This is a genomic window from Janthinobacterium sp. BJB304 (genome assembly GCF_002735765.1).
Lineage (GTDB): Bacteria > Pseudomonadota > Gammaproteobacteria > Burkholderiales > Burkholderiaceae_D > Janthinobacterium.
On sequence record NZ_PDZN01000004.1, the window covers coordinates 1 to 112,921 of the forward strand.

Sequence of the window (112,921 nt, forward strand, 5' to 3'; positions counted from 1 at the left end):
GGCGGGCGGTCATGGGCGCCATTATGTGGCTTTGCGCAAAGAATGCAACTGCGCCTGGCAACTGAGCATGCCGCGCGCGATATGTTTTTCCACCATGCTCACGGATATGCCCATGCGCGCCGCGATCTGCGCGTGCGGCAATTCCTCGAAGACGTGCAGCACGAAGGCGTCGCGGCAGCGGGCCGGCAGGGCGTCGATGGCGGCCACGCAAGCTTGCCAGTCCCGGCTGCTTTCGAGCGCCTGTTCCGGCTGCAAATGCAGCGGCCCTGCCGGATGCGCCGCTTCCGGCAGGGCGTCAAGTTCCTCGTGCTGGCGCAGGGCGGCGCGGCGGTGCCGGTCGATCATCAGGTTGCGCGCCGTGCGGTACAGCAGCGCGCGCGGTTCGCGCACGGCCTGTTCGCCCAGCACGCGCGCATAGCTTTCCTGCACCAGATCCAAGGCAGCCTCGCGGTTGCGCAAGCTGCGCCAGCAAAAGTTCAACAGTTCTTGGTAATAGCGTGCAACCACGGCGTCCGATGTCTGAGTCCGCAGCCAGGAATGCCGCATATGAGAATGATTCTCATTATACGATATGTGGGATGCGGCGTTAAGCGGTTTGCCGCACCGTGGCAGGCGTACAACGCTTTGCCGGGCGGCCGGCATCGGTTAACATGGGAAGTTAACAGGGAGGCAAGATGGCTATTCAAATTATTAATACGGCGCCGATGGCCGGCCAGCGGCCCGGCACGTCGGGCTTGCGCAAGAAGGTGGCGGTCTTCAGCGCCCCGCAATACCTGGAAAACTTCGTGCAAAGCGTGTTCGACACGCTCGGCGACTGCCGCGGCCAGACCCTGGTGCTGGGCGGCGACGGGCGTTACTACAACCGCGCCGCCATCCAGACGGTGCTGCGCATGGCGGCCGCGCACGGCTACGCGCGCGTGCTGCTGGGGCAGGGCGGCATCCTGTCGACGCCGGCCGTCAGCTGCGTGATCCGCAAGCATGGCGCCAGCGGCGGCATCATCCTGTCGGCCAGCCATAATCCGGGCGGCCCCGATGGCGATTTCGGCATCAAGTACAACATTGCCAATGGCGGCCCGGCGCCCGAAAAGGTCACGGAAGCCATGTTTGCGCGCACGCAAACGCTCACCGAATACCGCATCAGCGACGCGGCCGACATCGACCTCGACGCCTTGGGCACTGTGCGCATCGAGCAGATGACGGTCGAAGTGATCGACCCCGTGCTTGATTACGCTGAACTGATGCAGCAGCTGTTCGACTTCGACGCCATCCGCGCCCTGTTCGCGGACGGCCTGCGCATCTGCTTTGACGGCATGCACGCCGTTTCCGGCCCGTATGCGACAGCCATCCTGGAAGGCATGCTGGGCGCACCGAAGGGCAGCGTCATCAACGGCGTGCCCCTGGAAGACTTCGGCGGCGGCCATCCGGACCCGAATCCCGTGAATGCGCAGGAACTGATCGCCATTATGGCGGCCGGAGATGGTGACAATGCTGCTCCGGATTTTGGCGCCGCCTCGGACGGCGACGGCGACCGCAACATGATCGTCGGCCGGCGCTTCGACGTCACGCCCTCGGACAGCCTGGCCATCCTGGCCGCCAACGCCACCGTGGCGCCCGGCTACCGCGCCGGCTTGTCCGGCATTGCCCGCTCCATGCCCACCTCGGGCGCGGCCGACCGGGTCGCCAGCGCGCTGGGCATCCCCTGCTACGAGACGCCCACGGGCTGGAAATTCTTCGGCACCCTGCTCGACGCCGGCATGGCCACCCTGTGCGGTGAGGAAAGCTACGGCACCGGTTCGAACCACGTGCGTGAAAAGGATGGCCTGTGGGCCGTGCTGTTCTGGCTCAACCTGCTGGCGGAGAAAAAACAATCGGTGGAAGATATCGTGCGCGCGCACTGGGCCACCTATGGCCGCAACTACTACTCGCGCCACGACTATGAAGACATCGACAGCGCCGGCGCGGCGCAGCTGATGGCGGCCGTGCGCGGCCGGCTGGCCGCCTTGCCGGGCCAGCAGTTCGATGGCTACACGGTGGCGCTGGCCGACGATTTCAGCTACACGGACCCCGTCGACGGTTCCGTGGCGACGCAGCAGGGCATCCGCATCATCATGACGGACGGCGCGCGCATCGTGCTGCGCCTGTCGGGCACGGGCACCGAGGGCGCCACCCTGCGCCTGTACCTGGAGCGCTATGAGGCCGATCCCGAGCAGCATGACATCCCGACCCAGCGAGCGCTGGAGGGATTGATCGCCGTGGCCGAGCAAGTGGCGCAGATCCGGGCACGCACGGGGCGCGACGCGCCGACGGTGACGACGTAAAAAAAGGGCGCGTAGGTCGGATTAGCGTGGCATCGCCACGCGTAATCCGACGACATTGTCAGCAGCGTTGTCGGATTACGCCCTTTGGGCTAATCCGACCTACTTGTATGATTACGCCTTGCCCGGGATAACCGCCTGGCGGTAGTTGTCCACCATCTTGTAGCGCTTCGCATACAGGCCGAAGGCCAGCATGGCGACGGCGGCAAAGGCGGCGAAGAAGAACATCTGGAAAGCCGTCACGCTGATGCCGCTCTCGGCGATCTTGCCGATCACGCCTTCATTCATGACGCTGCGGTTGACGATCAGCACCCACAGGTTGCCCACCGTGGTCGACAGATTCCAGAAGCTCATGATGGCGCCCTTCATCGACACGGGCGCCTGGCTGTACGCAAACTCCAGGCCCGTGGCCGAGACCAGCACTTCGCCGAACGTCAGCAGGGCATACGGCAGGATCTGCCACATGATGGAGACGGCGTTGCCGCTGTCGAGGGCCAGCTGCAGCAAGCCGATGACGATCCACGCCAGCGAGGAAAAGCCGATACCGGCCGTCATGCGGCGCAGGGCCGTCGCTTCCAGGCCGAAGCGGTTGAGCATCGGATACAGCACCAGGTTGTTGAACGGGATCAGCAGCATCACCAGCATCGGGTTCAGCGCCTGCATCTGCGCCGGCAGGAACCAGCTCGGTTTTTCCATGGTGTTCGCCTGCACGATCCACGTCGAGGCCTTCTGGTCGAACAGCGAGAAGAATGGCGTGACGAGGGCGAAGATGACGAGGATGCGCAGCACGGCGCGCACGCCTTCGACGGCTTCGTCCGGGTGGATGCCGCGCGCGCGTTCCAGCTGCATGGCCGTGCCGATGCTGCCGAAGGCCAGCAGCAAGACCAGCGCGGTACACGCGGAAATCACGAAGCCCCATTCGGGAATGCTGTAGAACGCGTACAGGGCGCCGATCACGCCGACGTAGGCGACGTACAGGCCGGGACGCGAACCGCCGTCGACGCGCGCCAGCAGGGCCGTGCGGGCCACGCGGGTGAACGAATCGGGATTCGGCGGCGCCGGCGGCACGTGCACGTATTTCTTGGCGCCCATCCAGAAGACGACGGTGGCGGCCAGCATCATCAGGCCGGGGATGCCGAAAGCGATCGAGGGACCGAAGTCGCGCAGGAACATCGGCATCAGCAGCGAGGCGAAGAAGGAGCCGAAGTTGATGATCCAGTAGAACAGGTCGAACACCAGCTTAGCCTTGTGCTTGTTGGTCTGGTCGAACTGGTCGCCGACAAACGAGGCGACCAGCGGCTTGATGCCGCCGGAGCCGAAGGCGATCAGGAACAGGCCGAAATAGAAGCCGTTGACGCTGTTTTCAAACAGGGCCAGGCAGGCGTGGCCCGCGCAATACACGAGGCTGAGCCAGAAGATGGTGTTGTACTTGCCGAAGAAGCGGTCGGCCAGCCACCCGCCCAGCAGCGGGAAGAAATACACGCCGATGACGAAGGTGTGGAACACGTGCTTGGCTTCGCCCGTGCGCTGGTCGATCGGGATCATCAGCAGCAGGGTGCTGATGAGGAATGGCGTCAGGATGTTGCGCATGCCGTAAAAGCTGAAGCGTTCGCAGCCTTCGTTGGCGATGATGTACGGTATTTGCCGCGGCATTTTGCCCGTGGCGGTTTGTGTCTCGGCCGATGACATTGGCTCTCCCCCAAGTTTTTTTTGTAAGCCGCGATGCTAAGGCCTGCCGCGTTTGCTTGCAACAGAAAAAACGGCCTGTCCGCTATTTCGCAGGGATTTGTAAGGTATTGATTTTCATAAAGACATTACTTTCGGCACTTGCGCTTGCACTTGCACACGCCGGGCGCGGCAGCCACAGCTTCATTTGCAGCATGCCGTCCGATGCGGGGCCGTCCGCCAGGGTAAAGCCGCAGCCCAGGTACAGGGTCAATGCCGCGTGGTTGTCCTGCGCCACGGCCAGGCGCACGCGGGCCAGTTCGGGGATGGCGCAGGCATGCGCGATGGCGGCCTGCACCAGTTGTCGTGCAGCGCCGCGCCCGCGCGCCTGCGGCGCCACGTATACGCTCCACAGACTGGCCTTGTCATGCACGACGGCGATCGGTTCGCGGCGCAGGCCGGCAATGCCGATCAATTGATCCTTGTCGAAAGCGCCAAATATTATTTGGTGGGAAGTGGCGCGCAAGCGCTGGGCTATCTGTGCCAGAGGCAAACCGCTTTCCGCCGCATGCGTGGTGCAGAAGGCGGCGGGCAGTTCGGCGATGCCGGCCAGACGCAGCGCGCGGTAGGCGGCAACATCGTCGGGCGTCAGGGGGCGGACAATGATGGCGGGCATGTGGGCGAGTATCGGGCTTCGATGCCAGAAAGTAAACCTTGCCGTTCACCGCCGCCATCCTTAATATCTGCCGCATGAAACCTGTACCGAGCCCTTCCCCTGATATGTCCGCTGGCGCGGCTCTGACGCCGGCGCGCGAGCGCGCGATGCTGTGGCTGCTTGCGCTGACGCAATTTACCGTCATCATGGATTTCATGGTGATGATGCCGCTGGCGCCCCAGCTGATGCAGGCTTTTCACATCGGCCCGGCCGCCGTCTCGGGCGCCGTCTCGGCCTACGCCTGGTGCGCGGGCCTGTCCGGCTTGCTGGCGGCCACGTATATCGACCGCTTCGACCGCAAGAAGCTGCTGCTGACCATGTTTTGCCTGTTCACCCTGTCGAACCTCGCTTGCGCGCTGGCGCCGAACTTTTATGTGCTGCTGTGGTCGCGCGCGTTTGCGGGGCTGACGGGCGGCGTGCTGGGGGCCATGGTCATGGCCATCATCGGCGACGTGATTCCTTCCGAGCGGCGCGGCGCGGCCACCGGCATCGTCATGACCTCGTTTGCCATGGCGGCCGTGGGCGGCGTGCCCATCGGCGTGGTGCTGGCCGCGCACTTTGGCTGGGCCTCGCCGTTTTTCCTGCTGGTCGTGCTGTCGCTGCTGGTCTGGCTGGGCGCGGCGCGCGTGCTGCCCTCGCTGACGGCGCACATGGGCGCGGCTGCCACGCCGCTGCGCCAGGTGCTGCCGAACCTGCTGGCGCTGTTCCGCGAGCGGCGCCACCTGCAAGCGTTTTCCTTGTCGATTGTCAACATGACGGCGGGCATGCTGGTCATTCCCTTCATTTCGCCCGTGCTCGTGGGCAATATGGGACTGGCGCCGGCCGACGTCACCTGGGTGTATCTGGCGGGCGGCTGCGCCACGATCTTCACGGCGCGCCTGATCGGCCGCTGGGCGGACCGGGCCGGCAAGCAGCAGGTGTACCGCTGGGTGTCCCTGCTGTCGATTGCGCCGCTGCTGTTCATGACGCACTTGCCCCAGCTGCCGTTGCTGGGGCTGATGCTGGCGTTTCCCTTCTTTATGGCCCTCGTCTCGGGCCGCATGGTGCCGCTGCAGGCGCTGCTGACGACCATCCCGGAACCGCACAAGCGGGGCGCGTTTCTCAGCGCCAATTCGGCCCTGCAAAGCTTTGGCAGCGGCCTGGGCGCCTGGCTGGGCGGCCTGACCCTGCAGACGGATGCGGCCGGCCACATCAGCGGCTACGGCATCAATGGCTGGCTGGCGGCGGGCTTGTCGCTGTGGACGGTGTGGTGGGTGGCGCGCGTGCGCGGCGCGGCGCCGCAGGGGGCGCCGGCGTAGGCAGTTACTGCGTGGCGATGCGCTGCATGGGCGCATTGTCTTTGCGCCATTGTTCCAGGCTGATCAGCTCACCGCTGACAACGTCGTCGACGAGGATGCGCTTGCCATCCTGGGAGACGACGAAACTCTCCCAGCGGTGCGCCGCGTCCGGCGTGTTTTCCACAAAGTTCAGGTCATAGTAGGGCTTGCCATCGATGAGACGCACGTCGGGCGACGTTTCCATCACGGCGCCGTGGGCGCGGCCGCCCGAAGCCTTTTCGATATGCGCCGACCAGGCCTTGATTTCCGGCAATGCCATCAGCGCATCGACGGCGCGCGCGCTCTGTTCTGGCGCCGCCTGGCTGCTCGCGGCCGGGGCATTGGTGCCGTGCGGCGCGCCTTGCTGGTGCAGGTAGAAAGCGCCGAGCCCGGCGGCCAGCAAGCCGGCCAGGATGCCGGCGATGATGGTGGTTTTGGAAGAAGAGGCGCGTGGCTGCATGATGGTGGCGTGAGAAAGAGGGACGATGGCGGCCATGCTAAAGCAAAACGTGCAGGCGGGCAATCGTTGAAATTTCTAAAAAGCAAGACGAAAAAAAGCCACCTTCCGTAGAAGATGGCTCTCGGGGCTGCCGGGCAGCGCAAGCAGCTTTTGGTCTGCCTGTCCCGTCCCGGCGTGGCGGCTGCGCGCACCGTCGCCTGCGCGCGCGGCCGCCTGGATTACATCATGCCGTCCATGCCGCCCATGCCGCCCATACCACCCATGCCGCCGCCCATGCCGCCGGCTGCCTTGTCGTCAGCGATTTCGCAGACCATGCAGTCGGTCGTCAGCATCAGCGAAGCGATCGAAGCGGCGTTTTGCAGCGCCGAACGGGTCACTTTGGCTGGGTCCAGAACGCCCATTTCCACCATGTCGCCATACGTGCCGTTGGCAGCGTTGTAGCCGTAGTTGCCCGCGCCAGCCAGGACGGCTGCCACGACGACCGACGCTTCTTCGCCGGCGTTTTGCACGATCATGCGCAGCGGCTCTTCCATTGCGCGCAGGACGATCTTGATACCAGCGTCTTGATCAGGATTGTCGCCCTTGACCGTGATGTTGGCGCGTGCGCGCAGCAGGGCTACGCCGCCGCCTGGCACGATGCCTTCTTCCACGGCAGCGCGCGTGGCGTGCAGTGCATCTTCAACGCGGGCTTTCTTCTCTTTCATTTCGACTTCGGTGGCTGCGCCAACCTTGATCACGGCAACGCCGCCAGCCAGTTTGGCCACGCGCTCTTGCAGTTTTTCACGGTCGTAGTCCGAGGTCGCTTCTTCGATCTGTACACGCACTTGTTTCACGCGTGCTTCGATCGAGGCAGCTTCGCCGGCGCCATCGATGACGATGGTGTTTTCCTTGCCCACTTCGATGCGTTTCGCCTGGCCCAGTTCGGCCAGAGTCACTTTTTCCAGGGTCAGGCCGACTTCTTCAGCGATCACCTGGCCGCCCGTCAGGACAGCGATGTCTTCCAGCATGGCTTTGCGGCGGTCGCCGAAGCCTGGTGCTTTCACTGCGCAGGTTTTCAGGATGCCGCGGATGTTGTTCACAACCAGGGTAGCCAGCGCTTCGCCTTCGATGTCTTCCGCGATGATCAGCAGTGGACGGCCAGCTTTGGCGACTTGTTCCAGTACCGGCAGCAGGTCACGGATGTTCGAGATTTTCTTGTCGCACAGCAGGACGAATGGGCTGTCCAGGACGGCAACTTGCTTCTCTGGGTTGTTGATGAAGTATGGCGACAGGTAGCCGCGGTCGAACTGCATGCCTTCAACGATGTCCAGCTCGTCGTTCAGCGACTTGCCGTCTTCTACCGTGATGACGCCTTCTTTGCCGACTTTTTCCATCGCTTCAGCGATACGCTCGCCGATCGAGTAGTCCGAGTTCGCCGAGATCGCGCCAACCTGGGCGATTTCCTTGGTCGTGGTGCAAGGACGGGCGATTTTCGCCAGTTCTTCGACGGTCGCTGCAACAGCTTTGTCGATACCACGCTTCAGGTCCATCGGGTTCATGCCGGCGGCAACGAACTTCATGCCTTCGCGCACGATGGCTTGTGCCAGCACGGTGGCGGTGGTGGTGCCGTCGCCGGCATTGTCGCTGGTGCGGGAAGCCACTTCCTTGACCATTTGCGCGCCCATGTTCATGAGCTTGTCTTTGAGTTCAACTTCTTTCGCTACCGACACACCATCCTTGGTGACGGTAGGGGCGCCGAACGAGCGCTCCAGGACCACGTTGCGGCCTTTCGGGCCCAAGGTGACTTTGACTGCGTTGGCGAGGATGTTGACGCCTTCGACCATCTTGGCGCGCGCTGCGTCGCCGAATACTACTTCTTTAGCTGCCATGTTCAATTCTCCTGAGTTTCGGGATGTATCTGTCTACAACGTGGAAACAATTACTTGACGACGATCGCCATGATGTCTTCTTCGCGCATGACCAGCAGCTCATCGCCGTCAACTTTGACGGTTTGGCCGGCGTACTTGCCGAACAGGACGCGGTCGCCCACTTTGACATCCAGAGGACGGACTTTGCCGTCGTCGAGAATCTTGCCATTGCCTACGGCAAGGACTTCGCCTTGATCCGGTTTTTCAGCAGCTGCATCAGGAATGATGAGGCCGGACGCAGTCTTGGTTTCCTGGTCGAGGCGTTTGACGATGACGCGATCGTTCAATGGGCGCAGATTCATACAAAACTCCTTAAAGTTCAATGGATAGGTGTTGCTAAATGAATACATTCCTGGCACAGCGCCAGGCGTGCTTTCAGTGACCGCCGTTGAAAGCAGCCCGCAACGGTCAAGCAAACCTCATGGCATCGGGTGCATGCCGGCGCTGGGCAGTGGTGGCATCGCGGCGTCGCCCGCCGCGTAGCGTTCCCTGCTGTTGCCCGGCAGACACCATCATGTCTTGAGGATTGCTACGAAAGAGTTTGTTAGCACTCTCTACTAACGAGTGCTAATTATAGGGACGGTAGGGGGCTTATTCAAGGGCTTATTCTCCGGGAAGATAAGCTTAGACGTTCTGCGCAGCCTGCATTTACACAGGGTTTGCGCAAACGCAAGCCTCGTTCCCGGGCGTCAGCAACAGGCGCGACTCTAGCATGCCCGTCAGGCGAACGGCGTTCCTGTACGCACAGGAAACAGAGTTTTGCTATGGACTTTGATAAGATGATTGCAATTGCATATCAATATTCCCCCTGTACCAGAAAGCACACTATGCCATCGACTCTTTCCCGTCCCGCCCTGCGCCTGCTCGGTGCCGCCCTCGTCGGCCTCGCCTGCCTGGGCAATGCCGCCGCGCAAACGCCCACGATTCTCGACGAGATCACCGTGGCGACCCTGACGCCGCTGGAAAAGGAAATGCTGCTCAACGAGCTGTTCAACGACCTCAACAAGGATGACGACGACCAGGAAGCGCATGTGTGGGACAACGGCGGCGACCGTGGCGTGCGGGTGAAAGTCACATATAACTTCAGCAACTCCGGCATGACGGAACACAGCCTGAAGGCGCACATCTGCCGCGACCTGAAATTCGTCGTCACGGCGGGCGACAAGTCGCAAGACCTGAGCCGCCGTACGTGCTCGCAGAACAGCGGACGCTGGGATGTGCAGGGCAAGGATCCGGCGCCCGTCGTGTATCCGCCTTTCCTGTCCGACGTGACCATCGCCAGGCTGAATGCGAAGGAACAGAAATCCTTGCTGACGGCCGCCGTGCGCACCTTGAAAGATGAAGAGGATGGCAAGAGCCGTGAATGGAGCAACAAGGGACTGGGCAATGCCGTGCCCTTGCGCGTCACTTTGACGCCCTCGCGGACGGACGCCAAACCTGGCAGCTACCACCGTACTTGCCGCGACTTGACGATGGTGCTTGATGGCAAGAGCGGCAAGCAGGAGTTGACGCGCCGCTCGTGCGAAAACCGCTATGGCGGTCTCGATATCGAACCCGATTACGTCGACGAGTAAAACGCTGGCATCGCGGCGCCGGCGGATGCGTGCAGATGGCGAAAAGCGCCGGAAAAAGCGTGTATTTCACGGCAACTGACCTGCATTGATGTAAATATGTGTGACAGCGGCGTGATTCGATTGACGCCCATGGAGCGTCCGCCCTATAGTGGCGGGATGATTTCCGAATTCAACGAATTATCCGACAAAATAGGCCTGCTGGCCGAAATGACCCATGCGCTGCGCCGTGAAAACGCGCAACTGCGCAAGGACAATGCCGCGCTGGCCGCCGAGAACGCCCTGTATGTGCAGCGCATGCGCGAGGCGCAGGAGCGGGTCGAGGCGTTGCTGGAAAAAATTCCCGAACTGGTGCAAGCCGGTCTGGAGCAAGCCGCTTCGGAAGCGGGCGCCTATATTGCCGAGAACGAGAAGGAAGCGTAATGCCGCGTGTCGATGTCAATATCATGGGCCAGTCCTACAGCATGGTGTGCCGCGACGGCGAAGAGCGCGCGCTGCGCGAAGCGGCGATCTATCTCGATAGCAAAATGAAAGCCATCCGCGACGCGGGCAAGGTCAAGGGCAATGACCGCATCGCCGTGCTGGCCGCCCTGGGCGTGGCCGCGGAATTCCTTTCCGTGAAGTCGCCGCAAGGTCCGCTGTCGGAACTGACGATCCTGGAAGTGAAGCAAAAGATCTCGGCCATGCACACAGTATTGGATAGCGCATTGACGCCCCAGGAAAACCTTTTTTAAACACCGAACCAAACCTACTGCGCGTCGCGACTTGCGGCCTGCGATGCTCGCTGTGCTCAAGCACAGCTGCGCTTCTTAGCCACAATTCATCGCCGCTCGCTACGGCTTTGTTCGGTGTTATTAATTGGATTTTAAGCGGACACGGTACGATTTGTCTTTGCGATGCGCGATCAAAGGAGTAAACTTGGGTCTACCCTGCGGTGTTCGCGATTGCCATATATTCCTTGAACCATTTATGCGCATCGGTTGCGAATTTTGTTTGATGGGAGTGAGCGTCGCTCGTTCGACGAACCCGAAATTGAACTAACGTGACCACCTTGAACCGTTTGGTTCGGGATGCCGGCATAGCGGCACAGGCGGGGCCCAATTTGCAGTACAAAAAACGGTTGCAGCATCAGCATGCGCAGCCGTTTTTTTACGCCTGTCGCTTTTATTCTTTGACCTGGGGAATGTAATGAAACAGTACTGGCTGATGAAATCCGAACCCGATGAAGTGAGCATCGACGACCTGATGGCCGCGCCCGGGCACACCATGCCCTGGTTCGGCGTGCGCAACTACCAGGCGCGCAACTTCATGCGCGACGGCATGCAGGTCGGCGATGGCGTGCTGTTTTATCACTCGAGCTGCCCGCAGCCGGGCGTGGCGGGCGTGGCCGAAGTGGCCAGCGGCGCGTATCCCGATCACAGCCAGTTTGAAGAGGGCGGCAAGTATTTCGATGCCAAGGCCACGCAGGAACAGCCGCGCTGGATCAGCGTCGACGTGCGGGGCCTGAAGAAGACGGCGCTATTGCCGCTGTCCGAGATGCGCCAGATGCCGGAGCTGGAAGACATGCTGCTGCTCAAGAAGGGAAGCCGGCTGTCCATCACGCCGGTGACGCCGGCGCAATGGAAAGTGATTACAAGCAGGTTACAGGCTTAAGCTGTTCATCAGGCCGCGCGGGCCTTGGTGGGCGGCGTGCCCATCACCTGGCTTTTATATGCCCATACCAGCAGCGCGATGGCGCCGACGATCATCGGCAAGGACAGCATCTGGCCCGACGTGATCGGCACGCCCAGCCACACGACTTCCCAGTCCGGCGTGCGGAAGTATTCCGTGAAGAAGCGCGCGCAGCCGTACAACAGGGTGAACATGGCGCCCACGGCCATGCGCGGACGCTGCTTGCGCGCAAACAGCCACAGGATGATGAACACCAAAATGCCGTCTACCAGCATCTGGTAGATCGGCGACGGGTGCACGGGATACGGAATGCCCGGCCATTGCATGGCCCACGGCAGGGTTTCCGGGGCGATGCGGCCCGGCAGTTCGGCATTGATGAAGTTGCCCAGGCGGCCCGCGGCATAGCCGAGCGGCACCAGCGGCGCGATGAAGTCGAGCACGTCGAACAGGTTGCGGCCCGCCTTGCGGCTCCACAAGTACATGGCCAAGATGACGCCGAGGAAGCCGCCATGGAAGGACATGCCGCCATGCCAGACCATGAAGATCTCGAGCGGATTGTGCAGGAAGTATTCGGGACGGTAGAACAGCACTTCGCCCAGGCGCCCGCCGATCACCACGCCCAGCATGCCGTAGAACAGCATGTCGTCGAGGTCTTCCTTCTTCCAGCCCAGCACGGCGATATGCGGCTGCTTGATGCGCACGCGGCCCAGGATAATGAACAGGGCAAAGGCCAGCACATACATCAGGCCGTACCAGTGCACGGCAAGCGGACCGATCTGGATGGCTATCGGGTCGGGCATCGGGTGTATCAGCATGGGGTTTCTTTCTTTGTTTAAAGCCAAGGTTGCGTAGTATGGGGGCGCTGGCGGTTTTTTGCCTTAGCGGCCACTTAATTTAATCGGCGGCAGCGCTGATCTGCTTGTGCAGCAGCGCCAGGAAACCTTGCAGCACGGCGGACGGATTGTCGCGGCGCCAGGCCAGGCCAGTTTCCACCAGCGGCGTGGCGTCCTGCAGCGGCCTGTATTCTACGCCCGGGCGCATCAGATTCGATACCGATTGTGGCACAAGCGCGATGCCCATGCCAGCCGAGACGAGGCTGACGATGGTTTGCATCTGGATCGCTTCCTGGCCGATCTGCGGCGTGATGCCGGCCGCGCGGAACACGCCGAGGATCGCGTCGTGCAGGGCGGGCGAGATCGCGCGCGGAAAAATAATCAGGGGCAGGGGTGGCAGGTCGCGCAGGCGCACGGGGCCCGGCGTGTTCAGGATGGCGAGGCCGGACGGCGCGGCCAGCACCAGCGGCTCGGCCAGCACGGGCAGGTAATCGAGCTCCCCTTTCGCCTTCTCGGGCAGGGGCGGGATCAGCAGGCCCGCATCCGTGCGCCCGGCCAGCAGTTCATCGAGCTGCAGGTCCGAGGTGGCTTCCTGCAACTGGATCTGCACCTGCGGATAGGCCGTCCGGTAGGCGCGCAGCAGGGGTGGCAGCACGCTGTAGTCGGCCGAGGAGACAAACGCCAGGCTCAGACGACCCGCCTCGCCCTGCGCGGCGCGCCGCACCAAGGCGGGCAAGTCTTGCGCCTGCGCCAGCAGCCGGCGCGCCTCGGGCAGCAGGGCCGTGCCGGCCGGCGTCAGCTGCACTTCGCGGCGCGTGCGCACGAACAGCGGTGCGCCCAGCTGTTCTTCCAGCGCCATGATGGTTTGCGACAGGGGCGGCTGCGTCATGTGCAGGCGCGCGGCGGCGCGGCCGAAGTGCAGCTCCTCGGCGACGGTGACGAAATAGCGCAACTGGCGCAGTTCAAGGTTCATATGCGTTTCCATGCAGATTGAATGCTGTGATATGTAAAACGACTCACAGGCACGTGCATCATATATTTGACAGTGGCGCGCGCGCAAGGCAATCTGGCGTACCCCCACTGCATGCAGGGTTTTGCTGGAAATCCGCGCAGTCAGGCATCAATCATCCTTGGAAGGACCCCATCATGCCGCAATACCGCTCCCGCACCACCACCCACGGCCGCAACATGGCTGGCGCCCGCGCCCTGTGGCGCGCCACCGGCATGAAGGACGGCGACTTCGACAAGCCGATCATCGCCGTCGTCAACTCGTTCACCCAGTTCGTGCCCGGTCACGTGCACCTGAAAGACCTGGGACAGATGGTGGCGCGCGAGATCGAGGCGGCCGGCGGCGTGGCCAAGGAATTCAACACCATCGCCGTCGATGACGGCATCGCCATGGGCCACGGCGGCATGCTGTATTCGCTGCCGTCGCGCGACCTGATCGCCGATTCCGTCGAATACATGGTCAACGCCCACTGCGCCGACGCCATGGTCTGCATCTCGAACTGCGACAAGATCACGCCGGGCATGCTGATGGCCGCCATGCGCATCAATATCCCCGTCGTGTTTATTTCCGGCGGGCCGATGGAAGCGGGCAAGGTCGTCAAGGTGGTCAACGGCACGCAGAAGATCATCAAGCTGGATCTGGTCGACGCCATGATCAAGGCGGGCGACAGCACCGTCTCCGACGCCGACGTGGCCGAGATCGAACGTTCGGCCTGCCCGACCTGCGGTTCCTGCTCCGGCATGTTTACGGCCAACTCGATGAACTGTCTGACCGAGGCGCTGGGCCTGGCCCTGCCCGGCAACGGCACGATTCTGGCCACGCACTCGGACCGCCAGCAGCTGTTCCTGCGCGCGGGCCGTCTGATCGTGGAACTGGCCAAGCGCCATTACGAGCAGGACGATTACTCGGTGCTGCCCCGTTCCATCGCCACCAAGGCCGCGTTTGAAAACGCCATGGCGCTCGACGTCTCCATGGGCGGCTCGACCAACACCGTGCTGCACCTGCTGGCCGCCGCGCACGAGGCGGAAGTGGAATTCACGATGGCCGACATCGACCGCATTTCGCGCAAGGTGCCTTGCCTGTGCAAGGTGGCGCCGATGACGGACAAATACCATATCGAAGACGTGCACCGCGCCGGCGGCATCGTGGGCATTTTGGGCGAACTGGCGCGCGCCGGCCTGCTCAACACGACTTTGCCGACGATCCACGCGCCGACCCTGGCCGACGCCATCGCGCAAAACGACATCATGTGCACGGATAACCCCGCCGTGCATGAACTGTTCCGCGCAGCGCCGGGCGGCGTGCCGACACAGACGGCGTTTTCGCAGTCCGAGCGCTTCGCTGCCGTCGACACGGACCGCAGCACGGGCTGCATCCGCGACAAGGCCCACGCCTACTCGCAGGATGGCGGCCTGGCCGTCTTGTACGGCAACCTGGCGGAAAAGGGCTGCATCGTCAAGACGGCAGGCGTCGATGAAAGCATTTTGAAATTCTCGGGCAAGGCGCGCGTGTTCGAAAGCCAGGATTCCGCTGTTGAAGCGATTTTGGCCGATACCGTGCATGAAGGCGACGTCGTCATCATCCGCTACGAAGGCCCGAAAGGCGGGCCCGGCATGCAGGAAATGCTGTATCCGACCTCGTACATCAAGTCGAAGGGCCTGGGCAAGGCGTGCGCGCTGTTCACGGACGGGCGCTTCTCGGGCGGCTCCTCGGGTCTGGTGATCGGCCACGCCTCGCCGGAAGCGGCCGAAGGCGGCGCCATCGGCCTGGTGGAAGAGGGCGACTTCATCGACATCGACATCCCCGAGCGCACCATCAACCTGCGCATCACGGCTGCCGAGCTGGCCGCGCGCCGCGCCGCCATGGAAGCGAAGGGCGACGCGGCCTGGCTGCCCGTCGACCGCGAGCGCTACGTGTCGCAGGCGCTGCAGGCGTATGCCGCGCTGACGACGTCGGCCGACCGGGGCGCCGTGCGTGATCTGTCTCAGTTGAAGAAGCAGAAACGCTGATCTGTTGTGTAAGTACGACGGCCGGCCCCGTTTGACTATACGGGGCCGCCTGTCGTTACATCGCCTTACAAACAACATGGTCATATGCGCGCAGATGGGGCAGAATAGCTATGCCTTCTGACGACATTGCGTGACTACATTGAAACGCTTGATTTGGGCTCGTGGTGCATCTGCGGAAACACAGTAAAATGCCGCAGGAAGTAACTTTGGAGAAAAGACAATGAAACGTTTTATGTTGGTGAGTGTATTGACCGTATCGGCTCTGGCATCGCAAGCAGCGTTGGCCAATCCGGACCTGGCGAAAGCAAAAAACTGCATGGCTTGCCATGCGGTGAGCACGAAACTGGTGGGCCCTGCGTTCAAGGACGTGGCTGCCAAGTACGCTGGTCAGAAAGACGCGGAAGCCAAGCTCGCGGCGAAAGTCATGAAGGGCGGTTCCGGCACCTGGGGCGCGATCCCGATGCCAGCCAACCCGCAAGTGAGCGATGCGGAAGCCCATACCCTGGTTAAATGGGTACTGGCACAGAAATAATCTGTGCCGCAGTACCTGCAATTAGCGCGCCGGCAATCCCGGCGCGTTTTTTTTGCCCGCTGTTTTATGCAGATTGCCCATGCCTTCCAGTGTCGCCCGCACCGCTTCGTCGAGTGGCGTATGCGGCTCCTGGCCCAGCACGGCCTGCAGCCGCGCATTGTCCATGGATAGAGGCGTTTGCCACAGATAGCGCATCTCGCGCATTTCGCGCAAGGTCGCCACGAACGGCGACGCCAGCGCCACCAGCCACCACGGAAAACGCCGGAGGGCGGCCGCGGTTCCTGTCGCCTGTTGCACCACGCGGACAATCGCGCCCGTCATTTGCCGGCCGTCGCGGTCCCAGTGGCCGGCCATGTGAAAGCGCGCAAATGCGGGCAACGTGGCGCGTACATCGAGCAACTGCACCATCGTGAGCGCCACGTCCGGCAGGTAGGACCACTGGTGGCCGACGCCGGGCGCGCCCGGATACAGCACCTTGCGCACGCTCTGGCCCGGTTTCACCAGGCCCTGCGAAAACCAGTTGTTGCCGGCGCGGGGGCCGAAGAAGTCGCCCGCGCGCACGATGAGCACGCGCGCGCCCTGCGTGCTGGCCCGTTCCAGCCGTGCTTCCAGTTCCACGCGGATGGCGCCCTTGCGCGTCTGCGGGTGCTGCGGCGCGTCTTCCTCCAGCACGGGAAAGGCGTCGGGACCGAAGTTATACACGGTGCCGGGCAGCACGATGGTGGCGCCTTCGGCCATCGCCGCGGCAATCGTGTTGTCGAGCATGGGCAGCACCAGCCGGCCCCAGTTCCGGTAGCCGGGCGGGTTGACGGCATGCACGATGACGGCGCAGCCTTTGGCGGCCGCCAGCACGTCAGTGCGCGACAGCGCGTCGCCGCGCAGCCATTCAATGCCATCGCCGCGTGGCGAGGGCGTTTCTCCCCGCGTCAGGGCGCGCACCTGCCAGCCCGCCGCCAGCAGCTGGCGCACCATCTCGCCGCCGATGCCGCCCGTGGCGCCCAGTACCAATACTGTTTTCGTGTTCTCCATCATGACCTCCGTGTGGTTGATGGTGCCAGTATCTGCCGCGCAAGGCTAATTGGGAATTGACGAACATCGAGTACAGGCTATACATTTATGTATGACCAAGTTGACGCCATGAACCCATCCATCGCCTGGGAATACTATCGCTCCTTGCTGGCCGTGCTGAAGCACGGCTCGCTGTCCGGCGCCGCCCGCGCGCTGGGCATCACGCAGCCCACCGCCGGCCGACACATCGCGGCCCTCGAACAGGCGCTGGGCGCGACGCTGTTCACGCGCTCGCAGCAGGGCTTGCTGCCCACGGAAGTGGCCCTGGCGCTGCGTCCCCATGCGGAAACCATGGAGCACACGGCGGCCCTGATGGAACGCGCCGCCAGCAGCCAGGGGCAGGGCGTGGCCGGCGTCGTGCGCATCGCGGCCAGTGAAGTCGTGGGTGTGGAAGTGCTGCCGCCCATCCTGGTCCGCCTCCGCGCGCGCCATCCGGGCCTGACCATTGAATTAGTATTAAGCAACAAGGTGCAGGATTTGCTGCGCCGCGAGGCGGACATTGCCGTGCGCATGCTGCGTCCGCGCCAGGAGCAGCTGGTGGCGCGCAAGGTAGGCGAGATCGAACTGGGCCTGCATGCGCACGCCGATTATCTGGCACGCCATGGCACGCCGGCGCGATTGCTTGATCTGGCGCAACACGCCGTCATCGGCTACGACGAGGCGAGCCCCTTCGTGCGCAACGCGGGCGCGGCCTTCCAGGGATTTACGCGGGAAAACTTTGCCTGGCGCAGCGACAGCGACGTGGCGCAACTGGCATGGATACGGGCGGGCGCCGGCATCGGCGTGTGCCAGGCGAGGCTGGCGGCGCGCGATCCGGCTCTGCGGCGCGTACTGCCGCAAGCGTTTTCGCTGCCGATGGAAACCTGGGTCACCATGCATGAAGATTTGCGCGGCAGCCTGCGCTGCCGCGCCACCTTCGACGCGCTGGCCGAAGGATTACGCGATTACGTTGCCAGCCAACCGCTTATTTGACGACTTCCATCTTGGTTTTCTTGCCATCCCTGTAGGTGAACAAGGTCAGCGCGCCATCCTTGATGTCGCCGTTGGCGTCGAACGAGATCGGCCCCGTCACGCCCTGGTAGTGCACCTTGGCCAGGAAGGGCAGGTAGACGGACGGTTTCGACGATTTCGCATCCTGCATGGCGGTGGCCATGGTCATCACGGCATCGTAGACGTATGGCGCGTACAGCTGCACTTCCATATTGTATTTCTGCTTGTAGCGGGCGCGGAAATCGTCCATGCCTTTTTGCTGCGCGCCCGTCACGCCGCCCGCTTCCGCGCAGGTGACCATGTCTTCGCCGACGGCGTCGCCCGCCAGCTTGCCCAGCGGTTCCGTGCACAGGCCGTCGCCGCCCATGAACTTGGCCTTGATGCCCAGCGCCTTCATCTGGCGCAGCATGGGGCCGCCCACGGAATCCATGCCGCCAAAGAAGATCAGGTCGGGATTTTTCGACTTGATGCTGGTCAAAATGGCATTGAAGTCCGTCGCGTTGGCATTGGTAAATTCCTTGCCGACGATTTGCACGCCAGGCGCCGCCTTCTTGGCGCCCTTGACGAACTGTTCCGCCACGCCCTGGCCGTAGGCCGTGCGGTCGTCGATGACGGCGATTTTCTTCGCCTGCAGCTTGCCCACGGCATATGCGCCCAGGGTGCCCCCCAGCTTGTTGTCATTGGCCACGACGCGGAAGGCCGTGTTGAATTTTTGCTGGGTATAGGTCGGGTTGGTGGCGGCCGGCGAAATCTGCGGGATGCCGGCATTGAAGTAAATGCGGGAGGCGGGAATCGTCGTGCCCGAGTTCAGGTGGCCGACGACGCCGTTGACCTTGGCGTCGACCAGCTTTTGCGCCACGGCCGTGCCCTGCTTGGGATCGGCCGCGTCATCTTCGGGCACCAGCACGAATTTCACGGTTTTGCCGTCGATCTTGAAGCCTTTGGCGTTCAAATCCTCGATCGCCATCTTGGCCGCGTTCTCGTTATCCTTGCCCAGGTGGGAGCTGGCGCCAGAGACCGGGGCGACGTGGCCGATCTTGATGATTTCCTGCGCGCCCGCATGGCCGGCAAAGGCGAGGGCGAGGGCGAGAGGAAGGACTTTGGTCTTGAGCAGCATAAACATTCTCCAATGGATAAAGATACGGCGGCGTCTCGTGAAAACCGCTTCGAATGGCGGTACGTGTGAAGAAAGGTACAACAAAAAACAGGCGGCGCAAAGCCGCATTTCGGGCTTTTTACATTTTGTCGCAACAATCACCAAAGTGAGGCGCGATGCACCGATTTCGCAGGCGCGAGCGCACCAAAGAATGGCGTTGGAGGAAAGAATAGGGTAGGTCGGGTAGGTCGGGTTAGCGCGCAGCGCGTAACCCGACATTGCGCGGCATGCTCATAACCCAACGGCAAGGACGGGGAATGCCGGGGTCAGACCCGTCGGGTCTGACCCCAGATTTTTGTCGGTGATGAAATGGTCGCAACGACAGGTGTGTGCTTACTGTGCCGGCGGATGCAGATGCCCCAGTTCATGGCTGACCGCATGCGCGACGATCTGTTCCAGCGATTGCTGCAAGTCTTCGCGCAGGGCGCCGCGCATGCCGATCAGGGCGTTTTGCAGGGCCGTCTGCAGGACGTGGGCGATGCGCTCTTCCAGCAGATGGTCGATCTTGCCCTGTACTTGATGCAGGATGCGCTGCGTGAGCCGCTGTTCGATGGCGTCCCAGTCGGGCTGCGCCGCCGCTGGCGGCAACGCCGGCGCTTCCTCGACGACAGCAGGCTGCGCCGGGCTGGCAGTAACCACCTCCGGTCCCAGCAGCACCTCCGTCAGCAGGGGGATGCCTTGGTCGAATGGCTGCTGGCTCATGCTTTACCCGCGACGAAATGCGTCGGCTGCACGTCCTGCTGGCGGTAGTGCAGGAAGCGCTGGCGGCCCGCCTGCGCATCCTGTTCATCCATGGAGACGATCTCGAAGACGCGCTGGAAATCGGCGTAATTGGCGGGCGGCAGCTGCGACAGGTTGACGAGGATGTCGTGGTGCGGCAGCTCGGCGGCCGCGTCATCGGTCAGGATGATGGGCGTTTGCGGGGCCAGCGGGTCGCCGGCCAGCACGTGCGGCAGGAAATCCGTGGCGGAAATGGTCCACATGGCGCTGTTCAAGGCGTCGAGCTGGGTGCCATCTTGCACCAGCACGACCACCTTGTTGCCGGCCATATACGCCTTGCGTGCCAGACGGCAGGCGTAGGCCAGCTTGTCCGGCACGTTGCTGTGAAAATCGACGCGGCTCATGGCGGTCAAGCGGCCATGCCGCTGTGGCGCAGCAGGGCGTCGATGCTCGGTTCGCGGCCGCGGAAGGCCGTGAACGATTCCAGCGCGGGGCGCGAGCCGCCGACGGACAGGATTTCCTGCAGATAACGCTTGCCCGCCGCCGTGGTGGCGGCCGGTCCCAGCGCCCTGGCTTCCTCAAACGCCGCATAGGCGTCGGCGGACAGCACCTCGGCCCATTTGTAGCTGTAGTAGCCAGCCGCGTAGCCGCCGGAGAAGATATGCCCGAAGGAATTCTGGAAGCGGTTGAAGGCGGGCGGGATGATCAGCGCGAACTTGGCGCGCACGCTGTCGATCAGCTGCTGCACGCTCTGGCCCGTGCCGGCATCGTAGTCATAGTGCAGATGCATGTCGAGCAGGGAGAATTCCACCTGGCGCAGGGTTTGCAGGCCGGACTGGAAATTCTTGGCCGCCAGCATCTTGTCGTACAGCGCGCGCGGCAGCGGCTCGCCCGTGACGGCATGCGCCGTCATGTGCTCGAGCACTTCCCATTCCCAGCAGAAGTTTTCCATGAATTGCGACGGCAGTTCCACGGCATCCCATTCGACGCCGGCGATGCCCGACACGCCCAGCTCGTCGACGACGGTGAGCATATGGTGCAGGCCGTGGCCGAACTCGTGGAACAGGGTGATGACTTCATCGTGCGTGAACAATGCAGGCTGTGCCTGGCCGTCGACCACGGCCGGTTCCGTGAAATTGCAGGTCAGGTAGGCGATCGGCGTCTGCACGTGCTGTGCGTCGGCACGGCGGCCGCGCGCGTCGTCCATCCAGGCGCCGCCGCTCTTGCCGGCGCGCGCATACAGGTCCAGGTAGAACTGGCCGACCAGCTGGCCGTCGCGCTCGATGCGGTAAAAACGCACGTCCGGGTGCCAGACGGGCGCCGTATCCAGTTTGATCTCGACCGCGAACAGGTTCTGGATCTGGCGGAACAGGCCGTCGATCACCTTGTGTTCAGGGAAATACTGTTTGACTTCCTGGGCCGAGAACGCGTAGCGGCGTTCCTGCAGCTTTTCGGAGGCGTACGGCACGTCCCACGCCTGCAGTTCGGCGATGCCCAGTTCTTCGCGGGCGAATTGTTTCAGTTCGGCCAGGTCCTTCTCGGCGAACGGACGCGCGCGCTTGGCCAGGTCTTCCAGGAAGGCGATGACTTGCGCGGGCGAAGTGGCCATCTTGGAGACCAGCGACACTTCGGCGAAATTGGCGTAGCCGAGCAGTTTTGCCTCTTCGTTGCGCAGACGCAACAAGGTGACGATGTTCTGAGTATTGTCCCAGTCCTCTTTCTTGCTGAAGACGTCGCCCTGGTCCGATGCCTTGGTGGCGTTGGCGCGGTAGATGGTTTCGCGCAGCGCGCGCTTGTCGGCAAATTGCAGGATCGGGTAGTAGGACGGGAAGTGCAGCGAGAATTCATAGCCTTGCTTGCCGGCTTTGTCGGCGGCGGCGCGCGCGGCCGCCTTCACGTCGTCGGGCAAGCCGGCCAGGTCGCTTTCGTTCTCGACCAGCAACTTGTAGTCATTCGTGGCGTCGAGCACGTTTTCGGAAAAACGCGTACCTACGGCCGCATGTTCTTCCTGGATGGCGCCGAAGCGCTCTTTCTTGTCCTCGGGCAACTCGGCGCCGCCCAGGCGGAAGTCGCGCACGGCATTCTCGACGATGCGCCGGCGCGCCGGCGACAGGTTGGCGAAATCGGCGCGGGCCTGCAATTGCTTGTATTTGCCGAAGAGGATTTCGTTCTGGCCCAGTTCGGTCAAGAATTCCGTCACCTTGGGCAGGTTCGCATTGTAGGCGGCGCGCAGTTCGGGCGTATCGATCACGCTATTTAAATGGTTGACGATGCTCCAGGCGCGGCCCAGGGTTTCGGCGATCTTGTCCTGGGGCGCGACGAAGTTGTCCCAGCTCACTTCTTCCATGGGCGCTTCCAGCTGCGCCACCGTGGCGCGTGCCTGGGCCAGGAGGGTATCGATGGCAGGCGTGACATGCTCGTGCGTGATCGCGTCGAAGCGTGGCAGGCCGGAAAAATCAAGCAGGGGATTGGTATTCATCGTCGGTTCGTCCATTCTGTCTTCATACATGGAGCGCCTGAAAAATGTTCAAGGCCAGGCAACGCCGCCATGAGCATTGTCTCAGGTGCTCCTCTTAAATGCGCTCGGCGGCCTCTACCGTATTCATCAACAGCATCGTGATCGTCATCGGACCCACGCCGCCGGGCACGGGCGTGATGTGGGAGGCGATTTCTTTCACTCCGGCAAAATCCACGTCGCCGCACAGCTTGCCGTCATCGTCGCGGTTCATGCCCACGTCGATGACGATGGCGCCCGGCTTGACCATGTCGGCCGTCAGGGTGTTGCGGCGGCCGACGGCGGCCACGACCACGTCCGCCTGGCGCGTGTACAGGCCCAGGTCCGGGGTCGCACTATGGCAGATGGTGACGGTAGCGTTCGCTTGCAAGAGCAGCAGGGCCATCGGCTTGCCGACCGTGTTGCTGCGGCCGATGACGACGGCGTGCTTGCCGCGCAAGTCGACGCCCGTGCTTTCGATCAGTTTCATGCAGCCGTACGGCGTGCACGGGCGGAAGCCGGGCAAGCCCGTCATCAGTTCGCCGGCGCTCAGGACGGAATAGCCGTCCACGTCTTTCGTCGTGGCGATCGCTTCGATGACCTTGTGCGGGTTGATGTGCTTGGGCAAGGGCATTTGCACGAGGATGCCGTGGATGGCGGGATCGGCGTTCAGGCTGGCGATGCGTGCCAGCAAGTCCGCTTCGGACAGGTCCGCTTCATATTTTTCCAGCACCGAGTGGAAACCCACGTCGCCGCACGCCTTGACCTTGTTGCGGACATATACCTGACTGGCCGGGTCTTCGCCGACGAGGATCACGGCCAGGCCGGGCTGGGTGCCCTTGGCGGTAAGGGCGGCGGCGCGCGTGGCGATCTCGCTGCGCAGTTTTTGGGAGAGGGCGATTCCGTCGATCAGTTGTGCTGGCATGGTAGGGGGGGCTGAGAGATGTAGGAGGGAAAAGACAGATTATAAAGCCGGGCGGCGCAAAGGGGCGGTTTTGGCTATGCAAAGGCGTAGCAGCAGCGGGCCGGAGACGCGGGCCTGAGAAAATGCCGATGGCGGCGTTGCAGCTCCTTGCCGTACTGGCGTACTGTCTGCGTCGCTGCGCCTTGCCCTCGACGTTTTTCAGGCCCGCTTGGCCCGGCATAAAAGCGGGCCGGAGACGCGGGCCTGAGAAAATGCCGATGGCGGCGTTGCAGCTCCTTGCCGTACTGGCGTACTGTCTGTGTCGCCGCGCCTTGCCCTCGACATTTTTCAGGCCCGCCTGGCCCGGTATGCCTGTGCGGACGACTGGGGCGTTAATGCGTTTTGCTGGTGTGCTGGTGGCCTAGGGAGCGCAAGGGCCTGCGGTTCTTTTGGCGCCGCTTTTGGCACTTTGATCACCCTAATTTCCGGACAGAATTTGCGGCAGTGCAGCATAAATTTCATAGGGTGATTTCATGATATGAAATGCTATATCGTAATTTGAAAAATACTAAATACGCTGTTAGAATCCCCACACTAAACCGACTTAATAGTAAATAATCAGCGAAATACCGTCCGACAGCGATCCGGAAAATCGGGGTGGGGCGTTCACAAAGGAGACTCAACAGATGTCAGCTCAACTGAACCAGGTAACGACACAGATCGGCACCGACCCGGATATGCAGGAAACCAAGGAGTGGCTGGACGCGCTCGAAGCCGTGCTGGAAAATGAAGGTCCGGAACGCGCGCATTACCTGATGGAGCGCATGGTTGACCTGGCCCGCCGCCGCGGCGCCCAGATCCCGTTCTCCAGCACCACCGCCTACGTCAATACCATCCCCACCAAGCAAGAAGCACACTGCCCCGGCAACCTGGAATACGAAGAGCGCCTGCGCTCGTGGATGCGCTGGAACGCCATGGCCATGGTGGTCAAGGCCAACCGCGCCGACGGCGACCTGGGCGGCCACTTGTCCTCGTTCGCTTCGCTGGCGAACATGCTGGGCATCGGTTTCAACCACTTCTGGCACGCGCCGACGGCCGACCACGGCGGCGACCTGCTGTACATCCAGGGCCACTCCTCGCCCGGCGTCTACGCGCGCGCCTTCCTCGAAGGCCGTTTGACGGAAGAGCAAATGCTGAACTTCCGCAAGGAAGTCGACGGCAAGGGCCTGTCTTCGTACCCGCATCCAAAGCTGATGCCTGACTTCTGGCAGTTCCCGACCGTGTCGATGGGCCTGGGCCCGCACATGGCGATCTACCAGGCGCGCTTCCTGAAATACCTGCACGCACGCGGCATCGCCAAGACCGACAACCGTAAAATCTGGGCCTTCTGCGGCGATGGCGAGATGGACGAGCCGGAATCCCTGGGCGCGATCGGCCTGGCCGCACGCGACATGCTCGACAACCTGGTCATCGTGGTCAACTGCAACCTGCAGCGCCTGGACGGCCCCGTGCGCGGCAACACCAAGATCATCCAGGAACTGGAAGGCGAATTCCGCGGCGCGGGCTGGAACGTCGTCAAGGTCATCTGGGGCCCGGGCTGGGACGCCCTGCTGGCGCAAGATAAAGAAGGCATCCTGCAGCGCGTGATGATGGAAACCGTCGACGGCGAATACCAGAACTACAAGGCGAAAGATGGCGCCTACGTGCGCAAGCACTTCTTCGGCAAGCATCCGAAGCTGCTGGAAATGGTTGCCAACATGACGGACGACGACATCTGGCGCCTGACCCGTGGCGGCCACGATCCGCACAAGATCTACGCGGCCTTCAAGATCGCCCAGGAACACAAGGGCCAGCCTACCGTCCTGCTGGTGAAAACCATCAAGGGCTACGGCATGGGCAAGTCGGGCGAAGCGCGCAACACGGCGCACCAGACGAAAAAACTGGACGACGAAGCCATTCGCGAAATGCGCGACCGCTTCTCGCTGCCTATCCCGGACGACAAGCTGGCCGATATCCCGTTCTTCAAGCCTGCCGACGATGCGCCGGAAATGGTCTACCTGCACGAGCGCCGCAAGGCCCTGGGCGGCTACCTGCCGCAGCGCCGCCAGAAGGCGGAAGAAACCCTGCCCGTGCCTGGCCTGGACGCGTTCAAGAACGTGCTGGAAGCGACGCCGGAAGGCCGCGAAATCTCGACCACGCAAGCGTTCGTGCGCGTCATTTCGACCCTGCTGAAAGACCCGAACCTGGGCCAGCGCGTCGTGCCGATCCTGGTCGATGAATCGCGTACCTTCGGCATGGAAGGCCTGTTCCGCCAGATCGGCATCTACAATCCGAAAGGCCAGTTGTACGAGCCGGTCGACAAGGACCAGGTCATGTACTACCGCGAAGACAAGGCTGGCCAGATCCTGCAGGAAGGCATCAACGAAGCGGGCGGCATGAGCTCGTGGATCGCCGCGGCGACGTCGTATTCGACCAACGACCGCATCATGATCCCGTTCTACACCTTCTACTCGATGTTCGGCTTCCAGCGCATCGGCGACCAGGTATGGGCTTCGGCCGACATGCGCGCCCGTGGCTTCCTGATGGGCGGCACGGCTGGCCGCACAACCCTGAACGGCGAAGGCTTGCAGCACGAAGATGGCCACAGCCATATCTTCGCCGCGACCATCCCGACCTGCATGCCGTACGACCCGACCTTCAGCCATGAAGTCGCCGTCATCATCCAGGATGGCCTGCGCCGCATGATCGCCAACCAGGAAGATGTGTTCTACTACATCACGATCATGAACGAGAACTACGCCCAGCCAGGCATCAAGCCGGGCCAGGAAGAAGGCATCCTGAAAGGCATGTATAAGTTGCAAGAAGGCAAGGCAGATGCCAAGCTGCGCGTACAACTGATCGGTTGCGGCACCATCCTGCGCGAATCGATCTTCGCCGCCGAATTGCTGGAAAACGACTGGGGCGTGGCCGCGGACGTGTGGTCGGCGCCGTCGCTGACCCTGGTGGCCCGCGATGGCCAGGATGCGGAACGCTGGAACATGGTCAACCCGTCGAAACAGCAGCGCGTGCCTTACGTGACGTCGCTGATGCAGGACACGGATGGCCCGATCGTCGCCACGACCGACTACATGCGCGCATTTGCAGAACAGATCCGCGCCTTCATGCCGAAGGGCCGCACCTACAAAGTGCTCGGTACCGATGGCTTTGGCCGCTCGGACAGCCGCGCCAAGCTGCGCGAGTTCTTCGAAGTGAACCGTTATTATGTCACCGTGGCCGCGCTCAAATCGCTGGCTGACGAAGGCAAGATCGACGTGTCGGTGGTGGAGCAGGCGATCGCCAAGTACGGCATCGACGCGAACAAACCGAATCCGGTGACCCAGTAATCGTTGTGCGGACCCGATGATGCCAGGGCGGTGCGAAAGTGCCGCCCTGGCGTGTGTGCGGGTCCATCTGACAAATAAAATAACGGAGCAAGCTATGAGCATTGTGGAAGTCAAAGTCCCGGATATCGGCGATTTCAAGGAAGTCGAGATCATTGAACTGATGGTCAAGCCAGGCGACACGGTCAAGGTCGACCAGTCCCTCATTACCGTCGAATCGGACAAGGCCAGCATGGAAATCCCATCGAGCCACGCCGGTGTCGTCAAGGAATTGAAAGTCAACGTGGGCGACAAGATCGCCGAAGGTTCGCTGGTCCTGCTGCTGGAAGTGGCGGACGACGCCTCGGCCCCGGCGCCGGCCGCCGCGGCCGCCCCGGCACCTGCCGCTGAAGCCGCCCCCGCCGCCGCTCCTGCGGCCGCGCCAGCGCCAGCGCCTGCCGCCCCTGCCGGCGCGCCGGCCCTGGTCGACGTGACCGTGCCCGATATCGGCGACTTCAAGGAAGTCGAAGTCATCGAACTGATGGTCAAGGTCGGCGACACGATCAAGGTCGACCAGTCGCTGCTGACGGTCGAATCGGACAAGGCCAGCATGGAAATTCCATCGAGCCACGCCGGTGTTGTGAAAGAATTGAAGGTCAAGGTCGGCGACAAGGTTGCCAAGGGTAGTCTGGTGCTGGTGGTGGAAACGACCGGTGGCGCTGCCGCTCCTGCCGCTGCGCCTGCGCCGGTCGCGCAAGCTGCCGCCGCACCAGCCGCCGCCGTCGCTTCGGCGCCGGTCGCTGCCGCTCCAGCCGCCGCACCTGCCGTGAACGGCAAGCTGGCGCACGCGTCGCCATCGATCCGCAAGTTCGCGCGCGAACTGGGCGTGGAACTGGCGCTGGTCGGCGGTTCCGGTCCGAAGGGCCGCATCACCCAGGAAGACGTGCAGAACTTCGTCAAGGGCGTGATGTCGGGCGCCGTTGCCGCACCAAATGCTCCAGCCGCTGCCAAAGGCGGTTCCGGCGTGGGCCTGGATCTGCTGCCATGGCCGTCGCTGGACTTCAGCAAATTCGGCACGACCGAATTGCTGCCGTTGTCGCGCATCAAGAAAATCTCGGGTCCGAACCTGCACCGCAACTGGGTCATGATCCCGCACGTCACGCAGTTCGACGAAGCGGACGTGACGGATCTGGAAGCATTCCGCGTCGACACCAACGCGGCCAATGCGAAGAACAAGGATGCGGCCAAGCTGACCATGCTCGCCTTTGTGATCAAGGCATCCGTCGCCGCGCTGAAGAAATTCCCCGCGTTTAACGCCTCGCTCGACGCCAAGGGCGAGAACCTGATCCTCAAGCAGTACTACAACATCGGCTTCGCTGCCGACACGCCGAACGGCCTGGTGGTACCCGTGATCAAGGGCGCGGACCAGAAGTCGGTCTCGCAAATCGCCCGCGAAATGACGGAACTGTCGCTGCAGGCGCGCGAAGGCAAGCTGAAACCGGCCGACATGCAGGGCGCCAGCTTCACGATTTCGTCCCTGGGCGGCATCGGCGGCACGCACTTCACGCCTATCGTCAATGCGCCGGAAGTGGCCATTCTGGGTCTGTCGAAAGCCTCGATCAAGCCGGTATGGGATGGCAAGGCCTTCCAGCCACGCCTGATGATGGGCACCTCGCTGTCCTACGACCACCGCGTGGTCGATGGCGCGATGGGCGCGCGATTCTCCGTGTACCTCGGCGAAGTCCTGGCCGACATGCGCAAAATTCTGCTGTAAGGAGCGATTGATGAGCACAGTAGAGGTAAAAGTACCGAATATCGGCGACTTCAAGGAAGTCGAAGTCATCGAACTGATGGTCAAGGTGGGCGACACCATCAAGGTGGACCAGTCCCTGATCACGGTCGAATCGGACAAGGCCAGCATGGAGATTCCATCGACCCACGCGGGCGTCGTCAAGGAAGTCAAGGTCAAGGTCGGCGACAAGATCGCCGAAGGCAGCGCGCTGCTGGTGGTCGAAGCGCTTGACGGCGCGGCTGCAGCTCCGGCAACTGCACCGGCGGCCGCACCTGCACCGGCGGTAGCCGCTCCGGCAGCCGCTGCGGCTCCTGCACCTGTCGCCGCCATCCCGGCCGGCAATTACAGCGGCCAGGTCGACATCGACGTCGACATGATGGTGCTCGGCGGCGGTCCTGGCGGCTACTCGGCGGCGTTCCGCGCGGCCGACCTGGGCATGACGACGGTCATCGTCGAGCGCTACGCCACCCTGGGCGGCGTGTGCCTGAACGTGGGCTGCATCCCGTCGAAGGCGCTGCTGCACGTGGCATCCGTCATCGACGAAACGGCGCACATGTCCAATACGGGCGTGACGTTCGCCAAGCCGACGATCGACATCGACCAGGTACGCAAGTACAAGGAAGGCGTGATCTCGAACATGACGGGCGGCCTGGCCGGCATGGCCAAGGCGCGCAAGACGCAAGTCGTCACGGGCGTGGGCCAGTTCCTCAGCGCGAACCACATCGAAGTGACGGCTGGCGACGGCTCGAAAAAAGTCGTGCAGTTCAAGCAGGCCATCATCGCCGCCGGTTCGTCCGTGGTGAAACTGCCTTTCGTGCCGGAAGACCCGCGCATCGTCGATTCGACGGGCGCGCTGGAATTGCGCCAGATCCCGAAACGCATGCTGGTCATCGGCGGCGGCATCATTGGCCTGGAAATGGCGACTGTCTACTCGACCTTCGGCGCGCGCATCGACGTGGTCGAAATGATGGATGGCCTGATGCAGGGCGCGGACCGCGACGCCGTCAAGGTATGGCAGAAGTTCAACGAGAAGCGCTTCGACAACATCATGACCAAGACCAAGACGGTCGCCGTCGAGGCGTTGCCGGAAGGCATCAAGGTCACTTTCGAAGCGGCCGAAGCGGGTGCCACGGCACCGGCACCGCAAGTCTACGACCTGGTGCTCGTCGCCGTGGGCCGCAGCCCGAACGGCAAGAAGATCGCTGCCGACAAGGCCGGCGTGAACGTCACCGACCGCGGCTTCATCGAAGTCGACAGCCAGATGCGCACCAACGTGCCGAACATCTTCGCCATCGGTGATCTGGTCGGTCAGCCGATGCTGGCGCACAAGGCCGTGCATGAAGCCCACGTGGCCGCCGAAGCGGCTTCCGGCCAGAAGTCGCACTTCGACGTCAAGGTGATCCCGTCGGTCGCCTACACGGATCCGGAAGTGGCATGGGCCGGCATCACGGAAGACGAAGCGAAAGCCAAGGGCATCAAGGTCGAGAAAGGCCACTTCCCGTGGGCCGCTTCCGGCCGCGCCGTGGCCAACGGCCGCGCCGAAGGCTTCACCAAGCTGCTGTTCGACGCGGAAACGCACCGCATCATCGGCGGCACCATCGTCGGCACGCATGCGGGCGACATGATCGGCGAAATCGCGCTGGCCATCGAAATGGGCTGCGACGGCACCGACATCGGCAAGACCATCCACCCGCACCCGACCCTGGGCGAGTCGATTGGTATGGCTGCCGAAGTGTACGAAGGCGTGTGCACGGACTTGCCGCCGCCGCGCAAGCGTTGATGTTGTAGCGCTGTGACACTCAAAACCCCGCAAGCGATTGCGGGGTTTTTTATTGGGCCGGTTACCACCCGCACCCGACCCTGGGCGAGACGATCGGCAGGTTGGTAAAAGCGCACCGAAGTGTACGAAGGCGTGTGCACGGACTTGCCGCCGCCGCGCAAGCGCTGATAAAAAATTAACTTTCAGTACAAAAAACAGGGACGTGTTCCCGGCTTTTTTTATTTCCCTTGACCTTCAGCAGGGTAAAACGTGGCGCGGCAGCACCATGTGAAAATTGGTGAGTATTGCCGTATGGAAAAAATGGCAGAATGGCGGTCTGTAACCATGTTTTGCTTCTATGGACGCGTGCGATTTTTCCAGCAATGTTGCCAGCATGGGAGTCGGTCAAGTTCCGCTGTACCAGGAGCCTGTCCCAGCAGATGAATACATCCCTTGCTGGCGCCCCTCGGAAGCGGGGAGTCGTCGCGTGGCTCGCTACGCATCCTCCTCACGCCTTGTCAGCGCTCCTGATGAACTGCCAGCAGAAGACGCTCCTTATTGGGATAGGCTCTAAGAAAGTTTTGCAACGATGAGAAAATTTACCGCCCTTCATATCGCCGATGTCCGTTTGCGCCGGACTGATGAGCAAGAGCAAGCCGTGATGCTGCATGCCTTGTACCAGGATGTGGCCGCTATCCTGGCGGCGGGCAAGAGGATCGATGCGATTTTCTTCACGGGCCAGCTGGTGGCGCCGGACGCCTGTGCCGGCACGACACCCGTGTACGTCTACGAATACTTCCTGCGCCCCTTGCTGCAGGCGGCCAGCTTGCCTGGTGCGCGTTTCTACCTGGTGCCGGGCAGCCGCGCGCAGGGTGTCGCCGCGGCGGCGCTGGGCAATGCCGGCTTCAGCTTTTTCTCTGCCGACGAGCACGCCAGTGCCGAGCAGCGCGCGCACTACAAGAATATCCACGCCGTGTTCCATGGCCACCAGCATACGGGCGATGCCAGCTCGCTGATGAAGTCGCTGGGGATCCTGTTCAAGAGCAATCCAGGCAGCCTGTACGGTGCGAATGGCCAGATGGCGGCATTTTCCGTGCTCGAGTTCGCCACGGGAGAGGCGGATGGCGGCGGGGCAGGCGCGCAGTGGACGGTGTCGCTGCGCGAGTTCGATGACGTGAGCAAGAGCTTCGCCCTGTCGGTGCTGTACACGCCGAATGGCCAGGAAACGGGGCAGGTGGATGCCGAGTATGTGTTTGCCACCTTGCTGCCGCAGCTGGCGGGCGATCGCGCCTATCTCGATGGCTTGCTGGGCAAGGCGGGCGCGCAACGGCGCGAGGACGCCGGCGTCGCTGCCGATGCGCGCGAATTCCTCATCGAGCTGGCGTTCGTGATGTTCGAAGCCAAGAGCGTGTTCCTCAGCGAGGCGGAGCTCGAGCGTTTTGTCAGCGACTATTGCGGCGTGAAGGGCTGGAGCATGGCGGCCGGGGACTGGCTGGCGCCGCTGTATGCGCATGGCTTGCTGCTGTGTGCCGATGGCCAGGTGGCGTTTTCCTTCGATTACTTCCGCACGTATTTCCTGGCGCAACGCTTTGAAACCTCGTTCGACCTGATGCGCTACGGCCCGGACCGCTACGATGGAAGTGAGTCTTCACTCAGCGTTGATGGCGCGTCGGCGGCCCAGCCTTTCCTGCGTGCGCTGGGCTTGAATGATGAACAGGTCGAAGCGGCGCTGCCGGAAGACTGCAGCCGTCCTGGCTGACTTCCGGGGCCAGCCATCCCGCGTCAGTCCGCCAGCGGCTGGCGCAGGGTGCCGCGCAGGAACAGGTCCAGGCTGAGTGCAACCTTGGTGCGCAGCTGTGCGACATCCGGCTGCGCCTGTGGCGGGAATAGCAGGCGCGACATCTGGTCGCCCAGCAGGCAATTGAGCAGGTGCAGCGCCAGCATGGATGGGGTCAGCTCCGCGCGAAACAGGGGCGCGATGTCGGGGCGGCTGAAAAACTTGGTCAGCATCTCGCGCGTCTGTCCCGGTCCCACCTTGTAAAACGTTTCCGCCAGTTCCGGGTGCGTGGCCGCTTCGGCCACCACCATGCGATTGAGGCGGATCGCCGCCGGCATGGTGACCAGTTGCACGAACAGCAGGCCGAACTCGCTCAAAATGGCGGGCAGGGGCCGCATATCCGTTTCCAGTGCCGGCATGGTCGAGAAGTAGGCGGCGCGGCGCAATTCCACCACGGCATTGAACAAGCCCGACTTGCCGCCAAATTTCACATAAATCGTGCGCACGGCCACATGGGCTTCGCGGGCGATCATTTCCAGGCTGACCTTCCCATACCCTTTTTCCAGAAACAGGCAGCCGGCCGTGTGCAGCAGGTTTTCCATGCGCGCTTCCATGTCGGCCGCGCGCGGGCGGCCGGCTGGCTTGCCGCAGCAGGAAAGCTCCTGAGCGGCGGCGTCGGATTCTGTATCGGTAGGCAAGGTATCGCTGAGGCCGGGATCGGACATGGTCTGGGTCTCTTTATAAGGTGGAAGGTAAGTGATGGCTCACACTGTAGTGCAAATTAAAATGAAATGCAATCGTTTCATTTCTTGACTTTGGCTTTTCTTTGCCCAATAATGAACCTATATCATTTCATTTCCGGAGCGAGTATGTCCAACCAGCCAGGCCAAGCAGAGCACAAGGTGCTGAGCGCCGTCCCACCCGCGGCCCCTGCCGCACCTTCCACGCCCGCCGCTTCCGCCAGCTCCGCACCACCGAATAACCGTGTGAAAATCATCGCCGGCCTGATCGTCCTCGTCGCGCTGGGCGCCGGCGCGCGCATGTGGTACCGCAGCCACTATTTCGTGGAAACGGAAAATGCCTATGTGGCCGGCCATGTGCATCCTGTCTCGGCGCGCATTTCCGGCGTCGTCACCAAGGTTTTTATTGACGACAATCAAATCGTGAAAGAGGGCGACGTGATCGCCGAACTCGACCCGTTCGACCAGCGCGTGAAAACCGAGCAGATCGCCGCGCAGATCGCCAGCGCCGAGCAGCAAGTGCTGCAAGCGGACGCGCAGATCGCCCAGGTGCAGGCGCAAGCGAGTGCCGCCCAGGCGCAAGTGGCGCAAGCCGATGCGCAATTGCTGCGCGCGAAACAGGATGCGGACCGTTATGGCCAGCTGTACACGAGCCAGATGAAAGCCGTCTCGAAGGCGGAACTCGACGCGGCCAACGCGGCCCGCTCGAGTGCCGTGGCCGACCTGGCCGCCCGCCGCGACAGCGCCTCGGCCGCCAAGTCGCAGATCGGTGCGGCGCAAGCTGCGCGCGACGTGGCCAAGGCACAAGTGGCCGTGCTGCGCGTGCAATTGAAGGACGCGGAACAGCAGCTGCAATACAACCGCATCCTGGCGCCCGTCGCCGGCCGCATCGGCAAGCGCAACGTGGAAACGGGGATGCGCGTGCAGCCTGGCCAGCAATTGACGGCCATCGTGCAGGACAACGTCTGGGTCACCGCCAACTTCAAGGAAACCCAGCTGGCCGACCTGCACCGCGGCCAGAGCGTGCACGTGACCATCGACGCCATGCCGGGCAAGAAACTCGTGGGCACCGTGGACAGCTTCGCCCCTGCCTCGGGCGCGCAATTCGCCCTGCTGCCGGCCGATAACGCCACCGGCAACTTCACCAAGATCGTCCAGCGCGTGCCCGTGAAAATCGTCTTCCAGCCGGAAGATATCAAGGCCATGAATGGTCGCCTGGTGCCGGGCATGTCGGTGATCGCCGAAGTGGAAGTGAACCAGCCCGCGTCGGACAAGGCCGAGGCCCCGCGCCACGCCGCCGCTCCTGCCGCCCAGACCGCCGCCCGCTAAGCTTCCATGAGCAGCCCTTCCACCACGCTGGCGAAGCCGCCAGCGTTTCCCGTGATTGACGAGAAAGTCTCCGGGCGCACCTGGCTGGCGGTCGCCGCCGGCATGCTGGGCGCCTTCATGGCGGTGCTCGACATCCAGATCACCAACTCCTCGCTCAAGGATATCCTTGGCTCGCTGTCGGCCACCCAGGAAGAGGGGTCGTGGATTTCCACGGCCTACCTGGTGGCGGAAATTATCGTCATTCCCCTCACCGCGCTGCTGGCGCGCGTGTTCGGACTGCGTACCTACATGATCGGCACCACCGCTTTCTTCCTGCTGTTCTCCACCCTGTGCGGCACGGCCTGGAACCTGGAAAGCATGATCGTCTTCCGCATGCTGCAGGGGTTCACGGGCGGCGCCCTGATACCGATGGCGTTCACCCTGGTGATGCTCAAGCTGCCGCCGTCGAAGCGCGCCGTCGGCATGGCCATCTTCGGCCTGACGGCGACCCTGGCGCCGGCCATGGGCCCGACCCTGGGCGGCTACCTCTCCGAGCTGTATGGCTGGCCCTCGATCTTCTACATCAACTGGGTGCCGGGCGTGCTGCTGATCGCCGGCATGATCTATGGCCTGGACAAGGAGCCGATGAAGCTCGAGATGTTCTGGAAGGCCGACTGGCTGGGCATCTTCTTCATGGCCCTGGGCCTGGGCTGCCTGACGATCTTCCTGGAAGAAGGCAATTCGAAGGACTGGTTCGACTCGGGTTTCATCATCACCTTCGCCGCGCTGGCCCTGGTGGGCATCCTGGGCTGGGTCGTCACCAGCGCCACGCGCGCCGAACCGTTCGTCAACCTGGGCCTGTACGGCCAGCGTAACTTTTTGGTCGCCACCGTGCTGTCGGCCGTGACGGGCATGGGCCTGTACGGCTCGGCCTTTTTGCTGCCCCTGTTCCTGGGCCAGATCGCCGGCTATTCGCCGATGCAGATCGGTGAAGTCATCATGTGGGTGGGCTTGCCGCAGCTGTTCATCATGCCGTTTGTCGCCAAGCTGTCGTCCGTGGTGGACAACCGTATTCTGTGCTCGTTCGGCCTGCTGCTGTTCGGCGGCTCGTGCATGATGAATGCCTACATGGACGCGTCCACCGGCTATGACCAGCTCTTGTGGTCGCAGGTCGTGCGCGCGCTGGGCCAGCCCTTCGTCATGCTGACCCTGTCGAACTTCGCCATGAAGGGCATCGCGCCGAAGGACATGCCGTCTGCATCGAGCCTGTTCAACATGACGCGCAACCTGGGCGGCTCGATCGGCATCGCCCTGCTGGCCACGGCCCTGGGCACCCGCGAACACTTCCACTCGCAGCGCCTGGGCGAAGCGATCAATGCGTATTCCAGCGCCACGCAGCTGCGCATCGATCAGCTGACGTCGTCGTTCATGGCCAAGGGCTATGACGCCGTCACGGCCGGCAACCAGGCCTTGCAGGCGATCGACGGCATCGTGCGCCGCGAAGCGTATGTGATGGCTTACAACGATGGTTTCTTCCTGATCGGCGCCATCCTGCTGGCCTGCATCGTGCCCCTGTGGCTGGCCGACAAACTCAAAGCTCCCGGTGGCGGTGGCGGCGGTCATTGACCGCGCCCGCATACACCTCAAGAACAAGAAGGTAATCATCATGCAAACCATCATGCAAACAGTAATGACGAAAATCGCGCTGGCCGCTTCCCTTGCCGTGGCGCTGTCCGCCTGCGGCACCGTGGGCCAGGATTTCACGGCCCCGGCAAACGTGGCCGGCACCGACACCTTCCGCCACGGCGCGGCCGCCGCGGATGCCGCGCAGCTGCCCAAAGAGTGGTGGCGCATCTACGGCGACGCGACCCTGAACCGCCTGGAACAGAGCGCGCTGCAGGACAATCCCAGTGTAAAAGCGGCCGGCGAGCGCCTGCTGCAGGCGCTGGCGCAAAGCGGCACGGCGCGCGCCAACCAGGGCCCGAGCGTGAACGTCAGCACGGGCATCTCGAACTCGCGCACCTCGGCCAACACTTCGCAGGGCCTGGCCCTGGGCAACCGCTCGATCAGCGGCAATAACTTCTCCGTGGGCGGCTCGCTGTCGTATGAAGTCGACCTGCTGGGCCGCGTGAAACGCATGGTCGAAGCGGCCGATTCGCAGGCGCTGGCGGCGCAGGCGGACCGTGACGGCGTGCTGCTGATGCTGTCGTCGCAAGTGGCCAGCAATTACTGGCAGCTGCGCGGGCTGGATGCGGAAATGGCGATCCTGAATGGCGCGCTGGACACCCGCCGCGAGTCGGCGCAGCTGGTTGAGGCGCGCTTCAATGCAGGGCTGACGAATGAGCTGGACCTGGCGCGCGCGAAAGTCGAACTGTCGAACGCGCAGGCCGACCTGCATGAGGTCAAGCGCCAGCGCAACCAGCTGGAAAACAGCCTGGCCACCCTGACGGGCAAGCCGCCGTCGGCGCTGCAATTGCCGGTGGCCGCCGAGCCTTCCAGCCTGCCGCTGCCGCCCGCCATCCCTGTCGGCCTGCCTGCCAGCCTGCTGGCGCACCGTCCGGACCTCATGTCCAGCGTGGCGGGCCTGCGCGCGGCGAACGCCCAAGTGGGCGTGGCAGAAGGCGCGTTTTACCCGTCGCTGCAATTGACGGGCAATTTCGGCTACGCCTCGGAAAAACTGCGCGACCTGGCGCAGGGCGGTTCGCGCCAGTTCAGCTTTGGCCCGCTGGCCCTGTCCCTGCCGATCTTCGACGGCGGCCGCAACCAGGCCAATCTGGACCTGTCCAAGGCGCGCTATGCGGAAGCCGTGGCGAACCACGAAACGAAGCTGCTGACGGCCTTGCGCGAAGTGGAAGACGCCTTGTCCGACGTGGAGCAGCGCCAGTTGCAGGGCGATGCGCAAGCCCTGTCGCAGGCAGCGGCGGCGCGCGCCTACCTGGTGGCGCGCACGCGCTATGAGCGCGGCATCTCGACCTACCTGGACGTCACCGATGCCCAGCGCAGTTCGCTGGCGGCGGATCGCGCCGCCGCGCAGATCAAGACCCAGCGCCTGCTGGCGACGGTCGCCGTGGCGAGGTCTCTCGGCGCCGGCTGGCAGCCGGACGGCGAGCTGGCCAGGCTGGCGTCGGCGCCCGCCGCAAAGGCCAACTAAGTACGACGATTACGTGAGCGTGGCCGGTGGCGGTGTCGCCGCCGGCCCGTAGCGTTCCAGCAGAAAATCGATGAAGGTCGTCAGCTTCGGCGTGGGCTGGCGGTCGCGTGCATACACGAGGTGCATGGGGCGGGGCGCCGGCACGTAGTCGGCCAGCAGCGGCACCAGCCTGCCGGCGGCGATATCGCCGGCCATCAGGATCTCCGCCTGCATGACGATGCCGAAGCCGTGCAGGGCTGCCACGCGCAGCGCCTGACCATTGTTCGAGCGGAAGCGGCTCTCGCGCACGGGGCTGCCGTCATCGTCGCCGCTCCTGGCCAGGCGCCAGCGCACATGGCGCGTCCATTGCATGAAGTCCAGGCATTCGTGGCGGGCCAGGTCGGCCGGCGTGCGCGGCGTGCCGTGTCTGGCCAGGTAGGCGGGCGCGGCGCAGATCACCATCGCATACGGCCGCAGCACGCGCGCCACCATGGCGGAATCTTCCAGCTTGCCGATGCGGATGGCCGCATCGAATCCTTCCTCCACCAGGTCCACCGTCCTGTCGTTCAGGTTCAATTCCAGGCTCACTTCCGGATACGCATCGAGGTAGTCGGCCATCAGCGGCGCGATGCATTCGCTGCCGAAGGACACGGGTGCCGTGATTTTCAGCTTGCCGCGCGGCGCCGCGCGCATGGCTTCCGCGCCCCGTTCGGCCGCATGGATGCTGGCCAGGATCTGGCGGCACTGTTCCGCATACTGCTGGCCGATTTCCGTCAGGCTTTGCCGCCGCGTGGTGCGCGCCAGCAGCCGCGCGCCCAGCCGCTCTTCCAGGTATTTGATGTGCTTGCCCACCATCACGGGCGAAATATGGAATGCCTCGGCGGCGGCCGTGAAACTGCCCGCATCGACGACGGCGACAAAAATCTCCATGCTGCGCAATTTATCCATGATATCCCGATTGCAAACTGCAGATTAGTAATCTTGTAAATTCTAGCGTATTTATTCCTTTTTGTAAGCGGCGCATACTGGCTCCATCGTTCAACCCACACAAGGAAGCAGCATGAAAATCGTCATCATTGGCGCCAGCGGCACCATCGGCACGGCCGTCGCCGCCCAACTGGCGCAACGCCATGAAATCATCGAAGTGGGCAGCCGCAGCGGCACGCACCAGGCCGACATGGGCGACATCGCGCAAGTGCGCGCCCTGTTCAAGCGCATCGGCAAGGTCGATGCCGTCGTCGTGACGGCCGGCAAGCTGCATTTCGGCCCGCTGAGCGAATTTACTCCTGAGCAATTCCAGGTAGGCCTGGAAAGCAAGCTGATGGGCCAGGTCAACGTGGCGCTGGTGGCGCAGGAGTACCTGAACGACGGCGGTTCGATTACCTTGACCAGCGGCATCGTGGCCGAGCAGCCGATCCGCTTCGGCACGGCCGCCACCATGACCAACGCGGCCGTGGAAGGCTTCGTGCGGGGCGCCGCCATTGAATTGCAGCGCGGCGTGCGCATCAATGTCGTCAGCCCGACGGTGCTGGCCGAATCGCTGGAGTCGTACGGCCCCTTCTTCTATGGCTTCGAGCCGGCCGCCGCCAGCCGCGTGGCCCTGGCCTACAGCCGCAGCGTGGAAGGGGCGCAGACGGGGCAGGTGTACAAGGTCTGGTAAGCCGCTTGCCATGCCATGGGGGCAGGTGGGACAATCGCAGGCTGAGCAAGAAAGCGGTAGCGCGCCATCCGCGCCAGCCGCGTCTGAGAAAAATCCAACCGAGGCCCCATGAAAAAACTCCTGATTCCCCTGCTGATGGCCGCCGCCGTCGGCAGCGCCTGCGCCGCAACGCCAGCCGCCCCGGCCACCGCGCAACAACTGACGGCCATGAGCGCCCGCTACGCGCCCGTCGCGCTGACGGCCGACGTCAGCCACCTGTCCGCGGGCGACCGCCAGGCCATCGCCAAACTGGTCGAGGCGGCCAAGCTGGTCGACGTGCTGCAGCTGCGCCAGCGCTGGTCCGGCAATGAAGCGCTGTGGGCGGCCCTGAAGAAGGACAAGTCGGCCCTGGGCCAGGCCCGCCTGAATTATTTCTGGATCAACAAGGGCCCATGGTCGGTGCTCGACGCGCACGCCTCGTTCATGCCGGCCAGCTATGCGGGCATCGCCATTCCCGCGCACAAGCCGGAAGCGGGCAATTTCTATCCGCAGGGCGCCACCAAGGCCCGCCTGGAAACATGGATGAACGGCTTGCCGGCGGACGACAAGCAGCAGGCGCAATGGTTTTTCACGACCATCCGCGCGGGCAAGGACGGCAAATACCAGACCGTCAAGTATTCGGACGAATACACGGTGGAGCTGAAACAGCTGGCCAAATTGCTCGATGAAGCGGCGGCCGCCACGGACAACGCATCGCTGAAGAAATTTTTGACCCTGCGCGCCAAGGCTTTCCTCGACAACGATTATTTACCGTCCGACTTCGCCTGGATGGACCTCGATTCGCCCGTCGACATCACCATCGGCCCGTATGAAACGTACAACGATGAACTGTTCGGCTACAAGGCCGCCTTCGAAGCCTACGTGAACATCCGCGACCAGGCCGAAACGCAAAAGCTCAATTTCTTCGCCAAGCACATGCAGGAGCTGGAAGACAACCTGCCGCTCGACGCCCGGTACCGCAACCCGAAAGTGGGTGCGCTGGCGCCGATGGTGGTGGTTAACCAGGTGTATGGCGCCGGCGACGGCAACATGGCCGTGCAGACGGCCGCCTACAACTTGCCCAATGACGAACGCATCATCAGCGCGCGCGGCTCCAAGCGCGTGATGCTGAAGAACGTGCAGGAAGCCAAGTTCAAGGCCACCCTGACGCCGATCTCGAAACTGGTGCTCACGCCGGAAGCGCAGCAGGACGTCGATTTCAATTCCTTCTTCACGCACATCCTCGCGCATGAAATCATGCACGGCCTGGGCCCGCACGCGACCGTGGTCGACGGCAAGCCATCGACGCCGCGCCAGGATTTGAAGGAAGCCTACTCGACCATCGAAGAAGCCAAGGCCGACATCACGGGCCTGTTCGCGCTGCGCTACATGATGGACAAGGGCCAGCTCAACGACACCCTGGGCCAGGGCGAGGCGGCCGAACGCAAGCTGTATAACACCTTCCTCGCTTCCGGTTTCCGCACGCTGCATTTCGGCCTGACGGATTCGCATGCGCGCGGCATGGCCATCCAGATGAATTACATCCTCGACAAGGGCGGTTTTGTGTCGCTGGGCGATGGCAAATTTGGCGTCGATTTTGCGAAGATCAAGCAGGCCGTGATCGACCTGGACCGCGAATTTTTGACCATCGAGGCGACGGGCGACTATGCGCGCGCGCAAGCGATGATGACGAAATACGTGGTCATCCGCCCTGAGGTGCAGGTGGCGCTCGACAAGATGAAGGCCGTGCCCAACGATATCCGCCCGGAATTCGTCACGGCCCGCGCGCTGGATAAGGCGGCGAAGAAATAAGCTGACCTTGATTATTATCAGTCTGAAAAGCCGGTGCCTTGCGCACCGGTTTTTTTTCGTCTTTATTTGTGAAAAGTTGCCAGTTTTTCCTTGTGGAAATACATCCACCGCTTACTCTGCAGTGGTAAATCCTCCTTTCTTCCCGCCTATTCCATGCTGAATCCGCTCTTGCTGATGAGCTTGCTCATCGCTTTCTCCCCTTTGCCTGCCGTGGCTGCCGCCCAGCTCACCGATTTGGAAACCCGCTGGCTGCAGGCGGGCCAGCCCGTCATCGCGTTTGCGCGTGCGCAAGGTTTGCCCATCGATATCATCGTGCAGCCGCAGGATGCGCCCGGCGCCGTGCCGCTGGCGCTGGGCTACGAAGGGGGGCGCTGCAAGCTGGTGCTGTCCTTGCGCGGCAATGCGCAGGCGGACAGTGTCTTGCAGGGCCTGCCACCCGCGCGCCAGGGCCTGATGATGGAAGCGATGACGGCGCATGAGATCGGCCATTGCCGGCGCTATGCGCAGGGCGACTGGCACGCCTTGCCGCGCGGCTTTGTCGAACCGCGCAGCAGGCAGCGAGGCAAGTTGACTGCGCTGGCGCAGGAGCTGCGCGAGACGCGCCGTGAAGAGGGGTACGCGGACCTGGTGGCCCTGGCCTGGATGCATGGACGCCACCCCGGCCAGTATCAGGATGTGCTGGCCTGGATGCGCGGCGTGCGCGCGGCAGGCGAGGCTGCGGGCGGCGGTGTAGGCAGTTCCCACGCCACGCAAGGCTGGCTGGCGCTGGCCGATGGCGCAGGCGCATTTGATGGGGCCGTTTCACCATTTGAACAGGCGCAAGTATTGTGGCGGATGGGTTTGAGCGGCGACAAATAAACGGTGATTTTTAGGCGAATGGACTGTCAGCGTGTGCTGTCGCACGGAGCTTTGCGCGCGGCAGGGGTCTAATCTGGGCATCAACTAACCAGAGAGGAACCATCATGAACAAAATGATCGCACTCATGCTGGCCGCCAGTGCCAGCGCCCTGCTTGCCGCCGCGCCCGCGTATGCGCAGGATGCCTCGTACAAGAGTTTGACGGACAAGGCGTCAAGTGACTACAAGCAGGCCAAGGCCGCCTGCGACAGCCAGAGCGGCAACGCGAAAAAAGTCTGCGTGGAAGAAGCCAGGGTGGCGCGCGCCAAGGCCGAATCGGATGCCGTGGCCCAATACCGCAACACGCCGCGCGAGCTGGGCAAGGCCCGCAAGGACGTCGCCAATGCCGAGTATGACCTGGCCAAGGCCAAATGCGGCGACCGCACGGGCGCCGATAAAACCACATGCATGAACGATGCCAAGGCAGCGAAAACGGCCGCGCTGGCCGACGCCAATACGGGCGCCCGGGCCGGCACCAACGTGGCGCAGAATCCGCCCGCCACGACGAAGGAAAATTGCGACGCCATGGATGCGACGGCCAAGGCCGCCTGCGTGGCGCGCAATGCAGCCGGCAGCACCAAGACGGCCGTGGCCGACTCCGTCATCACCACCAAGATCAAGGCTGACCTCGTCAAGGACAACGACTTGAAGGCGCTCGACGTGCACGTGGAAACGGTGAATGGCGTCGTCATGCTCAGCGGCTTCGTGCCTTCCCAGGCGCAAGTGAAAAAAGCCGCCGACCTGGCCCGCAGCGTGGAAGGCGTGACGGATGTGAAGAATGGCTTGAAGGTCAAGTAAGCCACATTCTGCGCAGCGTTAACGCCAGGACTGGAGCGGCACGCAGCAGTGTCGTTCCAGTTTTTTGATTGTATAAATTACGATCATAATATAACATGAGAAAAATCCTGCCGGCTGGTAGTGACCGGCATCCATTTTTTCTCATGAGGACAGCATGCTTTCTCTTCCCTTTTCGCAATGGCTGGAGCGGCGCGGCATCCATTTCGCCTGGGTCATCGTCGCCATCACCTTCCTCACCGCCCTGACATCGTCTGCCGCGCTGGGCTTGCCAGGCGCGCTGATGCAGCCGCTGAGCCGCGAGTTCGGCTGGGATGCCGAGCAGATTTCCTCGGCCCTGGCCGTGCGCTTCGTGCTGTTTGGCTTGATGGGGCCGTTTGCCGCCATCCTGATGGAGCGCTTCGGCTTGCGCAATGTCATCTGCGTGGCGCTGGGGCTGATCGCTGCTGGCATGCTGCTGGCCACGCGCATGACGCAGTTCTGGCAGCTGGTGGCCCTGTGGGGAATCCTGCTGGGACTGGGTTCGGGCATGACGGCGCTGGTCTTGAGCGCCGTGGTGGCGAACCGCTGGTTCGAGACGCACCGGGGCCTGGTGGTGGGCGTGCTGACGGCCAGCTCGGCCACGGGCCAGCTGCTGTTCCTGCCTGTGGGTGCCTGGCTGATCGAGCATTTCGGCTGGCGCACGGCCGTCATGCCCGTGTTTGCCAGCTGCGCTATCGTCGCCGTGCTGGCCTTCCTGTGCATGCGCAACCGGCCGCAGGACGTGGCCTTGCGTCCGTATGGCGCCGACCCGGCCACGCCCCTGGTGCCGGCGGCGGCCATGACGTTCGCCACGCCTTTTTTGATCCTGCGCAGCGTGGCTTCCAATCGTACCTTCTGGATACTGTTCGGCACCTTCTTCATCTGCGGCCTCAGCACCAACGGCCTGATCCAGACGCACTTCATTTCCCTGTGCGGCGACTCGGGCCTGTCCGCCGTGCCGGCCGCCTCCGTGCTGGCCATGATGGGCGCCTTCGATCTGTTCGGCACGATCTTGTCCGGCTGGCTGTCGGACCGCTATGACAACCGCAAACTGCTGTTCTGGTATTACGGCTTGCGGGGCTTGTCGCTGTTCTGGCTGCCGTATTCGGAATTCACCCTGTACGGCCTGTCCCTGTTTGCCATGTTTTACGGCCTGGACTGGATCGCCACCGTGCCGCCGACCGTGAAACTAGTGGGCGCCACGTTTGGCCGGGAGCGGGCGGGCATGGTGTTCGGCTGGATCTTCGCGGGCCACCAGCTGGGTGCCGCCGTGGCCGCGTACGGCGCGGGCCGCATCCGCACCCTGATGCTGACCTACAATCCGGCCCTGTTCGTGGCCGGCGCCGCCTGCCTGCTGGCCGCGCTGCTGGTGCTGGCGATCCAGCGGCAGAAGGCGGCCGTGGCCGCCGTCCAGCCCGCATGAAAAAAGCCAGGCCCGCATGTGCGGAGCCTGGCTTTTCATTTCAAGAACGTTTCAGGATTTATTTAAGGTATTTGGCGAGCCAGCCCTCGACTTCGCTGTAGAAGAAACGGCTGTTCTCGCCTTTTAAAATCCAGTGGTTTTCATCCGGGAACACCAGCAATTTCGCCGGCACGTTCAGGCGCTGTTGTACTGCAAAGTTCATCAGGGCATTGTTGGCCGGCACGCGGTAGTCGAGCTCGCCCACGGTGATCAGGATGGGGGTGGTAAAGCCCGTGCCTTTTTCGTGGTTGCCCGCTTGCATGACCGGGCTTTGGTCGCGCCACACGGGCAGGTTCGACCAGACGGGGCCGCCTGCATTCGTTTCTCGTCCGAAACCGCCATCGCTGGTGCCCCACTGCATGATCAAATCCATTTCGCCCGCGTGCGAGACGATGGCCTTGTAGCGCGTGGTGGTCGCTTGCAGCCAGTTGGCCAGGTGGCCGCCATAGCTGGCGCCGCCGGCGGCCAGTTTCGTGCTGTCGATGAACGGGTATTTCTTGATGGCTTCATCGACGCCCTGGTTGACTTCATCGCCCGGACCCTTCAATGGGTCGAACTGGATCGAGCGCGAGAATTCCTCGCCATAGCCGGTGGAACCCTTGTAGTCGGTCAGCAGCACGACATAACCTGGCTTGGCCAGCAAGTGATAGTTCCAGCGCAGCACGAACTGGTCGCGCCACATGCTGGCCGCGCCGCCGTGGATGACGGTAAACAGCGGATATTTCTTGTTCGGGTCGAAATTCGCGGGCTTGACGAGCATATTGTGGATCCGGCGGCCGTCGGCCGTGGTGAACCAGAAGTGCTCGGGCGCCTGCCAGTCGATCTTGTCTGCCTTGTCCGTATTGAAAGCCGTCAGCCGTTTCGGCTGCTTGCCGTTGAAGGCATAGATTTCCGGCGGATTGATGGACGACTCCCACACGCCGACAAGGGCCTTGCCGCCGCTGCTCAGCGAGTTGATGGTGCCGGTCGGCAAGGATGGCTCTTCGCGCACGTCGCCGCCTTTGGCATCGATCGAGTACAGCTTTTCCAGGCCCGCATGTTCAAAGCTGAAAATGACGCGCTTGCCGCCTTCGGGCAGCACATAGCGGGAAATCGAGCGGTCCAGCTTGGCTGTCAGGATGGTTGGCGCAGGATTGCTCATCGGCCAGGCGAAACTGGCCAGGCGTTTCACGTCATACACTTTACCGGGCGTTTGCGCGTCGCTCAAGGCGAACAGGGTCTTGCCGTCGGCCGCAAATTTCAGGGAACCGTAGCTGTGCTTGTCCTGCGTCAAACGTTGCGCTTCGCCGCCCGCCACGGGTAGCAGATACAGTTGCGAAACCACGGCTTCGCGCTGAGCCGCGTCGCGGTTGCTGGCCGCGTTGAAGACGACGGCCTTGCCGTCCGGCGTCCAGACGGCATCCAAGGATTGTCCCTCGTCGCCCTGGCCGCCGCCAAAGCCGGGCAGCGCCACCAGTTGCGTGCCCGACAGGATGTCGCGCGGCGTGTTTTCACCTTTCGTCTCAGGCTGCGCATCGACGATGAACAGGCGCACCTGCTTGTCCGTCAGCCATTTGTCGAAATAGCGCGGTGCCGTCGTTTCATACGAACGGGCACTGACTTTGCGGTCCTTGCGCTCTTTCGCGCTTTGCTTGACGTCGGCCTCAGTCTTGTTGCCTGGATAGATGTCGCTGATGAACAGCAATTGCTTGCCGTCCGGGCTCCACTTTGGCATGCGCGCGCCCAGGGTGAGCGAGGTCAGGCGCTGCGCTTCGCCGCCGGCGGCCACGTCGAGGCGGTAGATCTGTCCCGCTTCATCGCCGTCGCGCTTGGCGACAAACACCAGCTGGCGGCTGTCCGGCGACCAGGCCACGGCGCCTTCGCCGCCCTTGGAATAGGTCAGGCGGCGCGCGGGGCTGTCATCAAGCAGCGACTTGATCCACAGATCCGACCATTGTTCCTTGCTATCGTAGGCGCTGTCGACCACGGAAAACACGGCCCAGCGCCCATCCGGGCTGGCGACGGGCGCGCCCACCCGTTTCATCAGCCACACGTCTTCATGCGTGATGGCGTGTCTGGCTTGCGTTTGCGTGGCGGCAACTGGGGTCGTGGCCTTGGTATCGGCGGCGTGGGCCAGCGAGGCGCAGGCCGCTGCGATCAGCAGGAAGCCGAGGGAACGGCGAAGACGGGGTGAGGTCATGGGCGTGGTCCGGGTAGTGAAAAAAGTACAGCGGGCAACATTATTGCCCATCGATTCGGCCGTTGCCAAGGCCATGAACCGTTACTTACCAGGCGGGAGCGGCGCGTATCGGGCGGGCAGCGCGTATCCGATCAGTTAAACTTGCCGCTTTATTCACGCTGGCGCTGATAGAACATGAAAATTTGTCTACCCTTATTGAAAACGGCCTTGCTGGGCGCGAGCTGCCTGCTGGCGGCCCCGGTTTTTGCCGCCGCCGCCGCACCGTACCCGAACACCAGCGCCATGGGCGTGGGTCATGCGGAAAGCACGGCCTGGTATGCGGGCTGCCTGAAGGTCAAGGATGCGACGCCGCCGCCGGCCGACCTGCCGGCGCCGTCCGCCGTAGCGTCCTTGCAGCAATGCCAGGCGACGGACCTGTATTACGATACCAAGAGTATGTCTTCGCCCAAGCCGGCCGACTGGCGTCCCGCGCGCCATTGCGCGATGGCAACGCAGAACAGCGCCGTATTGATGATGCTGTACCAGAATGGGCAGGGCGTGCAGAAAGACCCGCTGCTGGCGCTCAAGTATGCGTGCAGCATCGACGCGGCACCGGCCGAGATGCAGGGCCGCATCGAACACTTGCAGAAGATCAATGCCAGCGGGCGCGGCATGATCGACTTGTGCGATGACATTACCAGCGGCTACATGATGGGCGTGTGCAGCGCCATCGATGCGCGCCAGAAACAAAGAGTGCGCGCACAGGCGACAGGCAAGGTCAGCGCAAGCATGCCTGCCGTGGCGCAAGCGTCGTTGCAAAAGCTGCAGGCGGCCGCAAGCAAGTTTGCCGACGCGCGCGCGGCCAATGAAACGGACTTGAGCGGCACGGCGCGCGCCGCCCAGAGCATTGCCGCCCGCACGGCCGAGCTCGATTTGCTGGCGCAGGACTTGCGTGAGTACGAAGGGGGCAAGTTGCCTGTCAGCATGACGAAAGAGCAGGCGGCGGCGCTCGACAAGGAACTCAACGTCATCTACGGCAAGCTGATGAAAAAGCCCGCGTCCACCTATGCGGGCGCCGTGGACAAGGACGGCATCCGCGCCACCCAGCGCCTGTGGCTGGCGTACCGCGATGCCTGGATGAATTTTGGCGCCGTGCGCTATCCATCCGTCACGAGCGAGACCTGGGCCGGCCGGCTGACGGCGCGGCGCAATGCGCAAATGCAAGACTTGCTGGAGAATTGACGCATGCGGGAAGCGTACTACCACGAAGATGACTATTGCATGATCGAACTGCTGCCGCTGGATAATTTGCAGCACTGCTTGACGCAGATGGGCGAGCAGCAGGCGTTCGCCGATGCCCACCGCAGCGGCGCCGGCTGGACGGACATGTACGTGATCAAGGCGCCACCGTCGCCACTGCGCGCGCTGGGCCTGACGGCCGAGCAGCTGCGCCTGGCGCTGGCCGATGCCTTGCCGCCGTATGACGCCGTCTACACGGGCTACAGCAGTTACCGCGTGGAATGCAAGAACGTGCTGGCCTTTGGCGGCGACAAGACGGAAACCCTGTTTGCGGGCCTGGACGAGCAGGGTATCGTGTGCGACCTGTGGTGCAGCGATGGCATGCCGCAACTGTTGCTGCTGCCCTTGAAAGAGCAGCTGTTGCTGGCCGATTGGGGCGCGGGGTTTGCGTGTCCGCTGGCCGATGGCGACTTGTTCGCCCGTTATCTGCAGGAATACGAACTCGGTTGATTTATTCGCAGGTGATGGCGTTCGGCTGCGCCACTTTGACCACGGACGCCAGGCGCGCCATGTCGTTGCCGTCGCCTTGCTCGACGTACGGTTGATACGTATCGATGACGATGCGCGCACGCGCTTGCCAGCCGCAATTGTCGGCCTGGCGCGCGGGCACGCGCAGCAGCCGGCGCGCCTGGGCGTCGTTGCTGAAACAAAACCATGCATCGTGCGTGGCGGCAGGGCGGGGCAAGCGCCCCCATTGCGCCTTGTCGGGCGCGAAGCAGACGCGGTTGCCGATGATTTCCAGGCTCATCTCGTCCGTGCGTGCGCTGTACTGGCCGTCGAGCACGATGGGCGCTTGCGCCTGGGCGGACAGGCAGGCGGTGGCCAGGAGGAGGGCGGCGGCAAGTTTCATGCGGTTCTTTCGGGGCTGGCAAGACAAAGCGCCAGTATAACCGCGGGGCCGAAAATGCAAAAAGCCCATCCGTGAGGATAGGCTTTTTAGTACTGCGCATTCGTGGTAGGCCGTGCGGGATTCGAACCTGCGACCAACGGATTAAAAGTCCGCTGCTCTACCAGCTGAGCTAACGACCCGAAAGAGGCCGCATTATATATCAGTTGAAAAAGAATGCAAAGCATTCCTGCACGAAAATGAAGATGGCTCAATGCAGGGCTGCCGTGAGCTTCAGCACTTCGTCGATGCTGGTCGTGCCATCGATGATCTTGCGCGCGCCGGCGAGGCGCAGCGGCGTCATGCCGTCGAGGATGCTTTGGCGGCGCAAGGCGTGCAGGTCGGCGCCCGCCTTGATGAGCTGGCCGAACGTTTCCGTCACGCTCAGCAGTTCATAAATGCCGGCCCGCCCCAGGTAGCCGCTGTGGCGGCACAGGGGGCAGCCGGCGGGGCGGTACATGGCGCGGGGGCGTTCCAGCTGGCCGCCCGTCAGGCGCTGCCATGACGCGTCGTCCGGGGCGCCGCCCGGCTGTTTGCAGGCCGGACACAGGCAGCGCAGCAGGCGCTGCGCCAGCACGCCGATCAGGCACGCTTCCAGCAGATAGGCGGGCAAACCCAGTTCCAGCAGGCGCATGACGGCCGAGGGGGCGTCGTTGGTATGCAGGGTCGACAGCACCAGGTGGCCCGTCAGCGCCGCCTGGATGGCCATCTCGGCCGTGGCCAGGTCGCGGATCTCGCCCACCATGATGATGTCGGGATCTTGCCGCATCAGCGCCCGCACGCCATCGGCAAACGACAGTTCGATGCCGGCCTGGGTTTGCACCTGCATCTGGTTGAAGGCCGGTTCGACCATTTCGATGGGGTCTTCCACCGTGCACACATTGACTTCGCTGCCGGTCAGCGCCTTCAACGTGCTGTACAGGGTGCTGGTCTTGCCCGAGCCCGTGGGGCCCGTCACCAGCACGATGCCGTGCGTGCGCGCCGTCAGCTGGCGCCAGCGTTCGGCATCGGCGGGCGGAAAGCCCAGTTCGGCGAGACTCTTGACGGCCACTTCCGGATCGAAGATGCGCATGACGAGCTTTTCGCCGAAGGCCGTGGGCAAGGTCGACAGGCGCAGCTCGATTTCCTGCCCTTGCGCATTGCGCGTCTTGATGCGGCCATCCTGGGGGCGGCGCTTTTCCACCACATCCATGCGCCCGAGCAACTTGATGCGCGCCGTCATGGCCAGCATGACGACGGGCGGCAATTGATAAGCCTGGTGCAGGCGGCCGTCGATGCGCAGGCGCACGAGGCCCGCGTCGCGCTTCGGTTCCAGGTGGATGTCGGACGCGCGCTGGGCGAACGCATACTGCCACAGCCAGTCGACGATGCGCACCACGTGCTGGTCGTTGGCGTCGAGGCTGCTCTTGTTGCGCCCCAGTTCCACCAGCTGCTCGAAATTGTGGCGCAGCGCCAGGTCTTGCGTGGATGCTTGCCGGGCCACCTTGACGGAGGTGGCCAGGCTGAAAAATTGCGCGATGGCGTCGGCGATGTGCAGCGGGTTGGCGATGACCAGGCTCAGCTTGCGCGGCGCCAGGTTGCCCAGCTGCGCCTGCCAAGCGAGCGCGTAGGGCTGGGCCGTGGCGATGACGATGCGGTCAAGCGTGCTTTCCACTGGCAGGATGTTGAAGCGGGCCGCATAGCCGGCCGTCATGACGTCGGCCACCTGGCTGAAATCGATGTGCAGGGGATCGATGCGCAGATACGGCAAGCTCGCGCGTTGCGCCAGCCACGCGCACAGGGTATCGAGCGTCAGTGCGCCGTGGGCGATGCTGCACAGCGGATGCAAGGCGGGCGCCGGCAGCAGGGCGGTCTGGGTGGCGATGGCGGCTGCTTGCACTGCGTCGAGCAAGCCGTCTTCCTGCAGCCAGGCCAGCAGTTGCGGCAATTCCAGCGGCGTGTCGGGCGAGATGGGAGAGGGAGGCGGGGAAGCGGGCATGGCCGGCGTCTTTCAGGACTGCCGGCCATGCCTGGGAATGCCGGCGCTTACAGGGTGCTGACGATGCCCTTGACCCAGGTCTTGGCGGGCAGCTTCGTCTCGGCGACGATCTGCTTGGCGCGCTCGAGCAAGGCGGCTTGCGCGTCGGCATCGAGTGCCACTTTCGTCTTGAACGCGATCGCCACTACGTTCCCATCATGGACTTCCGGCAGGCAGATCACCTGCGCAAACGCAAACTTCATCGCCTTGATGTTCTTTGCGTAGCTGGGATGGTCGCCGAACAGGTTGACCGTCATGATGCCGTGCGGCGCCAGGCAAGCGCAGCAGGCGGCATAGAAATCGGCGCTGTCGAGTACGGGACCGCGTGCCGTGGCGTCGTACAGGTCCACTTGCAAGGCGTCCAGGGTGCCGTGGTTGGCTTCATCGTTGACGTAGTCGAGCGCATCCATCTCGCGCACGTGCAGACGCTCGTCGTTGGGCGGCAGCTTGAACATCGAGGCGCAGATGGTGATGACGGAAGGATTGAGTTCGATGGCCTCGACCTGCGCCTGCGGGAACTGGCGGTAGCAGAACTTGGTCAGCGCGGCCGTGCCCAGGCCCAGCTGGGCGATGCGCTGCGGTTGCTCGATCCACAGCATCCACGCCATCATCTGCTGCGCGTATTCGAGTTCCGGCCAGTCCGGCTTGCGGATGCGCATGGCGCCCTGCACCCATTCCGTGCCGAAATGCAGATAGCGCACGCCATCCATTTCCGACAGAGTGACAGGGGCGTAACGGGGCTTGCGCGCAGGGCGCGAGGATTCGACTTGTTCGATGGATTTTCGTTTGATAAGCATAGGGCGGCCTGAAAGTGTGCCGCATTATAGCCCGTGCCTGAGCGCCATAAAAAATGCCGGCCCCATGAGAACGACATGGGGCCGGCATTTTAATACTGAGTAACAACGCCTGACAGAAGCGTCGCGAGCGGAAGGCAGAGGTGGTCGAGAAGCGCAACCGTGCTTAGTACGGGGGCGCCGAGCCGGTGAGCATCGCAGGACGCCTATGCCGACGCGCAGCAGCTTATGTCAAGCGTTACTGCTGAGCTGGCTCGATCGAGACGCGCAGACGGATGCGCTCGCCCGGATCGTAGGACATGATGCTCGTGTAGTTGCGGCCGCGGTAGTCGTAGGTGACCTGGTAGCCATTGTTGCGCGATTCCCAGTGGTCGACCTGACGGCATTGCTTGACGGCTTGTTCCTGCATGCCGCCCTGGTAATTGTTCTGGTTGTCGACACGGTCGCCTACGACGGCGCCGGCGATCGCGCCCGCCGCTGCTGCTGCCGTGCGGCCATTGCCGCCACCGACCTGGCTGCCGAGCAGGGCGCCGGCGATACCGCCGACGATGGAGCCGCCAGCGCTGCGCTGTTGCGGCGGTGCCTGGACTTGCACGTATTCCGTACGGCATTCCTGGCGTGGACGATTGATCTGTTCCACTTGCGGCACGACGCGTACGACCTTGCCGAAATCTTCAAAGTCGGCGGCCTGGGCGAGTGGCAATGTGCCGAGACAAACGGCTGACAACATCAATTTGGCTTGCAAGTTCATTTGTAACCTCGTTATCTAGAGAATCTTTCAGGGTATTTTTTACAACTTGGGACTATAGTAATCCCGCCAGACCGGGGCAAGTGTTTCGCATGGCAACAAAATGTAACAGCCCAAGCCCCTTGCCCCACAGTCTGTAACATGCACTTTCAATCGATACAAGATGTTGAAGTGACTTGAAACCAGCGGTTTGTAACAAATCTTGCGTTTGACATCATATTCGGGTTGATTCATGCAGGACAACACGTTACCCTAATACGCGTATGGCTTATATAAAATCGCACTGAATCGCATAAAAGTTGATACAGATCGAATCACCGCGTGCGCATTGACCCGCGTGCGGGGATGCAATAAGACGAGCAGCTAAGTAATGCTCAGGAAAATATTGTGAATTTATAACGAATAGAACCGGATGCTATGCAAGGCGTCCGCTGCGACGCAGTGCGAGCACTGCTAGCAGTGGGCAACGCCGCAGAGCGCCGGTTATGGAAGTTAGAAATTACAATAATTTATTGGGGGTTACTTAAACAGATCCATACATAACAGGTCGATTTGAGGGAAAAATGAGTTTGTTACTAACCGTGCCGCCCAACCTTGTCCAGTCCATCCGTGCCTTTCGCGTGACCGAATTACAAGACGAGGCGATCCGTCTCGGGCAGCACTTTTTATATGCGCATTGCAACGCTGGACAGACCAAACAACAAGTCATCGGCATTATTGCGGAAGCCTTCCTGTTTCCGAAAAACCTGGCGAAGAATTTCGATGCCCTGCGCCTGTGCCTGACGGACACCATGTTCAAGGCGGGCACGCAGACGGGCTTCCTGGTGGTGCTTGAGCAATTGCCAAATACGCAAAAATTCGACAAGGAAGCGCGCGAGATCCTGCTCGACGTATTCCGCGACGCGGCCGACTACTGGGCCGAGAAGAAAGTCCCGTTCCGCGTCTTCTATTCGTTCGAGTAAGCACCTACTCACGCCGCGGCGGCCTCAAACCAGCCTTTCATGCCCTGATCGGGCAGCGTAATCGGGCAGCGGCGGGGGGCCGGTCGCTATGTTGCGCCGCAACAATAATAGCGGCCTTTCTTGGTTCGCATCGCCATAGCGGGTACAATGCGCGCTATGAAAAATATCGTTATCCTCATTTCCGGACGCGGCAGCAACATGGAAGCGGTCGTGCGCGCGGCGCAAGCCGAGCAATGGCCAGCCCGTATTGCCGCCGTCATCAGTAACCGGGCCGATGCCCAGGGACTGGTTTTTGCCGCGGAACATGGGATAGCGACGGCAGTCGTTGCCAACAAGGATTATGCCAGCCGCGAACAGTTCGATGCGGCGCTGCAAACCGTGATCGACGGCTACGCCCCCGACCTGGTCGTGCTGGCCGGTTTCATGCGCATCCTGACGCCGCCCTTCGTCGAGCATTACGCGGGGCGCATGCTCAATATCCACCCGTCGCTGCTGCCGCTGTTCCCGGGCATGGCGACGCACCGCCAGGCGCTCGAGGCGGGCGTAACGGAACACGGTGCGACCGTGCATTTCGTGACGGCCGAGCTCGATCATGGCCCGGCCGTGGCAAGCGCGAAAGTCCCCGTCTTGCCCGGCGACACAGAAGACAGCTTATCGGCGCGCGTGCTGGTACAGGAACATCTGCTTTACCCGCGCGCCATCCGCCTGTTCATTGACGATAAACTGTCGGTCGAGCATGGCCAGGTCCGCGTGGACCCTCAATAAAATATTACAGGAAGAATAACAATGAGATTGCCACCAGCGATACTTGCCAATGCTGAAGAAGTATTGCGCGAAATTTTACGTTTCACGGCCCCGGCCGACACTACCCTGTCGCGCTATTTCCGCGACCATCCGCGCCTCGGTTCGCGCGAACGCGGCGCCATCGCCGAAGGCATCTATGCCGTGCTGCGCAACAAATCGTTCTTTACCGATTTCGCCGAAGCGGGCAGCGGCCCCACCATGCGCCGCCTGACCATCCTCGGCCTAGCCGAAGCCGTGGGCGCCGACTCCTTGGGCGGCCTGACGGAAGAAGAAGTGGAATGGCTGGAACGCATCACGCAGATCGACCGCAGCCTGATGCCGGCGAACATGCGCGCCAATATGCCGACCTGGCTGTTCGACAAGCTCATCGCCCAGTTCGGCGAAGCGGAAACCATGAAGCTGGCCGATGCGCTGAACGCGCCGGCGCCGCTGGACTTGCGCGTCAACTCGCTCAAGGCCACGCGCGAAGACGTGATGCTGGCCCTGGCCGAAGCGCCGATTCTCAGCACGCCGACGCCGTTTGCGCCGCTGGGCTTGCGCGTGATCAAGAAGCCATCGCTGCAAAACCTGCCATTGTTCCAGAGCGGCGCCATCGAAGTGCAGGATGAGGGCAGCCAGATCCTGTCGCAGATCGTCGGCGCCAAGCGCGGCGAGATGGTGGTCGATTTCTGTGCCGGCGCGGGCGGCAAGACGCTCGCATTGGGCGCGCTGATGCGCAACACGGGCCGCTTGTACGCGTTCGACGTATCGGAAAAGCGTCTGGCCAAGCTCAAGCCGCGCATGGCCCGCAGCGGCCTGTCGAACGTGCATCCGGTGCAGATCGCGCATGAGCGCGATGCCAAGATCAAGCGCCTGGCCGGCAAGATCGACCGCGTGCTGGTCGATGCCCCGTGCAGCGGCCTGGGCACCCTGCGCCGCAATCCGGACGTCAAATGGCGCCAGCAGCCGAACTCCATCGTCGAGCTGCAAGCCAAGCAGGCAGCCATCCTGGCCGGCGCGGCGCGCCTGGTCAAAGGCGGCGGCCGCCTGGTGTACGCCACCTGCAGCTTCCTGAACGAAGAAAACGATCAGATCGCCGAGCAATTCCTGGCGGCCAACCCCGACTTCACCCTGGTGCCGATGAGCAAGGTGCTGGCCGAACAGAAGATCGAGCTGGAAATGGGCGACTACCTGAAACTGCTGCCGCACCTGCACCAGACGGACGGCTTCTTCGCCGCCGTGTTCGAGCGCAAGGTCATGCCGAAAAAAGTCTACGCCGATGAAAAGCCGGCCGACGACGTTGACGCTGAACCAGCCGAGTAAGCCTGTCACGGGCCGCCGCTGCACCCCTGCAGCGGCGCCCTTCAATGCCGCCAGCCCGCCTGGCGGCATGGGATCACTCCCCATCCGTACCATCTTCGTCCCACCTTCCGGACCGCATCCGCCATGAATGAAACCCCGCTGCTCAATCTGATCACTGATTTTGTCAATGATTTCCGCCAACCGGCCATCCTGTGGCAGGCGCTGGTCATCCTTGCCTGCCTGGCCCTGAGCTGGCTGCTGGTGCGGCAGTTGCGCGTGTTCCTGCATAAGCGGGCGGAAGCGGCGGCCACGCCCGCCACGCCGGAAACCTTGCAGCGCACGGACAGTTTCATCCGCATTTTGACGCCCGTGCTGGCGGCCATGCTGCTGGGCATTGCGCAACATTTCCTGGCCAAGTTCCAGTCGGTGAACCTGCTCAGCATTGCCATCCCCCTGTGCACGTCGATGGCGCTGGTGCGCTTCGGCTTTTATGTGCTGCGCCGCATTTTTGCCCGTCATGGCGACATCAGTCCCACCATGTTGTTGCTGGAAAAGATTTTCACGGTGGTGGTGTGGGCCGGCATGGCCCTGTATATCACGGGCCTGTGGCCGGAACTGCATACCTTCCTGGAAAGCATCGTCGTGCCGCTGGGACGCAACAAGGTCTCCGTGGCTGCCATCTTGCAAGCCGCTATTTCGGTCGCCGTGCTGCTGGTACTGGCCATGTGGGCCGGCACCTCGCTCGACGAGCGTCTGATGAAAATGCAGGGTCTGCACACTTCCCTGCGCGTGGTGCTGTCGCGCATGGGACGCGCCGTGCTGATCCTCGTTTCCGTGCTGGTCAGCCTGTCGCTGGTGGGCATCGACCTAACGGTGCTGTCCGTGTTCGGCGGCGCCTTCGGCGTGGCGCTGGGCTTCGGCTTGCAAAAGATCGCCGCGAACTTCGTCTCCGGCTTCATCATCCTGCTCGACCGCAGCCTGACCATCGGCGACATGATCACCGTCGGCCAATTTACGGGTAAGGTGACGCAGATCAATACGCGCTATACTGTGTTATTGGGCGGCGATGGCGTTGAATCCATCGTGCCGAATGAAATGCTGATTTCGGGCGGCGTGCAAAACATGTCGCTGAGCAACCGCATGGTCTGGCTGTCGACGGCCGTGTCGGTGGGCTATGAAACGGATCTCGATGTGATCTTCCCCTTGCTGGAAGCGGCGACGGCCAAGGTGCCGCGCGTGTCGCAAAGCAATCCGCCCTCGGCGACGCTCGTGCGTTTCGGCGCCGACGGCCTCGATGTGCAGATCGGTTTCTGGATCGCGGATCCGGAAAACGGAACGGGCGGCGTGAAGTCGAATGTGAACCGCGCCATCTGGCGCACCTTGCAGGAACATAAGGTTACTGTACCGTTTCCGCAACGCGAATTGCGTATTGTTGGTACGCCTGCTGCCCCGCTCGCCAGCGCGGCAGACGGTGAGTCCCCGCCATCCGGCACCCAGCCTTAACCTCGCTGCCTGCCTCCGTTTTTGCCTGATAGCACCCATTAGGGCGTACAATCACGCCTAAAATTAACTCTGCCGGACCTCCAGAGTCACTGGAGCGACCGTGCGCACGCCCTGTCCACTTGGAGTAGTAGTAATGACATTGAGTTCCGTTTTACACGACGTTTTGCAGTTCATGGCCACGGGCATTACCGATCTGTCCGCATGGCAAGTTTTCCTGTACACCATGGTGGTCACGCATATCACCATCGCCAGCGTCACGATTTACCTGCATCGCCACCAGGCCCACCGGGCGCTGGAATTGCATGCGATTCCCAGCCATTTCTTCCGTTTCTGGCTGTGGCTGACGACGGGCCAGGTGACCAAGGAATGGGCGGCCATCCACCGCAAGCACCACGCCAAGTGCGATACGGAAGAAGATCCGCACAGCCCCGTGACGCGCGGTATCAAGAAAGTGTTCTGGGAAGGCGCCGAGCTGTATCGCGCTGAATCGAAGAACATGGAAACCATGGCCAAGTATGGCCACGGCACGCCAACGGACTGGATCGAACGCAACCTGTACACCAAGTACAGCTGGCTGGGCGTGGTGTCGCTGTTCGTCATCAATTTCGTGTTGTTCGGCGTGATCGGCATTTCCGTGTGGGCTGTGCAAATGATGTGGATCCCCATCACGGCGGCCGGCATCATCAACGGCATCGGCCACTACTGGGGCTACCGCAACTACGATTGCGCCGATGCGGCCACCAACATCATTCCGTTCGGCATCCTGATCGGCGGCGAAGAGTTGCACAACAATCACCATACCTATGCCACGTCGGCCAAGCTGTCGTCGAAATGGTATGAAATCGATATCGGCTGGGCGTACATCCGCGCGCTGGAAATGCTGGGCCTGGCCAAGGTGAAAAAGCTGGCGCCGGAACCGAAGTTCTCGCACGGCAAGCTGGAAGCGGACTTCGAGACCTTGCAATCGGTCATCGCCAACCGCTACGACGTGATGGCCAAGTATGCGAAATCGATCAAGCATGCCTGGAAGGAAGAGCTGGAACACCTGAAGCACAAGGCCGAGCTGGAAAAGCGCTTCCTGAAATCGTCGCGCAAGCTGATGCAGCGCGAGCCGGGCAAGCTGGCCGATGCGCACCATGAGCAGTTGTCGGAACTGTTCCAGCACAGCAAGGCGCTGGAAACCATGCACCACATGCGCGTGGAACTGGGCGCCATCTGGGAGCGTTCGCACTTTACGCGCGAGCAATTGCTGCAGAAGCTGCAAGACTGGTGCGCGCGCGCCGAAGCGTCGGGTATCCAGTCGCTGCAGGACTTCTCCTTGCGCCTGCGCAGTTATGCATAAAGTTATGCATAAGTAAGCTGCTGCATATCAAGGCCCTGGTTTCCAGGGCCTTTTTTTGTCCCGGTACAAGGCGAGGGGAGCCGGCTGAAAATCAGGGCGAAAAAAAACCGCTCATCGGAGCGGCTCTTTTTACAGAACACAAGATCAATTACTTGATTTTGGTTTCTTTGTACGTGACGTGCTTGCGTGCTTTAGGATCGAATTTCATGATCTCCATTTTCGCAGGCGTCGTACGCTTGTTTTTGGTAGTCGTGTAGAAGTGACCCGTACCGGCGGTCGATTCTAACTTGATTTTGTCGCGGCCTGATTTTGCCATGATAGCTCCCTTATTCTGCTAATTAGACTTTTTCGCCACGAGCGCGCATATCGACCAATACGGCGTCGATGCCGACTTTATCGATGACGCGCAGACCGGCGTTGGACAAACGCAGGGAGACCCAGCGGTTTTCAGATTCAACAAAAATACGACGATTCTGCAAGTTAGGCAAAAAACGACGTTTGGTTTTGTTGTTTGCATGGGAAACATTGTTGCCGACCATCGGCTTCTTCCCAGTGACTTGGCAAACACGTGCCATGGCGCACTCCTTAAAGATATTCCAAATTGGAAAAACGAGAGTATATCCAAAATAAGCAGATTTATCAATGACTTGCGAAAAACAATTGTGTCATGTTGTATTGAAATAATTTAACAATTTGACGTTTGCCTATTCTTCATAGGGAAACCGCTGGTAAACCGCGTCGTTTACTGCTAGATAACTGTCCCTCTGCTGTCACGTATGTCCTTGTTTACACATGGTTAACTGTGAATCGGCTGGCGCCGGCTTAGATCTGGCCGTGTTCCGCAAAGGAATGCACTTGCCGCCCGGCCACGACGAAATGGTCGAGGATGCGCACGTCCACCAGCGACAACGCTTGCGCCAGCGCGCGCGTCAGTAATAGATCCGACTCGCTCGGTTCCGGCGTGCCGGACGGGTGGTTATGGGCCAGCATGACGCTGGCCGCGTTGTGCAGCAGCGCCTGTTTCACCACTTCGCGTGGATACACGCTGGTGTGGGTGAGGGTGCCGCGAAACATTTCCTGTGTCGTGATCAGGCGGTTCTTGACGTCCAAAAACAACACGTGAAACGCTTCATGCGCGAGGTTGCCCAGGGTCAGGCGCAAATAGTCTTTGACGGCGTGCGGCGAATTGAGGGCTTGTCCCGCCTGCAAGTCTTCGATGATGGCGCGCCGCGCCAGTTCCAGCACCGCTTGTAGCTGCGCGAACTTGGCGCTGCCCATGCCGTGCACGGCGGAAAAACTCACGAGGCTGGCGCCGAACAGGCCCCGCAGGGAGCCGAAGTGCTCGACCGTGTCGCGCGCCAGTTCGACGGCGCTCTTGCCGCGCACGCCCGTGCGCAGGAAGACGGCCAGCAATTCCGCGTCCGACAGCGATTGCGCGCCATCCTCGATCAGGCGTTCGCGCGGCCGTTCGCCGGCCGGCCAATCCTTGATGCCCATGCTGTTCTCCTGTTTGGCACCGGCGCGCGCCCCAGTGTGGCCTTCTTTGACGAAGCCATGGGGCAGGCGCGGCCAGTGTGGCTTACAATATCGTTTTGCACCAGTTACCTGAAAACTACTATGTCCAACGAGCAACCAGCAGTCGTCACCGAAGCGGCTTACCTCACCCTGCATTATCGTCTTGCTACTGTTGACGGTACTGATATTGTCACTACCTTCAGCGGAAATCCTGCTACCTTGATGCTGGGACAGGGCCAGCTGGCGCCATTCCTTGAGCAGCGTCTGCTGGGCTTGCCTGAAGGCACGCACCAGACGTTCGAGCTGGCGGCCGGCGAAGGCTTTGGCGAGCGCAATCCCGAGCTGGTGCAGTCCGTTTCGCGCGCGACCCTGGACGAAAACTCCGTGCCGGGCGCCGACTACAAGATCGGCGACCTGGTCGACTTCGCCGCGCCGGGCGGCGGCCGTTTTGCCGGCGTGCTGCGCGAAATGCGTGAGGACTCCGCCCTGTTCGATTTCAACCATCCGCTGGCCGGCCAGCCGTTGCGTTTTGAAGTCAAGCTCATTTCGGTCCTGTAAGGAATAGCGATGGATAAAGAACTGTTACTGGCCCAGCCCCGCGGTTTCTGCGCTGGCGTCGACCGGGCGATCGAAATCGTCGAGCGCGCCTTGCAGCAATTTGGCGCACCGATCTACGTGCGCCATGAAATCGTCCACAACGCCTATGTGGTGGCCGACTTGCGCAACAAGGGCGCCATCTTCATCGATGACCTCGACGACGTGCCTGCTGGCAATACGCTCGTGTTTTCCGCGCATGGCGTGTCGAAAGCCGTGCGCGCCGAGGCGGAATCGCGCGGCCTGAGCATTTTTGACGCCACTTGCCCGCTCGTCACCAAGGTGCACATGGAAGTGGGCAAGATGCGCCGCGAAGGCCGCGAGATCATCATGATCGGCCACGACGGCCATCCCGAGGTGGAAGGCACGATGGGCCAGGCCGATATGGGCATGCATCTGGTGGAAACGCTCGAAGATGTGGCGAAATTGCAGGTCGCCAATCCGGAGAGCCTGGCCTATGTTTCGCAAACAACGTTGTCAGTTGACGACACCAGCGACATTATTGCGGCCTTGAAAGCGAAATATCCGAATATCGCCGAGCCGAAAAAAGGCGACATTTGCTACGCCACCACGAACCGCCAGGAAGCCGTGAAATTCATGGCGCCGCAAGTGGAAGTGGTGATCGTTGTGGGCAGCCCGAACAGCTCGAATTCGAACCGCTTGCGCGAAGTGGCCGAGAAGATGGGCACGCCTGCTTACATGGTCGACAATGCCTCGCAGATCGACCCAGCCTGGCTGGAAGGCAAGCTGCGCGTGGGTGTCACGGCTGGCGCCTCGGCGCCCGAGGTGCTAGTGCAAGCCGTCATCGACCGCTTGAAGGAGTGCGGCGTGAAGAGCGTGCGCCCCCTCGATGGCGTGCAGGAAGCCGTCACGTTCCCGATGCCGAAAGGCCTCGATGGCATCAAGCGCGACGTCGCCTGAGCCTGCGGGACGATTGAGTATCGATGAAATAGTCACCTCGAAACAAAATTTAATTCGGAAATTATCGTTTTATTCCAAGTTTAGTTTTTGCAAAAGATCGTTATGATTGCCTCAAGCTTGAATATGTTGTCGTTATGACTAAGCAAGGTCACGCGCGTTTTGAGTGCGTGCGCCATGCTGGTGAGAACGGTCCAGGGATGGCACTGCAGGAATTCTTCCTCCGGTGCCGTTTTTGTATCAGCGACATGTTCCGGCGGAAGTTGTTCCCGAAAAATGCATATTTGATAGGGCAATCTGACCATGGATACATTCATCCAGCAAATCATCAACGGCTTGGTGTTGGGCAGCATGTATGCCTTAGTCGCCCTCGGTTACACCATGGTGTACGGCGTCTTGAACCTGATCAACTTCGCCCACGGCGATGTGCTCATGATCGGCGCCATGGTGGGCTTGACCATTCTCAAGCTGCTGGGCATTTATGTGCCGGACTGGCCCGGCTATTTGAAACTGGCCACCGCCATCCTCGGCGCCATCCCCATCTGTATTCTGGTCAACATCATCATCGAGCGGGTCGCCTACCGCCGCCTCCGTAACGCCCCCCGCCTCGCCCCCCTGATTACCGCCATCGGCGTCTCCATCCTCTTGCAAACCTTCGCCATGATGATCTGGACGCGCAATCCCTTGCCCTTCCCGCAATTGCTGTCGACCGACCCCATCAACATAGGCGGCGCCGTGATTTCGCAAACGCAAGTGCTGTTGCTGGCCCTGGCTGCCTTGTCGATGGGTGGGTTGGTATTGCTGGTGGAAAAAACACGCATGGGCCGCGCCATGCGCGCCACGGCGGAAAACCCCCGCGTGGCGGGACTCATGGGCGTCGATTCCGACAAGGTCATCGTTGCCACCTTTGCCATCGGTGCCGCGCTGGCGGCCGTCGCGGGCGTGATGTGGGGCGCCAACTATGCATCGATTCAATTTTCCATGGGCGCCATCCCCGGCCTGAAAGCATTCTGCGCGGCCGTGCTGGGCGGCATCGGCAATATCTATGGCGCCATGCTGGGCGGTATCTTGCTGGGCATTATCGAGAGCCTGGGCGCCGGCTACATCGGCGACATCACGGGCGGCTTCCTGGGCAGCCACTACCAGGATATCTTTGCCTTCGTCGTGCTGATCATCGTGCTGACCCTGCGCCCGTCCGGCATCATGGGCGAACGCGTGGCCGACCGTGCCTGATGTGACACTGGGAGATTAAATCATGGCACTACTCGATTTCGACGCAAAAAAGAATCCCGCCAAGGCCTACGCCGGCATGCTGGGCCTGGCCGCGCTGCTGATGGTGTTCCCGTTTTTTGCCGCCCAGTTCGGCAATTCGTGGGTGCGCATCATCGACATGGCCTTGCTGTACATCATGCTGGCCCTGGGCTTGAACATCGTCGTCGGCTTTGCCGGCCTGCTCGACCTGGGCTACATCGCCTTCTACGCCGTGGGCGCCTACCTGACGGCCTTGCTGGCGTCGCCCCAGTTCGCCATCCTGCTCGAATCGGTGGTGAACCAGTATCCCGTGCTGGGCGAAACCCTGGTGCAGCTGATGGGGCCGGAAATCCGCGAGCACGGCATCCATTTGTCGATCTGGCTCATCGTGCCCCTGGCCGCTGCCGTGGCTGGCCTGTTCGGCGCCCTGCTGGGTGCGCCCACATTAAAATTGCGCGGCGACTATCTGGCCATCGTGACCCTGGGCTTTGGCGAGATCATCCGCATTTTCATGAACAATTTGAACGACCCGATCAATTTCACGAACGGGCCGCAAGGCATCAATTTGATCGACCCCATCCGCATCTTCGGCGTCAACCTGGCGGGCGAGGCGGGCACCAACAGCACCGTCACGGTGGCCGGTTTTTCCATGCCGTCTGTGAATGCCTATTATTTTTTGTTCCTCTTCCTGTGCATCGCCGTCGTGTTCGTCACCAAGCGCCTGCAGCATTCGCGCCTGGGCCGCGCCTGGGTGGCCATCCGCGAAGACGAGATCGCCGCGAAAGCCATGGGCATCAATACGCGCAATGTCAAATTGCTGGCTTTTTCCATGGGCGCCTCGTTCGGCGGCGTGGCGGGCGCCATGTTTGCCTCGTTCCAGGGTTTTGTCTCGCCGGAATCGTTCTCCTTGACGGAATCGATCGCCGTGCTGGCCATGGTGGTGCTGGGCGGCATCGGCCACATCCCCGGCGTCATCCTCGGCGGCGTGATCCTGGCATCCATTCCCGAAGTGCTGCGCCACGTGGTGGAACCGGCCCAGCAGGCGCTGTTCGGCCACGTGGTGATCGAGGCGGAAGTGCTGCGCCAGCTGCTGTACGGCCTGGCCATGGTCTTGATCATGCTCAACCGTCCCGCCGGCTTGTGGCCATCGCCGAAGCACGAAGACCGGCCCGACCACGATGTCGACCAGCCCAACAAATCCACCGGTGTCGTGTCCGCGTAAGGGAGGGATAGCATGAGCGAACAGATCATTCTTAATATCGCCGGCGTAAATAAACGTTTCGGCGGCTTGCAGGCGCTCACCGACGTGGGCATTACCATCCGGCAAGGCCAGATCTACGGCTTGATCGGGCCGAACGGCGCCGGCAAGACGACCTTCTTCAACGTCATCACGGGCCTGTACCAGCCCGACACGGGCACCTTCGAGCTGGCCGGCAAGCCGTATTCGCCGTCCGCGCCGCACAAGGTGGCCAAGGCGGGCATCGCGCGCACGTTTCAGAACATCCGCCTGTTTGGCGACATGACGGCGCTGGAAAACGTCATGGTGGGGCGCCATGTGCGCTCGCACCAGGGCGTGTTCGGCGCCATCTTCCGCCACAAGGCGGCGCGCGAGGAAGAAGCATCCATCCGCAAGCGGGCGATGGAGCTGCTCGATTTCGTCGGCATCGCCCAGTTCGCCAGCCGCACGGCGCGCTTCTTGTCGTACGGCGACCAGCGGCGCCTGGAAATCGCCCGCGCGCTGGCCACCGATCCGCAACTGCTGGCCCTCGACGAACCGGCGGCCGGCATGAACGCGACGGAAAAGCTGGCCCTGCGCGAATTGCTGGTGAAAATCAAGGCGGAAGGCAAGACCGTGCTGTTGATCGAGCACGACGTGAAACTGATGATGGGACTGTGCGACCGCATCACGGTGCTCGAGTATGGCAAGCGCATCGCGGAAGGCTTGCCGGCCGAAATACAACAAAACCCGGCCGTCATCGAGGCTTATCTGGGGGGATCGCACGCATGAGCAATATATTGAAGGTGGCGGGCCTGCACGTGGCTTACGGCGGCATCAAGGCGGTGAAAGGCATCGACCTGGAAGTCAACCAGGGCGAGCTGATCGCCCTGATCGGCGCGAACGGCGCCGGCAAGACGACGACCCTGAAAGCCATCACGGGCACTTTGCCTGCGTGCAAGATCGAAGGCACGATCAGTTACCTGGGCGAATCGCTCAAGGGCACGAAGTCGTTTCACCTGGTGGAAAGGAAACTGGCGATGGTGCCGGAAGGGCGGGGCGTGTTTACGCGCATGTCAATCCGCGAAAACCTCATGATGGGCGCCTACACGCGCACGGACAAGGCCGGTGTCGAGGATGACATTGCCAAGTGGTTCGACGTGTTTCCACGCCTCAAGGAGCGGGCGGCGCAGATGGCCGGTACCCTGTCGGGCGGCGAGCAGCAGATGCTGGCCATGGCGCGCGCCCTGATGAGCCATCCGAAGCTGCTGCTGCTCGACGAGCCGTCGATGGGCTTGTCGCCCATCATGGTCGAGAAAATCTTCGAGGTGATCCGCAAGGTGTCGTCCGAAGGCATCACGATCTTGCTGGTCGAACAGAATGCCCGTTTGGCCCTGCAGGCGGCGCACCGCGGCTATGTGATGGATTCCGGCCTGGTCACCATGGGCGGCAACGCGGCGGCCATGCTCGACGACCCGCGCGTGAAGGCGGCGTATCTGGGGGAGTAAGGGCGGGAAAGTAAAAGCGCATAAAAAATGCCCCAGCAGGGCTGGGGCATAATGGCATCCGTCAGGGAAGTGCGGGATGGATGCCTGGAGGAGCTGGTAACAACGGACCGCCGTAGCGGTCGCGCAGGAATTACTTGGCGGCAGCGCGCGGTACGACTTTTTCAGCCGCTTGCGTGAACTGGTTCACGGCCGAGGTCAGGTTCGCTTCGATGGCTTCGACAGCTTGCTTGCTGGTTTTCGAGAACTGCTCGTAGCCTGCATTGGCGTTGCCGATGGCACTTTTCAGGATGGCAACGGCGTTTTCCGAACCGGCTGGCGCGTTCTTGGTGACTTCTTCCACCAGGGACAGGACTTTGCGGTTGGTTTCAGCGATTTGCGTTTCAGCAGCTTTGCTGAACTCGGCTTGCGTGCCCGACGTGATGGCAGCCAGGTGACGGCCGTAAGCGATGGCTTTTTCGGCGCTAGGCTGGGCTTGAGCAGCGCTCAGCGAGAAGAATTCTTGTGGATCTTTTGCCGACAGCAATTGCTTGGCGGCGGCAGTCGATTCTTCCAGAGTCGCCTTGGCAGCGGTCAGGTTCAGTTCGACGATCTTTTCGATGCCTTCGAAGGCTTTGCCCGTCAGCGACGAGAACAGGGCGAATTGGGCTTCCAGGTTGGCTTTGGTAGCGGACGAAAATTGCTCAGGAATTGAAAACATATAAATCTCCAAAAAATCGAAATCTGGTTAATTTGATGCTGCGTGTACCGTTTGGGAAAGCAGGTGAATCTAAATTTTTCAAGCTGAACAAGAATTGTGCAACGCAACAAACCCTATTCTACGGCGAAAAAAAACGAAGTCAAGCGTTTCTTGTGCGATGCAACAATTGAATAGATTTGCATCAAAAGTCATTGTTTCTAAAGAGAAATATTTGATTTCTACGTGTCAATGGTTTATGTCTAAACTATCGTTTCCAGTGGCTGCGGGGACGATCGCGGCGCAGCATGCTAGACTTTGCCTCCCGCACTGGCGCAGGCCCCGGTGCCGATCCTGTTTCCCGAGTTGATACCATGTCCAATCTTCCCGCCGCGGCTGGCGCCAGTGGCAAAGCCTCTTTCCTGACCACCCTGGCGCCGATGGCCTTGCCTGGCTTTTTCGTGTTGTTATGGAGCACAGGTTTTATCGTGGCCAAGTTCGGCTTGCCGTACGCACCGCCGCTGACCTTTTTGCTGCTGCGCTTCCTGGGCGTGCTGGTGATCCTGCTGCCGCTGGTGCTGCTGTTGCGCGCGCCGTGGCCCGTGGGCCAGTTCCGCCAGATCGCCGTGGCCGGCATTTTGATGCAGGCTGGCTACCTGGCCGGCGTCTGGTGCGCCATCAAGCTGGGCATGCCGGCCGGCCTGTCCGCACTGATCGTGGGCATGCAGCCCGTGCTGACGGCCTGCGCCGCGCCGCTGATCGGCGAATCCGTGCGCCCGCGCCAGTGGCTGGGCCTGTTCTTTGGCTTGCTGGGCGTGGCCCTGGTCGTCTACGCGAAGATCAACCTCGTGGGCCTGACGGTGGAAAGCGTGCTGCTGTGCGTGTTCGCCCTGCTGTCGATGACGGCCGGCACCATGTATCAAAAACGCCACTGTCCGCAGTTCGACTTGCGCACCGGCACAGTGGTGCAGTTTGCCGCTTCCATCGTCGTGGTCTTGCCATTCGCCTTGTATTACGAAGGTTTGGACCTGCATTTCAGCAACGTCCAATGGACGGCGAATTTTATTGGCGCCTTGTTGTGGTCGGTACTCGTGCTGTCGATCGGCGCCATCTTCCTGCTGTTCGCCCTGATCCGCCGCAGCGACGCGACGAAAGTGACGGGTTTGCTGTACCTGACCCCGCCCACGACGGCCGTGATGGCCTGGCTGATGTTTGGCGAAGCATTTAATATGCTGGGCATCGCCGGCATGCTGGTGGCCGTGGTCGGCGTGGTGTTTGTAGTCAAGAAATAGCAGGGAGCAGCGCAGTGAGCAAGCCAGTATCTGAAACACAGACGGCGCAGCAAGCCGTCGATAGCGTCATCCTGTCGCGCCGTTCGATCCGCGCCTTCTTACCCACGCCGGTGGCGCAGGACGATATCGCGCGCATCCTGGAAGTGGCGGCGCGCGCGCCCTCGGGTGCCAATATGCAGCCGTGGAAAGTCTACGTGCTGTCGGGCGAGGCGCGGTTGCGCCTGTCGCGCCGCATCCTGGCCGCGTATGCCGCGCCGAAGGCGCCCGATGCGCCCGCGCGCACGGCGTCGTATACCTATTACCCGCGCCAGTGGACGGCGCCGTTCATCGAGCGCCGCCGCAAGATCGGCCTGGACCTGTATCAGCTGCTGGGGCTGGAGCGGGGCGACACGGCCGGCATGGCGGCCCAGCATGGACGCAATTTCCAGTTTTTCGATGCGCCCGTGGGCCTGATCTTTACCATCGAGCGGGTGCTGGAACAGGGTTCCTGGCTCGATTACGGCATGTTCTTGCAAAATATCATGCTGGCGGCGCGCGCGCGGGGACTCGACACGTGCCCGCAAGCGGCCTTCATCCATTACCATGACATCATCCGCGACGAGCTGGGCGTACCGGCCAGCGAAATGGTGGTATGCGGCATGGCCCTCGGCTATGCCGACCCGGACAAGATCGAGAACCGCCTGAGCACGGAACGCGAGCCGCTGGCCGGTTTTGTTAAATTCATGGACAAATAGACATTGCTGGCGATGTACGCCGGCAAACAGCCGCTCAAAGATGAGCTTGTTTGCTGATCGCCAACAATTTGTATTTCAGTGCTGCAATAAATACTGTCCTAACTGTTAAATAGGCTTGCGAATACTCTGCATTTCGCTACACTGCAATAAGGCAACAGCTTCACGGGGAATTATCGAATGGCTAAGTTTAAACTTGCGCTGGGTATCCTGGCTTCCCTGCTGTTTGCATTGGCGCCGGCTGCGGCCGTGCACGCCAGGGAAGCGAACGGCAAATCCTCAGCCTCCAATAAACACAACACCAAGAAAATCAAGATCGTGCTGCGCAAGGGCGCGACGGTCGCGCCACGCGAAAAGAGCGTGCGTCGGGTCGTCATGGTGCGCGGCAAACGCAAGGTCATCTATCAAAAAGTCAGCAGCGTGGCCGTGCCCATGGCCGCCCCGATGCCGACCATGGGCGACCTGGCGGGCCTGAACCTCACGCGCGATCCGCTCGACCTCAAGTCGAGCGTGGCGCTGGTGCTGGACCAGAACAATTCGGAAGTGCTGTTTGAAAAGAATTCGAATGTCGCCCTGCCCATCGCCTCCATCACCAAGATGATGACGGGCCTGGTGGTGGTCGAAGCGCACCAGGACATGGATGAAGTGCTGACGATTACGGACGAGGACGTCGACCGCGCCAAGTTCAGCAGCTCGCGCCTGAAGGTGGGCTCGCAGCTGACGCGCGGCAACATGCTGCACATTGCCCTGATGAGCTCGGAAAACCGCGCCGCTTCGGCGCTGGGCCGCAATTATCCGGGCGGCTTGCCGGCGTTTGTCGACGCCATGAACAGCAAGGCGCGCCAGCTGGGCATGATGGATACGCATTACGTCGATTCCAGCGGCTTGTCGAAAATGAACGTGGCCAGCGCGCGCGACCTGGGCAAGCTGGCCATGGCCGCCTTCCGCCATCCGCTGCTGCGCGAGTACTCGACGGACCCGAAAGCCATCGTCGAAGCCAGCGGCCAGCCTATGCAGTTTGGCAATACGAATCATCTGGTGGCCAACCCGGGCTGGGAAATCGGCTTGCAAAAGACGGGCTTCATCAATGAGGCGGGACGTTGTCTGATGATGCAGGCCGTCATCGAAGGACGGGCCGTGATCATGGTCTTCCTCGATTCCAAGGGGAAACAGTCGCGTACGGCCGATGCGGGACGCATGCGCAAGTGGCTCGAAGCATTGAAACCTGCCAACATGAGCCTGCCCGGCGGTTGATTAAGTTTCAATGCGAATGTCCAGGGCTGCGTTGCACTAACTCGCCGTACTAGTCGTACTGTCTTCGTTAGTGCGCCTTGCCCTGAACATTTTTATACGGCAGTGCTTTAGTCTTGGGGAATGAATCCCAGTGTGACGGAAATCTGATTCGCCGTTTCCACCAGGTCCACCAGCCACTCATCCTGCAGGCGGTCGGCCGGCGCGGATATCGACAGGCCGGCGATCAGCTTGCCCGAGTCGTCGCGGATGCCGGCGGCCATGCAGCGCACGCCCAGTTCCAGCTCTTCATTGTCGCGCGCATAGCCGCGTTCGCGCACCAGGCTCAACTCGCGCTCGAGCTTTTGCAGATCCGTGATGGAATTCTTGTTGTGCCCGGCCAGCCCCGTGCGCGTCGCATACGCGCGGATGGCTTTCGGTTCATCGACGGACAGGAACAGCTTGCCGGTTGACGTCAGGTGCAGCGGGCCGCGGCCGCCGATGGCGCGCACCACCTGCATGCCCGAGCGCTCGGAAAAGGCGCGGTCGATGTAGACGATCTCGTCGCCCTGGCGCACGGACAGGTTGATGGTTTGCTGGGTTTTCTTGTGCAGCTGGCGCATGAAGTCCAGCGCCGCTTCGCGCACGCTGAGGCGGCTTTTCACCACATTGCCCAGTTCCAGCAGGCGCATACCCAAGCGGTAAGTGCCCGGTTCGATGCGGTCGACGAAGCGCGTCAGTACCATGTCGTTGAGGATGCGGTGCGCCGTTGAGGGGTGCAGGCCGGACACTTTCGACAATTCCTTCAGGCTGACCGGGTCGGAATATTTGGCCAGGGCATCGAGCAGGGCGACCATGCGTTCGATCACCTGTATCGTCGTCTTTGGGGCTGCGACCGGTTCAATTTTCATGATGGATTTGGTGCAATGCAGTATTCATGCATCTTTATACCATGATGTGAAAAAATAGTGAAATGTTCCGAGATATTCAGCGAATAAATTGTCACAATTCTCATGTTGGCCGTCATAATTGGCGGCTGGATGGACTTTGAACCATGGATAACTATGCAACCTGTAAATGAATTCAAGAGCAAAAGCGGCTTGAAACGGATTTTTTCCGCCTTTTTCTACTCGCTCGACGGCTTGAAGGCGGCCTGGCGCCATGAACACGCGTTCCGCCAGGAACTCGGTTTGTTCGTCGTCGGCACCGTGATCGCCTTGTTGTTGCGCATTTCCGCCTTTGAAAAGCTGGTGCTGATCGGCGTGCTGCTGCTGGTGCTGATCGTCGAACTGATCAATTCGGCAATCGAAGCCGTGGTCGACCGCATTTCGCTCGAGCGCCATCCGCTGTCGAAAAACGCCAAGGACTTCGGCAGCGCCGCCGTGCTGCTCACGTGTATCCTGGCTTTCGCCACGTGGGCTGTGGTGCTGTTCAACCGTTTTTATTAAGCACTAAATCCCCGTTGCGCGCCGTCCATATGCGAATATCGAATATCGAACGGCGAAACGCTTCGTTCTCTTTGCGGCCGTTGCGCCGTAATCTGGTGGCTCTGAAAGTTCAACCATACGGGGATCTTAGATGCTGTCGAAAAAAATCATCATTGCCGCCGCCATCAGCGCGTTTGCCGTTCTGCAAACGGCGCAGGCTGCCGATATCACCCTGCTCAACGTGTCGTACGACCCGACGCGCGAGCTGTACCAGGATGTGAATACGGCATTTGCCAAGGAGTGGAAAGGCAAGACGGGCGACAACGTCAAGATCAAGCAATCGCACGGCGGCTCCGGCAAGCAGGCGCGCGCCGTCATCGACGGCCTGGAAGCGGACGTGGTGACGTTGGCCCTGGCCTATGACATCGACGCGCTGGCCGAGCACAAGCTGCTGGCCGCCGACTGGCAAAAGCGCCTGGCGCACAACAGCTCGCCTTACACCTCGACCATCGTCTTCCTGGTGCGCAAGGGCAACCCGAAAGGCATCAAGGACTGGAACGACCTGATCAAGCCGGGCGTCTCCGTCATCACGCCGAATCCGAAAACCTCGGGCGGCGCCCGCTGGAACCATCTGGCCGCGTGGGGTTATGCGCTGCGCCAGCCGGGCGGCAGCGAAGCGAAGGCCAAGGATTTCCTCGGCAAACTGTATAAAAACGTGCCCGTGCTCGATTCCGGCGCGCGCGGCGCCACCACCACCTTCGTCGAACGCGGTATCGGCGACGTGCTGATCGCCTGGGAAAACGAGGCGTATCTCGCCGTCAAGGAACTGGGCCCGACCAAGTTCGACATCATCACGCCGTCCGTCAGCATCCTGGCCGAGCCGCCCGTGGCCGTCGTCGACAAGTTTGCCGACAAGCATGGCACGCGCAAGGTGGCCGAGGCTTACCTGAACTACCTGTACACGGACGAGGCGCAAGACATCATCGCCAAGAATTACTACCGTCCGGCAACGGACAAGGCGGCGAAGAAATATGCGTCGCAGTTCGCCAAGGTCAACCTGTTCACCATCGAGCAGGTGGCCGGCGGCTGGACGGCGGCACAGAAGGCGCACTTTGCCGACGGCGGCATCTTCGACCAGATCTACCAGCCTAAGTAATACCGGATGGCACGATTGCCAGACCGTTACTAAAAGGATCCATCATGGCGCTGCGCAGCTTTTCCGATTACCGGGTACTGATCGTGCCGGGCCTGCATAACAGCGGTCCCGAGCACTGGCAGAGCCGCTGGCAGCGCCTGTATCCGCAATTCGAGCGGGTCGAGCAGGACGACTGGAATGAACCCGACCTGGCGACCTGGTCGGCGCGCCTGGACCAGGTGCGGCGGCAGGATGCGCGCCCGACCCTGATCGTCGCCCACAGCTTCGGCTGCCTGACGACGGCGCACAGCCTGGCGCGCGACCCGCAGGGCGTGGCCGGCGTGCTGCTGGTGGGGCCGGCCGACCCCGACAAGTTTGGCGTGGCGAAGGCATTGCCGCAAAAGCGGCTGCCTTGCCCCGGCATCCTGATCGCCAGCCAGACGGATCCGTGGATGACGGCCGAACACGCGGCGCAGTGGGCGCGGCGCTGGAATTGCAAGTATATTGATGGCGGTGCGCTGGGCCATATCAACGCCGAGTCGCGCCTTGGTGACTGGGTCTACGGCCAGGCGCAGCTGCAAACACTGTTTGATCTGGCGCAAAGCGACAAGCGCCACCGTCAGGCAGCCTGATACGACGAACATCTTCGCCACACAACTTCTGAAGGAGATCACGATGACTTTACGCCTGGGCGATGTCGCCCCTGATTTTGAACAAGACAGCTCGATCGGCCCGCTCAAGTTCCACGAGTGGGCGGGCAATTCCTGGGTGGTGCTGTTTTCCCACCCGGCAGATTTTACGCCCGTGTGCACGACGGAGCTGGGCCTGACGGCCAAGCTCAAGCCCGAATTCGACAAGCGCAACGTGAAGGCCATCGCCCTGTCCGTGGACGCGGCCGAGTCGCACAAGAGCTGGATCAAGGATATCGAAGATACGCAAAACACGGTGGTGGGCTTCCCCATCATCGCCGACGTCGACAAGAAAGTGTCGGTGCTGTACGACATGATTCACCCGGAACAGTCCGTCACGGCCACCGTGCGCTCCGTCTTCATCATCGACCCGAACAAGAAAGTACGGCTGATCCTCACGTATCCGCTCAGCACGGGCCGCAACTTCAATGAAATCCTGCGCGTCATCGATGCCCTGCAATTGACGGACGGCTACACGGTAGCCACGCCCGGCAACTGGAACGATGGCGATGACGTCATCATTCCACTGACCGTGCAAGACCCGGACGTGATCAAGCAGAAATATCCGAAGGGCTTTACGGCCGCGAAGCCATATCTCCGGTTGACGCCGCAGCCAAACAAGTAAGAGCACCGAAAAAACGTCCATGGCGTTGTTGCATTGCCTCGCCGTACATTCGTACTGTCTTCGGCAACGCGCCTAGCCCTGAACGTTTTATTCGGCACTCTTGTTTCCACAAAAAACGCACCTGTCCGGTGCGTTTTTTTTCGCCCATAGATTCTGCCGGCAAGTATGCAAAATCCATCTAAGCAAATGAGAAATGGTTAGTTCTTTTTATAACGATTGCATGTGATTATTGCGACCTATAACTCAAAAATGTAATAAGAAGGGGTTTCCATGTCTGAAGCAACACTAGCGCCGCCCAAGGCGCGCGGAGCGCCGTTTCGGGTCATGCCGGGGTTTAAGTTGTCACTGGGCTTCACGCTCTTTTACCTGGCCTTGATCGTCCTCATTCCCTTGTCGTCGGTGTTCCTGAAAACTTTCACAATGACATGGGACGCCTTCTTCAGCGCCGTCACGTCCGACCGCGTGATGGCGTCATACCGCCTGACGTTTGGCGCCTCGCTGATCGCCGCGCTGCTGAACGTGGTGTTTGGCGGCATCCTGGCCTGGGTGCTGGTGCGCTATAAATTCCCCGGCAAGCGCATCATCGACGCGCTGGTCGACTTGCCGTTCGCCTTGCCGACAGCCGTGGCCGGCATCACCCTGACGGCCTTGTATTCGTCGAACGGCTGGTTCGGCCAGTTCATCGAAGGCGTGCTCGGCATCAAGGTGGCGTTCACGCCGCTGGGCGTGGTGGTGGCGCTGACCTTCATCGGCTTGCCGTTTGTCGTGCGCACCGTGCAGCCGGTGCTGGAAGACGCGGAAAAGGAACTCGAAGAAGCGGCCGCCAGCCTGGGCGCCAATTCCCTGCAAACGTTTATCCGCGTTATCTTCCCCACGATCTTGCCATCGTTGCTGACGGGCTTTGCGCTGGCCTTTGCCCGCGCCACGGGCGAGTACGGTTCCGTGATCTTTATCGCCGGCAACATGCCGATGGTGTCGGAAATCACTCCGCTGTTCATTATTACCAAGCTGGAGCAATACGATTACGCAGGCGCCACGGCCATCGCCGTGGTGATGCTGGTGGTGTCTTTCCTGCTGTTGTTGACGATTAACCTGCTGCAAGCATGGACGCGCGGAAAGGCGAAGAAATCATGAGTACGAATACGACTGCCGCCGCTGGCGTGGACACTGCGCTGCCCAAAGTGCGCCGCTTCGAGCCGAACGTCGGCCCCGTGGTGCTGGAACCGCTGTGGGTGCGCACGGTATTGATCACCATTGCCTTGCTGTTCCTGACGACATTCCTCATCGTGCCCCTGGTGGCCGTGTTTGCGGAAGCGTTCAAGAAGGGCTGGGAAGCGTATATCGCCGCCATCATCGATCCGGACGCCATTTCCGCCATCAAGTTGACCCTGATCACGGCCGCCATCGCCGTGCCGCTGAACCTGGTATTCGGCGTGGCCGCTTCGTGGTGCATCGCCAAGTTCGAGTTCCGCGGCAAAAGCATTTTATTGACCCTGATCGACTTGCCGTTTTCCGTTTCCCCGGTGATTTCCGGCCTGATATACGTGCTGATGTTCGGCGCCCAAGGCTGGTTCGGCCCGTGGCTGCAGGCGCACGACATCAAGATACTGTTCGCCGTGCCCGGCATCGTGCTGGCCACCATCTTCATCACCTTCCCGTTCGTGGCGCGCGAACTGATCCCGCTGATGCAGTCGCAAGGCAGCGAAGAGGAAGAGGCCGCCATCGTGCTGGGCGCCTCGGGCTGGAACACTTTCCGCAGAGTCACTTTGCCGAATATCAAGTGGGGCTTGCTGTATGGCGTGATCCTGTGTAACGCCCGCGCCATGGGCGAGTTCGGCGCCGTGTCCGTCGTCTCCGGCCATATCCGCGGCGAAACCAACACCATGCCGCTGCAGGTGGAGATTCTGTACAACGAGTACAACTTCGCCGCCGCGTTTGCCGTCGCCTCGCTGCTGGCCTTGCTGGCGCTGGTGACTTTGGCCCTGAAAGCCTTCATTGAGTGGCGTTTGAACGAGAGCGACGCCGACGATTCCGCCTTACGTTCCACGGAGCACTGATATGACCATCGCAGTTAAGAACATCCACAAGCGCTTCGGCGATTTCGTCGCCCTCGACAATATCTCGCTGGACTTTCCCGCCGGCGAACTGACGGCCCTGCTGGGCCCGTCGGGTTGCGGCAAGACCACCTTGCTGCGCATCATAGCCGGTCTGGAACATCCGGACAGCGGCCAGGTGCTGCTCGATGCGGAAGACGCGTCGAACCGCCACGTGCGCGAGCGGCAGGTCGGCTTCGTGTTCCAGCATTACGCGCTGTTCAAGCACATGACGGTGTTCGAAAACGTGGCGTTCGGTTTACGCGTGAAATCGCGCAGCGAGCGCCCGTCGGAAGACCAGATCCGCCGTAAAGTGAAAGATTTGCTGGAGCTGGTGCAGCTGGACTGGCTGGCCGACCGCTATCCGCCGCAATTGTCGGGTGGGCAACGCCAGCGCATTGCCCTGGCGCGCGCCCTCGCTGTCGAACCGCGCGTGCTGCTGCTCGACGAGCCGTTCGGCGCGCTCGACGCCAAGGTGCGCAAGGAATTGCGCCGCTGGCTGCGCCGCCTGCACGACGACTTGCACGTGACCAGCATTTTTGTGACGCATGACCAGGAAGAGGCGCTGGAAGTGGCCGACCAGGTCGTGCTGATGAACAAGGGGACCGTCGAGCAACTTGGTTCCCCAGAGCAAGTCTATAACCACCCGGCGTCGCCCTTCGTGTACGGCTTCCTGGGCAACGTCAACCTGTTCCACGGCCGCGTGCATGACGGCGTGATGGCGACGGGCGACGCCAGCTTCGAGGTGCCCGATTACGCGGGCGTGAGCGACAGCAAGGGCACGGCCTATGTGCGTCCGCACGACCTGGAAATCGACCGTTACACGCAGGGCGCGGAAGGCATCGTGGTGAAACTGAGCCGCGCCCATGCGATCGGCCCGCTGGCCCAGCTGGACTTGCAGCGCGTCGATAACAGCGAGCTGATCGAAGCTGTGATGTCGAACGAGCGTTTTACTCATTTGCAGCTGAAGGAAGGCGAGACCCTGGTCGTGCGTCCGAAACGCCTCCACGTGTTCGTTGAACCAACAAGAACCTAAAGGCTGAAAATATATGAACTTTCAACAACTGCGTTCGATCCGCGAAGCGGCCCGCCGCGGCTATAACCTGACGGAAGTGGCCAACGCCCTGTTCACGTCGCAGCCGGGCGTGAGCCGGCAGATCCGCGAACTGGAAGATGAGCTGGGCGTGGTGATTTTCGAGCGCAACGGCAAGCGCTTGACGGGCTTGACGGAGCCGGGCAAGGGCATTTTGAAGATCGTCGACCGCCTCTTGATCGAGGCGGAAAACCTGCAGCAGGCCAGCCTCGAATACAGCGGCCAGACCAGCGGAACGTTATCGGTGGCGGCCACGCACACGCAGGCGCGCTATGCGTTGCCGAAAGTGGTGCAGGGCTTTCGCGCCGCCTTCCCCGACGTGCGCATCGCGCTGCAGCAAAGCGCGCCCGAGCATATCGCGGAATGGGTGCTGTCGGGCAAGACCGATATCGGCATCGCCACGGAGGGTTTGAGCCAGTTCCCCGACCTCGTGTCGTTCCCGTGCTACCGCTGGAGCCATCTGATCGTCGTGCCGGACGGCCACCCGCTGCTCGAGCACTCGCCGATCCGCCTGGAAGACCTGGCGAAATACCCGTTGATTACCTACGACAAGGGTTTCACGGGCCGCGGCCATATCGACGATGCGTTCGCCAAGGCGGGCGTGACGACCGACATCATCCTCACGGCCATGGATTCGGATGTCATCAAGCAATACGTGGCGCTGGGCCTGGGCGTGGGCATCGTCGCCTCGATGGCCTTCGACCATGGCCGCGACAAGGGGCTGCGCGCCGTGGAAGCGTCGCATCTGTTCGCCACCAACACGACGCGCCTGGCCGTGCGCCGTGGTGCCTACCTGCGCGCCTACGCCTACGAGTTCATCCTGCAGCTGGCGCCGGACCTGACGCGCGAAGACATCGACCGCGCCATGGCGGGCGAGGAAGCCCTCTAGGCGATGGCCGCCTTTTGCGCGCGCGTCAGGCTGGCCACGGCGCGCGCGTAGCTATCCTGCACCAGTTCCGCCAGGTAATCGGTGGGGAAGCGCGCCACGTCGACGATGGTGACCCAGTGAAAGCGGCCCATGTAGCGGGCCGGTTTCACGCCCGGCATGTCCGTCAGTTCGATGAATCGTTCCGCGCTGACGCGCAGGCTGAAGCGCCACTGTTCCGGTGCGCTGGTCTTGAAATAGGCAAACTTCTTGCCGCTTACCTCATACACGAGGATGTTCGACGGCGCACCGTACAGCACGGCTTGCGCGCCGGGCAGGGCCGCGCAAAATTGCTTCAGTTCATCTGTTGTCATTCGTCCACCGCCATGAATTGTTGCGTGTTGCGGTCGAAGGCGTACGCCGCGCCGGCAGGGGCGTCCAGCAGCGCAATAAAACGGTCGTCCACGCTGAGCACGGCGCCCAGCGACACGAGGGCCACGTTGGCGCTGTCGTTGATGTAGTCGTCGCTCTCGTCGTTGGCCGTGAAGCGCCAGCCGCTGTCGTCGTCGTTGTCCGGCGCTTCGCGGTACAGGTAGCCGACGGGCGCGCCGTCTTCCAGCACGCGTTTCGTGACGAAGCACAGGCCCGCGTAGCGGTTGACGAGGTTATCGTCATCGTCGTGCTGGGTATTGATGATGTGGCGCGCCGCGAAGGCGATGGGGTCTTTGGCGCGCAAATCGGCGATGTAGCCGGGCATGTTGTCGAGCTTGCCCGTAAAGTGCCCATGCGGCTCGACCGTGTCGACCAGCACCCACATGCGCTCGGCGCCCGGCGCCTGCGGATCGTCGCTGTGGAAGGCGAAGATCAGCTTGACCACCTCGCCGGGGCGCACCTGGGCGATGGCTTCGGGCGGCGATTTATAGAAGGTGTAGGGATGGCGCGCCGCCAGTTCGGCGGCGTCGGCCAGGTGCCAGCTGGGCATGGTTATCCATCATCAAGAAGAGTAAACCCCATGGTAGCCGATTGCGTGTCAGGATGACCACGCATACCTGCAGGCTTGCCATTGCCGCTTGGCATGTGCTGATCTACAACAATCCTGCTTCCCCGACCAGCGCCCGGTCATGGCAAGGAGGGCGGTACGCCCCTTCATAGCCGGACTCGGCAAGAAACTGATGAGACCGATTGAAAATACCAATGGTAAAATTTGTTTCTTTTATTGCATTTTGATTTCCTGGATGATATCTTTTGCTCAATCGCAAAAAAATATAACAAAAATATAATCAACATTGTGTTTTTTGAAATTTATCAATAGGGAAAATTATGAACACGACTAAACATGCTGTGCTGGGTCTCTGCCTTGCTGTCTCGGCTTGCCTGGCGCCATTGGCCCAGGCGGCGAACTGGGTGGAAATCACCGATCCCGCCATGAGCGGCTTCCTGGTGGGCGGCAAGACCGTCACCTACGGCAGCGTGGCAGCGGACTCGGTCTGGGTGTTTGACGGCGCCAACCCGTCCGGCCCGCAAAGCGCGGCCGCCATCCAGAGCTTGGTCAGCAGCAAGTTTGGTCTGCCATCCAGCGGCACCGGTTCCCTGGTCTTTGCCGCCCAGGGCGACCTGGAAAGCGGTAAGTCCGGTTCGTTCACCGTCAAGTCCAGCTTCGACTACCTGGCCGTGCACTATGGCCGTGGCGAACTGCTGTTCCACTGGGACGCGCCGCTGGCCGCCAATACGCTCATCACCATCAGCAATCTGCCGCGCGGCCTGAGCAATTTCCGCGCATACAGTTCCGTCTCGGCCGTGCCTGAGCCAGCGACCTACGGCATGTTGATGCTGGGCCTGGGTCTGGTCGGTTTTGCCGCGCGCCGCCGCCGCGCCTGAGCCTGCAGCGCCTGCGGGCGCAAGACATGAAAAAAAGCCCGCGCATCGGAAGATGCGCGGGCTTTTTGCATGGCGGAGCGGTATTTACCAGCTATAGCCAGCCTTGGCGTAGTAATAGCGGCCGTTGAAACCGTTCGGCGCGAAGATGCTGTAAGGCTGGGTACCGTTGACGTTCAGGTTGCCCGCGCTCGTCACTTGCGCCGGATAGCGGTTGGTGACGTTGTCGATGCCGGCCACCAGGCGCCAGTTCTTGCCCAGTTTCACGGAACCGGACACGTCCAGCACCCATTGCGGGTCATACGTCTGGTCCAGCTTGACGTCGTTCTGCGGCACGGTGAAGCTGCCGTAGCGGGTCACGACGCCGTGCGCATTCCAGATGCCGAAGCCGTAGTCGGCGGCCAGGCTGAACTTGTCCTTCGGCGAGGCCACCGTGATGCGGTCGATGCTCTGGCGGTCGATCAGTTTCAGGTTGTTGGCCGTCAGGATGGCCGGATTATCGGCGATTTTCTGTACCGTGCTCTTGTTGTGGTTGTACGCCACGGTGAGGTCCAGGCGGTCCTTGTCCTGCAGGTCGATGCGGTAGGTGCTGACGATGTCCACGCCTTCCGTGCGCGTATCGACGGCGTTGGTGAAGTAGCGCGCTGCGCCCACGGTCGAGCCTTGCGTCGCCAGCTGGGCCTTGAGCTTGTCGTTCAGCGCCAGATTGGCCGAGAACAGGATGCGGTTGTCGATGTCGATGCGGTAGGCATCGATGCTGGTGGTGAAGTTGCGGCTGGGCTGGAACTGCAGGCCCAGGCTGTAGTTGCGTGCCTTTTCCGGCTTCAGGTCTTGCGCACCGAGGGCGCGCGCCTGCGGCGTGTTGACGGCGAAGGTGCCCGTCTCGATGGCCGTATTGTTGCCGTTGATGACCTGGAAGTTGGTGGTGGTGATGGTGTAGTACTGCTGCGCCAGCGACGGCGCGCGGAAGCCGCTCGACACGGTGCCGCGCAGGGAAAGCGCGTCCGTGAACGCATAACGGGCCGAACCCTTGGCCGAGGTGGTGCTGCCGAAATCGCTGTAGCGCTCATGGCGCAGGGCCACGCCGCCCGACAGTTTCTTCGTCGCTTCCGCTTCCAGGTTCACATAGACCGACTCGTTGTGGCGCGAGTGGCTGCCCGCGTTGACAGGACGGAAGCCGGCAAAGCCTTGCGAACCACCGCCCGTGTACGATGCTTCATCGCCGGCGCCGATGCTGTATTTTTCATGGCGCGCTTCGGCGCCCACGGCCACCGTCAGCGGACCCGTAAAGAAAGAGACAGGAAATTCGCGCGCCGCATCGAGGTTGAATACGGTCTGTTCGTTTTTCAGCGAGCCCGCATAGAAATGCGTGGGGCTGTTGGCGCCCAACGACTGGTTGACCGTATTGTCCAGGTCCAGCTCGAACTTGTTGCTGCCGTAATTGAGGCTGGCATCCCAGCGCCAGCCGGCCGCTTCGCCGCGCAAGCCCGTCACCAGGGACTGGTCCGTCAGGGTGCTGTTTTGCAATGGCAAAAAGCCTTCCGGGAAGAGCGGCGTGCGCTGGACAAACTGCTTCGAATTATTCGGGTCCGTGATCAGCGCCGTGCGCCAGGTGGCGGCGGCCGACGTGTCGCGCTTGCCGTAGTTGCCGAAGGCATACCAGTCGAGGTTGTCGCTGATGTGGTATTCGCTGTTGAGGAAAATCGTTGCCGGCTTGCTTTCCGGGTCGCCATAGCGCTGGTTGACCTTGCCGTAGCGCGGTTCCAGCGGGTTGCGGAAATCGGCACCGGCGCGGTTGGTCGGGTCGCGTTCCGCCACTTCGGCCGAGACGCGCACCCAGCCGTCCTCGCCCAGGGCGAAGCCGGCCGAACCCTTGATGGATTTTTGCTTGCCGTCGCGTTCCTGCGTCTGGCCATAACCCACTTCGATATCGCCGCCGGCCGCGCCTTTTTTCAGGATGATGTTGATCACGCCGGCAATCGCGTCGGAGCCGTACTGGGCCGCCGCGCCATCGCGCAGCACTTCCACGTGGTCGATGGCGGCCAGGGGAATGGCGTTCAGGTCGACAGGCGCCGAGCCGCGGCCCAGCGAGCCGTTGACGTTGACGACGGCCGAGGTATAGCGGCGCTTGCCGTTCACCAGTACCAGGGTCTGGTCGGGCGACAGGCCGCGCAATTGCGCCGGACGCACGGCGTCGCTGGCGTCGGCGCCCGTGGCGCGGGCAAAGTTCAGCGATGGCAGCAGGCGCGCCAGCACGGTGGCCAGCTCGCCCGAACCCGTGCTTTGCAGGTCGCGCGAGGTGAGGATGTCGATCGGCGATTCGGAATCGATGGTGCGGCGGTTCTTGGCGAAGGTGCCGGTGACCACCACCGATTGCAATTCGCCTTCGGCCGGCAGCTCTTGCTGCGCCTGCGCCTGCATCGGCAGGCTGAAGCAGGCGACCAGGCTGGCGGCGATCACGGTTTTTACGGGGAGGGCGGGAAGTTGGGAGCGGGCGTTGCTTGAACTCATCGACGATATCTCTTCGGTTGTGGTTGCGCGGACCATGGCGGTCCGGTGATGCAATCAGATTAACAGTGGGCACGCGGCGTGCTTACGAATCGTTCTGTCTATCGATATGCAATAAATATCTGAAAGACGTCAACATGGTGCGCGTAGCGCATATGGCCTCGTTTCCAGCATACGACCGGGCACGGCAAGGCCGCAATGCTGCACAGCAGTAAATTGCCAGCTGTTGTATAAATACGACTATCTGCGATGAGCGTGGGGAGCCTGGCGACGGCATGCGCCGCCAGACGGCGGGCCTTACTGTCCCGGATTGGGCAGACTGGCGTGGATGGCGTCGACGGCCGCCACCAGTTCCGGCGACAAGGTGAGGTGATGCGCATCGATATTTTGCTGCAACTGCGCCACGCTGGTGGCGCCGATGATGGTCGACGCGACGAACCAGCGCGAGTAGCACCACGCGAGTGCCAGCTGCGCCGGCGTCAGGCCGTGCGCGCGGGCCAGCGCCGCATACTGGCTGGCTGCCGCGATGGTGGCGGGGCGCACGTAGCGGGGACTCCAGCCGGCCGGGAAGCGCGTCAGGCGGCCCCTGGCTTGTGGATTGTCGAGGTACTTCGCTGTCAGCTGGCCGAACGCCAGCGGGCTGTAGGCCAGCAAGCTGACGTTCTCGCGGTGGCAGGTTTCGTCGAGCAGGCTCGTCTCGAAATGGCGCGCCGTCAGGTTGTACAGGTTCTGGATCGAAACGATGCGCGGCAAGTCTTTCAGCTCGGCCTGCTTGATGTATTCGCACACGCCCCACGACGATTCATTCGACACGCCGATGTGGCCGATCTTGCCTTCCTCGACCAGCTTGCCCAGCACGGCCAGCGTCTCTTCGATGGCGACCGACGCGTGTTCCTTGCGCGGGTCGTACACGCTGGCGCCGAAGATGGGCAGGTTACGGCTGGGCCAGTGCAATTGATACAGGTCAATGTGCTCCGTCTGCAGCCGGCGCAGGCTGTCCTCGACGGCGGCGCGGATATTGACCGCGTCGTGATCCGTCTTGCCCCTGCGTATCCAGTGCATGCGCGAGTTCGGTCCCGCTACCTTGCTGGCCAGGACGATCTGGCTGCGCTTGCCGCTTTTCTTCAGCCAGCTGCCGATGTAACGCTCCGTGCTGCCCTGCGTTTGCGCGCTGGCCATCACCGGATACATCTCCGCCGTGTCGACGAAGTTGATGCCACGTTCCAGCGCGTAATCGAGCTGGCTGTGCGCTTCGGCTTCCGAATTCTGTTCGCCGAAGGTCATCGTGCCCAGGCAGATCCGGCTCACTTCCAGGCTGCTGGAACCCAGCTTGATCTTTTCCATGCGCCGTCCTTAGCGGGCCTGTTTGCCGCGCAGCGCGCGCGCGCAATCCTTGATCAGGGCGGGGCCGGCGTAAATCAGGCCGCTGTACAGCTGCACCAGCTGCGCGCCCGATTCGAACTTGGCCACGGCGTCGCTGCCCTGCATGATGCCGCCCACGCCGATGATGGGCAGGGCGTCGCCCAGTTCCGCCTTCAGCAAACGGATCACATTGTTCGACAGCTCGAACACGGGCGCGCCCGACAGGCCGCCCGCTTCGGCGCCGTGCGGCATGCCTTCGACGGCGCTGCGCGACAGGGTCGTGTTGGTGGCGATGACGCCGTCGATCTGGTGGCGCGTGAGCGACTCGGCGATGCTTTTCACCTGTTCGCCATCCATGTCCGGGGCGATCTTCAGGGCCAGCGGCACGTAGCGCTTGTGCTTGTCCGCCAGGCGCGCCTGGGCATCCTTCAGTTGCGACAGCAGGGCGTCGAGTTCCGACGCGCCCTGCAGCTGGCGCAAATTCTTGGTGTTCGGCGACGAGATGTTTACCGTCACATAGCTGGCGTAGGGGTAGACTTTTTCCAGGCACAGCAGATAGTCGTCGGCGGCCCGCTCGATGGGCGTATCGGCGTTCTTGCCGATGTTCAGGCCCAGCACGCCGGCGCGGTTCTGGTAGAACTTCGACGCCTGCACATTGGCCACGAAGGCGTCCACGCCGCCATTATTGAAACCCATGCGGTTGATGATGCCCTGCGCCTGCGGCAGGCGGAACATGCGCGGTTTCGGATTGCCCGCCTGCGCGCGCGGCGTGACGGTGCCCACTTCGATCGAGCCGAAACCCAGGTCGGCCAGCGCGTCGATGTAGGCGCCATCCTTGTCCAGGCCGGCGGCCAGGCCGACTGGGTTCGGGAAGGTGATGCCCATCACGGTGCGCGGATCAAGCGCCGGTTTGCCGGCCAGCTTCGTCAGGCCCAGCGCGCTGGCGCGTTTCAGGGCGGGCAGGGTGAAATGGTGGGCCGCTTCGGCATCCATCGAAAACAGCAGCGGGCGGGCGAGGGAGTACAGGAATTTTTCAGACATGGGGGCGCTTTGAGTAGGTATGCGGGCTGCCGGGAAGGGCTGGCGGCGCGCGAAATAAGTGCCGTATTTTACCGTGTTCCGCGCGGCGGCCGGGTGTATAGTTCTCTTTGGTCTAATGCAACATTGATTCCTTGTTAATTCGCATTTGGCCGCGGACCTTCCTGTTTTTTCTCTGTTCTGTTGACTTCATAAGCGAGACATCGATTGAAAAAGACACGCATCCTGACCGCCATCGCGGCCGCCAGCGCACTGCTGCTGAGCCACCCGGCCCTGGCCCTGCCCAATACGCAAGACACCCGCATGCTGAGCGAGCCGGCCGTCTCCAGCCGCCACATCGCCTTCATCTATGCGGGCGATCTGTGGCTGTCCAACCTCGACGGCGGCGGCGCGCGGCGCCTGACGTCGGACCTGGGCGACAAATCGAATCCCGTGTTTTCGCCCGACGGCAGCCAGATCGCGTATAGCGCGAACATCGACGGCAATGTCGATGTGTATGTGATCGCGGCGGCGGGCGGCGTGCCGCGCCGCCTGACCTTCCACCCGGGCGCGGACCTGGCGCAATCGTTCACGCCCGATGGCCAGGCCGTGATGTTCACCTCGCCCCGCGCCGCCTTCAACAACCGCTTCCAGAAGCTGTTTACGGTGCCCGTGGCGGGCGGCGTGGAAACCCAGCTGGAAATCCCGAACGCATCGCGCGCCACGTACTCGCCCGATGGCAAGCGCATCGCCTACAACCCGCTGGCGCCCGCCTTCAAGCAGTGGAAGCGCTACCGGGGCGGCACCAACTCCTGGCTGTGGCTGTTTTCGTCCAGCGACAAATCCATCGAAAAAATCCCCCAGCCGACCACGCGCTCGAACGACGTCGACCCGATGTGGCTGGGCGACACCGTGTACTTCCGCTCGGACCGCAACGGCGAATTCAACCTGTTTGCCTACGACGTGAAAACCAAGGCCGTGCGCCAGCTGACGCGGCACGCGGATTTCCCCGTGCTCAACGCGTCGGCCGCGAACGGCACCATCGTCTACGAGCAGGCGGGGTATCTGCATTCTTTCGACATCGCCAGCGGCCAGGCGCACAAGCTGACCATCGGCGTGGCCAGCGACTTGGGACAGACGCGCCCACGCTGGGTCAAGAACGCGAAATACATCCGCGACGCGTCGATTTCGCCGTCGGGGGCGCGCATCGCGTTCGAATACCGGGGCGAGATCGTCACCATCCCCGCCGACAAGGGCGACGTGCGCAACCTGACGCAGACGGCCGGCGCCCACGAGCGCACACCGATCTGGTCGCCCGATGGCCGCTCGGTCGCGTATTTTTCGGACGAGTCGGGCGAATACGAGTTGCATGTGCGGGCGCAGGATGGCAAGGGCGCCGTGCGCAAGTTCAAGCTCAATGGCAGCGGCTTCTATGACAATGCCGTCTGGTCGCCCGACAGCAGGAAGATCGCGTTTGCCGACAATGGCTGGAGCATGTATGTGATCGACGTCGGCAACGGCAAGGTGCAAAAAATAGCCACGGAGCCGATGTATGGCGTCGACAAGAGCATGCGCGCCTCATGGGCGCCCGATTCGCGCTGGCTGGCCTACACGCTCAATTCGCCCACCTACACGCGCAGCGCCTACATCTATTCCGTTGAGCGGAACAAGTCGATGCCCGTGACCGATGGCTTGTCCGACGTGGCCCAGCCCGTGTTCGACAAGAGCGGTAAATACCTGTACTTCTTCGCATCGACGAATGCGGGCCCCAGCAACAACTGGTTCTCGCAGCAGAACGAAGACAACCTGGTGACGCGCACCGTGTGGATGGCCGTGCTGCGGCGCGACTTGCCGTCGCCCTTGATCAAGGAAAGCGACGAGGAAAAGGCGGCCAGCGCGGAGAGCAAGAAAGACACGGCGAAGGCGGAAGCGGAGCCGAAGAACGAAGCGAAGATCGATCCGAAGACGGGCCGCGACGACCCGAAAGTGGTGGTGGCGCCCGTGGCGCCGATCAGCATCGATTTCGACGGTATCGCCACGCGCATCGTCGACCTGCCGCTGCCGGCCGCGCAGTTTTCCAGCCTGACCGCCGGCGCCGCGGGGCAGATCTTTTTGCTGCGCGAAAGCGACGGCAAGAAGGCCGTGCAGCGCTTCGGCCTGAAGGAGCGCAAGGCGGAAACCGTGGTGGCGGAAGCCGATGATTTCGACGTCTCGGCCGACGGCAAGAAGCTGCTGTACCGCCAGAAGGACAACTGGGCCATGGGTTCAGCCACGGGCAAGCTGCTGGCGCCGGGCGAAGGCAAGATCAAGGTCGACGCCATCGAAGTCAAGGCCGATCCGCGCGCCGAGTGGACGCAGATTTTCAATGAAGTGTGGCGCATCAACCGCGATTATTTCTATGACCCGGGCATGCATGGCGTGGACTGGAAGGCCATGCGCGACAAGTACGCCGTCTTCCTGCCCGAGCTGTCCAGCCGCGCGGACCTGAACCGCCTGATCCAGTGGATGTGCAGCGAACTGGCCGTGGGTCACCACCGCGGCGGCGGCGGTGACGACTTTATCGAGGCGAAGAAGGTGCCGGGGGGACTCTTGGGCGCCGACTATGAAGTGAGCGACGGCCATTACCGCTTCAAGAAGGTGTATGGCGGCTTGAACTGGAATCCGGCCCTGCGCGCGCCGCTGACGGAGCCGGGCCTGAACGTCAAGGCGGGCGAATACCTGCTGGCCGTCGACAGCCGCCCGCTGGCGCCGCCGACGAATATCTACAGCGCCTTCGAGAACACGGCCGGCAAGGCCATCGACCTGACCGTGGGACCCTCGGCCGACGGCAAGGGCGCGCGCACGATCACCGTGGTACCGGTGCCGGCCGAGGATGCCTTGCGCAACCGCGACTGGATCGAGGGCAATATGCGCAAGGTCAATGCGGCCACCAACGGCAAGGTGGCCTACGTGTACGTGCCCAATACGGCGGGGCTGGGCCACACCTACTTCAAGCGCTATTTCTTCCCGCAGGCGGACAGGCAGGCCATCATCGTCGACGAGCGCTTTAACGGTGGCGGCAGCGTGGCCGATTACTACATCGAGATCCTGCAGAAGAAGGAAATCGCTTGGTGGACCATGCGTTACGGCGCCGACATGAAGACGCCGTCCGCTTCGATCCAGGGGCCGCGCGCCATGCTGATCGACGAGACGGCCGGCTCGGGCGGCGACCTGCTGCCGTGGATGTTCCGCAAGAACAACATGGGTCCGCTGATCGGCAAGGCGACGTGGGGTGGCCTGGTGGGCATCCTCGGCTTCCCCGTGCTGATGGATGGCGGCACGATCACGGCGCCGAACCTGGCGTTCTGGACGCGCGAAAACGGCTGGGGCGTGGAAAACGAAGGCGTGGCGCCCGATATCGAAGTCGAGCAAACGCCGGCCGACGTCATCGCCGGCCGCGATCCGCAGCTGGAAAAGGCGATCGAGGTGATCCAGGCCGAACTGGCGAAGAACCCGCCCGTGCGGCCTGCGCGTCCGGCGTTTCCGGATAAAAGCAAGTAAGCTGAAGTGCAGGGGGCAGACCCTCGCGATTGTTCGCTGGTAGGTCGGATTAGCGCAGCGTAATCCGACACCATTGTTGGCTTTGCAGCGTCGGATTACGCGCTTGCGCGCTAATCCGACCTACCTTACATGATCACCCACTGTCCCTTGATCCGCGCTTCCAGCGGCTTGAAGTTGATTTTATACGCCATCTTCGGGCTTTGTTCTATCCAGTAGCCCAGGTAGATGTAAGGCAGGTTCAGTTCGCGCGCCTGGGCGATTTGCCACAGCACGTTGTAGGTGCCGTACGAGGCGCCCGGCACATCGGGATCGAAAAACGTGTAGACGGACGACAGGCCGTCGGCCAGCACGTCGATGATGCTGACCATGCGCAGGGTGCCGTCAGGCTCGCGGAACTCCACCAGACGCGTGTTGACCCGGCTTTGCAGCAAAAATTGCGCGTACTGGTCGCGGCTGTCCTGGTCCATGCCGCCGCCCGCGTGGCGCGTGCTCTGGTAGCGCAGATACAGTTCGTAGTGCTCGTCGAGGAAGGACAAAGTGGCCACGCCCGCCTGCAGGTTGGCGTGGCGGTTCCAGGCGCGGCGCTGGTTGCGGTTGGGCGCGAATTCGCCGGCCACCACGCGCACGGGGATGCAGGCCTGGCAGCCGTCGCAATACGGGCGGTAGGTGAAAATGCCGCTGCGGCGAAAGCCGTTGCGCACCAGTTCCGAATACACGTCGCTGTTGATCAGGTGCGAAGGCGTGGCCACCTGCGAGCGGGCCTGGCGGTCGTCCAGGTAGCTGCACGGATACGGTGCCGTCGTGTAGAACTGCAGGGTGGCAAACGGTAGTTCGTTCAGGTGCGTCATGCTGATCCTGTCTGGTCTGTCCGCAGCGGTATGCCTGGCGGTGTGCCTGGAGATATCATAGCTTTTTTACGCCGGTGGCGCAGCATGCCAATCGGTGATTTGCGCTGCTTCAATGGCGCTCCTCACATGGGCCAGGAAGCGGGCGCGCGAAATGGGCGCCGCGCCCAGCGAGGCCAGGTGTTTCGTTTCTTGCTGGCAGTCAATCATCGTCACGCCGCGCGCCTGCAAAAAGCGCACGAGGTGGGCCAGCGCGATCTTCGAGCCATCCGAGACGCGGGCGAACATCGATTCGCCATAGAACATGCGCCCGATCGACACGCCATATGCGCCGCCCACCAGTTCGCCGTCCAGCCACAGTTCCGACGAGTGCGCGTAGCCCAGCTTGTGCAAGCCCGTGTAGCCGGCGATGATGTCGTCGGAAATCCAGGTGCCCGGGCCATCCTTGCGCGGCGCCGCGCAGGCGCGCATGACGGCGTCGAAATCGCCGTCGAAGCGCAGCTGCCAGCGCCCGTCCGTGGCGGCGCTGCGCTCGACCTTGCGGATGGCCTTGGCCAGGCTGTCGGAGACCTTGAAGTCCGCCGTCATCAGCACCATGCGCGGATCGGTGCTCCACCACAGAATGGGCTGGCCCTCGGAAAACCAGGGGAAGATGCCGTGCTTGTAGGCGTCGAGCAGGCGCGCGGGCGACAGGTCGGCGCCGGCCGCCAGCAGGCCGGGCGCCTCGTCGGTCAGGGCGCGCGAGACGTCGGGGAACGGGGTGTGGATGTCGAGCCAGGGAATCATGCGGCGTCAAAGATGGCGGGTGGTGGGGACTTACTCGGCATCCGCGCGCGCCATCGGGCGCGTGATGTCGCCCGTATGCACACCATAGCTGCCGCCTTCGCGGATTTTCACGCGGTCGGCAAAGAACAGTTCCAAGGTGGCGCGGATGGTGGGGAAGGCCAGGTCGTCCCACGGAATCTGCGCTTCCGTAAACAGCTGCACGTCCAGGCTTTCGATGCCGGGCGCGAAATCGAGGTCGCGCAGGCGCGCCAGGTAGAACAGGTGCACCTGGTGCACGCGCTGCACGTTGAGCAGCGAAAACAGGGGCCCCAGTTCGATATTCGCGCCCGCTTCCTCCACCGTTTCGCGCTCGGCCGCATCGGACGTCGTCTCGTCGTTTTCCATGAAGCCGGCCGGCAGGGTCCAGTAGCCCAGGCGCGGTTCGATGGCCCGCTTGCACAGCAACACCTGCAACTGGCCATCTTCTTCCCAGACGGGAATCGAGCCGACCACCATTTTCGGGTTCTGGTAATGGATGGCGTCGCAGTTGGCGCACACATAGCGGGGACGGTTGTCGCCTTCCGGAATGGACAGGCTGACAGGGTGGGCGCATTCGGAGCAGAATTTCATGGGCTGGCTTCGGAAAATGGGTGACTAGTGTAACGCTTACTGTACACCGATTGCGCGCTCTGTGGCGTGACGGGCGGACACAATGCTCCCCGGTAATTGGCTGACCTTTTTTAATGTATTTTAATTTAATAGCTCTATTGCAGTCGAAGTTGAGATAGCTATTGCCTAAGCCACCCGTTTGCCCTTATAATTCGAGTGCGGGGTGGAGCAGTCTGGCAGCTCGTCGGGCTCATAACCCGAAGGTCACAGGTTCAAATCCTGTCCCCGCAACCAATACCGGAAAGCCGCTGATTCTTGCAAAAGATCAGCGGCTTTTTCCATTGCTGGTCACGGACACGCTCCGGTGGACGGGGCAGGAATGACATTGTCAATTCACGCCTTTACGCCGCGCAACAATCTGGTATATAATTCGAGTGCGGGGTGGAGCAGTCTGGCAGCTCGTCGGGCTCATAACCCGAAGGTCACAGGTTCAAATCCTGTCCCCGCAACCAATTCGAAGCCGCTGGTTCCTCGCAAGAGGGCCAGCGGTTTTTTCGTTTACGGCGCGAGGTCTTCTGCCTGCTGGCGCGCATACACGATCAGCCGCAAGTGGCGGTCCGCATCGATGGTCAGCGAGGTGTGCTCGTAGGCGACCTGCTCGCCGCCGACGTCCAGGCGGCGCACGCCGGCGCACGGCGCATGCACGTCATGGCGGCGCCACCACTGCTTGAACTCGGGCGAGACCTTTTCCAGTTCCTCCACCAGCGCGTGGATATCCGCTTCCTGCGTGGCGCGCGCGTAGTCGCGGCGAAAGCTCGACAGCATCAGCGCCGCCTGCTCTTCCCAGGCCGTGAAGCGCGAGCGCAGCAGCGGGTCGGTAAACAGCAACCATAGCAGGTTGCGGCGCGCCGGCACATGCGCGCCGAAGCCGAACAGGGCGTCCGCGTCCGCATTGAACGCCAGCACGTCCCAGCGCAGGTTGAGGACATAGGCCGGATGCGCCAGCTCGTGCATCAATCGGCGCACCGGCGGCGGCACCACGCAAAAGGTCTTGCCCTCTTCGGCAGGCGGACGCGCATGCGCCAGCAGGAACAGGTGGCGCCGCTCGCCCGCGTCCAGTCTCAGTACTTCGGCCAGCTTGTCGAGAAAGGCGCTCGAGACGCCGATGTCGCGCCCCTGCTCCAGCCAGGTGTACCAGGTCAGCCCCACGCCGGCCAGCGCCGCCACTTCTTCGCGGCGCAAGCCCGGCGTTCTGCGCCGCCCGCCGCCAGGCAAGCCTACGTCCTCGGGCGACAGCCGCGTGCGGCGCGCCTGCAGGTAGGCGGCCAGTTCGTGGCGGGTGCGGGCCAAAGTGCGCATGGTGGGGGTTTTCCGGTGAGCCTGTTGCTGCCAGTAATAGCATAAACAGTTAAATTGTAATTGTTTATATTGTATTCCAAAATGCCTGCTTTCTTCCAGAAAGCGTGCCCATGTCTGACTATTTTTCCTCCCGTGCCGCAGTGCCTGCCGACTCCGCGCTGCCTGTCACCGTCTACCTGATCGCCGTGGGCGCGTTCGCGCTGGGCATGGCGTCGTATGTGACGGCAGGCCTGATGCCGATGATCGCCCGCGCCTTTTCCGTGTCCCTGGCGATGGCCGCGCAGCTGGTGACGGCGTTTACGCTGGCCTATGGCCTCGGTTCGCCCCTGGCCGTGGCCTTGCTGCCGGCGCGCGCGCAACGCTCCGGCCTGTTACTCGCCCTGGGCGTGTTCGTGCTGGCGAACGGGGCCAGCGCGCTGGCGCCCGAATTCAGCAGTTTGCTGGCATGGCGGGCCGTTGCGGGCATCGGGGCGGGCGTTTACCTGGCCCTGGGCATCGCGGCGGCGGCGGGCGTGTCGGCGCCGCGGCAGCGGGGCAAGGCCATCGGCGCGATCATGGGCGGCATGGCGGGCGGCACGGTACTGGGCGTGCCATTGAGCTTGCTGCTGGCGCAGCAGCTGGGCTGGACGGCGGCCCTGTGGCTGGTCGCCGTCCTCGGTGCGCTGGCGCTGGCGGGCTTGCTGTGGAAACTGCCCGCGCTGCCGGAAGTACCGGCGACCTCGCTGCGCCGCAAGCTGGCCTTGCTGGCCGATGGGCAGGTGCTGGCCATCCTGCTCGTGTCGCTGCTGGCGGCCATCGCCAGCCTGGGCATGTACACGTTTATCGCGCCGCTGCTGGCGTGGTCCGCGCACGGCGCGGAAATTTCCACCACGCCCTTCCTGTGGGCGTGGGGCGTGGGGGGCATCGCGGGCAGCGTATTGGTGGGACCATGGGCAGACAAGGTGGCGGCGCCGAGGCTGACTAGGCTCATCTTGCTGCTGCTGGCGCTGGCCTTGTGCGCGCTGCCGCTGGCGGCCGGCTGGTCGGCCTGGCTGATGCTGGCGCCTATCGTGCTGTGGGGCGCGGCCGGCTGGGCCCTGCAAGTGCCGCAGAACCAGCAGTTGCTGGCCGTGCGCGCGCGGCAGGGCGATGGCAACCTGGCCATCGCCCTCAACGAATCGGCGCTGTACCTGGGCAGCGCCATCGGCGCCGCAGCAGGCGGGGTACTGCTCCTGCTGGACTGGCCCGTGTGGCTGCTGGCGGCCTGCGCCGCCCTGGTCGCCGCCGCAGCGTTGCTGCTGCAATGGTGCGGCGTGAAATGGATTGCAGAATTCCGGAAAATGGAAGAGTCTGTTTAGTGACTTTCCAGCTGCGCGTACACGGCGTCGGCGATCTTGCCCAGTTCCTGTTTGGGCAGGCTCGCCGAGAGGGCATAACCGAGCTGGCCGTCGATCCAGTAAAACACGCTCAAGTCCTTTTCCTGCGTGTAGCGGAAGGCCGTTTCCTGCTTGCCGGCCCGTTCTTTCGCCACGTACAGGGTCAGGCGCTGACCTTTGCCATCTTCATACATGAATTGCGCCACGGGGCCGTCGCCATCGCCGGGCAGCAAACGCCCGCCGATCAGGTGATAGCCGAGCGGCGACAGCGCAGGCGGCTGCAATTTGCTGCCCAGGCGTTTCGACAGCCATTGCACCAGGTGGGCCTCCTGTTCCGCCCCCACCTCGACGGGGTGGCGCACTTCCGGCGTGTAGACGGCATGGGCGATGGCGGCGCTGCGCGCCAGGGAGATGGGGCTGGCGCTGGCGCTCCGCATGTCACCGCCATCGCCGCGCAGCAGCCAGCCGCCCGCGCCGCCAGCGAGCACCAGCACGACGGCAGCTGCCGCCTGCATGGCGGGGCGGCGCCAGGCGCCGTTCGCCGCCGGCGGGGCCGCCGCCTGCAGCAGGGCAGGCGGCACGGCTTCGTCCAGCACGGGATCGAACAGGGCGCGCAATTGCCGGTTCTGCTCGCGCCACGCATCGACCCTGGCGGTGTCCCCGGGATGTGCGCGCAGGTGGGCGTCGACGGCCGCGCGCTGGTCTTCGGGCAGGACGCCGTCGGCCAGGGCGTGCAATTGCGCTTCGCTGATGGCTTGCGTTGTCATTTCACGACTTTCAGGGTGGGTGGGCCGCTGCCCTGGCTGCCGGCAGGGCGGCCGTCGAGCAGGGTGCGCAGCTTGTCGCGCCCACGTGACAGGCGCGACATCACGGTGCCGACGGGAATGTCCAGGGTGGCCGCCACCTGCTCGTACGGCATCTGTTCGAGCGCGACGAGCAGGATCACTTCGCGCTGCCCCAGCGGCAAACGGGCCAGCGCCGCATCCATCTCGCCGATGGCGATGGCTTGCCCGGGCGCGTGTTCCGGCGCGGGCAGCACGGTATCGTCGTCGAGCTCCTGCAGCGCCAGGCCGGGGCGGCGCAACTGGTCCACGTGCAGGTTATGCATGATGGAAAACAGCCAGGGCCGCATCTCGCCACCGCGCTGGTCCAGCTTGCGCCACGCCCGTTCCACGGTGTCCTGCACCAGGTCGTCCGCGTGCAGGGCGCCCGCCAGCGCGCGCGCATAGCGGCGCAGGCCGGGCAGGCACGCTTGCAGCTGGCGGCTATCCTCTTGCGTGGTCATCGTGGCGGCGGGCAGGGGGGCTTACGGCTTGACGACGTGCCACACGTTCTTGAAATTGTCGCCGGCCACGTCGCCAGGCTTCTTGTCTTCCTTGTACAGGTACAGGGGCTTGCCCTTGTAGGTCAGCTGCATGGCGCCGTTGTCTTCGCGCTTGATGCTGCCATACGGGGCGGCGGGCGCCGCGTCGGTGGCGATGACGGCGGGCCAGGCCACCAGGCAGCCGCCGCTGCAGGCGCTCTTGCCGCTGTCGGCGACATCCTTGTCGAACACATACACGGTCATGCCGCTGGTATTGACCAGCATGCCGTTGGCGGGCATGACGTCGGCGGCGAAGGCCAGGGGGGCGGACAAGGCGGTGAAAAGGGCAGTGGCGGCGAAAGTGGTAAAGCGCATGATGATCTCCTTGATGTTTGGTGGGCTTGCAAGGGATAGACGCGCGGCGCGGCCCGTTTATTCCACCGCTGACGGATTATTTTTCGGGTGCAGGCTGGCCCACAGGTGGGCGGCGGCCATGGTGCGGTGCGGCGCATACTGGCGCAGCCACTGTTCCGTGCGCGCCATGTCAGGCTTCGTTTCTTCGCCGAGCAGCTTTTGCAGGGCGGCGCGGATCGCCACGTCGCCATGCAGCGAACAGTCGGCATAGCCATAGCCGCGCAGCAGCGCGTAATTGACGGTCCACGGGCCGATGCCCTTCACGGCCAGCAGCGCCTGCGAAATGGCCGCCACGTCGCCGGAAGGGGGCAGTTCCAGCGACAGCGCTTCCTCGTCGACGAGACGCGCCAGGCGCAGCACGGTTTCCGCCTTGGCGCGCGAGAATTTGCGGCTGGTCAAATCCTCGATCTCCAGCCGCGCCACGTCGCGCGCCTCCGGGTAGCACCACAAGCCGCTGCCATGCCGGCGCCCCGCCTGCAGAATGAAGGTGCGGCGCAGGGAAATGGCGAACGGCAGATTGATCTGCTGGCCGATGATGGCCCAGGTCAGCGCCTCGAACGGGCTGGCCGATTGCACGATGCGCAAGCCCGGGTTGATGCGGATCAACGGCGCCAGCAGCGGGTCGCCGGCGGCCAACTGCGCGAACGGCTGCGGGTCGATGCGCAGGCCGAGGATGTTGAGCAGCGCGCCGTGCAGCGCCGTTTGCAGAGCGTCACTGGCGCTGCCGTCGATCTCGGCGCGGCAGACGGCCGTATCGTCCGCGAAGGCCACGTCCAGCACGACGGGCACGCCGGCAAGCAGGATGCCCTTGCGCAGCCCTGCAGCGGTGACCTGTTCCGCCACGCCTTCCGCGTCGCGGCTGTGAAAGGCGATGACGTCGTCGCGGCGGTAGCCGGCGGGCAGGGGGAGGGTCCAGTGCAGCAGGGTCATGGTGGCCAAATTCAGTGAAGGTAGCAGGGGCGCGCCGCCGGCGCACCGCGTTTCTTGCTGCGGTCCTTAGCGGGCGCAGATGTCGGTGGTGGGCGGGCTCAAGGCCGCCGCATGCTGGATCTGCAGCGCGTCGGGCACGCCATTTTTCACGGCCGTCAGTTCGGCCAGGATGGAAATGGCGATTTCCGCCGGCGTCTTGCTGCCGATGTACAGGCCGATGGGGCCGTGCAGGCGCGCCAGCTGTTCCGCGCTGACGTCGAACTGCAGCAGCCGCTCGCGGCGCTTGGCGTTATTCGCGCGCGAGCCGATGGCGCCCACGTAAAACGCAGGGGATTTCAATGCTTCCATCAGGGCCAGGTCGTCGAGCTTGGGGTCGTGCGTGAGGGCGACGACGGCGCTGCGGCTGTCGAGCTTTAATTCCAGCACGAGGTCGTCCGGCATGGCGTGCAGCAGGGGCACGCCCGGTACGTTCCAGCCGCCCCGGTATTCCTCGCGCGGGTCGCAGACGATGACGTGGTAATCCATGGCCGTGGCGATCTGCGCCACGAAGCGCGACAGCTGGCTGGCGCCGATGATCAGCAATCGCCAGCGCGGGCCGTGCTGCGTGGTGAGCACCGCGCCTTCCAGGGCCAGTACGGCGCCCGGCGCGGCGCGCTGCAGGGTGACGGCGCCGCTGCGCAGGTCGAGGCGGCGCTCGACCAATTCATGCGCTTCCAGGCGTGCCAGCAGTTCGGCCACCTTGCTGTCCGCGTGCAGCGGCTCGATGGCCAGTTCGATGGTGCCGCCGCAGGGCAGGCCGAAGCGGTGCGCCTCGTCGGCGCTGATGCCGTAGCTGACGATTTCCGGCAAGGTGCGCACGATGCCGTGCACGCGCACGGTGTCGATCAAGTCATCCTCGATACAGCCGCCGGAGACGGAGCCGACCACCGTACCGTCGTCGCAGATGGCCAGGGTGGCGCCCACGGGGCGGGGGCTGGAGCCCCAGGTCTTGATGACGGTGACGAGTTCGCAGCGGTGCCCGGCGGCGAGCCAGGCGGCGCTGGTTTTCAGAACTTCGAGGTCGATGCTGTCCATGGCGCGCGCGATTTACATGCCGTAGTTTGCGGCAAAGTATGGAAAAGTATTCAAGATTGTGGATATACTACCTGTTCCACCACCCTGCGGAGAATTTTCATGTCAAATGAAGTCAAGACGCAAGAAGAGGGTATTCCCAAGTTCGGCAAGCTGCTCATCGTCCTGTTTCTGGCCGTGGTGTTTTGCGGCGCCCTGACCTGGATCATGGGCACCTACTTCCCCAACTTCCCCGGCGCCTGACCAAACCCTGTTTGATCAGGATGAAGAACGTCTAACAGAACCGTAGCGAGCGGCAGCGATTTGTGGCCGAGAAGCGCAACTGTGCTTGGCACGGGGCCGCCGAGGCAGTGAGCATCGCAGACCGCAAAGCGCGACGCGCAGTAGGTTATGGTAGGCGTTCTAAGGCTTGAGCGGCTTCTTCGCCGCCTGCTTGGCGCGCACGTCCGTCACTGCGCGGTTGATCGCCGCCATGCGCGAGTTAGTGCCCGGGTGCAGGGCCGTGTAGCCGTTGGCGACCGTGGCCGGCACTTGCGTGGCCAGGCGCTGCCAGAAGCGGGCCGCGTTGTCGACATTGTAGCCGGCGCGCGCCAGCAGATAGATGGCCAGGGTGTCGGCTTGCACGTCGAGTTCCTGCGGCATGGCCTTGATGCCGGCAGCGCCCGTCAGCATCGACACGTCGGGCTGCACGGCGCCCAGGCTTTCGATGATGCTGCCGGCCGTACCCGCCGTGCGCTGGCTGCGCGCGTGGTCGAGGATGTTGTGCGCCATTTCTCGGGCGATGACGAAGGCGATGCCTTCATCGTTTTGCGCCGCATTGACCATGCCGCGCGTGAGCATGATGCGCGAACCGTCCGAATACGCGTTGATATTGTCCGCATTGCCCAGGGCGACGCGGAAGGCGCAGGCGCGCGTGACGGGAATTTTCAGGTCTTGCTGCTGGCCGTCGCGGGCGATGGTCATGTTCAGGCTCGCGCTTTTCGAGGCCAGCGGGCCGACGATGGCGCCGAACGGGCCTTCCGCTTTCGGGCCTGCCGGCAGCGGCTTGCCTTCGGCGGCCAGCAAGCCGTCGCCCTTGCGCAAGCCGGCGCGCGCGGCGCCGCTGCCCGGCAAGACGCTGGACACCTGCATCTGCTCGCCGTAGCCGAGGGCCGCCTGCGCCGCGTCGGCATAGATGCCGGGGTAGGAATACTTGTTCTGCGCCGTGAAGCCCAGCAGGTTGCGCGCATACGTCTTGCACAGGTCCGCATTATTGATCAGCAGGGGCGCCGACACTTTCGACAGGCGGTCCTGCAGCGCCACCATCTTCACCAGTTCTTCCTGCGCCGCCCTTTGCTGCGCCGTCGGCGCGGGCGCATCGGGCGCCGGCACGACGTTGAACGGGCCGCTGACATTCGTCGCCGGCGTGGTGCAGCCGGCCAGAATGGCCGCGCCGGCCAACAGGAGGGGAGTGGCCAGTCGGCGCAGCGAGGTTGGGGCTGGGATCAGATGGCGGAAACCTGGCATAAGTGTCAATCCTTAATGTTTGCCGGTGCTGCCAAAACCGCCAACACCGCGTTCGCTGTCGCCGAATTCCTCGACGACGTTAAAGCCCACTTGCAGCACCGGCACGATAATCAGTTGCGCCAGGCGTTCCATGGGATTGAGCGTGAAAGCGCTCTGGCCCCGGTTCCAGGTCGATACCATCAGCTGGCCCTGGTAATCGGAGTCGATCAAGCCTACCAGATTCCCCAATACGATGCCGTTTTTGTGGCCCATGCCGCTGCGCGGCAAAATCATGGCCGCATACGAGGGGTCGCCGATGTGGATGGCCAGGCCGGTCGGAATGAGCACCGTCTGACCCGCTTCGATGGTGATGGATTCGGCTATGCAGGCGCGCAGGTCGAGTCCGGCGCTGCCCGGGGTGGCGTAGGCCGGCAGCAGTTCTTGCATGCGGGCGTCGAGGATCTTGATGTCGATATTTTTCATGAATCTAAATGAGCTAAAGCGTATAAAAAAGATTATTTGAGCAGCGAATTCCTGGCGAGCCGCTTCGAGATTTCCGAAATCAGCTGGCGCGCCAGGTTCAGTTTCGGGGCGCGCGGCAGCACGGTATGGCCTTCCTCGTCGAACAGGATGATGGTGTTGTCGTCCTGGCCAAACGTGTTCTGCCCGATATTGCCGACCAGCAGTGGAATACCTTTTTTCTCGCGCTTGACCGAACCGAATTCCACCAGGTTTTCCGATTCGGCGGCAAAGCCGACGCAGTACGGATAGCCGGCCAGGTTGGTGCGTGCCGCCACGGTGGCGAGGATGTCGGGATTTTGCGCGAACTGCAGTTCGGGCACGGAGCCGTCGGCCTGCTTTTTCATCTTCTGGTCGCTGGCGTTGGCCACGCGCCAGTCTGCCACGGCGGCCACGGCGACGAAGACATGCTGGCCGTCGACGTGGGCCAGTACCGCATCATGCATCTGCTGCGCGCTTTGCACGTCGATGCGGCGCACGCCGAATGGCGCGTCCAGGGCCGTCGGGCCGGAAATGAGCAGCACCTCGGCGCCCGCTTCGCGCGCCGCGCGCGCCACCGCATAGCCCATCTTGCCCGAGGACAGATTGGTGATGCCGCGCACGGGATCGATGGCTTCAAACGTGGGGCCGGCCGTGACCAGCACGCGTTTGCCCGCCAGGACTTTCGGCTGGAAGGCGGCGATCAGCTCCGTCAAGAGCTGTTCCGGCTCCAGCATGCGGCCCAGGCCAGTTTCGCCGCAGGCCTGTTCGCCGGCGGCCGGGCCGAACAGGGTGATGCCGTCGTCGCACAGCTGCTGCACATTGCGCTGCGTGGCGGGGTTCTGCCACATTTCCACGTTCATGGCCGGCGCCACGAGCAAGGGCAGGTGGGCGGGACGGGCCAGGCACAGGGTCGACAGCAGGTCGTCGCAGACGCCATGGGCGAGTTTGCGCAGAAAATCGGCCGAGCACGGCGCGATCAGGATGGCGTCCGCATGGCGCGTCAAATCGATATGCGCCATGTTGTTGTCTATGCGCGCATCCCACTGGCTCGTGTGCACGGGGTGGCCGGACAGCGCCTGCATGGTCACGGCCGTGATGAAGTGGCTGGCGGCATCCGTCATGACCACCTGCACCGAGGCGCCGGCCTTCGTCAGCGCGCGGCACAGTTCCGCCGCCTTGTAGCAGGCGACGCCGCCCGAAAGTCCCAGGACGATTTTTTTGCCGGACAATTCCATGCCGTTCTCCCGCGTGTTTATTTGTTTACCCGGCGCAGTTCATCGATGATGAACAGGGCCGCACCGATGCAGATGGCGCTGTCGGCGATATTGAAAGCGGGGAAATGGCCCCAGCTTTTCCAGTGGAAGTCGAGGAAATCGACCACGTGACCGTACACCAGGCGGTCGATGGCGTTGCCCAGCGCGCCGCCGAGGATCAGCGCCAGGGCCCAGCAGAACATGCGCTGGCCGGCGTGCTTTTTCAGCAGATAGATGATGTAGATGGCGGCCGCCAGGGCGATGCCGGTGAAGAAATAGCGCTGCCAGCCGCCCTGGTCGGACAGGAAGCTGAACGCGGCGCCCTTGTTATACGCGAGCACCAGGTTGAAATACGAGGTGATGACCATCTCTTGCGCGTAGCGGAAGGTCTTCAGGATCGTGATCTTGGTGATCTGGTCGAACAGGATGACGATGGCGGCGATGCCCAGCCAGGGCACGAGCGACGCCGAGGAGGACGATTTCGATGAAAAACGGTTTTTAGTGGCCATATTTTTCCAGGGAAGATAAAGCCGCCGCCTGGTAGCAGGCGGCGGTTGGACTCATAGCATACAACGACGGGCAAAATCGTAGCGAGCGGCAGCGAGTTGTGGCCGAGACGCGCAGCTGTACTTTAGTACAGCGAGCATCGCAGGCCGCAAATCGCGACGCGCAGTAGATTTTGACGACGTTGTTAGGCGAAGCGGCGTTTCTCGCCCGCGCCAAACAGGTTGCTGACGCAGCGGCCGCACAGGGTAGCATGCGCGGCGTCCGTGCCTACGTCCGCACGGTAGTGCCAGCAGCGCTCGCATTTCGGCGCCGTCGACGCTGCCACGACCACTTCCTCGGCCGCTTCGTCTGCTACTTCGGCCACGGTGGCCTGCGAGGTGATGAAGACGAATTTCAAGTCGTCGCCCAGGGTGGTCAACAGCTTGTACTTCATCGGCGCGGCCTTGATCGTCAGTTCCGCCTGCAGCGAGGAACCGATGGCGCCCGAGGTGCGCAAGTCTTCCAGCTGTTTGGTGACGTCCGTGCGCACGGCGCGCAGGGCCGTGTATTTCTCCAGCAGGGCGGCCGCGTCCGACACTTCCGGCAGCTGCCACCAGGTTTGCGTGAAGATGGTTTCATCGCTGGCGGCATATGCATCCGCGCCGGCGAAGACTGCCCATGCTTCTTCGGCCGTGAACGACAGGGCCGGGGCCATCAGGCGCAGCAGGCTTTGCGTGATGTGCCACAGGGCCGTCTGCGCCGAACGGCGCGCGTGCGACGTTAAACCGGAGGTGTACAGACGGTCCTTCAGGATGTCCAGGTAGAAGCCGCCCAGGTCTTCCGAGCAGTACGTCTGCAGTTTCGACACGACGGGGTGGAACTCGTAGCGCGCGTAGTTGTTCTCGATCTGCTGCTGCAGCGATGCCATGTTGGCCAGCGCATAGCGGTCGATTTCGAACATCTCCGCCACCGGCACGGCGTCCGTGGCCGGATTGAAGTCCGACGTATTCGCCAGCAGGAAGCGCAGGGTGTTGCGGATGCGGCGGTACGATTCCGTCACGCGCTTGAGGATTTCATCGGAGATCGACAGCTCGCCCGTGTAGTCGGTCGAAGCGATCCACAGGCGCAGGATGTCCGCGCCCAGGGTGTCCGAGATCTTTTGCGGCGCCAGCGTGTTGCCCAGCGACTTCGACATCTTCTTGCCTTCGCCATCAACCGTGAAGCCGTGCGTCAGCAGCGCCTTGTACGGCGGGCGGCCGTTCAGCATCGACGACACGAGCAGCGACGAGTGGAACCAGCCGCGATGCTGGTCCGAGCCTTCCAGGTACAGGTCGGCCGGGAACTGCAGCTGCGTCGAGTGCGAACCGTGCGCCTGCGGGCCGCCCAGCACCGTCTGGTGCGTGGCGCCGGAATCGAACCACACGTCCAGGGTATCCTTGTTCTTGGCGTAGATGGCCGCTTCGTCGCCGATCAGGTCTTTCAGGTCCAGCGCCTGCCATGCCTCGATGCCGTCTTTTTCGATCAGCTTGGCCACTTGCTCCAGCAGTTCCGGCGTGCGCGGATGCAGGTCGCCCGTTTCCTTGTGCACGATGAAGGCCATCGGCACGCCCCACTGGCGCTGGCGCGACAGGGTCCAGTCGGGACGGTTGGCGATCATGCCGTGCAGGCGCGCCTGGCCCCAGTCCGGGAAGAACTCGGTGTCGGCGATGCCTTGCAAGGCCGTCTCGCGCAGGGTCGCGCCGCCGTCCTTCGGCGTCACGTCCATGCCGGCGAACCACTGCGACGTGGCGCGGTAGATGATCGGCGTCTTATGACGCCAGCAGTGCATGTAGCTGTGGTCGAACATCTTGACTTCGAACAGCGCGCCCGCTTCGCGCAAGGCGTTGCAGATCGGCTTCGATGCTTCCCAGATGGTCATGCCGCCGAACAGGGGCAGGGTCGAGGCGAACTTGCCGTCGCCCATGACAGGCTTGATGATGTCGTCATCCTTCATGCCGTGTGCCTTGCACGAGATAAAGTCGTCCAGGCCGTAGGCTGGCGCCGAGTGCACCACGCCCGTGCCGCTTTCCGTGGTCACGTATTCGGCCAGGTACAAGGGCGACAGGCGGTCGTAGAACGCGTCGCTCGCATGCAGCGGGTGGCGGAAGCTGATGCCGGCCAGGGCCGCGCCGTCACAGGTGGCAATCGTCGTGCCTTCGAGCTTGAAGCGCGCCAGGCTGGCGACGACCAGGTCTTGCGCCAGGATCAGCAGCAATGGCTGGCCATCGCGCTCGGCCTTCACCAGCGAATATTTGACTTCCGGGTGCACGTTCAGCGCCTGGTTCGACGGGATGGTCCACGGCGTGGTGGTCCAGATGACGATGAAACCGTTATCGGTCGGCAGGGACGGCAGGCCAAAGGCGGCCGCCAGTTTTTCCGGCTCGGCGAACTTGAACCCGACGTCGATGGCGGGATCGCGTTTTTCCGCGTATTCCACTTCCGCCTCGGCCAGCGCCGACTGGCAGTCGAAGCACCAGTTGACCGGTTTCAGACCGCGGTAGACATAGCCTTTTTCCAGCAGCTTGCCCAGCGCGCGCAGCTCGTCGGCTTCATTGCCGTGCGCCATGGTCAGGTAGGGGTTGTCCCACTCGCCCAGCACGCCCAGTCGGATGAAATCCTTCTTCTGGCGCTCGACCTGCACGTTGGCGTAGGCGCGTGCCTTTTCCAGCACTTCGGCCGTCGGCAGGTTCTTGCCGTGCAGTTTTTCGATCTGGATCTCGATCGGCATGCCGTGGCAATCCCAGCCCGGCACGTATGGCGCGTCGAAGCCGGCCAGCGAGCGCGATTTGACGACCATGTCTTTCAGGATCTTGTTGACGGCGTGGCCCAGGTGGATGTCGCCATTCGCGTACGGCGGGCCGTCATGCAGGATGAATTTCGGACGGCCGGCGGCAGCCTTGCGCACGCGCTCATAAATTTTCTTGTCTTGCCATTGCTGCACCCATTGCGGCTCGCGCTTGGCCATGTCGCCGCGCATCGGGAATGGGGTTTCCGTCATGTTGACCGGGTATTTGCTTTCAGGCTTCTTGTTCTGCTTGGGCGTGGCTGGCTTGTTTTGATCGGACATAATCTTCTTTAATGATATTGAATGGTTTGCGGCGGCAGGTGCCGCCAGGCGGCGGAGTTGGCCGGCGTCAAATTCGGTCGGTGGCGGTAATGGCGCCGCTGCGCTGTTCAAAATAGGCGCGCGCCTGGTTCGAGTCGCGCTCGATGGCGGCCGTCAGGGTGGGCAAGTCGTCATACTTTTCTTCGTCGCGCAGCTTTTCCAGGAATTCCACGCGGACCAGCTTGCCGTAGCAGGACTGGGCGAAATCGAACAGATGCACTTCCAGCAAGACGCGGCCGCTGTCGTCGACGGTGGGACGCACGCCCAGGCTGGCCACGGCCGGCAGCGGTACTGGTCCCAGGCCGTGCACCTGCACGATGAAGATGCCGGACAGGGCGGGGCGGTGCGCCACGCGCAGGTTCAGGGTGGGGAAACCGAGGGTGCGGCCCAGCTTCTGGCCGTGGATCACGTGGCCGGATATGGCGTACGGATGGCCCAGCAGCTGCGTGGCCAGAGGGAAATCGCCGGCGGCCAGGGCCAGGCGCACGGCCGACGAAGAGATGCGCGTGCTGCCGTTCATCACCGTCGGCAAAGTTTCTACGTGGAAACCGTATTCGCGGCCCGCTTCCTGCAGCATGGCGACGTCGCCGGCGCGCCGGGCGCCATAGCAGAAGTCGTCGCCGACCATCAGCCATTTCACGTGCAAGCCGTCGACGAGGACTTTTTCCGTGAATTCCTGCGGCGTCAGGGCGGCGAACTGGGCGCTGAAGTGCTCGACGACCACCCGGTCGATGCCGGCGTCATCCAGCGACTGCAGCTTGTCGCGCAGGTTGGCGATGCGCTGCGGCGCCTTCGACAGGTCGCCCGCGCGCTGCGCGAAGAATTCGCGCGGGTGCGGTTCGAACGTCATCACGGCCGCTTCGATGCCGAGTTCAGTGGCAGCTTCGCGCACGCGCGCCAGCAAGGCCTGATGGCCGATGTGGACACCGTCAAAATTGCCGATGGTCAGAGCGCAAGGCGCTCGTGCCTGGGCATTGGGAAGTCCGCGGAATACCTTCATAGGAATCTGATGAAAAACTGTGCCAAAAGGGGGATTATACGGACTGTTTCAGGGATGCACACCCGGCAGGGCAGCCGCAGGGGTAATTTCCCTGCTGAAATGATAAAAAGCGTTGCCGGCAAGGGTGCCGGCAACGCTTTTGGTGGTGGGCACTCGACTAGCTGCCCGACAATATCCTGGGGATATTATCTTATTTATTCATCAATGCCCAGTAGCGGGCCAGGTCAGCCGCGCCATCCGTGCCCTTGACGGCTTTGAGTGCCGTCGATGCGTTGGCTTTCTTGCCGGCGTGGATGTAGGCGATGCCCAGGTGCAGCTTGGCTTCTTCCGGATACTTGGCGGTGCCCAGTTTCACGGCGTCATTCATCAAGCCCAGGCCTTTTTCTGCCTGGCCATCGTAGACCAGGGCGAAGCCCAGCTTGCTCAAGCTGTCGGCGTCCTTGTTCTTGACGTATTCCGCTTCCGACTTGGCTGCGTTGGCCTTCAGGTCAGCCTGGGTCTTCAGGGCCAGGTCTTTCAGGCGCTGGTGACGGGCGGCATCGGCGCCGGTGCCCAGCACGCCTTTTTTGTAGCCCTGTTCGATGATGCTCAGCGCTTCGCCAGGATTGCCTGCTTGCAAGGCCAACTGGCTGATTTCCATGTATTCGGACGGCTTGGTGAACAGGCCGTTGGCCAGGCGCAGACGCTGGACGTCCAGGCCCAGGCGTTGCGAGAAGCCAGGCTTGCCGGAAACGCGGTTCAGCAGGTCGGCCCAGTAGCTGGTCTTCGGATAGCTGCCGGCCAGTTTTTCCAGGGTGGCCACGTAGCCGGCCTTGTCGTTCTGCTTCAACTGGATGTTGGCCAGCATTTGCAGGCTCGATTCCGAGTTGCCGCCGCGCGCTTGCAGCTCTTTCGCCGCTTCGGCGTAGTTGCCGCTGACGTAGTAGGTCTGGATCAGCAGTTCGCGCATCTGTGGATCTTCGCGGTCTTTCAGCGAGCGTTTGATCCAGGTGATGGTGTTCGGCCAATCCTTGGCGCGGTAGTACATGCCTGCCAGCGCTTGCGTGAATTTGGGGGCTTCGGCGGCGCTCAGGCGGCCGGAATTGATGACGGCTTCGAAAGCCTTGATGGCGGTGCCGTTGTCGCCGGCGGCGGCAGCGGCCGAGGCGCGCACGCGCTCGATCTGGTAGCTTTCAAAGGCGGTCTTGCCGCCGACGCTGTCAGCTTCGCGCAGCTTGGCCAGCGCTTCCTTGTTTTTGCCGCTGCTAGCGAGTTTTTGCGCTTCTTGCAGTGGCTTGCCCACTTCGGCACGCACGGTGTCCGCGGCGTATGCCAGCGAGCCCAGGCCGATTACGGGAGTTGCTGCGGTAAAACCGATAGCGGCCATGACGAGGCCGAGATGAGCGAGACGAAACTTGGACATAAGAAAGTCTTTCAGTAAAAAGCGAATAGGCAGGAAGTCCTGCCTATTCGGATGTAAAGAGAACCTGATTGCTGCAGCTTACTGGAATTGCTCGTTGCCGACCAGACCGATTTTGGTCACGCCCAGACGCTGCGCCGACGCCATCACACCGGCGACGACTTTGTATTCCACCAGCTTGTTCGGACGCAGATGCACTTCCGGCTGGTCTGCTTGCGCAGCAACGTTGCTCAGCTTGGCTTCCAGCGAAGCGCGGTCAGGAACGACCTGATTGTCCCACAAGATCGTACCGTCAAAATCGACATCGATCGTGACGACCACTGGTTCGGTTGTCGGTGGCGGCGGGGTGCCGACCGGCATGTTCAAGTTCACCGAGTGGTTTTGCTTAGGAATCGTGATGATCAACATGATAATCAGCACCAGCATCACGTCGATGAGGGGCGTCATGTTCAGTTCCATCATTGGTTCCGGATCCGCGCCTGGAGCGCTTCCCGAACCGACATTCATACTCATAGTGTTTCCTTTAAGAAGTCCAACGAAGCACCGGGCGAAACTGCCGCCCGGTCAGCTTCCGGCAGTGGCGTTCCCGTGTTGCCGGGACGCCGCCGCCAGTCGCTATCAGCCCTTGTCAGGTGGTTCGGTGATGAAGCCGACCTTCTGGATCCCGGCACGTTGGGTCGTGTAAATAACCCGGCCGATCGATTCGTAGCGTGTTTCTTGGTCGCCACGAACGTGTACTTCCGGCTGCGGTACTTTCACTGCTTCAACTTTCAGATAATCGAACAGTTCGCTCGTATCTTTCAGTTTCTTCTGGCCCAGATAAATCTCGCCATCCTTGTTGACAACGATGTTGACGTTTTCTGGCTTGCTTTGAAGGGCTTGGTTGGCCTCGATCGGCAGATCGATTTTCTGCAATTTGAGGACAACCGGACTGGTGATCAAGAAAATGATCAGCAAAACCAACATGATGTCGACGAGCGGCGTCGTGTTGATTTCTGACATTACTTGATCTTCATCTCCGCTGTCGGAGCCGACGGACATCGACATGATTCTTATCCGATCTTTTTAGCGCCGGCAGCACGGCCAGCTTCGCTGGTCGACATTGCGCCGGAGATCAGTACCGAGTGAACGTCGGCGCTGAACGAGCGTACGTCTTCCATTGCGGTTTTGTTACGACGCACCAGCCAGTTGTAACCCAGAACGGCAGGAACGGCGACCAGCAGACCGAAAGCGGTCATGATCAGTGCTTCACCAACTGGACCTGCAACTTTATCGATCGACGCGTTACCGGTCATGCCGATGTTGGTCAGCGCGCCATAAATACCCCAAACGGTACCGAACAGACCGATAAACGGTGCGGTCGAACCAACGGTTGCCAGGAACGACAGGCCATCTTGCAGACGCGACTGGACTTTGTCCGAAGCGCGCTGGATCGACATCGTCACCCAGGTCGACAGATCGATTTGTTCCAGCAGGGCGCCGTCATGGTGAGCCGTTGCCTTGGTGCCCGATTCAGCGATGAAGCGGAATGGCGAGCCTTCGGTCAGGGTTGCCGAACCAGCAGCGATCGAAGGAGCTTTCCAGAATTTGGCAGCGGTTTCTTTCGCTTGCTTGAAGATCTTCATTTGATCCATCAGCTTGGTGATGATGATGTACCAGCTGCCGATCGACATGATGGCCAGGATGATCAGGGTGGCGCGTGGCACGAAGCCGCCGTCCCACACTGCTTGCAGGCCGAACGGGTTGTGGACTTCTTCGGTTTTGGCTGGAGCTGCTGCGTCAGCGGCTGGAGCTGCTGCGTCAGCAGCTGGTGCTGGTGCTGCTGCAGCGTCTGCCGCTGGAGCCGAAGCGGCAGCCGATGCTGGCGCGTCAGCGAATGCCGGAGCTGCTACCAGAGCGGTAGTAGCGGTAACGGACAACAGAACCGCGGCAAAAAATGCGGACAAACGGGTATTCTTAAACATGCTTCCTCCAAAATTAAAAATAACAGATCGCTGAACGTAATGACAACGAAATCATAGTGTGAGACAGGGGATAACTGCCTCGGGTTTTAATCCAGCGACCAAACGTATTGCATTTGCTGCCAGCCTTGTTCCGGCTTGCCGTCAACTGTTGCCGGCTTAAATGTACAGCGGCTAATACCTTGCACTGCGGCTTTGTCCAGGTCTCTGAAGCCGCTGGACTTCACGATCTTCGAATCAGCGACCTTGCCGTCTACACCGATCAGGAACGACAGTGTCACCACACCGGTTTCCTCATTGCGCTGCGACGACTTTGGATAAGCCGGCTTTTCGCAGACACTGAAGTCAACCACGGCCGGCGTACGCACCGATTTGGCTGGTCCAGGAGTTGGCGCAGGCTGTGCAGGCGGTGCTGGCGGTGCCAATACATTCGTGGCTGGCTTCACGGCAGTCGTATTTGCAATCACGTTCTGCTGTGGTGGCGGCTGCTGCACGTTCACCTCGACTGGCGGAATGAATGGCGGCGGTGGCGCTTTCATTTCTGGCGGCGGTGGTGGCGGTGGAAGATCCTTCGGTGGAGGCGGTTTGACTTCCTCGATAATCTTGGTTTCAACCGGTTCCATCATTTTGGTGACCAACCGCTTGCCCAAGCCCGTCACGATCCCGTAAGCCGCGAGAACGTGCAGCAGGACAACGATAGTGATGCCTGTGTAGTTCTTGGGACTTTTCTCGTTCGAAAAATTCATGCCTGCTTTCTCCAAATACCATCTCTTGTCTTGCAACTGAACCCCAAAATGACGACACAAAGCTCCAGCCGTATCCGGGACGTCGCCGAATTATACATACGAATTCTTTATTTTACACAGATTTTTAACGCCTAAAACCGGTTAAATTTTTGGCGCTTTTGCGCCCTGAAAACGTACTTGCTTATGTCATCTTTGCACGCTTTCGGACATAAAAAAAGGCGGTCTTATCGGTTTTTTACAGCCGTTTTGGGCTACCACTGCTAAGTTCTCCGATGTGCCCATCTGGCGGAATTATATTTCGTGATATTCAATATGGAAACCGCTAAATTTGGAGGAAAATCTTTCTTTTGGGAAATGTTTTAGCTCGGAACCAGACCACTTAGCGGCGCGCGCGCACCAAACGGGTGCGGAAGGGACTTTATCCAGGTCAAAAAAGGCGGTCCCGGCGGCCCTTTTGACGCCGCCAGGCCATACGGAATTCCTATGTAGGCATAGGAAACGCTTATATTCTTGCCATTGATTATTATCAATAAATCATTTCATGGCCGGACGGCAGGGTCGTCGCGCCGGTTGCGTTTTTCCCGCCGGCAATTCAGAGTACCCAGGACGACGCCCTGCGGGTCGACCGTATCGAGGTGGACATCGAAGCCCCACAGCCGCGCCACGTGCTTGAGCACCTCGGCCGCCTGCTGGTTCAGCGGGCGGCGCTGGAACTGCGTGTGGCGCAAGGTCAATGCGCGGTCGTCGCGCGTATTGACGGACCACACCTGGATGTTCGGCTCGCGGTTGCCCAGGTTGTACTGTTCGGCCAGCTGCTGGCGCACGTAGCGGTAGCCGGCATCGTCGTGGATGGCGGAAATGGCCAGCTTTTCATTCTTGTCGTCGTCGAGGACGGCAAAGAAATGGAATTCGCGGATCAGCCGCGGCGATAAATACTGGGCGATGAAGCTTTCATCCTTGAAATTGCGCATGGCAAAGTCCAGGCTCTTGCGCCAGTCGCTGCCGGCCATGTCGGGGAACCAGGCGCGGTCTTCGTCCGTCGGGTGCTCGCAGATGCGGCGGATGTCGCTCATCATGGCAAAACCCAGCGCATACGGGTTGATGCCGCTGTAATACGGGCTGTCGATGGGCGGCTGGTAGACCACGTTGGTATGGCTTTTCAGAAATTCCATCATGAAGCCATCGCCCACCACGCCTTCGTCGTAGAGCTGGTTCAATATCGTGTAATGCCAGAAGGTGGCCCAGCCTTCGTTCATGACCTGGGTTTGCCGCTGCGGATAGAAATACTGGGAAATCTTGCGCACGATGCGCACCATCTCGCGCTGCCACGGTTCCAGCAGCGGCGCGTACTTCTCGATAAAGTACAGCAGGTTTTCCTCGGGTTCGGGCGGAAAGCGTGGGGCGGCCTTGCGCTGGTCATCCTCGTCTTCGTCTTCGTCGCGCCGGGGCAGGGTGCGCCACAGCTGGTTGATCTGCGACTGCACATAGGCTTCGCGCTCTTTCTGGCGCGCATATTCCTTCGCCATCGACAGTTTCGCCGGGCGCTTGTAGCGGTCCACGCCATAGTTCTGGATGGCGTGGCACGAGTCGAGCAGCAATTCCACGGCATCGACGCCATGGCGCTGCTCGCATTCGGCGATGTAATTCTTGGCAAACACCATATAGTCGATGATGGCATCCGCATCCGTCCAGGCGCGGAACAGGTAATTGCCCTTGAAGAAGGAGTTATGGCCGTAGGCCGCATGCGCGATCACCAGCGACTGCATGGTCAGGCTGTTTTCCTCCATTAAATAGGCGATGCACGGGTTCGAGTTGATGACGATCTCGTAGGCCAGGCCCATCTGGCCCCGCTTGTAGCTTTTCTCGGTAGATAAAAAATGCTTGCCGAACGACCAATGGTTGTAGGAGACGGGCATGCCGACCGAGGTGTAGGCATCCATCATCTGTTCGGCCGTAATGATTTCCAGCTGGTTCGGATAGGTGTCGAGGCCAAACTGTTTCGCTACGCGGCGGATTTCCTCGTGGATTTGCTCGATCAGCTCGAACGTCCATTCCGACTGCTCGGGCAGGGCGTTCGGGTGGCGCAGGCGCACGAACGGTTCGCCCGGAGTATTGCTGGCGCGGTCAAAGGCTGCACTCATCATTTCACCTGTTTCTTGAACAGTTCGCGGAAGACCGGGTAGATATCGGCCGGCGTGACGATCTTTTGCATGGCGAAATGGGCGTGATGGTCGAGCACGCCCGCATACTGCTCCCACAGGTTTTGCTGCGGGCCGTCGGTGATCTCGACATAGGTGTAGTACTGCACCTTGGGCATGATGGTATTGATCAGCAACTGGCGGCACAGCATGGAATCGTTGTCCCAATTGTCGCCATCGGACGCCTGCGCGACATAGCTGTTCCATTGCCCGGCGCCATAGCGTTCGTCGATGATGGTGTTGAGCAAGTGCAGCGCGGACGACACGACGGTGCCGCCGGACTCGCGCGAATTGAAGAATTCATGCTCGTTGACTTCCGACGCGGCCGTATGGTGGCGGATGAAGACCACCTCGATCTTGTCGTAGACGCGCTTGAGGAACAGATATAACAGGATGAAGAAGCGCTTGGCCGTGTCCTTGCGCGATTCGTCCATGGAGCCGGAGACGTCCATGATGCAGAACATCACGGCTTGCGTCATCGGCTTGGGTACCTTGATGCGGTTGCTGTAGCGCAAGTCGAACGGGTCGATGAAGGGAATCGCCAGCAGGCGCGTGTGCAGGTGGTGGATCAGGCGGCGCAGTTCCGTGACGAGCGGGTCGCTGTCGGGCGCCCCTTCGTGCAGCAGGACGGCCAGGTCTTCCTCGGCCTGCGCCAGTTGCTTGCGGGCGCCGCCGCCGACGGCGATGCGCCGGCCCAGCGCGCCGCGCAGGGAGCGCAGCACGTGGATGTTCGATGGGGTGCCCGACATATTGTAGCCGGCGCGCTGGTTCTTGAATTCCGTGGTGGCCGTCAGCTGGGTTTTCACCATGTGCGGCAATTCCAAGTCTTCGAAGAAATAATTCATGAATTCTTCGCGCGACAATTCGAAGATGAAATCGTCTTCCGTCGTCTCGTCGCTATTGCCCGCTTTGCCCCGCCCGCCGCCACCGCCGCCTTTCGGCCGGGCGATCTGGTCGCCTTTCAGGTATTCCTTGTTGCCGGGATTGACCACTTCCCACACGCCGCCATGCGCGTGGCCAAACGACGGTTCGCCCACGTCCTTGACGGGGATGCTGACCTTCTCGCCATTCTCGACGTCCGTGATCGAGCGCCCCTTGATGGCGCGCCCCACGGCATCCTTGATCTGGCCCTTGTAACGCCGCAGGAAACGCTCGCGGTTGACGGCGGATTTATTCTTGCTTTGCAAGCGCCTGTCGATAAGGTATGTCAAAGGGTGCCTCCTTGCTTCTCGTCTTGCGCGCCCCGCCGGTCGTCAGGCCGGAGCGCGCCTCCGCTGTCCGCGCTAGGATGACTTGCGTACTCGCAAGTACCATTCGCATAACAGGCGTACCTGCTTGGCCGTATAGCCTTTTTCCACCATGCGGGCCACGAAGTCGGCGTGCTTGTTGGCATCGTCGGCGCTGGCCTTGGCATTGAAGGAAATCACGGGCAGCAATTCCTCCGTATTCGAAAACATTTTCTTTTCGATCACCGTGCGGAACTTTTCATAACTGGTCCAGGCGGGATTCTTGCCGCCGTTCGAGGCCCGCGCACGCAGCCCGAAGTTGACGATTTCGTTGCGGAAATCCTTCGGATTGGAAATGCCCGCCGGCTTCTCGATCTTTTCCAGCTCATTGTTCAGCGATTCGCGATCAAAACTTTCGCCCGTGTCCGGATCGCGGTATTCCTGGTCCTGTATCCAGAAATCGGCGAACGTCACATAGCGGTCGAAAATATTCTGCCCGTATTCCGAATAGCTTTCCAGGTACGCCGTCTGGATCTCCTTGCCGATGAATTCCACGTAGCGCTGCGCCAGGTGCTCTTTAATATAGGAGAAGTAGCGCTGCTCGAGTTCCGGCGCGAACTGCTCGCGCTCGACCTGCTGTTCCAGTACATATAATAAGTGCACGGGATTGGCGGCTACTTCGGAATTGTCAAAGTTGAACACTTTCGACAGGATCTTGAAGGCAAAGCGCGTCGACAGCCCGTTCATGCCCTCGTCCACGCCCGCGTAATCGACGTATTCGTGCATGGACTTGGCTTTCGGGTCCGTATCCTTGAGGTTTTCGCCATCGTAGACGAGCATCTTCGAGAAAATGCTCGAGTTTTCCGGGTCTTTCAGGCGCGACAGGATGGCGAACTGCGCCATCATGCGCAGGGTGCCGGGCGCGCACGGGGCTTTCACCAGCGAGGAATTGGCCACCAGCTTGTCGTAGATCTTGATTTCATCGGACACGCGCAGGCAGTACGGCACCTTGACGATATAGATACGGTCAAGAAACGCCTCGTTGTTGCGGTTGTTTTTAAAGGTCTTCCATTCCGACTCGTTCGAGTGGGCGAGGATGATGCCGTCGAACGGTATCGCGCCGAAGCCTTCCGTGCCCTTGTAGTTGCCTTCCTGCGTGGCCGTCAGCAGCGGATGCAGCACTTTGATCGGCGCCTTGAACATTTCCACGAATTCCATCAAGCCCTGGTTGGCCAGGCACAGGCCGCCCGAATAGCTGTAGGCATCGGGGTCGTCCTGCGCATAGTCTTCCAGCTTGCGGATGTCGACCTTGCCCACCAGCGAGGAAATATCCTGGTTGTTTTCGTCGCCCGGCTCCGTTTTCGAGATGGCGATCTGCTTCAGCACGGACGGGTAGCGCTTGACGACGCGGAACTGGTTGATATCGCCATTGTATTCATGCAAGCGTTTCACGGCCCACGGGCTGGGGATGTTGCGCAGGTAGCGGCGCGGGATGCCGTAATCCTCTTCCAGGATGGTGCCGTCCTCTTCCTCGTTGAACAGGCCCAGCGGCGATTCGTTGACGGGCGAGCCTTTCAGGCAATAGAAGGGCACATGTTCCATCAGCGACTTGAGTTTTTCCGCGATCGACGACTTGCCGCCGCCGACGGGCCCCAGCAAGTACAGGATCTGCTTGCGTTCTTCCAGGCCTTGCGCCGCGTGGCGGAAATACGAGACGACCTGCTCGATGACTTCCTCGGTGCCGTAGAACTCGCGGAAGGCGGGATAGATCTTGATCACCTTGTTGGCGAAGATGCGCGACAAGCGCGTGTCGTTGCGCGTGTCGACCAGCTGCGGCTCGCCGATGGCGGCCAGCATGCGTTCGGGCGCGCTGGCATACGTCAGCTTGTCCTTCTTGCACAGGGCCAGGTACTCGGTGAGCGACATTTCCTCTTCGCGGGTACGCTCGTAGCGTGCTGCATAGTTATCAAAAATGGTCATGTCAATGTCCTTTAATGTAAACCTGAACTGCCAGTCACCATGGCCGCCCGCCTGGCACTCGCCTGGGCTTGCCGT

General features: G+C 62.2%; 104 protein-coding genes, 3 tRNA genes and 1 other RNA gene. 52 read left to right on the forward strand and 56 right to left on the reverse strand.

The window, feature by feature from the left end; translation table 11 throughout:
• Positions 1-21 precede the first annotated feature (21 nt).
• A complete protein-coding gene (locus tag CSQ95_RS05685) occupies positions 22-546 on the reverse strand; it encodes a sigma-70 family RNA polymerase sigma factor (RefSeq protein WP_099408837.1) in 525 nt (174 codons plus the stop codon).
• Between the two features lie 128 nt (positions 547-674).
• Here CSQ95_RS05685 and CSQ95_RS05690 point away from each other — a divergent pair, with 128 nt between their 5' ends.
• Positions 675-2,318, forward strand: coding sequence for an alpha-D-glucose phosphate-specific phosphoglucomutase (locus CSQ95_RS05690; protein ID WP_099408838.1), 1,644 nt, complete (start codon positions 675-677; stop codon positions 2,316-2,318).
• A gap of 111 nt (positions 2,319-2,429) precedes the next feature.
• Here the strand turns inward: CSQ95_RS05690 and CSQ95_RS05695 are convergent, their stop codons facing one another.
• On the reverse strand, positions 2,430-4,004 hold the full coding sequence (locus CSQ95_RS05695) for an oligopeptide:H+ symporter (RefSeq protein ID WP_099408839.1): 1,575 nt from the start codon (positions 4,002-4,004) through the stop codon (positions 2,430-2,432).
• 82 nt (positions 4,005-4,086) lie between these two features.
• Positions 4,087-4,656 (reverse strand): GNAT family N-acetyltransferase, encoded by a 570-nt coding sequence (locus tag CSQ95_RS05700; protein WP_099408840.1) that lies wholly within the window; start codon positions 4,654-4,656, stop codon positions 4,087-4,089.
• 74 nt (positions 4,657-4,730) lie between these two features.
• Here CSQ95_RS05700 and CSQ95_RS05705 point away from each other — a divergent pair, with 74 nt between their 5' ends.
• Complete coding sequence (locus CSQ95_RS05705; RefSeq protein ID WP_257217962.1) at positions 4,731-5,993, forward strand: MFS transporter; 1,263 nt, start codon at positions 4,731-4,733, stop codon at positions 5,991-5,993.
• Between the two features lie 4 nt (positions 5,994-5,997).
• Here the strand turns inward: CSQ95_RS05705 and CSQ95_RS05710 are convergent, their stop codons facing one another.
• The 3 genes from CSQ95_RS05710 to groES form a co-directional block, all read right to left on the reverse strand.
• A complete protein-coding gene (locus CSQ95_RS05710; RefSeq protein WP_070289263.1) occupies positions 5,998-6,471 on the reverse strand; it encodes a hypothetical protein in 474 nt (157 codons plus the stop codon).
• A gap of 218 nt (positions 6,472-6,689) precedes the next feature.
• A complete protein-coding gene (groL, locus tag CSQ95_RS05715; protein ID WP_070221899.1) occupies positions 6,690-8,339 on the reverse strand; it encodes a chaperonin GroEL in 1,650 nt (549 codons plus the stop codon).
• Positions 8,340-8,389: 50 nt separating this feature from the next.
• Positions 8,390-8,680, reverse strand: a complete 291-nt coding sequence (groES, locus tag CSQ95_RS05720) for a co-chaperone GroES (protein ID WP_010400979.1) — start codon at positions 8,678-8,680, stop codon at positions 8,390-8,392.
• 525 nt (positions 8,681-9,205) lie between these two features.
• On the opposite strand from groES, the gene CSQ95_RS05725 reads away from it, so the two are divergent.
• The 5 genes from CSQ95_RS05725 to CSQ95_RS05745 all read left to right on the forward strand — a co-directional run bounded on the left by CSQ95_RS05725 (position 9,206) and on the right by CSQ95_RS05745 (position 11,602).
• A complete protein-coding gene (locus tag CSQ95_RS05725) occupies positions 9,206-9,952 on the forward strand; it encodes a hypothetical protein (protein WP_099408842.1) in 747 nt (248 codons plus the stop codon).
• A 156-nt stretch (positions 9,953-10,108) separates the two neighbouring features.
• Positions 10,109-10,372, forward strand: a complete 264-nt coding sequence (locus tag CSQ95_RS05730; protein WP_034747342.1) for a hypothetical protein — start codon at positions 10,109-10,111, stop codon at positions 10,370-10,372.
• A complete protein-coding gene (locus tag CSQ95_RS05735) occupies positions 10,372-10,683 on the forward strand; it encodes a cell division protein ZapA (protein WP_034747344.1) in 312 nt (103 codons plus the stop codon). Before CSQ95_RS05730 ends, CSQ95_RS05735 begins: the two co-directional genes overlap by 1 nt.
• A gap of 189 nt (positions 10,684-10,872) precedes the next feature.
• Positions 10,873-11,050: non-coding RNA, 6S RNA (gene ssrS / locus CSQ95_RS05740), on the forward strand.
• 87 nt (positions 11,051-11,137) lie between these two features.
• Entirely contained in the window at positions 11,138-11,602 is a 465-nt protein-coding gene (locus tag CSQ95_RS05745) for an EVE domain-containing protein (RefSeq protein ID WP_070289203.1), read from the forward strand.
• An 8-nt stretch (positions 11,603-11,610) separates the two neighbouring features.
• Here CSQ95_RS05745 and lgt read toward each other — a convergent pair whose 3' ends face one another.
• Entirely contained in the window at positions 11,611-12,435 is an 825-nt protein-coding gene (lgt, locus tag CSQ95_RS05750; protein ID WP_099408843.1) for a prolipoprotein diacylglyceryl transferase, read from the reverse strand.
• A gap of 79 nt (positions 12,436-12,514) precedes the next feature.
• The gene (locus CSQ95_RS05755) at positions 12,515-13,426 is read right to left on the reverse strand and encodes a LysR family transcriptional regulator (RefSeq protein ID WP_099408979.1); all 912 of its coding nucleotides are present in this window, start codon (positions 13,424-13,426) and stop codon (positions 12,515-12,517) included.
• 173 nt (positions 13,427-13,599) lie between these two features.
• Between CSQ95_RS05755 and ilvD the strand changes: the two genes are divergently transcribed.
• Both ilvD and CSQ95_RS05765 read left to right on the forward strand, forming a co-directional pair.
• On the forward strand, positions 13,600-15,471 hold the full coding sequence (gene ilvD / locus CSQ95_RS05760) for a dihydroxy-acid dehydratase (RefSeq protein WP_099408844.1): 1,872 nt from the start codon (positions 13,600-13,602) through the stop codon (positions 15,469-15,471).
• Positions 15,472-15,691: 220 nt separating this feature from the next.
• Positions 15,692-16,003 (forward strand): c-type cytochrome, encoded by a 312-nt coding sequence (locus tag CSQ95_RS05765; protein ID WP_070221905.1) that lies wholly within the window; start codon positions 15,692-15,694, stop codon positions 16,001-16,003.
• Positions 16,004-16,024: 21 nt separating this feature from the next.
• On the opposite strand, the gene CSQ95_RS05770 is transcribed toward CSQ95_RS05765, so the two are convergent.
• Positions 16,025-17,032 carry an NAD(P)H-binding protein gene (locus tag CSQ95_RS05770; RefSeq protein WP_099408980.1) on the reverse strand — a complete coding sequence of 336 codons (1,008 nt, stop codon included), beginning with the start codon at positions 17,030-17,032 and terminating at the stop codon, positions 16,025-16,027.
• Between the two features lie 108 nt (positions 17,033-17,140).
• Here CSQ95_RS05770 and CSQ95_RS05775 point away from each other — a divergent pair, with 108 nt between their 5' ends.
• Entirely contained in the window at positions 17,141-18,043 is a 903-nt protein-coding gene (locus CSQ95_RS05775; RefSeq protein ID WP_099408981.1) for a LysR family transcriptional regulator, read from the forward strand.
• On the opposite strand, the gene CSQ95_RS05780 is transcribed toward CSQ95_RS05775, so the two are convergent.
• From CSQ95_RS05780 to folD, 5 genes are all read right to left on the reverse strand, one after another.
• A complete protein-coding gene (locus CSQ95_RS05780) occupies positions 18,036-19,178 on the reverse strand; it encodes a branched-chain amino acid ABC transporter substrate-binding protein (protein ID WP_099408845.1) in 1,143 nt (380 codons plus the stop codon). The genes CSQ95_RS05775 and CSQ95_RS05780 overlap by 8 nt on opposite strands.
• A 372-nt stretch (positions 19,179-19,550) precedes the next feature.
• Complete coding sequence (locus tag CSQ95_RS05785) at positions 19,551-19,919, reverse strand: hypothetical protein (RefSeq protein WP_099408846.1); 369 nt, start codon at positions 19,917-19,919, stop codon at positions 19,551-19,553.
• Positions 19,916-20,341, reverse strand: coding sequence for a DNA polymerase III subunit chi (locus tag CSQ95_RS05790; protein WP_070311793.1), 426 nt, complete (start codon positions 20,339-20,341; stop codon positions 19,916-19,918). The genes CSQ95_RS05785 and CSQ95_RS05790 overlap by 4 nt, the downstream gene beginning before the upstream one ends.
• Before the next feature lie 5 nt (positions 20,342-20,346).
• Positions 20,347-22,431 carry a M3 family metallopeptidase gene (locus CSQ95_RS05795; RefSeq protein WP_373631556.1) on the reverse strand — a complete coding sequence of 695 codons (2,085 nt, stop codon included), beginning with the start codon at positions 22,429-22,431 and terminating at the stop codon, positions 20,347-20,349.
• 79 nt (positions 22,432-22,510) lie between these two features.
• The gene (gene folD, locus CSQ95_RS05800; RefSeq protein WP_070221908.1) at positions 22,511-23,356 is read right to left on the reverse strand and encodes a bifunctional methylenetetrahydrofolate dehydrogenase/methenyltetrahydrofolate cyclohydrolase FolD; all 846 of its coding nucleotides are present in this window, start codon (positions 23,354-23,356) and stop codon (positions 22,511-22,513) included.
• Between the two features lie 665 nt (positions 23,357-24,021).
• On the opposite strand from folD, the gene aceE reads away from it, so the two are divergent.
• The 3 genes from aceE (at position 24,022) to lpdA (ending at position 30,266) form a co-directional block, all read left to right on the forward strand.
• The gene (gene aceE / locus CSQ95_RS05805; RefSeq protein ID WP_099408847.1) at positions 24,022-26,718 is read left to right on the forward strand and encodes a pyruvate dehydrogenase (acetyl-transferring), homodimeric type; all 2,697 of its coding nucleotides are present in this window, start codon (positions 24,022-24,024) and stop codon (positions 26,716-26,718) included.
• 94 nt (positions 26,719-26,812) lie between these two features.
• Complete coding sequence (gene aceF / locus CSQ95_RS05810) at positions 26,813-28,468, forward strand: dihydrolipoyllysine-residue acetyltransferase (RefSeq protein WP_099408848.1); 1,656 nt, start codon at positions 26,813-26,815, stop codon at positions 28,466-28,468.
• A gap of 10 nt (positions 28,469-28,478) precedes the next feature.
• Complete coding sequence (lpdA, locus tag CSQ95_RS05815; RefSeq protein WP_099408849.1) at positions 28,479-30,266, forward strand: dihydrolipoyl dehydrogenase; 1,788 nt, start codon at positions 28,479-28,481, stop codon at positions 30,264-30,266.
• 175 nt (positions 30,267-30,441) lie between these two features.
• On the opposite strand, the gene CSQ95_RS29010 is transcribed toward lpdA, so the two are convergent.
• Entirely contained in the window at positions 30,442-30,654 is a 213-nt protein-coding gene (locus CSQ95_RS29010) for a hypothetical protein (RefSeq protein WP_143449911.1), read from the reverse strand.
• Between the two features lie 180 nt (positions 30,655-30,834).
• On the opposite strand from CSQ95_RS29010, the gene CSQ95_RS05820 reads away from it, so the two are divergent.
• Positions 30,835-32,004 (forward strand): hypothetical protein, encoded by a 1,170-nt coding sequence (locus CSQ95_RS05820; protein ID WP_143449912.1) that lies wholly within the window; start codon positions 30,835-30,837, stop codon positions 32,002-32,004.
• A 23-nt stretch (positions 32,005-32,027) separates the two neighbouring features.
• Here the strand turns inward: CSQ95_RS05820 and CSQ95_RS05825 are convergent, their stop codons facing one another.
• Positions 32,028-32,747: a TetR/AcrR family transcriptional regulator gene (locus CSQ95_RS05825; protein WP_070312825.1), complete on the reverse strand. Its 720-nt coding sequence runs from the start codon at positions 32,745-32,747 to the stop codon at positions 32,028-32,030.
• A gap of 144 nt (positions 32,748-32,891) precedes the next feature.
• Between CSQ95_RS05825 and CSQ95_RS05830 the strand changes: the two genes are divergently transcribed.
• From CSQ95_RS05830 to CSQ95_RS05840, 3 genes are read left to right on the forward strand one after another with little or no spacing between them, the layout of a single operon-like run.
• Positions 32,892-34,091, forward strand: coding sequence for an HlyD family secretion protein (locus CSQ95_RS05830; RefSeq protein WP_099408851.1), 1,200 nt, complete (start codon positions 32,892-32,894; stop codon positions 34,089-34,091).
• 6 nt (positions 34,092-34,097) lie between these two features.
• Positions 34,098-35,696, forward strand: coding sequence for a DHA2 family efflux MFS transporter permease subunit (locus CSQ95_RS05835; protein WP_099408852.1), 1,599 nt, complete (start codon positions 34,098-34,100; stop codon positions 35,694-35,696).
• A 52-nt stretch (positions 35,697-35,748) separates the two neighbouring features.
• Positions 35,749-37,221 (forward strand): efflux transporter outer membrane subunit, encoded by a 1,473-nt coding sequence (locus CSQ95_RS05840; protein ID WP_257217963.1) that lies wholly within the window; start codon positions 35,749-35,751, stop codon positions 37,219-37,221.
• 9 nt (positions 37,222-37,230) lie between these two features.
• Here the strand turns inward: CSQ95_RS05840 and CSQ95_RS05845 are convergent, their stop codons facing one another.
• A complete protein-coding gene (locus CSQ95_RS05845; RefSeq protein WP_070289213.1) occupies positions 37,231-38,148 on the reverse strand; it encodes a LysR family transcriptional regulator in 918 nt (305 codons plus the stop codon).
• 112 nt (positions 38,149-38,260) lie between these two features.
• On the opposite strand from CSQ95_RS05845, the gene CSQ95_RS05850 reads away from it, so the two are divergent.
• The 5 genes from CSQ95_RS05850 to CSQ95_RS05870 all read left to right on the forward strand — a co-directional run bounded on the left by CSQ95_RS05850 (position 38,261) and on the right by CSQ95_RS05870 (position 43,825).
• Positions 38,261-38,860: a short chain dehydrogenase gene (locus tag CSQ95_RS05850; RefSeq protein WP_070289214.1), complete on the forward strand. Its 600-nt coding sequence runs from the start codon at positions 38,261-38,263 to the stop codon at positions 38,858-38,860.
• Positions 38,861-38,968: 108 nt separating this feature from the next.
• Positions 38,969-40,690 carry a hypothetical protein gene (locus tag CSQ95_RS05855; RefSeq protein ID WP_099408854.1) on the forward strand — a complete coding sequence of 574 codons (1,722 nt, stop codon included), beginning with the start codon at positions 38,969-38,971 and terminating at the stop codon, positions 40,688-40,690.
• A 153-nt stretch (positions 40,691-40,843) separates the two neighbouring features.
• The gene (locus tag CSQ95_RS05860) at positions 40,844-41,548 is read left to right on the forward strand and encodes a hypothetical protein (RefSeq protein ID WP_257217964.1); all 705 of its coding nucleotides are present in this window, start codon (positions 40,844-40,846) and stop codon (positions 41,546-41,548) included.
• A 104-nt stretch (positions 41,549-41,652) separates the two neighbouring features.
• Positions 41,653-42,384 (forward strand): BON domain-containing protein, encoded by a 732-nt coding sequence (locus CSQ95_RS05865; RefSeq protein ID WP_099408855.1) that lies wholly within the window; start codon positions 41,653-41,655, stop codon positions 42,382-42,384.
• Between the two features lie 154 nt (positions 42,385-42,538).
• Complete coding sequence (locus tag CSQ95_RS05870) at positions 42,539-43,825, forward strand: MFS transporter (RefSeq protein ID WP_099408856.1); 1,287 nt, start codon at positions 42,539-42,541, stop codon at positions 43,823-43,825.
• A 58-nt stretch (positions 43,826-43,883) separates the two neighbouring features.
• Here CSQ95_RS05870 and CSQ95_RS05875 read toward each other — a convergent pair whose 3' ends face one another.
• Positions 43,884-46,043 carry a S9 family peptidase gene (locus CSQ95_RS05875; RefSeq protein WP_099408857.1) on the reverse strand — a complete coding sequence of 720 codons (2,160 nt, stop codon included), beginning with the start codon at positions 46,041-46,043 and terminating at the stop codon, positions 43,884-43,886.
• Between the two features lie 174 nt (positions 46,044-46,217).
• On the opposite strand from CSQ95_RS05875, the gene CSQ95_RS05880 reads away from it, so the two are divergent.
• Positions 46,218-47,264, forward strand: a complete 1,047-nt coding sequence (locus tag CSQ95_RS05880) for a lysozyme inhibitor LprI family protein (RefSeq protein ID WP_099408858.1) — start codon at positions 46,218-46,220, stop codon at positions 47,262-47,264.
• A 3-nt stretch (positions 47,265-47,267) separates the two neighbouring features.
• Positions 47,268-47,771 (forward strand): hypothetical protein, encoded by a 504-nt coding sequence (locus tag CSQ95_RS05885; RefSeq protein WP_099408859.1) that lies wholly within the window; start codon positions 47,268-47,270, stop codon positions 47,769-47,771.
• Between the two features lies 1 nt (position 47,772).
• Here CSQ95_RS05885 and CSQ95_RS05890 read toward each other — a convergent pair whose 3' ends face one another.
• The 5 genes from CSQ95_RS05890 to CSQ95_RS05910 form a co-directional block, all read right to left on the reverse strand.
• A complete protein-coding gene (locus tag CSQ95_RS05890; protein WP_099408860.1) occupies positions 47,773-48,171 on the reverse strand; it encodes a hypothetical protein in 399 nt (132 codons plus the stop codon).
• A 103-nt stretch (positions 48,172-48,274) separates the two neighbouring features.
• Positions 48,275-48,350, reverse strand: a tRNA-Lys gene (locus CSQ95_RS05895).
• 68 nt (positions 48,351-48,418) lie between these two features.
• The gene (locus CSQ95_RS05900) at positions 48,419-50,185 is read right to left on the reverse strand and encodes a GspE/PulE family protein (protein ID WP_099408861.1); all 1,767 of its coding nucleotides are present in this window, start codon (positions 50,183-50,185) and stop codon (positions 48,419-48,421) included.
• Positions 50,186-50,232: 47 nt separating this feature from the next.
• Complete coding sequence (locus CSQ95_RS05905; RefSeq protein WP_070312813.1) at positions 50,233-51,021, reverse strand: spermidine synthase; 789 nt, start codon at positions 51,019-51,021, stop codon at positions 50,233-50,235.
• Between the two features lie 235 nt (positions 51,022-51,256).
• On the reverse strand, positions 51,257-51,769 hold the full coding sequence (locus tag CSQ95_RS05910; RefSeq protein WP_070224495.1) for a glycine zipper 2TM domain-containing protein: 513 nt from the start codon (positions 51,767-51,769) through the stop codon (positions 51,257-51,259).
• 560 nt (positions 51,770-52,329) lie between these two features.
• Between CSQ95_RS05910 and CSQ95_RS05915 the strand changes: the two genes are divergently transcribed.
• The 5 genes from CSQ95_RS05915 (at position 52,330) to CSQ95_RS05935 (ending at position 57,658) form a co-directional block, all read left to right on the forward strand.
• Positions 52,330-52,728 carry a barstar family protein gene (locus tag CSQ95_RS05915; RefSeq protein WP_034747450.1) on the forward strand — a complete coding sequence of 133 codons (399 nt, stop codon included), beginning with the start codon at positions 52,330-52,332 and terminating at the stop codon, positions 52,726-52,728.
• 156 nt (positions 52,729-52,884) lie between these two features.
• Complete coding sequence (gene purN, locus CSQ95_RS05920) at positions 52,885-53,493, forward strand: phosphoribosylglycinamide formyltransferase (protein WP_070224496.1); 609 nt, start codon at positions 52,885-52,887, stop codon at positions 53,491-53,493.
• Positions 53,494-53,514: 21 nt separating this feature from the next.
• Entirely contained in the window at positions 53,515-54,834 is a 1,320-nt protein-coding gene (locus tag CSQ95_RS05925; protein WP_070224497.1) for an RsmB/NOP family class I SAM-dependent RNA methyltransferase, read from the forward strand.
• A gap of 123 nt (positions 54,835-54,957) precedes the next feature.
• Positions 54,958-56,316: a mechanosensitive ion channel family protein gene (locus tag CSQ95_RS05930; RefSeq protein ID WP_099408862.1), complete on the forward strand. Its 1,359-nt coding sequence runs from the start codon at positions 54,958-54,960 to the stop codon at positions 56,314-56,316.
• A gap of 133 nt (positions 56,317-56,449) precedes the next feature.
• Positions 56,450-57,658: a fatty acid desaturase gene (locus CSQ95_RS05935; RefSeq protein WP_070224499.1), complete on the forward strand. Its 1,209-nt coding sequence runs from the start codon at positions 56,450-56,452 to the stop codon at positions 57,656-57,658.
• A gap of 148 nt (positions 57,659-57,806) precedes the next feature.
• Here CSQ95_RS05935 and rpmG read toward each other — a convergent pair whose 3' ends face one another.
• The 3 genes from rpmG to radC all read right to left on the reverse strand — a co-directional run bounded on the left by rpmG (position 57,807) and on the right by radC (position 59,155).
• Positions 57,807-57,974 (reverse strand): 50S ribosomal protein L33, encoded by a 168-nt coding sequence (gene rpmG, locus CSQ95_RS05940; RefSeq protein WP_010400929.1) that lies wholly within the window; start codon positions 57,972-57,974, stop codon positions 57,807-57,809.
• A 22-nt stretch (positions 57,975-57,996) separates the two neighbouring features.
• A complete protein-coding gene (gene rpmB / locus CSQ95_RS05945) occupies positions 57,997-58,233 on the reverse strand; it encodes a 50S ribosomal protein L28 (protein ID WP_010400928.1) in 237 nt (78 codons plus the stop codon).
• A 247-nt stretch (positions 58,234-58,480) separates the two neighbouring features.
• Entirely contained in the window at positions 58,481-59,155 is a 675-nt protein-coding gene (gene radC / locus CSQ95_RS05950; RefSeq protein ID WP_070224500.1) for a DNA repair protein RadC, read from the reverse strand.
• 120 nt (positions 59,156-59,275) lie between these two features.
• Between radC and CSQ95_RS05955 the strand changes: the two genes are divergently transcribed.
• The 6 genes from CSQ95_RS05955 (at position 59,276) to CSQ95_RS05985 (ending at position 64,660) form a co-directional block, all read left to right on the forward strand.
• Positions 59,276-59,731, forward strand: coding sequence for a peptidylprolyl isomerase (locus tag CSQ95_RS05955; protein ID WP_070224501.1), 456 nt, complete (start codon positions 59,276-59,278; stop codon positions 59,729-59,731).
• 9 nt (positions 59,732-59,740) lie between these two features.
• Entirely contained in the window at positions 59,741-60,688 is a 948-nt protein-coding gene (ispH, locus tag CSQ95_RS05960; protein WP_070224502.1) for a 4-hydroxy-3-methylbut-2-enyl diphosphate reductase, read from the forward strand.
• Between the two features lie 300 nt (positions 60,689-60,988).
• A complete protein-coding gene (locus CSQ95_RS05970) occupies positions 60,989-61,918 on the forward strand; it encodes a branched-chain amino acid ABC transporter permease (protein WP_034747477.1) in 930 nt (309 codons plus the stop codon).
• 22 nt (positions 61,919-61,940) lie between these two features.
• Positions 61,941-63,158 carry an ABC transporter ATP-binding protein gene (locus tag CSQ95_RS05975; RefSeq protein ID WP_099408864.1) on the forward strand — a complete coding sequence of 406 codons (1,218 nt, stop codon included), beginning with the start codon at positions 61,941-61,943 and terminating at the stop codon, positions 63,156-63,158.
• A 12-nt stretch (positions 63,159-63,170) separates the two neighbouring features.
• The gene (locus CSQ95_RS05980; protein ID WP_034747484.1) at positions 63,171-63,944 is read left to right on the forward strand and encodes an ABC transporter ATP-binding protein; all 774 of its coding nucleotides are present in this window, start codon (positions 63,171-63,173) and stop codon (positions 63,942-63,944) included.
• Positions 63,941-64,660 (forward strand): ABC transporter ATP-binding protein, encoded by a 720-nt coding sequence (locus CSQ95_RS05985; protein WP_070224505.1) that lies wholly within the window; start codon positions 63,941-63,943, stop codon positions 64,658-64,660. Before CSQ95_RS05980 ends, CSQ95_RS05985 begins: the two co-directional genes overlap by 4 nt.
• Before the next feature lie 130 nt (positions 64,661-64,790).
• On the opposite strand, the gene CSQ95_RS05990 is transcribed toward CSQ95_RS05985, so the two are convergent.
• A complete protein-coding gene (locus CSQ95_RS05990; protein ID WP_070224506.1) occupies positions 64,791-65,357 on the reverse strand; it encodes a phasin family protein in 567 nt (188 codons plus the stop codon).
• 350 nt (positions 65,358-65,707) lie between these two features.
• Here CSQ95_RS05990 and CSQ95_RS05995 point away from each other — a divergent pair, with 350 nt between their 5' ends.
• The 3 genes from CSQ95_RS05995 (at position 65,708) to pbpG (ending at position 68,610) form a co-directional block, all read left to right on the forward strand.
• Positions 65,708-66,625, forward strand: coding sequence for a DMT family transporter (locus CSQ95_RS05995; RefSeq protein WP_034785174.1), 918 nt, complete (start codon positions 65,708-65,710; stop codon positions 66,623-66,625).
• Between the two features lie 14 nt (positions 66,626-66,639).
• Positions 66,640-67,359, forward strand: coding sequence for a nitroreductase (locus tag CSQ95_RS06000; RefSeq protein WP_099408865.1), 720 nt, complete (start codon positions 66,640-66,642; stop codon positions 67,357-67,359).
• Between the two features lie 177 nt (positions 67,360-67,536).
• Positions 67,537-68,610, forward strand: a complete 1,074-nt coding sequence (gene pbpG, locus CSQ95_RS06005; protein ID WP_099408866.1) for a D-alanyl-D-alanine endopeptidase — start codon at positions 67,537-67,539, stop codon at positions 68,608-68,610.
• Between the two features lie 107 nt (positions 68,611-68,717).
• On the opposite strand, the gene CSQ95_RS06010 is transcribed toward pbpG, so the two are convergent.
• The gene (locus CSQ95_RS06010) at positions 68,718-69,497 is read right to left on the reverse strand and encodes an IclR family transcriptional regulator (protein WP_046685991.1); all 780 of its coding nucleotides are present in this window, start codon (positions 69,495-69,497) and stop codon (positions 68,718-68,720) included.
• 153 nt (positions 69,498-69,650) lie between these two features.
• Here CSQ95_RS06010 and CSQ95_RS06015 point away from each other — a divergent pair, with 153 nt between their 5' ends.
• The 8 genes from CSQ95_RS06015 (at position 69,651) to CSQ95_RS06050 (ending at position 76,537) form a co-directional block, all read left to right on the forward strand.
• Entirely contained in the window at positions 69,651-70,034 is a 384-nt protein-coding gene (locus CSQ95_RS06015; RefSeq protein WP_035821531.1) for a diacylglycerol kinase, read from the forward strand.
• Positions 70,035-70,164: 130 nt separating this feature from the next.
• Positions 70,165-71,169 (forward strand): sulfate ABC transporter substrate-binding protein, encoded by a 1,005-nt coding sequence (locus CSQ95_RS06020; protein ID WP_099408867.1) that lies wholly within the window; start codon positions 70,165-70,167, stop codon positions 71,167-71,169.
• A gap of 44 nt (positions 71,170-71,213) precedes the next feature.
• Positions 71,214-71,780: an alpha/beta hydrolase gene (locus tag CSQ95_RS06025; RefSeq protein ID WP_070224511.1), complete on the forward strand. Its 567-nt coding sequence runs from the start codon at positions 71,214-71,216 to the stop codon at positions 71,778-71,780.
• A 43-nt stretch (positions 71,781-71,823) separates the two neighbouring features.
• Complete coding sequence (locus CSQ95_RS06030; RefSeq protein WP_099408868.1) at positions 71,824-72,462, forward strand: peroxiredoxin; 639 nt, start codon at positions 71,824-71,826, stop codon at positions 72,460-72,462.
• A gap of 324 nt (positions 72,463-72,786) precedes the next feature.
• Positions 72,787-73,596: a sulfate ABC transporter permease subunit CysT gene (gene cysT, locus CSQ95_RS06035; RefSeq protein ID WP_099408869.1), complete on the forward strand. Its 810-nt coding sequence runs from the start codon at positions 72,787-72,789 to the stop codon at positions 73,594-73,596.
• Positions 73,593-74,519, forward strand: coding sequence for a sulfate ABC transporter permease subunit CysW (cysW, locus tag CSQ95_RS06040; RefSeq protein WP_099408984.1), 927 nt, complete (start codon positions 73,593-73,595; stop codon positions 74,517-74,519). The genes cysT and cysW overlap by 4 nt, the downstream gene beginning before the upstream one ends.
• Position 74,520: 1 nt before the next feature.
• Positions 74,521-75,591 (forward strand): sulfate/molybdate ABC transporter ATP-binding protein, encoded by a 1,071-nt coding sequence (locus tag CSQ95_RS06045; RefSeq protein ID WP_034747519.1) that lies wholly within the window; start codon positions 74,521-74,523, stop codon positions 75,589-75,591.
• A 13-nt stretch (positions 75,592-75,604) separates the two neighbouring features.
• Positions 75,605-76,537, forward strand: a complete 933-nt coding sequence (locus CSQ95_RS06050) for a CysB family HTH-type transcriptional regulator (RefSeq protein ID WP_070224514.1) — start codon at positions 75,605-75,607, stop codon at positions 76,535-76,537.
• Here the strand turns inward: CSQ95_RS06050 and CSQ95_RS06055 are convergent.
• The gene (locus CSQ95_RS06055) at positions 76,534-76,887 is read right to left on the reverse strand and encodes an MmcQ/YjbR family DNA-binding protein (RefSeq protein WP_099408870.1); all 354 of its coding nucleotides are present in this window, start codon (positions 76,885-76,887) and stop codon (positions 76,534-76,536) included. The two genes, CSQ95_RS06050 and CSQ95_RS06055, sit on opposite strands and share 4 nt — an antisense overlap.
• A complete protein-coding gene (locus tag CSQ95_RS29960) occupies positions 76,884-77,495 on the reverse strand; it encodes a DUF2185 domain-containing protein (protein ID WP_070224516.1) in 612 nt (203 codons plus the stop codon). The genes CSQ95_RS06055 and CSQ95_RS29960 overlap by 4 nt, the downstream gene beginning before the upstream one ends.
• A gap of 338 nt (positions 77,496-77,833) precedes the next feature.
• Here CSQ95_RS29960 and CSQ95_RS29965 point away from each other — a divergent pair, with 338 nt between their 5' ends.
• Positions 77,834-78,391 carry a PEP-CTERM sorting domain-containing protein gene (locus CSQ95_RS29965; RefSeq protein ID WP_227742023.1) on the forward strand — a complete coding sequence of 186 codons (558 nt, stop codon included), beginning with the start codon at positions 77,834-77,836 and terminating at the stop codon, positions 78,389-78,391.
• An 84-nt stretch (positions 78,392-78,475) separates the two neighbouring features.
• Here CSQ95_RS29965 and CSQ95_RS06070 read toward each other — a convergent pair whose 3' ends face one another.
• The 3 genes from CSQ95_RS06070 to CSQ95_RS06080 form a co-directional block, all read right to left on the reverse strand.
• Complete coding sequence (locus tag CSQ95_RS06070; protein ID WP_099408985.1) at positions 78,476-80,899, reverse strand: TonB-dependent siderophore receptor; 2,424 nt, start codon at positions 80,897-80,899, stop codon at positions 78,476-78,478.
• Positions 80,900-81,193: 294 nt separating this feature from the next.
• Complete coding sequence (locus CSQ95_RS06075) at positions 81,194-82,240, reverse strand: aldo/keto reductase (protein ID WP_099408871.1); 1,047 nt, start codon at positions 82,238-82,240, stop codon at positions 81,194-81,196.
• A 9-nt stretch (positions 82,241-82,249) separates the two neighbouring features.
• On the reverse strand, positions 82,250-83,299 hold the full coding sequence (locus tag CSQ95_RS06080) for a quinone-dependent dihydroorotate dehydrogenase (RefSeq protein WP_099408872.1): 1,050 nt from the start codon (positions 83,297-83,299) through the stop codon (positions 82,250-82,252).
• A 204-nt stretch (positions 83,300-83,503) separates the two neighbouring features.
• On the opposite strand from CSQ95_RS06080, the gene CSQ95_RS06085 reads away from it, so the two are divergent.
• Complete coding sequence (locus CSQ95_RS06085; protein WP_099408873.1) at positions 83,504-86,815, forward strand: S41 family peptidase; 3,312 nt, start codon at positions 83,504-83,506, stop codon at positions 86,813-86,815.
• A gap of 125 nt (positions 86,816-86,940) precedes the next feature.
• On the opposite strand, the gene CSQ95_RS06090 is transcribed toward CSQ95_RS06085, so the two are convergent.
• The 3 genes from CSQ95_RS06090 to CSQ95_RS06100 form a co-directional block, all read right to left on the reverse strand.
• Positions 86,941-87,663: an arginyltransferase gene (locus tag CSQ95_RS06090; RefSeq protein WP_099408874.1), complete on the reverse strand. Its 723-nt coding sequence runs from the start codon at positions 87,661-87,663 to the stop codon at positions 86,941-86,943.
• A gap of 66 nt (positions 87,664-87,729) precedes the next feature.
• Entirely contained in the window at positions 87,730-88,446 is a 717-nt protein-coding gene (gene aat, locus CSQ95_RS06095) for a leucyl/phenylalanyl-tRNA--protein transferase (protein ID WP_070224526.1), read from the reverse strand.
• A gap of 30 nt (positions 88,447-88,476) precedes the next feature.
• On the reverse strand, positions 88,477-89,055 hold the full coding sequence (locus tag CSQ95_RS06100; protein ID WP_034747557.1) for an NUDIX hydrolase: 579 nt from the start codon (positions 89,053-89,055) through the stop codon (positions 88,477-88,479).
• A gap of 196 nt (positions 89,056-89,251) precedes the next feature.
• Here CSQ95_RS06100 and CSQ95_RS06105 point away from each other — a divergent pair.
• Both CSQ95_RS06105 and CSQ95_RS06110 read left to right on the forward strand, forming a co-directional pair.
• Positions 89,252-89,328 (forward strand) — tRNA-Met (locus CSQ95_RS06105).
• 141 nt (positions 89,329-89,469) lie between these two features.
• Positions 89,470-89,546: transfer RNA gene (locus CSQ95_RS06110), tRNA-Met, on the forward strand.
• Positions 89,547-89,592: 46 nt separating this feature from the next.
• Here CSQ95_RS06110 and CSQ95_RS06115 read toward each other — a convergent pair.
• Positions 89,593-90,393 (reverse strand): helix-turn-helix transcriptional regulator, encoded by an 801-nt coding sequence (locus CSQ95_RS06115; RefSeq protein WP_099408875.1) that lies wholly within the window; start codon positions 90,391-90,393, stop codon positions 89,593-89,595.
• Between the two features lie 110 nt (positions 90,394-90,503).
• Between CSQ95_RS06115 and CSQ95_RS06120 the strand changes: the two genes are divergently transcribed.
• Positions 90,504-91,730 (forward strand): MFS transporter, encoded by a 1,227-nt coding sequence (locus tag CSQ95_RS06120; protein ID WP_099408876.1) that lies wholly within the window; start codon positions 90,504-90,506, stop codon positions 91,728-91,730.
• On the opposite strand, the gene CSQ95_RS06125 is transcribed toward CSQ95_RS06120, so the two are convergent.
• The 5 genes from CSQ95_RS06125 to CSQ95_RS06145 all read right to left on the reverse strand — a co-directional run bounded on the left by CSQ95_RS06125 (position 91,727) and on the right by CSQ95_RS06145 (position 95,469).
• Positions 91,727-92,515 carry an anti-sigma factor gene (locus tag CSQ95_RS06125; protein WP_070224530.1) on the reverse strand — a complete coding sequence of 263 codons (789 nt, stop codon included), beginning with the start codon at positions 92,513-92,515 and terminating at the stop codon, positions 91,727-91,729. The two genes, CSQ95_RS06120 and CSQ95_RS06125, sit on opposite strands and share 4 nt — an antisense overlap.
• Complete coding sequence (locus tag CSQ95_RS06130) at positions 92,512-93,033, reverse strand: RNA polymerase sigma factor (RefSeq protein ID WP_099408877.1); 522 nt, start codon at positions 93,031-93,033, stop codon at positions 92,512-92,514. Before CSQ95_RS06130 ends, CSQ95_RS06125 begins: the two co-directional genes overlap by 4 nt.
• 21 nt (positions 93,034-93,054) lie before the next feature.
• Positions 93,055-93,426 carry a hypothetical protein gene (locus CSQ95_RS06135; protein ID WP_070224532.1) on the reverse strand — a complete coding sequence of 124 codons (372 nt, stop codon included), beginning with the start codon at positions 93,424-93,426 and terminating at the stop codon, positions 93,055-93,057.
• A 57-nt stretch (positions 93,427-93,483) separates the two neighbouring features.
• Positions 93,484-94,395 carry a DNA-3-methyladenine glycosylase gene (locus tag CSQ95_RS06140; RefSeq protein WP_099408878.1) on the reverse strand — a complete coding sequence of 304 codons (912 nt, stop codon included), beginning with the start codon at positions 94,393-94,395 and terminating at the stop codon, positions 93,484-93,486.
• Between the two features lie 66 nt (positions 94,396-94,461).
• On the reverse strand, positions 94,462-95,469 hold the full coding sequence (locus CSQ95_RS06145) for an XdhC family protein (RefSeq protein ID WP_099408879.1): 1,008 nt from the start codon (positions 95,467-95,469) through the stop codon (positions 94,462-94,464).
• Positions 95,470-95,568: 99 nt separating this feature from the next.
• Between CSQ95_RS06145 and CSQ95_RS29605 the strand changes: the two genes are divergently transcribed.
• Positions 95,569-95,709 carry a hypothetical protein gene (locus CSQ95_RS29605; RefSeq protein WP_162835767.1) on the forward strand — a complete coding sequence of 47 codons (141 nt, stop codon included), beginning with the start codon at positions 95,569-95,571 and terminating at the stop codon, positions 95,707-95,709.
• 159 nt (positions 95,710-95,868) lie between these two features.
• Here the strand turns inward: CSQ95_RS29605 and CSQ95_RS06150 are convergent, their stop codons facing one another.
• From CSQ95_RS06150 to CSQ95_RS06220, 14 genes are all read right to left on the reverse strand, one after another.
• On the reverse strand, positions 95,869-96,972 hold the full coding sequence (locus CSQ95_RS06150; RefSeq protein ID WP_099408880.1) for a M48 family metallopeptidase: 1,104 nt from the start codon (positions 96,970-96,972) through the stop codon (positions 95,869-95,871).
• Positions 96,973-96,984: 12 nt separating this feature from the next.
• Complete coding sequence (gene dut, locus CSQ95_RS06155) at positions 96,985-97,434, reverse strand: dUTP diphosphatase (RefSeq protein ID WP_070289098.1); 450 nt, start codon at positions 97,432-97,434, stop codon at positions 96,985-96,987.
• A 32-nt stretch (positions 97,435-97,466) separates the two neighbouring features.
• Positions 97,467-98,687, reverse strand: a complete 1,221-nt coding sequence (coaBC, locus tag CSQ95_RS06160; protein WP_099408881.1) for a bifunctional phosphopantothenoylcysteine decarboxylase/phosphopantothenate--cysteine ligase CoaBC — start codon at positions 98,685-98,687, stop codon at positions 97,467-97,469.
• 17 nt (positions 98,688-98,704) lie between these two features.
• Positions 98,705-99,214, reverse strand: coding sequence for a signal peptidase II (gene lspA / locus CSQ95_RS06165; protein ID WP_070224538.1), 510 nt, complete (start codon positions 99,212-99,214; stop codon positions 98,705-98,707).
• A gap of 182 nt (positions 99,215-99,396) precedes the next feature.
• The gene (ileS, locus tag CSQ95_RS06170; protein WP_099408882.1) at positions 99,397-102,297 is read right to left on the reverse strand and encodes an isoleucine--tRNA ligase; all 2,901 of its coding nucleotides are present in this window, start codon (positions 102,295-102,297) and stop codon (positions 99,397-99,399) included.
• 67 nt (positions 102,298-102,364) lie between these two features.
• A complete protein-coding gene (locus CSQ95_RS06175) occupies positions 102,365-103,336 on the reverse strand; it encodes a bifunctional riboflavin kinase/FAD synthetase (protein WP_070289100.1) in 972 nt (323 codons plus the stop codon).
• A 190-nt stretch (positions 103,337-103,526) separates the two neighbouring features.
• Complete coding sequence (locus tag CSQ95_RS06180) at positions 103,527-104,738, reverse strand: hypothetical protein (protein WP_070289101.1); 1,212 nt, start codon at positions 104,736-104,738, stop codon at positions 103,527-103,529.
• A 78-nt stretch (positions 104,739-104,816) separates the two neighbouring features.
• Positions 104,817-105,248, reverse strand: a complete 432-nt coding sequence (locus CSQ95_RS06185; RefSeq protein WP_176741207.1) for a biopolymer transporter ExbD — start codon at positions 105,246-105,248, stop codon at positions 104,817-104,819.
• Positions 105,249-105,353: 105 nt separating this feature from the next.
• Complete coding sequence (locus tag CSQ95_RS06190; RefSeq protein WP_034754165.1) at positions 105,354-105,782, reverse strand: biopolymer transporter ExbD; 429 nt, start codon at positions 105,780-105,782, stop codon at positions 105,354-105,356.
• Between the two features lie 5 nt (positions 105,783-105,787).
• The gene (locus CSQ95_RS06195; RefSeq protein ID WP_180278970.1) at positions 105,788-106,699 is read right to left on the reverse strand and encodes a MotA/TolQ/ExbB proton channel family protein; all 912 of its coding nucleotides are present in this window, start codon (positions 106,697-106,699) and stop codon (positions 105,788-105,790) included.
• An 86-nt stretch (positions 106,700-106,785) separates the two neighbouring features.
• The gene (locus CSQ95_RS06205; RefSeq protein ID WP_034754161.1) at positions 106,786-107,442 is read right to left on the reverse strand and encodes an energy transducer TonB; all 657 of its coding nucleotides are present in this window, start codon (positions 107,440-107,442) and stop codon (positions 106,786-106,788) included.
• 539 nt (positions 107,443-107,981) lie between these two features.
• Positions 107,982-109,583 carry a SpoVR family protein gene (locus CSQ95_RS06210; protein WP_099408986.1) on the reverse strand — a complete coding sequence of 534 codons (1,602 nt, stop codon included), beginning with the start codon at positions 109,581-109,583 and terminating at the stop codon, positions 107,982-107,984.
• Complete coding sequence (locus CSQ95_RS06215) at positions 109,583-110,851, reverse strand: YeaH/YhbH family protein (protein ID WP_099408884.1); 1,269 nt, start codon at positions 110,849-110,851, stop codon at positions 109,583-109,585. The genes CSQ95_RS06210 and CSQ95_RS06215 overlap by 1 nt, the downstream gene beginning before the upstream one ends.
• A gap of 72 nt (positions 110,852-110,923) precedes the next feature.
• Positions 110,924-112,846 (reverse strand): PrkA family serine protein kinase, encoded by a 1,923-nt coding sequence (locus CSQ95_RS06220; RefSeq protein WP_034754154.1) that lies wholly within the window; start codon positions 112,844-112,846, stop codon positions 110,924-110,926.
• Positions 112,847-112,921 lie beyond the last annotated feature (75 nt).

Bases quoted from the DNA above. Each gene is read 5' to 3' on its own strand.
- CSQ95_RS06145 (WP_099408879.1), bottom strand. From the start codon at position 95,469: ATGGACAGCATCGACCTCGAAGTTCTGAAAACCAGCGCCGCCTGGCTC.
- CSQ95_RS05725 (WP_099408842.1), top strand. From the start codon at position 9,206: ATGCCATCGACTCTTTCCCGTCCCGCCCTGCGCCTGCTCGGTGCCGCC.
- CSQ95_RS06030 (WP_099408868.1), top strand. From the start codon at position 71,824: ATGACTTTACGCCTGGGCGATGTCGCCCCTGATTTTGAACAAGACAGC.
- groES (WP_010400979.1), bottom strand. From the start codon at position 8,680: ATGAATCTGCGCCCATTGAACGATCGCGTCATCGTCAAACGCCTCGAC.
- CSQ95_RS05685 (WP_099408837.1), bottom strand. From the start codon at position 546: ATGCGGCATTCCTGGCTGCGGACTCAGACATCGGACGCCGTGGTTGCA.
- CSQ95_RS05910 (WP_070224495.1), bottom strand. From the start codon at position 51,769: ATGAACTTGCAAGCCAAATTGATGTTGTCAGCCGTTTGTCTCGGCACA.
- CSQ95_RS06195 (WP_180278970.1), bottom strand. From the start codon at position 106,699: ATGTTTAAGAATACCCGTTTGTCCGCATTTTTTGCCGCGGTTCTGTTG.
- CSQ95_RS05745 (WP_070289203.1), top strand. From the start codon at position 11,138: ATGAAACAGTACTGGCTGATGAAATCCGAACCCGATGAAGTGAGCATC.
- CSQ95_RS05915 (WP_034747450.1), top strand. From the start codon at position 52,330: ATGAGTTTGTTACTAACCGTGCCGCCCAACCTTGTCCAGTCCATCCGT.
- pbpG (WP_099408866.1), top strand. From the start codon at position 67,537: ATGGCTAAGTTTAAACTTGCGCTGGGTATCCTGGCTTCCCTGCTGTTT.
- CSQ95_RS05900 (WP_099408861.1), bottom strand. From the start codon at position 50,185: ATGCCCGCTTCCCCGCCTCCCTCTCCCATCTCGCCCGACACGCCGCTG.
- CSQ95_RS05830 (WP_099408851.1), top strand. From the start codon at position 32,892: ATGTCCAACCAGCCAGGCCAAGCAGAGCACAAGGTGCTGAGCGCCGTC.
- CSQ95_RS06075 (WP_099408871.1), bottom strand. From the start codon at position 82,240: ATGGAAAAGATCAAGCTGGGTTCCAGCAGCCTGGAAGTGAGCCGGATC.
- CSQ95_RS05880 (WP_099408858.1), top strand. From the start codon at position 46,218: ATGAAAATTTGTCTACCCTTATTGAAAACGGCCTTGCTGGGCGCGAGC.
- CSQ95_RS29605 (WP_162835767.1), top strand. From the start codon at position 95,569: ATGTCAAATGAAGTCAAGACGCAAGAAGAGGGTATTCCCAAGTTCGGC.
- CSQ95_RS05690 (WP_099408838.1), top strand. From the start codon at position 675: ATGGCTATTCAAATTATTAATACGGCGCCGATGGCCGGCCAGCGGCCC.
- CSQ95_RS05785 (WP_099408846.1), bottom strand. From the start codon at position 19,919: ATGAGCCAGCAGCCATTCGACCAAGGCATCCCCCTGCTGACGGAGGTG.
- CSQ95_RS05765 (WP_070221905.1), top strand. From the start codon at position 15,692: ATGAAACGTTTTATGTTGGTGAGTGTATTGACCGTATCGGCTCTGGCA.
- CSQ95_RS05995 (WP_034785174.1), top strand. From the start codon at position 65,708: ATGTCCAATCTTCCCGCCGCGGCTGGCGCCAGTGGCAAAGCCTCTTTC.
- lgt (WP_099408843.1), bottom strand. From the start codon at position 12,435: ATGCTGATACACCCGATGCCCGACCCGATAGCCATCCAGATCGGTCCG.
- CSQ95_RS05990 (WP_070224506.1), bottom strand. From the start codon at position 65,357: ATGTTTTCAATTCCTGAGCAATTTTCGTCCGCTACCAAAGCCAACCTG.
- aceE (WP_099408847.1), top strand. From the start codon at position 24,022: ATGTCAGCTCAACTGAACCAGGTAACGACACAGATCGGCACCGACCCG.
- CSQ95_RS06045 (WP_034747519.1), top strand. From the start codon at position 74,521: ATGACCATCGCAGTTAAGAACATCCACAAGCGCTTCGGCGATTTCGTC.
- CSQ95_RS05985 (WP_070224505.1), top strand. From the start codon at position 63,941: ATGAGCAATATATTGAAGGTGGCGGGCCTGCACGTGGCTTACGGCGGC.
- CSQ95_RS05870 (WP_099408856.1), top strand. From the start codon at position 42,539: ATGCTTTCTCTTCCCTTTTCGCAATGGCTGGAGCGGCGCGGCATCCAT.
- CSQ95_RS06175 (WP_070289100.1), bottom strand. From the start codon at position 103,336: ATGAAGGTATTCCGCGGACTTCCCAATGCCCAGGCACGAGCGCCTTGC.
- CSQ95_RS06220 (WP_034754154.1), bottom strand. From the start codon at position 112,846: ATGACCATTTTTGATAACTATGCAGCACGCTACGAGCGTACCCGCGAA.
- CSQ95_RS06100 (WP_034747557.1), bottom strand. From the start codon at position 89,055: ATGAAATTCTGCTCCGAATGCGCCCACCCTGTCAGCCTGTCCATTCCG.
- CSQ95_RS05770 (WP_099408980.1), bottom strand. From the start codon at position 17,032: ATGGAGAACACGAAAACAGTATTGGTACTGGGCGCCACGGGCGGCATC.
- CSQ95_RS05730 (WP_034747342.1), top strand. From the start codon at position 10,109: ATGATTTCCGAATTCAACGAATTATCCGACAAAATAGGCCTGCTGGCC.
- CSQ95_RS05700 (WP_099408840.1), bottom strand. From the start codon at position 4,656: ATGCCCGCCATCATTGTCCGCCCCCTGACGCCCGACGATGTTGCCGCC.
- CSQ95_RS05780 (WP_099408845.1), bottom strand. From the start codon at position 19,178: ATGCTGCTCAAGACCAAAGTCCTTCCTCTCGCCCTCGCCCTCGCCTTT.
- CSQ95_RS06205 (WP_034754161.1), bottom strand. From the start codon at position 107,442: ATGAATTTTTCGAACGAGAAAAGTCCCAAGAACTACACAGGCATCACT.
- CSQ95_RS06130 (WP_099408877.1), bottom strand. From the start codon at position 93,033: ATGACCACGCAAGAGGATAGCCGCCAGCTGCAAGCGTGCCTGCCCGGC.
- CSQ95_RS05975 (WP_099408864.1), top strand. From the start codon at position 61,941: ATGGCACTACTCGATTTCGACGCAAAAAAGAATCCCGCCAAGGCCTAC.
- CSQ95_RS06180 (WP_070289101.1), bottom strand. From the start codon at position 104,738: ATGTCCAAGTTTCGTCTCGCTCATCTCGGCCTCGTCATGGCCGCTATC.
- CSQ95_RS05855 (WP_099408854.1), top strand. From the start codon at position 38,969: ATGAAAAAACTCCTGATTCCCCTGCTGATGGCCGCCGCCGTCGGCAGC.
- CSQ95_RS06115 (WP_099408875.1), bottom strand. From the start codon at position 90,393: ATGCGCACTTTGGCCCGCACCCGCCACGAACTGGCCGCCTACCTGCAG.
- CSQ95_RS05970 (WP_034747477.1), top strand. From the start codon at position 60,989: ATGGATACATTCATCCAGCAAATCATCAACGGCTTGGTGTTGGGCAGC.
- CSQ95_RS06090 (WP_099408874.1), bottom strand. From the start codon at position 87,663: ATGACGCACCTGAACGAACTACCGTTTGCCACCCTGCAGTTCTACACG.
- aat (WP_070224526.1), bottom strand. From the start codon at position 88,446: ATGATTCCCTGGCTCGACATCCACACCCCGTTCCCCGACGTCTCGCGC.
- lspA (WP_070224538.1), bottom strand. From the start codon at position 99,214: ATGGCCACTAAAAACCGTTTTTCATCGAAATCGTCCTCCTCGGCGTCG.
- CSQ95_RS05695 (WP_099408839.1), bottom strand. From the start codon at position 4,004: ATGTCATCGGCCGAGACACAAACCGCCACGGGCAAAATGCCGCGGCAA.
- coaBC (WP_099408881.1), bottom strand. From the start codon at position 98,687: ATGGAATTGTCCGGCAAAAAAATCGTCCTGGGACTTTCGGGCGGCGTC.
- CSQ95_RS05925 (WP_070224497.1), top strand. From the start codon at position 53,515: ATGAGATTGCCACCAGCGATACTTGCCAATGCTGAAGAAGTATTGCGC.
- CSQ95_RS05735 (WP_034747344.1), top strand. From the start codon at position 10,372: ATGCCGCGTGTCGATGTCAATATCATGGGCCAGTCCTACAGCATGGTG.
- CSQ95_RS06150 (WP_099408880.1), bottom strand. From the start codon at position 96,972: ATGCCAGGTTTCCGCCATCTGATCCCAGCCCCAACCTCGCTGCGCCGA.
- groL (WP_070221899.1), bottom strand. From the start codon at position 8,339: ATGGCAGCTAAAGAAGTAGTATTCGGCGACGCAGCGCGCGCCAAGATG.
- lpdA (WP_099408849.1), top strand. From the start codon at position 28,479: ATGAGCACAGTAGAGGTAAAAGTACCGAATATCGGCGACTTCAAGGAA.
- CSQ95_RS05775 (WP_099408981.1), top strand. From the start codon at position 17,141: ATGAACCCATCCATCGCCTGGGAATACTATCGCTCCTTGCTGGCCGTG.
- ispH (WP_070224502.1), top strand. From the start codon at position 59,741: ATGGATAAAGAACTGTTACTGGCCCAGCCCCGCGGTTTCTGCGCTGGC.
- CSQ95_RS05820 (WP_143449912.1), top strand. From the start codon at position 30,835: ATGAGAAAATTTACCGCCCTTCATATCGCCGATGTCCGTTTGCGCCGG.
- CSQ95_RS06210 (WP_099408986.1), bottom strand. From the start codon at position 109,583: ATGAGTGCAGCCTTTGACCGCGCCAGCAATACTCCGGGCGAACCGTTC.
- CSQ95_RS06135 (WP_070224532.1), bottom strand. From the start codon at position 93,426: ATGCGCTTTACCACTTTCGCCGCCACTGCCCTTTTCACCGCCTTGTCC.
- CSQ95_RS05935 (WP_070224499.1), top strand. From the start codon at position 56,450: ATGACATTGAGTTCCGTTTTACACGACGTTTTGCAGTTCATGGCCACG.
- CSQ95_RS05885 (WP_099408859.1), top strand. From the start codon at position 47,268: ATGCGGGAAGCGTACTACCACGAAGATGACTATTGCATGATCGAACTG.
- CSQ95_RS06125 (WP_070224530.1), bottom strand. From the start codon at position 92,515: ATGACAACGCAAGCCATCAGCGAAGCGCAATTGCACGCCCTGGCCGAC.
- CSQ95_RS05875 (WP_099408857.1), bottom strand. From the start codon at position 46,043: ATGACCTCACCCCGTCTTCGCCGTTCCCTCGGCTTCCTGCTGATCGCA.
- CSQ95_RS05835 (WP_099408852.1), top strand. From the start codon at position 34,098: ATGAGCAGCCCTTCCACCACGCTGGCGAAGCCGCCAGCGTTTCCCGTG.
- CSQ95_RS06185 (WP_176741207.1), bottom strand. From the start codon at position 105,248: ATGAGTATGAATGTCGGTTCGGGAAGCGCTCCAGGCGCGGATCCGGAA.
- CSQ95_RS05705 (WP_257217962.1), top strand. From the start codon at position 4,731: ATGAAACCTGTACCGAGCCCTTCCCCTGATATGTCCGCTGGCGCGGCT.
- CSQ95_RS05790 (WP_070311793.1), bottom strand. From the start codon at position 20,341: ATGAGCCGCGTCGATTTTCACAGCAACGTGCCGGACAAGCTGGCCTAC.
- CSQ95_RS05865 (WP_099408855.1), top strand. From the start codon at position 41,653: ATGAACAAAATGATCGCACTCATGCTGGCCGCCAGTGCCAGCGCCCTG.
- CSQ95_RS05905 (WP_070312813.1), bottom strand. From the start codon at position 51,021: ATGCTTATCAAACGAAAATCCATCGAACAAGTCGAATCCTCGCGCCCT.
- cysW (WP_099408984.1), top strand. From the start codon at position 73,593: ATGAGTACGAATACGACTGCCGCCGCTGGCGTGGACACTGCGCTGCCC.
- cysT (WP_099408869.1), top strand. From the start codon at position 72,787: ATGCCGGGGTTTAAGTTGTCACTGGGCTTCACGCTCTTTTACCTGGCC.
- CSQ95_RS05845 (WP_070289213.1), bottom strand. From the start codon at position 38,148: ATGGATAAATTGCGCAGCATGGAGATTTTTGTCGCCGTCGTCGATGCG.
- CSQ95_RS05755 (WP_099408979.1), bottom strand. From the start codon at position 13,426: ATGAACCTTGAACTGCGCCAGTTGCGCTATTTCGTCACCGTCGCCGAG.
- folD (WP_070221908.1), bottom strand. From the start codon at position 23,356: ATGCCAGCACAACTGATCGACGGAATCGCCCTCTCCCAAAAACTGCGC.
- CSQ95_RS05890 (WP_099408860.1), bottom strand. From the start codon at position 48,171: ATGAAACTTGCCGCCGCCCTCCTCCTGGCCACCGCCTGCCTGTCCGCC.
- CSQ95_RS06140 (WP_099408878.1), bottom strand. From the start codon at position 94,395: ATGACCCTGCTGCACTGGACCCTCCCCCTGCCCGCCGGCTACCGCCGC.
- CSQ95_RS06015 (WP_035821531.1), top strand. From the start codon at position 69,651: ATGCAACCTGTAAATGAATTCAAGAGCAAAAGCGGCTTGAAACGGATT.
- CSQ95_RS05860 (WP_257217964.1), top strand. From the start codon at position 40,844: ATGCTGAATCCGCTCTTGCTGATGAGCTTGCTCATCGCTTTCTCCCCT.
- CSQ95_RS06050 (WP_070224514.1), top strand. From the start codon at position 75,605: ATGAACTTTCAACAACTGCGTTCGATCCGCGAAGCGGCCCGCCGCGGC.
- CSQ95_RS06020 (WP_099408867.1), top strand. From the start codon at position 70,165: ATGCTGTCGAAAAAAATCATCATTGCCGCCGCCATCAGCGCGTTTGCC.
- radC (WP_070224500.1), bottom strand. From the start codon at position 59,155: ATGGGCATCAAGGATTGGCCGGCCGGCGAACGGCCGCGCGAACGCCTG.
- CSQ95_RS05930 (WP_099408862.1), top strand. From the start codon at position 54,958: ATGAATGAAACCCCGCTGCTCAATCTGATCACTGATTTTGTCAATGAT.
- CSQ95_RS06055 (WP_099408870.1), bottom strand. From the start codon at position 76,887: ATGACAACAGATGAACTGAAGCAATTTTGCGCGGCCCTGCCCGGCGCG.
- aceF (WP_099408848.1), top strand. From the start codon at position 26,813: ATGAGCATTGTGGAAGTCAAAGTCCCGGATATCGGCGATTTCAAGGAA.
- dut (WP_070289098.1), bottom strand. From the start codon at position 97,434: ATGAAAAATATCGACATCAAGATCCTCGACGCCCGCATGCAAGAACTG.
- ileS (WP_099408882.1), bottom strand. From the start codon at position 102,297: ATGTCCGATCAAAACAAGCCAGCCACGCCCAAGCAGAACAAGAAGCCT.
- CSQ95_RS05850 (WP_070289214.1), top strand. From the start codon at position 38,261: ATGAAAATCGTCATCATTGGCGCCAGCGGCACCATCGGCACGGCCGTC.
- CSQ95_RS05710 (WP_070289263.1), bottom strand. From the start codon at position 6,471: ATGCAGCCACGCGCCTCTTCTTCCAAAACCACCATCATCGCCGGCATC.
- CSQ95_RS06120 (WP_099408876.1), top strand. From the start codon at position 90,504: ATGTCTGACTATTTTTCCTCCCGTGCCGCAGTGCCTGCCGACTCCGCG.
- CSQ95_RS05980 (WP_034747484.1), top strand. From the start codon at position 63,171: ATGAGCGAACAGATCATTCTTAATATCGCCGGCGTAAATAAACGTTTC.
- CSQ95_RS05795 (WP_373631556.1), bottom strand. From the start codon at position 22,431: ATGGACGAACCGACGATGAATACCAATCCCCTGCTTGATTTTTCCGGC.
- ilvD (WP_099408844.1), top strand. From the start codon at position 13,600: ATGCCGCAATACCGCTCCCGCACCACCACCCACGGCCGCAACATGGCT.
- CSQ95_RS06190 (WP_034754165.1), bottom strand. From the start codon at position 105,782: ATGTCGATGTCCGTCGGCTCCGACAGCGGAGATGAAGATCAAGTAATG.
- CSQ95_RS05955 (WP_070224501.1), top strand. From the start codon at position 59,276: ATGTCCAACGAGCAACCAGCAGTCGTCACCGAAGCGGCTTACCTCACC.
- CSQ95_RS05840 (WP_257217963.1), top strand. From the start codon at position 35,749: ATGCAAACAGTAATGACGAAAATCGCGCTGGCCGCTTCCCTTGCCGTG.
- CSQ95_RS06080 (WP_099408872.1), bottom strand. From the start codon at position 83,299: ATGTCTGAAAAATTCCTGTACTCCCTCGCCCGCCCGCTGCTGTTTTCG.
- rpmB (WP_010400928.1), bottom strand. From the start codon at position 58,233: ATGGCACGTGTTTGCCAAGTCACTGGGAAGAAGCCGATGGTCGGCAAC.
- CSQ95_RS05825 (WP_070312825.1), bottom strand. From the start codon at position 32,747: ATGTCCGATCCCGGCCTCAGCGATACCTTGCCTACCGATACAGAATCC.
- purN (WP_070224496.1), top strand. From the start codon at position 52,885: ATGAAAAATATCGTTATCCTCATTTCCGGACGCGGCAGCAACATGGAA.
- CSQ95_RS06070 (WP_099408985.1), bottom strand. From the start codon at position 80,899: ATGAGTTCAAGCAACGCCCGCTCCCAACTTCCCGCCCTCCCCGTAAAA.
- CSQ95_RS29960 (WP_070224516.1), bottom strand. From the start codon at position 77,495: ATGCCCAGCTGGCACCTGGCCGACGCCGCCGAACTGGCGGCGCGCCAT.
- CSQ95_RS06025 (WP_070224511.1), top strand. From the start codon at position 71,214: ATGGCGCTGCGCAGCTTTTCCGATTACCGGGTACTGATCGTGCCGGGC.
- CSQ95_RS29965 (WP_227742023.1), top strand. From the start codon at position 77,834: ATGAACACGACTAAACATGCTGTGCTGGGTCTCTGCCTTGCTGTCTCG.
- rpmG (WP_010400929.1), bottom strand. From the start codon at position 57,974: ATGGCAAAATCAGGCCGCGACAAAATCAAGTTAGAATCGACCGCCGGT.
- CSQ95_RS06010 (WP_046685991.1), bottom strand. From the start codon at position 69,497: ATGAAAATTGAACCGGTCGCAGCCCCAAAGACGACGATACAGGTGATC.